Origin of the sequence: Pseudoalteromonas sp. BDTF-M6 (genome assembly GCF_018334135.1) — a bacterium.
Classification (GTDB): Bacteria; Pseudomonadota; Gammaproteobacteria; order Enterobacterales; family Alteromonadaceae; genus Pseudoalteromonas.
In genome coordinates this window covers 517948-617109 of record NZ_JAGXTQ010000003.1, presented here as the reverse complement: position 1 = coordinate 617109, position 99162 = coordinate 517948, and the positions used below count along the sequence as shown (strand labels likewise).

The 99162-nt window shown below is 49.5% G+C and carries 86 protein-coding genes and 1 riboswitch (1 of these 87 only partly in view); of the genes, 51 read left to right on the top strand and 35 right to left on the bottom strand.

Annotated elements, in window-relative coordinates; all coding sequences use genetic code 11:
* Nucleotides 1-109 (top strand): IS3 family transposase (locus KD147_RS09910; protein WP_212547736.1); only part of this gene is annotated, 109 nt, incomplete at its 5' end.
* Nucleotides 110-124: 15 nt separating this feature from the next.
* Here KD147_RS09910 and KD147_RS09905 read toward each other — a convergent pair.
* On the bottom strand, nucleotides 125-976 hold the full coding sequence (locus tag KD147_RS09905; RefSeq protein WP_212547705.1) for a hypothetical protein: 852 nt from the start codon (nucleotides 974-976) through the stop codon (nucleotides 125-127).
* A gap of 283 nt (nucleotides 977-1259) precedes the next feature.
* On the bottom strand, nucleotides 1260-1583 hold the full coding sequence (locus KD147_RS16855) for a hypothetical protein (RefSeq protein ID WP_249319183.1): 324 nt from the start codon (nucleotides 1581-1583) through the stop codon (nucleotides 1260-1262).
* Nucleotides 1584-2159: 576 nt separating this feature from the next.
* On the opposite strand from KD147_RS16855, the gene KD147_RS09895 reads away from it, so the two are divergent.
* Nucleotides 2160-2708, top strand: a complete 549-nt coding sequence (locus KD147_RS09895) for a hypothetical protein (RefSeq protein ID WP_212547703.1) — start codon at nucleotides 2160-2162, stop codon at nucleotides 2706-2708.
* A gap of 372 nt (nucleotides 2709-3080) precedes the next feature.
* Here KD147_RS09895 and KD147_RS09890 read toward each other — a convergent pair whose 3' ends face one another.
* On the bottom strand, nucleotides 3081-3488 hold the full coding sequence (locus tag KD147_RS09890; RefSeq protein WP_212547702.1) for a hypothetical protein: 408 nt from the start codon (nucleotides 3486-3488) through the stop codon (nucleotides 3081-3083).
* Nucleotides 3489-3845: 357 nt separating this feature from the next.
* On the opposite strand from KD147_RS09890, the gene KD147_RS09885 reads away from it, so the two are divergent.
* Nucleotides 3846-4973 carry a serine hydrolase domain-containing protein gene (locus tag KD147_RS09885; protein WP_212547701.1) on the top strand — a complete coding sequence of 376 codons (1128 nt, stop codon included), beginning with the start codon at nucleotides 3846-3848 and terminating at the stop codon, nucleotides 4971-4973.
* Between the two features lie 241 nt (nucleotides 4974-5214).
* Complete coding sequence (locus tag KD147_RS09880) at nucleotides 5215-6669, top strand: DEAD/DEAH box helicase (protein ID WP_212547735.1); 1455 nt, start codon at nucleotides 5215-5217, stop codon at nucleotides 6667-6669.
* Nucleotides 6670-6819: 150 nt separating this feature from the next.
* Here KD147_RS09880 and KD147_RS09875 read toward each other — a convergent pair whose 3' ends face one another.
* On the bottom strand, nucleotides 6820-7140 hold the full coding sequence (locus KD147_RS09875; protein ID WP_349304688.1) for a 2-thiouracil desulfurase family protein: 321 nt from the start codon (nucleotides 7138-7140) through the stop codon (nucleotides 6820-6822).
* A 117-nt stretch (nucleotides 7141-7257) separates the two neighbouring features.
* Complete coding sequence (locus KD147_RS09870) at nucleotides 7258-7737, bottom strand: MarR family winged helix-turn-helix transcriptional regulator (RefSeq protein ID WP_249319105.1); 480 nt, start codon at nucleotides 7735-7737, stop codon at nucleotides 7258-7260.
* 90 nt (nucleotides 7738-7827) lie between these two features.
* On the opposite strand from KD147_RS09870, the gene KD147_RS09865 reads away from it, so the two are divergent.
* The gene (locus KD147_RS09865; protein WP_212547700.1) at nucleotides 7828-8253 is read left to right on the top strand and encodes an organic hydroperoxide resistance protein; all 426 of its coding nucleotides are present in this window, start codon (nucleotides 7828-7830) and stop codon (nucleotides 8251-8253) included.
* 122 nt (nucleotides 8254-8375) lie between these two features.
* Here KD147_RS09865 and KD147_RS09860 read toward each other — a convergent pair whose 3' ends face one another.
* A complete protein-coding gene (locus KD147_RS09860) occupies nucleotides 8376-10397 on the bottom strand; it encodes a S9 family peptidase (protein ID WP_249319180.1) in 2022 nt (673 codons plus the stop codon).
* 384 nt (nucleotides 10398-10781) lie between these two features.
* On the opposite strand from KD147_RS09860, the gene nhaD reads away from it, so the two are divergent.
* A complete protein-coding gene (gene nhaD, locus KD147_RS09855) occupies nucleotides 10782-12209 on the top strand; it encodes a sodium:proton antiporter NhaD (protein ID WP_105188843.1) in 1428 nt (475 codons plus the stop codon).
* 62 nt (nucleotides 12210-12271) lie between these two features.
* Here the strand turns inward: nhaD and KD147_RS09850 are convergent, their stop codons facing one another.
* From KD147_RS09850 to narL, 3 genes are all read right to left on the bottom strand, one after another.
* Nucleotides 12272-14350, bottom strand: a complete 2079-nt coding sequence (locus tag KD147_RS09850) for a TonB-dependent receptor (protein ID WP_212547698.1) — start codon at nucleotides 14348-14350, stop codon at nucleotides 12272-12274.
* A gap of 99 nt (nucleotides 14351-14449) precedes the next feature.
* Entirely contained in the window at nucleotides 14450-15685 is a 1236-nt protein-coding gene (gene moeA, locus KD147_RS09845) for a molybdopterin molybdotransferase MoeA (protein WP_212547697.1), read from the bottom strand.
* An 8-nt stretch (nucleotides 15686-15693) separates the two neighbouring features.
* On the bottom strand, nucleotides 15694-16371 hold the full coding sequence (gene narL / locus KD147_RS09840) for a two-component system response regulator NarL (protein ID WP_249319104.1): 678 nt from the start codon (nucleotides 16369-16371) through the stop codon (nucleotides 15694-15696).
* Nucleotides 16372-16669: 298 nt separating this feature from the next.
* Between narL and KD147_RS09835 the strand changes: the two genes are divergently transcribed.
* The gene (locus KD147_RS09835) at nucleotides 16670-18274 is read left to right on the top strand and encodes an MFS transporter (RefSeq protein WP_233998365.1); all 1605 of its coding nucleotides are present in this window, start codon (nucleotides 16670-16672) and stop codon (nucleotides 18272-18274) included.
* Between the two features lie 96 nt (nucleotides 18275-18370).
* Here KD147_RS09835 and KD147_RS09830 read toward each other — a convergent pair whose 3' ends face one another.
* Nucleotides 18371-20251 carry a histidine kinase gene (locus KD147_RS09830; protein ID WP_212547696.1) on the bottom strand — a complete coding sequence of 627 codons (1881 nt, stop codon included), beginning with the start codon at nucleotides 20249-20251 and terminating at the stop codon, nucleotides 18371-18373.
* A 286-nt stretch (nucleotides 20252-20537) separates the two neighbouring features.
* Here KD147_RS09830 and KD147_RS09825 point away from each other — a divergent pair, with 286 nt between their 5' ends.
* The 11 genes from KD147_RS09825 to nrdD all read left to right on the top strand — a co-directional run bounded on the left by KD147_RS09825 (nucleotide 20538) and on the right by nrdD (nucleotide 33133).
* Nucleotides 20538-24347, top strand: coding sequence for a nitrate reductase subunit alpha (locus KD147_RS09825; RefSeq protein ID WP_212547695.1), 3810 nt, complete (start codon nucleotides 20538-20540; stop codon nucleotides 24345-24347).
* Between the two features lie 11 nt (nucleotides 24348-24358).
* Nucleotides 24359-25891 carry a nitrate reductase subunit beta gene (gene narH / locus KD147_RS09820; protein WP_105188837.1) on the top strand — a complete coding sequence of 511 codons (1533 nt, stop codon included), beginning with the start codon at nucleotides 24359-24361 and terminating at the stop codon, nucleotides 25889-25891.
* A 4-nt stretch (nucleotides 25892-25895) separates the two neighbouring features.
* On the top strand, nucleotides 25896-26639 hold the full coding sequence (gene narJ, locus KD147_RS09815) for a nitrate reductase molybdenum cofactor assembly chaperone (RefSeq protein ID WP_105188836.1): 744 nt from the start codon (nucleotides 25896-25898) through the stop codon (nucleotides 26637-26639).
* The gene (gene narI, locus KD147_RS09810) at nucleotides 26636-27319 is read left to right on the top strand and encodes a respiratory nitrate reductase subunit gamma (protein ID WP_105188835.1); all 684 of its coding nucleotides are present in this window, start codon (nucleotides 26636-26638) and stop codon (nucleotides 27317-27319) included. The genes narJ and narI overlap by 4 nt, the downstream gene beginning before the upstream one ends.
* Before the next feature lie 48 nt (nucleotides 27320-27367).
* Nucleotides 27368-28153, top strand: a complete 786-nt coding sequence (locus KD147_RS09805) for a peptidylprolyl isomerase (protein WP_212547694.1) — start codon at nucleotides 27368-27370, stop codon at nucleotides 28151-28153.
* 13 nt (nucleotides 28154-28166) lie between these two features.
* On the top strand, nucleotides 28167-28862 hold the full coding sequence (gene can / locus KD147_RS09800; protein ID WP_105254325.1) for a carbonate dehydratase: 696 nt from the start codon (nucleotides 28167-28169) through the stop codon (nucleotides 28860-28862).
* Entirely contained in the window at nucleotides 28855-29190 is a 336-nt protein-coding gene (locus KD147_RS09795; protein ID WP_105188832.1) for a PM0253 family protein, read from the top strand. Before can ends, KD147_RS09795 begins: the two co-directional genes overlap by 8 nt.
* A gap of 100 nt (nucleotides 29191-29290) precedes the next feature.
* On the top strand, nucleotides 29291-29677 hold the full coding sequence (locus KD147_RS09790; protein WP_105188831.1) for a ribonucleotide reductase subunit alpha: 387 nt from the start codon (nucleotides 29291-29293) through the stop codon (nucleotides 29675-29677).
* A gap of 513 nt (nucleotides 29678-30190) precedes the next feature.
* Nucleotides 30191-30667, top strand: a complete 477-nt coding sequence (locus tag KD147_RS09785; RefSeq protein WP_105188830.1) for a group I truncated hemoglobin — start codon at nucleotides 30191-30193, stop codon at nucleotides 30665-30667.
* A 235-nt stretch (nucleotides 30668-30902) separates the two neighbouring features.
* Complete coding sequence (gene nrdG, locus KD147_RS09780; protein WP_105188829.1) at nucleotides 30903-31355, top strand: anaerobic ribonucleoside-triphosphate reductase activating protein; 453 nt, start codon at nucleotides 30903-30905, stop codon at nucleotides 31353-31355.
* 2 nt (nucleotides 31356-31357) lie between these two features.
* Entirely contained in the window at nucleotides 31358-33133 is a 1776-nt protein-coding gene (gene nrdD, locus KD147_RS09775) for an anaerobic ribonucleoside-triphosphate reductase (RefSeq protein WP_105254326.1), read from the top strand.
* 32 nt (nucleotides 33134-33165) lie between these two features.
* Here the strand turns inward: nrdD and KD147_RS09770 are convergent, their stop codons facing one another.
* On the bottom strand, nucleotides 33166-33591 hold the full coding sequence (locus tag KD147_RS09770; RefSeq protein ID WP_105188827.1) for a hemerythrin domain-containing protein: 426 nt from the start codon (nucleotides 33589-33591) through the stop codon (nucleotides 33166-33168).
* A complete protein-coding gene (ubiT, locus tag KD147_RS09765) occupies nucleotides 33588-34085 on the bottom strand; it encodes a ubiquinone anaerobic biosynthesis accessory factor UbiT (RefSeq protein WP_212547693.1) in 498 nt (165 codons plus the stop codon). Before ubiT ends, KD147_RS09770 begins: the two co-directional genes overlap by 4 nt.
* A gap of 339 nt (nucleotides 34086-34424) precedes the next feature.
* Here ubiT and ubiU point away from each other — a divergent pair, with 339 nt between their 5' ends.
* On the top strand, nucleotides 34425-35420 hold the full coding sequence (gene ubiU, locus KD147_RS09760; RefSeq protein WP_212547692.1) for a ubiquinone anaerobic biosynthesis protein UbiU: 996 nt from the start codon (nucleotides 34425-34427) through the stop codon (nucleotides 35418-35420).
* Between the two features lie 11 nt (nucleotides 35421-35431).
* Nucleotides 35432-36310, top strand: a complete 879-nt coding sequence (locus KD147_RS09755; protein ID WP_105188824.1) for a U32 family peptidase — start codon at nucleotides 35432-35434, stop codon at nucleotides 36308-36310.
* On the opposite strand, the gene KD147_RS09750 is transcribed toward KD147_RS09755, so the two are convergent.
* Entirely contained in the window at nucleotides 36302-38017 is a 1716-nt protein-coding gene (locus KD147_RS09750) for a bifunctional protein-serine/threonine kinase/phosphatase (RefSeq protein WP_105188823.1), read from the bottom strand. The two genes, KD147_RS09755 and KD147_RS09750, sit on opposite strands and share 9 nt — an antisense overlap.
* A gap of 50 nt (nucleotides 38018-38067) precedes the next feature.
* Entirely contained in the window at nucleotides 38068-39537 is a 1470-nt protein-coding gene (locus tag KD147_RS09745) for a NarK family nitrate/nitrite MFS transporter (RefSeq protein ID WP_105188822.1), read from the bottom strand.
* A gap of 276 nt (nucleotides 39538-39813) precedes the next feature.
* Between KD147_RS09745 and KD147_RS09740 the strand changes: the two genes are divergently transcribed.
* A complete protein-coding gene (locus tag KD147_RS09740) occupies nucleotides 39814-41061 on the top strand; it encodes an MFS transporter (RefSeq protein ID WP_212547691.1) in 1248 nt (415 codons plus the stop codon).
* A 32-nt stretch (nucleotides 41062-41093) separates the two neighbouring features.
* On the opposite strand, the gene moeB is transcribed toward KD147_RS09740, so the two are convergent.
* The gene (gene moeB / locus KD147_RS09735) at nucleotides 41094-41870 is read right to left on the bottom strand and encodes a molybdopterin-synthase adenylyltransferase MoeB (RefSeq protein ID WP_249319101.1); all 777 of its coding nucleotides are present in this window, start codon (nucleotides 41868-41870) and stop codon (nucleotides 41094-41096) included.
* A 154-nt stretch (nucleotides 41871-42024) separates the two neighbouring features.
* Between moeB and KD147_RS09730 the strand changes: the two genes are divergently transcribed.
* The 10 genes from KD147_RS09730 to KD147_RS09685 all read left to right on the top strand — a co-directional run bounded on the left by KD147_RS09730 (nucleotide 42025) and on the right by KD147_RS09685 (nucleotide 48752).
* Entirely contained in the window at nucleotides 42025-43212 is a 1188-nt protein-coding gene (locus KD147_RS09730) for a hypothetical protein (protein ID WP_212547690.1), read from the top strand.
* A gap of 104 nt (nucleotides 43213-43316) precedes the next feature.
* Nucleotides 43317-43461: riboswitch (molybdenum cofactor riboswitch) on the top strand.
* On the top strand, nucleotides 43452-44423 hold the full coding sequence (gene moaA / locus KD147_RS09725) for a GTP 3',8-cyclase MoaA (RefSeq protein WP_105188819.1): 972 nt from the start codon (nucleotides 43452-43454) through the stop codon (nucleotides 44421-44423). (Overlaps the previous riboswitch by 10 nt.)
* Before the next feature lie 4 nt (nucleotides 44424-44427).
* Complete coding sequence (mobA, locus tag KD147_RS09720; RefSeq protein ID WP_212547689.1) at nucleotides 44428-44991, top strand: molybdenum cofactor guanylyltransferase; 564 nt, start codon at nucleotides 44428-44430, stop codon at nucleotides 44989-44991.
* The gene (moaB, locus tag KD147_RS09715) at nucleotides 44975-45520 is read left to right on the top strand and encodes a molybdenum cofactor biosynthesis protein B (protein WP_105188817.1); all 546 of its coding nucleotides are present in this window, start codon (nucleotides 44975-44977) and stop codon (nucleotides 45518-45520) included. Before mobA ends, moaB begins: the two co-directional genes overlap by 17 nt.
* Before the next feature lie 3 nt (nucleotides 45521-45523).
* Nucleotides 45524-46003, top strand: a complete 480-nt coding sequence (gene moaC, locus KD147_RS09710; RefSeq protein ID WP_105188816.1) for a cyclic pyranopterin monophosphate synthase MoaC — start codon at nucleotides 45524-45526, stop codon at nucleotides 46001-46003.
* Nucleotides 46000-46248, top strand: coding sequence for a MoaD/ThiS family protein (locus KD147_RS09705; protein WP_105188815.1), 249 nt, complete (start codon nucleotides 46000-46002; stop codon nucleotides 46246-46248). Before moaC ends, KD147_RS09705 begins: the two co-directional genes overlap by 4 nt.
* Nucleotide 46249: 1 nt before the next feature.
* Nucleotides 46250-46705 carry a molybdenum cofactor biosynthesis protein MoaE gene (locus KD147_RS09700; RefSeq protein WP_105188814.1) on the top strand — a complete coding sequence of 152 codons (456 nt, stop codon included), beginning with the start codon at nucleotides 46250-46252 and terminating at the stop codon, nucleotides 46703-46705.
* Nucleotides 46702-47433: a molybdate ABC transporter substrate-binding protein gene (gene modA, locus KD147_RS09695; protein ID WP_212547688.1), complete on the top strand. Its 732-nt coding sequence runs from the start codon at nucleotides 46702-46704 to the stop codon at nucleotides 47431-47433. Before KD147_RS09700 ends, modA begins: the two co-directional genes overlap by 4 nt.
* A complete protein-coding gene (modB, locus tag KD147_RS09690; protein WP_199883022.1) occupies nucleotides 47423-48106 on the top strand; it encodes a molybdate ABC transporter permease subunit in 684 nt (227 codons plus the stop codon). The genes modA and modB overlap by 11 nt, the downstream gene beginning before the upstream one ends.
* Complete coding sequence (locus KD147_RS09685; RefSeq protein ID WP_212547687.1) at nucleotides 48093-48752, top strand: ATP-binding cassette domain-containing protein; 660 nt, start codon at nucleotides 48093-48095, stop codon at nucleotides 48750-48752. Before modB ends, KD147_RS09685 begins: the two co-directional genes overlap by 14 nt.
* Nucleotides 48753-48848: 96 nt before the next feature.
* Here KD147_RS09685 and KD147_RS09680 read toward each other — a convergent pair whose 3' ends face one another.
* The 3 genes from KD147_RS09680 to KD147_RS09670 all read right to left on the bottom strand — a co-directional run bounded on the left by KD147_RS09680 (nucleotide 48849) and on the right by KD147_RS09670 (nucleotide 51749).
* Nucleotides 48849-49304 carry an NfeD family protein gene (locus KD147_RS09680; protein ID WP_105254333.1) on the bottom strand — a complete coding sequence of 152 codons (456 nt, stop codon included), beginning with the start codon at nucleotides 49302-49304 and terminating at the stop codon, nucleotides 48849-48851.
* Between the two features lie 16 nt (nucleotides 49305-49320).
* On the bottom strand, nucleotides 49321-50277 hold the full coding sequence (locus KD147_RS09675; protein ID WP_105254702.1) for an SPFH domain-containing protein: 957 nt from the start codon (nucleotides 50275-50277) through the stop codon (nucleotides 49321-49323).
* Nucleotides 50278-50495: 218 nt separating this feature from the next.
* On the bottom strand, nucleotides 50496-51749 hold the full coding sequence (locus tag KD147_RS09670; protein WP_249319099.1) for a glycerophosphodiester phosphodiesterase family protein: 1254 nt from the start codon (nucleotides 51747-51749) through the stop codon (nucleotides 50496-50498).
* A gap of 215 nt (nucleotides 51750-51964) precedes the next feature.
* On the opposite strand from KD147_RS09670, the gene KD147_RS09665 reads away from it, so the two are divergent.
* The 3 genes from KD147_RS09665 (at nucleotide 51965) to KD147_RS09655 (ending at nucleotide 58977) form a co-directional block, all read left to right on the top strand.
* Nucleotides 51965-52954: an LLM class flavin-dependent oxidoreductase gene (locus KD147_RS09665; RefSeq protein WP_249319097.1), complete on the top strand. Its 990-nt coding sequence runs from the start codon at nucleotides 51965-51967 to the stop codon at nucleotides 52952-52954.
* Nucleotides 52955-53304: 350 nt separating this feature from the next.
* Nucleotides 53305-55944 (top strand): glycoside hydrolase family 16 protein, encoded by a 2640-nt coding sequence (locus KD147_RS09660; protein WP_212547685.1) that lies wholly within the window; start codon nucleotides 53305-53307, stop codon nucleotides 55942-55944.
* Nucleotides 55945-56022: 78 nt separating this feature from the next.
* On the top strand, nucleotides 56023-58977 hold the full coding sequence (locus KD147_RS09655; RefSeq protein WP_212547684.1) for a TonB-dependent receptor: 2955 nt from the start codon (nucleotides 56023-56025) through the stop codon (nucleotides 58975-58977).
* Between the two features lie 68 nt (nucleotides 58978-59045).
* On the opposite strand, the gene KD147_RS09650 is transcribed toward KD147_RS09655, so the two are convergent.
* The 5 genes from KD147_RS09650 to KD147_RS09630 form a co-directional block, all read right to left on the bottom strand.
* Entirely contained in the window at nucleotides 59046-59243 is a 198-nt protein-coding gene (locus tag KD147_RS09650) for a helix-turn-helix transcriptional regulator (RefSeq protein WP_105254336.1), read from the bottom strand.
* The gene (locus KD147_RS09645) at nucleotides 59240-59653 is read right to left on the bottom strand and encodes a hypothetical protein (RefSeq protein ID WP_105254337.1); all 414 of its coding nucleotides are present in this window, start codon (nucleotides 59651-59653) and stop codon (nucleotides 59240-59242) included. Before KD147_RS09645 ends, KD147_RS09650 begins: the two co-directional genes overlap by 4 nt.
* Before the next feature lie 182 nt (nucleotides 59654-59835).
* Nucleotides 59836-60465 (bottom strand): glutathione S-transferase family protein, encoded by a 630-nt coding sequence (locus tag KD147_RS09640; protein ID WP_105254338.1) that lies wholly within the window; start codon nucleotides 60463-60465, stop codon nucleotides 59836-59838.
* Nucleotides 60466-60488: 23 nt separating this feature from the next.
* On the bottom strand, nucleotides 60489-61523 hold the full coding sequence (gene curA / locus KD147_RS09635; protein ID WP_105254339.1) for an NADPH-dependent curcumin/dihydrocurcumin reductase: 1035 nt from the start codon (nucleotides 61521-61523) through the stop codon (nucleotides 60489-60491).
* Nucleotides 61524-61620: 97 nt separating this feature from the next.
* Nucleotides 61621-62208 carry a TetR/AcrR family transcriptional regulator gene (locus KD147_RS09630; protein ID WP_105254704.1) on the bottom strand — a complete coding sequence of 196 codons (588 nt, stop codon included), beginning with the start codon at nucleotides 62206-62208 and terminating at the stop codon, nucleotides 61621-61623.
* Between the two features lie 177 nt (nucleotides 62209-62385).
* Here KD147_RS09630 and KD147_RS09625 point away from each other — a divergent pair, with 177 nt between their 5' ends.
* Both KD147_RS09625 and KD147_RS09620 read left to right on the top strand, forming a co-directional pair.
* Nucleotides 62386-64449, top strand: coding sequence for a bifunctional 2',3'-cyclic-nucleotide 2'-phosphodiesterase/3'-nucleotidase (locus tag KD147_RS09625; RefSeq protein ID WP_212547683.1), 2064 nt, complete (start codon nucleotides 62386-62388; stop codon nucleotides 64447-64449).
* 667 nt (nucleotides 64450-65116) lie between these two features.
* Nucleotides 65117-65383: a hypothetical protein gene (locus KD147_RS09620; protein ID WP_212547682.1), complete on the top strand. Its 267-nt coding sequence runs from the start codon at nucleotides 65117-65119 to the stop codon at nucleotides 65381-65383.
* A gap of 200 nt (nucleotides 65384-65583) precedes the next feature.
* On the opposite strand, the gene KD147_RS09615 is transcribed toward KD147_RS09620, so the two are convergent.
* The gene (locus KD147_RS09615) at nucleotides 65584-67596 is read right to left on the bottom strand and encodes a spermidine synthase (protein WP_212547681.1); all 2013 of its coding nucleotides are present in this window, start codon (nucleotides 67594-67596) and stop codon (nucleotides 65584-65586) included.
* Between the two features lie 231 nt (nucleotides 67597-67827).
* Between KD147_RS09615 and KD147_RS09610 the strand changes: the two genes are divergently transcribed.
* The gene (locus tag KD147_RS09610) at nucleotides 67828-69267 is read left to right on the top strand and encodes a coniferyl aldehyde dehydrogenase (protein WP_212547680.1); all 1440 of its coding nucleotides are present in this window, start codon (nucleotides 67828-67830) and stop codon (nucleotides 69265-69267) included.
* A 10-nt stretch (nucleotides 69268-69277) separates the two neighbouring features.
* Here the strand turns inward: KD147_RS09610 and KD147_RS09605 are convergent, their stop codons facing one another.
* The 4 genes from KD147_RS09605 to KD147_RS09590 form a co-directional block, all read right to left on the bottom strand.
* A complete protein-coding gene (locus tag KD147_RS09605; protein WP_212547679.1) occupies nucleotides 69278-70567 on the bottom strand; it encodes an aminotransferase class V-fold PLP-dependent enzyme in 1290 nt (429 codons plus the stop codon).
* 233 nt (nucleotides 70568-70800) lie between these two features.
* Nucleotides 70801-70992, bottom strand: a complete 192-nt coding sequence (locus KD147_RS09600) for a DUF3185 family protein (RefSeq protein ID WP_105188797.1) — start codon at nucleotides 70990-70992, stop codon at nucleotides 70801-70803.
* A 214-nt stretch (nucleotides 70993-71206) separates the two neighbouring features.
* On the bottom strand, nucleotides 71207-73768 hold the full coding sequence (locus KD147_RS09595; protein WP_212547678.1) for a glycoside hydrolase family 3 protein: 2562 nt from the start codon (nucleotides 73766-73768) through the stop codon (nucleotides 71207-71209).
* Between the two features lie 2 nt (nucleotides 73769-73770).
* Nucleotides 73771-75009 carry a sugar MFS transporter gene (locus KD147_RS09590; protein WP_105254345.1) on the bottom strand — a complete coding sequence of 413 codons (1239 nt, stop codon included), beginning with the start codon at nucleotides 75007-75009 and terminating at the stop codon, nucleotides 73771-73773.
* Between the two features lie 158 nt (nucleotides 75010-75167).
* On the opposite strand from KD147_RS09590, the gene KD147_RS09585 reads away from it, so the two are divergent.
* From KD147_RS09585 to KD147_RS09535, 11 genes are all read left to right on the top strand, one after another.
* Nucleotides 75168-76502, top strand: coding sequence for a GH1 family beta-glucosidase (locus KD147_RS09585; RefSeq protein ID WP_212547731.1), 1335 nt, complete (start codon nucleotides 75168-75170; stop codon nucleotides 76500-76502).
* Nucleotides 76503-76551: 49 nt separating this feature from the next.
* Nucleotides 76552-77556: a LacI family DNA-binding transcriptional regulator gene (locus KD147_RS09580; RefSeq protein ID WP_212547677.1), complete on the top strand. Its 1005-nt coding sequence runs from the start codon at nucleotides 76552-76554 to the stop codon at nucleotides 77554-77556.
* Complete coding sequence (locus KD147_RS09575) at nucleotides 77553-79133, top strand: sugar porter family MFS transporter (RefSeq protein ID WP_105254347.1); 1581 nt, start codon at nucleotides 77553-77555, stop codon at nucleotides 79131-79133. The genes KD147_RS09580 and KD147_RS09575 overlap by 4 nt, the downstream gene beginning before the upstream one ends.
* A gap of 580 nt (nucleotides 79134-79713) precedes the next feature.
* A complete protein-coding gene (locus KD147_RS09570) occupies nucleotides 79714-81525 on the top strand; it encodes a serine hydrolase domain-containing protein (RefSeq protein WP_212547676.1) in 1812 nt (603 codons plus the stop codon).
* Nucleotides 81526-81746: 221 nt separating this feature from the next.
* A complete protein-coding gene (locus KD147_RS09565; protein WP_212547675.1) occupies nucleotides 81747-83327 on the top strand; it encodes an ABC-F family ATPase in 1581 nt (526 codons plus the stop codon).
* 142 nt (nucleotides 83328-83469) lie between these two features.
* Entirely contained in the window at nucleotides 83470-83742 is a 273-nt protein-coding gene (locus KD147_RS09560; RefSeq protein ID WP_105254350.1) for a DUF4242 domain-containing protein, read from the top strand.
* 168 nt (nucleotides 83743-83910) lie between these two features.
* A complete protein-coding gene (katG, locus tag KD147_RS09555) occupies nucleotides 83911-86127 on the top strand; it encodes a catalase/peroxidase HPI (protein ID WP_212547674.1) in 2217 nt (738 codons plus the stop codon).
* Nucleotides 86128-86522: 395 nt separating this feature from the next.
* Complete coding sequence (locus tag KD147_RS09550; protein WP_105189303.1) at nucleotides 86523-86867, top strand: hypothetical protein; 345 nt, start codon at nucleotides 86523-86525, stop codon at nucleotides 86865-86867.
* A gap of 251 nt (nucleotides 86868-87118) precedes the next feature.
* Nucleotides 87119-89305 carry an OsmC domain/YcaO domain-containing protein gene (locus KD147_RS09545; RefSeq protein WP_212547673.1) on the top strand — a complete coding sequence of 729 codons (2187 nt, stop codon included), beginning with the start codon at nucleotides 87119-87121 and terminating at the stop codon, nucleotides 89303-89305.
* A gap of 191 nt (nucleotides 89306-89496) precedes the next feature.
* Entirely contained in the window at nucleotides 89497-89646 is a 150-nt protein-coding gene (locus tag KD147_RS09540) for a DUF2986 domain-containing protein (RefSeq protein WP_105189348.1), read from the top strand.
* Between the two features lie 254 nt (nucleotides 89647-89900).
* Entirely contained in the window at nucleotides 89901-90539 is a 639-nt protein-coding gene (locus KD147_RS09535; protein WP_212547672.1) for a hypothetical protein, read from the top strand.
* A gap of 42 nt (nucleotides 90540-90581) precedes the next feature.
* Here KD147_RS09535 and KD147_RS09530 read toward each other — a convergent pair whose 3' ends face one another.
* Nucleotides 90582-92510 (bottom strand): hypothetical protein, encoded by a 1929-nt coding sequence (locus KD147_RS09530; RefSeq protein WP_212547671.1) that lies wholly within the window; start codon nucleotides 92508-92510, stop codon nucleotides 90582-90584.
* 213 nt (nucleotides 92511-92723) lie between these two features.
* Here KD147_RS09530 and KD147_RS09525 point away from each other — a divergent pair, with 213 nt between their 5' ends.
* Nucleotides 92724-93035: a monooxygenase gene (locus KD147_RS09525; RefSeq protein ID WP_212547670.1), complete on the top strand. Its 312-nt coding sequence runs from the start codon at nucleotides 92724-92726 to the stop codon at nucleotides 93033-93035.
* Between the two features lie 58 nt (nucleotides 93036-93093).
* Here KD147_RS09525 and KD147_RS09520 read toward each other — a convergent pair whose 3' ends face one another.
* Entirely contained in the window at nucleotides 93094-94590 is a 1497-nt protein-coding gene (locus KD147_RS09520) for a dipeptidase (protein ID WP_502710226.1), read from the bottom strand.
* 251 nt (nucleotides 94591-94841) lie between these two features.
* On the opposite strand from KD147_RS09520, the gene KD147_RS09515 reads away from it, so the two are divergent.
* Nucleotides 94842-95210 carry a hypothetical protein gene (locus tag KD147_RS09515; RefSeq protein WP_199883024.1) on the top strand — a complete coding sequence of 123 codons (369 nt, stop codon included), beginning with the start codon at nucleotides 94842-94844 and terminating at the stop codon, nucleotides 95208-95210.
* Nucleotides 95204-95593 carry a hypothetical protein gene (locus KD147_RS09510; protein WP_105254357.1) on the top strand — a complete coding sequence of 130 codons (390 nt, stop codon included), beginning with the start codon at nucleotides 95204-95206 and terminating at the stop codon, nucleotides 95591-95593. The genes KD147_RS09515 and KD147_RS09510 overlap by 7 nt, the downstream gene beginning before the upstream one ends.
* Nucleotides 95594-95621: 28 nt before the next feature.
* Here KD147_RS09510 and KD147_RS09505 read toward each other — a convergent pair whose 3' ends face one another.
* The 5 genes in view from KD147_RS09505 to KD147_RS09485 are tightly spaced (at most 50 nt apart) and all read right to left on the bottom strand, a layout consistent with a single transcriptional unit that may run on beyond the window.
* Nucleotides 95622-96479, bottom strand: coding sequence for an aminotransferase class IV (locus KD147_RS09505; protein ID WP_105254358.1), 858 nt, complete (start codon nucleotides 96477-96479; stop codon nucleotides 95622-95624).
* A gap of 9 nt (nucleotides 96480-96488) precedes the next feature.
* The gene (locus KD147_RS09500; protein ID WP_105189295.1) at nucleotides 96489-97346 is read right to left on the bottom strand and encodes a glutamate cyclase domain-containing protein; all 858 of its coding nucleotides are present in this window, start codon (nucleotides 97344-97346) and stop codon (nucleotides 96489-96491) included.
* Nucleotides 97334-98062, bottom strand: coding sequence for a 5-oxoprolinase subunit PxpA (locus tag KD147_RS09495; RefSeq protein WP_212547668.1), 729 nt, complete (start codon nucleotides 98060-98062; stop codon nucleotides 97334-97336). Before KD147_RS09495 ends, KD147_RS09500 begins: the two co-directional genes overlap by 13 nt.
* 8 nt (nucleotides 98063-98070) lie before the next feature.
* Nucleotides 98071-98865 carry a putative hydro-lyase gene (locus KD147_RS09490; protein WP_212547667.1) on the bottom strand — a complete coding sequence of 265 codons (795 nt, stop codon included), beginning with the start codon at nucleotides 98863-98865 and terminating at the stop codon, nucleotides 98071-98073.
* Nucleotides 98866-98915: 50 nt separating this feature from the next.
* Nucleotides 98916-99162, bottom strand: partial view of a glycoside hydrolase family 3 protein gene (locus KD147_RS09485; RefSeq protein ID WP_212547666.1) — the final stretch only. It continues 1559 nt past the right edge of the window; only the last 247 of its 1806 coding nucleotides appear in the window; its start codon lies off the right edge, out of view; its stop codon occupies nucleotides 98916-98918.

The following is a 99162-nucleotide window of genomic DNA, read 5'->3' as shown; positions in this document are numbered from 1 at the left end:
TGATTACATAGAGATGTTTTATAATAGCAAACGAAAACATGGTTCCAATGATTTGCTATCACCAGTAGAGTATGAGAACCGTTACCAAGAACGGCTGAAACGTGTCTAGATTAGCGGTGGCGATTCATACCCACCCTTGATATTGATCCCACTTTAATACCAGTTGAGCTGTGATGTCGAATTCATCACCACTGTTACCAACACCATCAGGATCGATGCTTATACTATCACCTCTATAGAGTGATTCGGGTTCATAAGGTGGGGCTGGAAAGAAGTAGCTATATGGTGTAACAGACAGCGGGGAAGCGCTTAAATATGATATGTAGTCGTAATACTCGTCGAAGGTCACAAGCTCAAAGGCGTAGTTTCCTGCAACTGCAGGCTCAATTGAGAACCCGGCACCTTGACCAAAGTAGATAAATTCAGGGTCATCCATTGCAATGGGCGGATTTTCTTCTACTGGCACACCGTCTATTTGTAAGCGAATACCGTAGTAGAAACCTGAACCTTGCTCCCAGGTGACGCGCAAACCCATATTTATCATCGGGTCATATTGGACATACAAGCTTGTTGGCAATACGCCGGTGCCAGGCACGGGCTCGCTGACGCTTGCAGTTAGATTTTTTCGCAGTTCACCGCCTAGTTTAAAAATATGGTAATCAAGTGTTGAAGCTGAGCTTTGGAGCGGCAGTTCGTAAACCGGTAAGTCAGCTACCAAAGGGACGTTTTTGGGCACGTCTTTTCGGTCTATTTTTTTAAATTGACTGACATCAAACTTAAAGTGTTTCCTTTTTTGGAAGTTGCTTCGCCTGTTGGGGTCGAAATCTTTCGCATGGTGTTGTGGTGATTGAGCGCCTTGATTGCTTTGCTCTTGAGCATAAGCGGGTGGTTTTAGTTGAGTGGAACTGATTAAAACTAATGCGATGAATACTTGCGGTAGTTTGGAGTTGAATTTGTTTTTAGACAAGTTAAACATAGATCCCTTTCCTTGGTGGGCTAGATGAATTACCTAATTAACAAATATTCAACAACGGTGCCTATTTCTCAATCAATAAGTTGTACCAATGTGTATCAATCTCCCCAAGTTGAGAGGGCTTCTCGTCTCTTGTCACCAAGACTACGCTTAAGCCTTTAGTTTTCGGTTCGAAAGCTAAGTTAGGTAAGTTCCCTCGTTAGGAAACTGAGTCGCTATAGTGCTCGCTACTCTATTTTAAAGTAATAAAGTTGCATACCGATACCGCTCTGACTATGATGAAATTTCAATCGGTTAGGGCGATTTTTATGGCTTCGAAAAAGACGGGTTTTCCGAGGCGCAGTTTTCGAAATGGATTAAAGAGGGGCGCGGCAGCGGCGAGGAAGCCGACTACAAGTCTTGGCTGACAGTGCGTGATTTTCCCTCGCTCGGGCGCGTCCATCGCGTGTTCGGCCATAAGTCGAAACGTACTCACCATTTGTTCTCCGATCTTGAACTGGCCGCCTTTTTGCTGCTGGAGTGGCACAGCGAAGTCACTCAAATCCGTGAACAGTTTCCGTTGGAGCGAGATACTACCCGTCAGTTGGCTGTCGAGGCTGGTATTAGGCACTCTTATATTGCAGGCGTAGACCAGTATATGTCGTCGGATTTTCTGAGCGACTAGAGCAGCGAACAAGAACCCAGATTCGTATGGCAGGCCAAGTATGCGTCGGCGCTCGACGATGCCCGCACGGTCGAAAAGCTGGAAGTCTAACGCAGATACTGGGTGGAGAAAGAGTATCCCTTCTATCTAGTTACCGAACGGGAAATATAACGGATTATAAGTTTTATCCGAGCTACGAGTTCAAACGAGAGAAGTTGCGGTGAGTGGACGATTTACTGACAAAGCTAAAATCATAGTATGAAACTTTATTACTTAAAATAAGCTCCATTTCGGAGCTTGATCTCATTTTGGTATGATACTTTATTTTTTCAGCGGCGAAGTTGCCTGCCAAAAAACAATATCTGCAGAAGAGTCCAGTATGATACTTTATTACTGACCCACAGTTGGGATTTTTCAATTTGGTTGAAATAGAATGTACTTTTCAGTTTTCTTAGACTTCAATAATAAATAGTAGTTGTGGCGCTTACCTACTTTTTTCTTGGTAGCGCCATACCCCGAGCGCTGAAACAGGAAGATTGAATAATGAATGGAATGACACATCAAAATAATGGAAGTCACCCTACCTTTAAAGATTTAGTAAAAATCAAAGATAACCGCTTCATCGATTTAGGAGAGCTGCCTCATGATAAACTAGAAGCCGCTTTTTATTTTGCATGCTATCACCTTGGACAACACCAGCTCGCAGATGAAACAATAAAGAGAATCGATGATCCTGGGGATAAAGCTGACATAGTTATAAGAGCATGGGACATAGCATATTGCCGTCTAGGGAAAGGGGCCGCAAAAAAAGTTACCACAAAGAAAGCTAAGAAGATGTTTTCCAAGCATCCTGGCGTTGCCGGTGATTTTATCGAAACGTCAGTCCCAAGACTGTGGCTTTCCATTGAGGAAAATTCTCTCAAAAATATGCCTTCAAATATCGTCAGCGTAGTAATACCACCTTTGGACTCGCACGCTCTAGTCAATAGAACGGACCTACCATCTCATCGAGTTATTACACTCGATGAACTTAAAAAAATACAAGCTGAGTTGTTAAAAGCGCCTTCAAATCAATACACCGGGATTTTATAAAAGCTTTATTGAACCGGGATGCTTGGTGGAGTTCAAATAATATAGAGGGCGATTTTATTGAACGCTCTCAACTAGTTTTTACTCTCAAATAAAGTGAGCCAACTAATTATGTTTGTGAGCCCGTTTTCACCTAATGTGAGTCCTTTCGCAGCTAAAGTGCGTCAGAGAGCGGGCTTATTTGCGGTTAATCTGAGCCGGAAATGCCAGATATATTCGAGTCGGAGGGATTAGGTTCGTAAGCCGCTACAGATAAGTACATTACTAAGCCCAAGTCTGAGAGGGGCAGACCCCTAATTAAGCACATAGATGGCTTCTTGTGCCGACATAACCCGTCACCCCATCTTGAGAATTTCACATTCGGTCAGAGCTAGTCTAATTACTTACCTTTAAAATCGGGAACTTACTAAAGCCGAAGTTGAGCGTCAGGGTGACAATTTCTTTGCCGTTAAACTTGCGTTCGAACTTCATCGGGTTGATAAATTCGCAGTTACCAAGAATGGCCACAAAATGCGTGTGATTAAGAGAGCGGCCGCCGCTTGAGCTGTTTTCTACGGTAACGATAACCTGGCGCTCGCCCTCGTCCGAGCTCATTGAGTAATAATCTAAGAGTTCAAACTCGTTTTGAAACGGGTGCAATTCCTTGTCGTTATCGCAATAGATTTCGCTGTTTTTAAACGGCGTATTATCCAACCTTAGGGTCTTATCGGCGTCTTCGGTTTGCCCATAAGTCGATGCCATAAGCAGCGACAAAGCAAAAGCTTTTGTCGTTATGTTCTTCATAGATTCTTCCTTTTATTTAGCGTCTGTGAGCGACTGGGCTCGCGCTCGCTCGATGCCGTTGCTGTGAATCACACATTGAAGTGACCTGCTCTTATCTAGGGGCATTTTCAATCCTGTATTACCTGTATTGATAACAAAGCATACGCACTTTTGCCAGCTTCGATTTTTATCGCAACACAGCTTCCTATTTGCACGCCCGGTGCCGATCTTTTCGTTTGTGCATAGTTACTTTCGATTAAAAATTCCTTTACAATTCAACTGGCTAGATTCAGGATGCATGGTATGAACATAAGATTGAAACAAGATATCAGCCTGACGAGGTTACATCATTATCGCTAATTGGGTTAAGGACAACGTATGGGTCTTCATATCACCACCACAATTCTGAGCAGCGCTTTGTTTTTGCTTAGTCCTAGCGGTTATAGCTTGGCCGACACAACACACAGTAAAGCCCCTTTACAGCCCGCCCATGCGAGTGTGAAGTCACAAGACCTAAGTACCCTAAGTGCCGCCATCAAAGCGCTGATTGATGATGCATCACAGCCATTTAGCGGCAGCGTGATTTTGCTTGAAGATGGTAAGGCGCAATTAGCACTGCAAAAAGGCGAGGGGATTGACCAAAATTCCAGTTTCGTTGTGGCATCCCTTTCTAAACAAATCACTGCCACCTTGGTATTACGAGCTGTTGATGCCGGTAAGCTGGATTTAACGCGCTCACTCAATAGTTATCTTTTTGCAGATGAAACCGACGGCGGCGCTAAGCAAAATGCTGTTGAGCAGCACAGATACGACGAGCGAATTACCCTGCATCATCTGCTCAGCCACACATCAGGCGTTGATGCTTTGGGTAAAGCCAATCGCTTTGCGCCCGGGAGCCAGTTTCAATATTCCAACCATGGTTATGCCCTTTTAGGTCTGGTACTTGAAAAGGTAAACAAGCAAGCATTCGCTGAGCAGGTGGCGCAATTCGCCAAGGACAATCAGCTTAATGCGCTGTACGCCAAAACAGGGAGTATTGAGCATATTCGTCGCAACCTGCCGACACTCGCCGTTGGCTTCGATGAAGCCGAGACGCTAATTCCTGCGAACATAGATATCGACGGATCCTTACTGCCTGGTGGAGGCTTGATAGCCTCGGCACCGACTTTTGCCTCGTTTGCGCATCAATTACATTCCGGCGAATTGCTCAGCCATAAAAGCTATGAACTGATGACGCGCGCGCATACCAAGATGGAGTTTTTCTGGCCGAACATGAGCTATGGCTATGGTCTAAGGCTCAACAGTGACGACGACCTTACAGAATACAGCCACACCGGATATTTACCCGGGTATATGTCCATGTCGCTTCACTATCCGGAATTTAACCTGAATCTTGTGATGCTGGAAAACATCTCCCTCAATCTAGTCGATATTAACCGGGTCATGGAGTTACATACTCAGATACGCGAGGCCGTTCGCGCTTATTTACTGCATAAAAAAGGCTAATTTTGGTCATCAGCTTGGAAGGGCATGTGCATTGAATTTGGCATCAATAGTGCCCATTGGGTGAGAAATAAGTGAAAAAGTGTGGGTTATCTTTGTAATTGTGGCCAGAGTCCTTTAATCTTCGCATCCGAAACCTTTTCTGGTGAAATAACCGTCAGCCGTATTTTGCCACCCATACCGAGTTTATATGACCAACAAACAATCAGCGCCAGTGACCACTTCTATTCAATCCGACGATAATATTCAATTTAGCGACCTAGGCCTGCAGCCACAACTACTGCAAGCGGTGGAGCAGCAGGGCTATAAGCACCCATCGCCTATTCAGGCCAAAGGCATACCCGCGGTATTATCCGGTAAAGATGTGATGGCGGCAGCGCAAACCGGCACGGGTAAAACGGCTGGATTCACCTTACCCATGCTGGAAATACTCAGTAAAGGCCAGCGTGCGCAAAATAATAATGTTCGCGCCCTGGTGCTGACACCCACGAGAGAGCTCGCGGCGCAGGTCGGCGAGAGCGTTGCAACCTATGGTAAGCAGTTAGCACTGAGTTACTCCGTGGTATTCGGTGGGGTGAAGATTAACCCACAGATGATGCAGTTGCGCCGCGGCGCAGATATCTTGGTTGCCACCCCAGGACGACTACTCGATTTGTATCAGCAGAACGCCATCAAGTTTAATCAGCTCGAAATGCTGGTGCTGGATGAAGCCGATCGCATGCTGGACATGGGCTTTATTCACGATATTCGCAAGATAATTAAATTGCTACCGGCAAAGCGTCAGAACTTACTTTACTCGGCGACCTTTTCCGATGAAATTCGCGATTTAGCCAAGACCATAGTGACTGATCCGCTCGAGATTTCAGTCGTACCGCCCAATACAACGGCGAAAACCGTTGAGCAGTGGGTGTATCCGGTCGATAAATCCCGTAAAACGGCCTTGTTGAGCCATCTGATAAAAGAAAATGATTGGCAGCAGGTACTGATATTTAGCCGCACCAAGCACGGTGCCAACCGTATTGCCCGTAATCTAGAAAATCGTGGCATCCCGTCGACGGCAATTCACGGCAATAAGAGCCAGGGCACCCGAACCAAGGCCTTGGCCGGGTTTAAAGACGGCAGCATACAGGCGCTCGTTGCCACGGATATAGCCGCGCGAGGCATAGATATAGATCAATTGCCCTGTGTGATTAACTACGATCTTCCCAACATTGCAGAAGACTATGTGCACCGTATTGGTCGAACAGGCCGAGCTGGGGCTTCTGGTTTGGCTATTTCTTTTGTGATTGCCGATGATGCGAAAGATCTAAATGACATCGAAAACCTAATCCAGCAATTGTTACCAAGAAAAGTAATTGCCGGATTTGAGCCAACGAATGAGTTGCCTGAAAGTACCCTCAAACCGCTTAAGCCAAAGAAACCGAAGAAGCCGAAAAAACCTAAAGTGAGTGCTGACGGTCAAGCTCAGGCTTCAGAAAGTAACGCACAAAATGCGCCGGCTAAAAGCAAAGAACAAACCGATAGACGAGGTCACTCCCACCACGCTAACAAAGCGCGCCGTCGTCCTGCAAACTCAAATAACCAACGTAAGCAAAGTGGCGCAGGGAAGGGGCAAGGCCAAGGGAAGGGACAAAGTCAGGGTGAAGGTCAAGGTAGAAGAAGTAATCAGTCTCGAAATAGACGCCCTGCTGGCAGGTAATCATTAATTAGCCAGCGTTGTTTGGTTGCGGCTGGAATAGAGATGGGTGTTCACATCACCCATCTTATAAAGAAAGATTGGAATCATCGTTCCGGCTCTTGAGCGCGTTGGCGCTCAAGCTCTGCAGTTAGTTTGCCTAGGTTATGCTGGCTAAACACCTTGATGCTCTAGCAAGGCACCAGTTACACCTAAACCTTCTACTTTCGTGCCACTGAAACTGCCATCGTATATCCGTGTGCTGCCGCATGACGGGCTACCTTCAGCGAGTATCGTGTATCTAATTCCCAGTTGCTGGCAAACGCTCAGGGCATTGGCAGCCCCCTTTACAAACTCAGTGGTAACATCAACACCATCGTCGCCTACCACCAAGGCATTTCCTTGTAACATATCAATACCTTGCCCGTTTTTTATTTCTGCTGGGGCTCTAGGGGGTGGTAACCCAGCGGAGACTGCTGGGCAGAGCGTAACAATCTGGGTGTGCGTAGTCAGCCAGTTAAAGTCAGCTTAGGAAATTGCGAGGCAACTGAGCGCACCTTGTTACCTAACAAACATGCGCTAATGAGTACTTTTTCGCGCTGTTTAGGCATCTTACTTCACTTCACACAATGCCTGATTGAGGCCGTTGCTGACTTTATCCACCAAGCGCATGAGTTCGAGCGCTTCTTCGTTGTTGATGTTATCGAAGTTGCAGCGCATTTGTTTGGGGATTGCGAGCGCCTTGTCTTTGGCCGCTTTTCCTTGTTGGGTAAGGAGCACACGTTTTACGCGCTTGTCGTGCTCATCGCTGACAACATTGAGTAAATTCTTTGTTGTGAGCTTTTTGAGGATCAAGCTCATGGCGCCGCCATCAATCCGTGTTTTTTGTAGTAGCTGATGTATGGTTATGTTGTCTTTTTCCCACAGCGCCATCATCACGACATATTGCGGATAAGTGATACCTAACTCACTCAAAAGCGGCCTGTAGGCGCGTGCAAACGCGTTCGCTACCGTATAAAAGCGGTGACAGAGCTGGTTGTCTAATTTAAGAATATCGTCGGTCATAGCGTCTCCTGTTTTGTTATTTTGCATGCAAAATACTTGATCTTCAACCTAAGCGCCTCTATTATTTTCTTTGCATACAAAATAAATTTAAACTTTAGAGTGAAATTGGAGACAAAAATGGCTTTAGACAACGTACTTTACACAGCAAAAGCAACGGCAACAGGTGGTCGTGACGGTTCGGCAAAATCTGATGATGGTCGTCTTGAGGTCGGTTTATCTGTTCCTAAAGGTTTGGGTGGTGATGACGGGCAGGGCACCAATCCAGAGCAGTTATTCGCTGCGGGTTATGCTGCATGTTTTATTGGCGCATTGAAAAAAGTGGCTGGCGACCAAAAAATCAAGTTGCCGCGCGATGTGTCGATCACCGGTGAAGTGTCGATTGGTCCTAAAGGTTCGGGCTTTTCAATCGATGCAAAGCTAACGATTAATTTAGGCGACATGGACAAAGAGCAAGCGCGTGCGCTGGTTGATACAGCCCATCAAGTATGTCCTTACTCAAATGCAACGCGCGGCAACATTGATGTTGAACTTGTTATTGCATAAATCTTAGCGGCGGGTTGAAGAAGTATAGATCATATTTTTACTAACTTAACTTCGCCGTAAAAGCACAAAAAAAAGCGTGGCTCACCTCAGTGGCCACGCTTTTTTATTCAGTGGGTTTTAGGTTATTCGGCGGCTTTCTCACCGTGTTTTTCAAACCACCACAGAATGTACGCCACTTTTGCCATCAAGTTAGATGGGCGCGCGGTGATGCCATGAGAGGCATCGGGAATACGCACCATGGCGGTGTCTACCCCTTGCAGCTTAAGGGCCTGATAAAACTGCTCGGTTTCCGATATCGGCGTGCGGTAGTCGGCTTCGCCGGTGAGCAGCATGGTCGGGGTTTTTACGTTACCCACATAGCTGATGGGTGAACGTTCCATGTAGTGCTGCATATGATCCCAAGGTTTTCCGGGGAACCAATAATCGGTAAAGAAGGGGTAAAAGTCCGCGGTAAGCACAAAGCTAAACCAGTTGATCACCGGCTTGGCAACCACGGCCGCGGCGAAGCGATCGGTATGGCCTACGGTCCAGGCCGTTAACACTCCACCGCCGGAGCCGCCGGTGACGAAGAGTTTATCTGTGTCGATAAAGCCTTTGTCGATCAGGGCATCCACTCCGGTCATCAAATCGTCGTAATCGTTACTTGGGTAGTTGTGGTGTATGGTTTGCGCAAATTGCTTACCGTAGGAGTCGCTGCCCCGTGGGTTCATATACAGCACCACATTGCCTTTGGCGGCAAAGAGTTGGGCTTCGGCGCTAAAATGCGGGCCATAGTTGGCCACCGGGCCGCCGTGGATTTCCAAAATAAGCGGGTAGCGCTTTTCGGCATCAAATTCCGGCGGGTAGACCACCCAGCCCTGAATGCCCAGACCATCGTGCTTGGACTTTACCCAGAGCTCTTCGACCTTACCCAGGGTTTTATCGCCCAACGCATCCTCGTTTAATTGTGTCAGGCGACGGGTACTGCCGCGTTTATTAACGGCCACATCCGCAGGGCGCTGGGTGTCGGCCAGGGTAAAGGCCACATCACCGTTAGCGCTTACGTCAAAGTCGCCGCCGGAGTAGGGGCGGCCAAAAGAGACGCTGCCAATTTGCTCGGTGAGCACCTTACGCTTACCGCGCAGCGGCTGATAGGCGAGGGTGGTTTGGCCCTGATCGTCATAGCTAAAGTAAAGGCCGCGGCCATTGTCCGCCCATTGGATCTGCTCTACCGAGCGGTCCAGATCGGCGGTGAGGCTTTGGGTGTCGGCGTTGCTTAAATCGCGAATATACAGCTGGGCGTTTTCATAGTTGGTGCCCTTATCGTCGTAACCCACGTAGGCAAGGTAGCGGCCGTTGGGAGACACACTTGGGTTTCTATCCGGGCCAATACGGTCTGTTATTGCGTTGATTTCCTTGCTCTTTAGATCAAGGCTGTAGATTTCCGTGTTAATGGGTTTAAGGTCGTGCTCGCGGTGGCGGTTGGCGGCAAAATACAAGGTGTTGCCATCCTCGCTAAAGCTGAGGGCACCCCCGTGGTCAAAATCCCCCGAGCTTAACTGGGTGGCGTTGCCACCATCGGCGGGAATGCTAAACAGGTGGCTGTATCCTGCCTTGTTGTACCCGGCACCGTCGGCGCGGTAGTACACATCATCGATAAACACAGCCGGGTCCGCCCATTGGGCGCCCTCGGGTTTACCCGGTAAGTTAACCGGATGTTTGGCTTTGGCGGGGACAAACATGCTGAACACCAGTGATTTACCATCCGGCGTCCAGGTCGGTTGCGATGGACTTTGGGTGAGATTACTGATTTTGCTGAGCGCACCCGTACTTAACCATTTCACATAGAGCTGCGGGCTGCCGTCGCGGGTCGAGATGAAGGCCAGACGATCCCCGCTCGGTGAAAGCACCGGAGCAAAGTCCTGATGCACGCCGCTGGTCACCGGCTGGAGCTGCTTAGTGCCGCTATTCACTTGCCAAATATTGCTGAACTTGCGGTCGGTTTTTATATCCATGCGGTTGCGCACAAAGTACACCGTTTCACCATCGTCACTGATGTCGATTTGATTGGCATATTCGAGATTAAATACGTCTTCCAGTTGCAATGGGGATAGGTCGTTTGCCATCACACCCGGCGACAACGCGAGGCTTAAGGCACAAGCCATTTTGGTGATCTTCATACTCAATCCTTAGCGGTTATGTGAACCCTAGTTTTAGAATGGCTAATGATTGATTGCAACTTAATACGTTGAATTAATGCAGATAATCTGCATGCTTTAATCGTTTTATCTATTACCTATTACCTAAAGTAAGTGATTGAGCCTACGCTAGCACTGAAATATCGCTGGCTCTTTGTGTGATTCCATTGCTAAAAGTGGGTAGCTACTGAAAGAGTCGATATACACCTTTTGCTTACATAATTGTTCGTACTTCTTGTGGTAACTTAACTGAGCACACTGGTTCCAAACGCTATTTCGAGACTTCGAATACGCTGGGACTTTACCGTTATATTCTGGGAGGGAAGGGCGAATGCAGTGCCCGTTACAACTATGACGCAACTTTTACTGATACTGTTTACCGTGCTGTGTTCGTTTTCGACTCAGGCTGGCGAATCAAATTTTGCTGCGCTGAACCTTACTCAATCTGGGGTTGGCTATGCAGCCCTCGTTATTTTCACCATTGCCTATATCCTAGTCATGGCTGAAGAAAAGATTCATATGCGCAAGTCTAAGCCTGTGCTTGTTGCCGCGGGCCTTGTCTGGATTTTAATCGCGAGCGTCTATCCGAGTGAGCATGCCGGTATTGTTGAATCAGCGTTTCGTCATAACCTTCTCGAATTTGCCGAGCTGATGCTGTTTTTATTAGTGGCGATGACCTACATCAACGCCATGGAAGAGCGGCGACTGTTTGATGCCTTACGCGGTTGGTTGCTTAAAAAAGGCTTCACTTACAGACAACTATTCTGGATAACCGGTGGCTTAGCATTTTTTATATCGCCCATTGCAGACAACTTAACCACGGCGTTGCTGATGTGTGCGGTGGTGATGAAAGTCGCTGAAAACGATAAAAAGTTTGTCGCCCTATGTTGCGTGAGTATTGTAACTGCAGCGAACGCTGGCGGCGCATTTAGCCCCTTCGGCGACATCACTACGCTCATGGTGTGGCAAGCAGGGCAAGTAACCTTCACCGAGTTCCTACGACTCTTTGTGCCCTCGGTGGTTAACTATTTGGTGCCCGCGTTAGTGATGAGTATGTTCATTGAGAACCGCACACCGACCCGAGTTGATACAGACGTAGAATTAAAGCGTGGTGCGCTCCGTATCACCTTCTTATTCCTGCTGACCGTTGCCACGGCGGTGGCGTGCCACATTGTTTTACATTTGCCACCCGTACTGGGCATGATGATGGGGTTGGGTTATCTACAGTTCTTTGGCTACTTCTTGCGCATGACCTTGCCTGGCTCTTTGGCGCGCAAACGTGCAAAGGCCGAGCTGCAAGGTGACAACAAACGGTTGGAGCAACTTGGGAGCGTGGTGCCATTTGATGTATTCAGCAAAGTATCTCGAGCCGAATGGGACACCTTGTTGTTCTTCTACGGCATTGTGTTGTGCGTCGGTGGTCTTGGCTTTATGGGGTATTTGAGTCTGATATCTGAGTCACTTTATGGCAATATGAGTGCAACGGTCGCTAACACAGTGCTAGGTGTGGTCTCGGCTGTGATAGATAACATTCCTGTGATGTATGCCGTACTCTCGATGGAGCCAGAGATGTCCCATGGCCAATGGTTGCTTATCACGTTAACAGCAGGAACAGGCGGTAGCTTATTGTCGATAGGTTCTGCGGCGGGTGTGGCCTTAATGGGGCAAGCCCGCGGTTATTATTCATTCGCTTCGCACCTTAAATGGACACCGGTCATTGCCCTAGGTTATGGCGCAAGTATTGTGACTCATCTGTGGCTGAATAAAGCGGTGTTTTAAGTTCAATGAGCCAAGTACTAGGCTCATTGTTAAATTGAGTTTCTAGGCGAGATTAACCAAGGTTAATCCCATTGATAACGAAGCGTGAACAACACCGTTCTGGGTCTGCCTGGGAAGTAACGATCGCCACTGAAAGAGGTGTAGTCGGCGCGCTCCGCATAGGCTTCATCGGTCAAGTTCTCTATGCGGGCTATGGCTTGCCAGCCTTTAGCAAGCTGCCAGCTGGCCCGCAGGCTAAGCAGATCATGGCCGTCATAGCTGTGTTGATTTTCGGCATCGGTAAAGTAGTCGCTAAGATGGTGCCACTGCAGCGACACTAACAGGTCATCGCTTGGCCGCCAATTGAGGCGACTGTCGGCGATAAGGCGTGGCGCCGTATCAATAATATTACCGCGAATATCTACCTCGCCCAGCGGTTGGCTATGGGTATAGGTGTGCAGGGCGTTGGCTATCGCCAATTGCAGACTCCAGGCGTTGTTAAACTGGTAATCGAGTTCGAGCTCAATCCCTCTGTGCTTGGTTTGACCCTGACTCACGTTAAAAAAGTCGCTGTTACGATAAATCACATTGTCCTTGTGCATCAGATAACCGGACAGGGTAAATTGCCAGTGCTTGTAATCCCCCTTTACACCCAGCTCCAGGCTGTCCAAGGTTTCGCTATCGAGTTCGGCAAGGCTTTGCTGACGTTGTAACTGATACAACTCGGCAGTATGGGGCGCACGATAGCCCTTGGCAAGATTGGCAAAGGTCAACAGTGTGGCGTTAACGCGATAGCTCAGTGCCAGCTTGGGTGACAGATCATCAAAATAGCTCACATCGCTGCCGGGACGAGAATATCGGCACCCGCCCATGGCGCAGGGCGTGCCGTCGTCCTTGGTGCGCCCATCTAGCATGCGGTTACGGTAGTCGTAGCGCTGCCATTCGTAGCGGGCTCCCAGGTTGGCCTGCCAGCTATTGTGGCGATATTGTAAGGCCATAAAGGGAGCATAGCCGGTGGCATAGACGTCGTAATCGTAGTGTTTACCCTGGGGTATGGTGGCCTGTAAAAATGCCGAGCCCGAGGTTGGACTTTCCTGAAACTGCCACATGCTGCCCTGGGTGTATTCGGCATCGAGTCCAGCCTGTAGTCGCCAGCGTTCGTTCAACCGGTGTTGAAGCAGGGTCTGCACGCCGACACCATGCTGGGCATTGTGCTCAAGCGGCTTGCCGGGCAAGAAATGCTTGCGAAAGGTCATGCGTTGATCGCGGGCGTAGGGGGTGATGGCTAGGTCGGTGAGATCACTGTATTGCCACCGCAGCTTTGACCATAAGCGCATGGCGCGATTATCGCGAAAGGCCTCGGGGTTGAGGTTTTGCTGCGTCAGTTCCGGGTCTTTATAGCTTTCAAAACCCTCGATATAACCCGCGGTTTGTTGCTTTAGGTTGGTGTAGCTAAAGCCACTTTGCAGCGTCAGGCTATCGCCGTCATAACGGTGTCTTAGGTTAAACTTTTCCTGATCCACGCTCTCGTCATCGCGATAGCCGGAATCGCGAGTGACGCTGGCGTTAAAGCCTATTCCTTGGGCGCCATAATCCTGGCCGGCGCGCAGTTTTGCGCGTTTATAGCCGTAGGAGCCCATATCAAAGGCGCCGAAACCACCACCCAGGGTTGGGTCCTGGGTGATCACATTAATCACCCCATGCACGGCGTTGCTGCCATACAGCACCGAGCCCGGCCCCTTAAGTACCTCAATGCGCTGGGCCATTTCGCTATGGGCCTCGAACAGTTCGTTGACGTTACAAAAGCCCGGCGCGCGCAACGCAATGCCGTCCTCCAGGGTTAAAATGGCGGCACAGGCGCCGGCGCCGGTATAGACGGGTGAACGTAGTGCCGGTAAATACTCCTGACCATTGCCATGTTGGATATTGGCCCCTGCGATGGTTTGCAGTGCTTTTTCTATATGCGTAGCGCCTAGCTGCGATAACAGGGCATTATTGACCGTACTGATGGACAGGGCATTAATATCATCATCAAAGGCAAAGCGCGAGGCCGTGGTTGTGATACGCTCAACATCCTGCAGTGTATTGTGTTGAGTTGTAGCCTCGGCCTTAAAAGCAAGCTGGCTGGCGAAAATGATGGTGGTGACTGTGACTAAGCGCATGTTAAGACAGAAAAATTTTTTACCAATGTTACTGTCTTAATGGCGCAGGTGCAAAACTATACGTTTGTTGGAGGCAGAGGGGCTCAAAGCCCCTTGGGCTTATAGGTATTGATAAGGAATAATCTCAACCTGTTCGCCCGCCTTCACACCCGAGCTTTGTTCTGTGAGCAGTACATGGCAATTAGCGCGGCTCAAGGCCGACAATATCCCTGAGCCCTGCTTTCCTGCAGACTCAACATACCATTGTCCCTGCGCATCCTGCGTGGCAAAGCCGCGCTGAAACTCTGTGCGCCCAGGTTTTTTACCAAAATCGACTCGAGCGACCGCCGACAATTTTGTATTAACGCCCGGTGGTTGATGAGCCATGGCTTTGAGAAAAGGAATCGCCAGTTGGTCAAACGTAACCGCCGCAGACACCGGGTTGCCTGGTAGACCGATAAAGGCGGCATCGCCGAGTTTGCCAAAGGCAAACGGTTTTCCTGGTTTTATGGCTATTTTCCAAAAATCAATGCTGCCAAGCTCGCTGAGGATTTGTTTGACATAATCTGCATCGCCAACGGAAACGCCTCCTGATGTGATAATAACGTCGGCCGATTCGCTGGCGCACAGGAAGCACTCCCTAATGGTTTGCGGGTCGTCCGCGATAATTCCCATATCAATAACGTGCACGCCTAAATTTACGAGCATGGCATGCAACAGATGGCGGTTTGAGTCGTAAATCTGTCCTTGCCCTAAGCTAGCGCCAGGCTCAACCAACTCGTCTCCCGTGGATATAAGTGCCACGGTAAGAGTTTGAAAGACTAGGGCCGTACCTATGCCTACCGCACTCAAAAGCGCTATATCACGCGTACTTACAAGATGTCCTGCGGGTAATAATTGCTGACCACTGCTAATGTCTTCGCCTTGTTTTCGAATATTGGCGTCTATCGGCGGTGGCGTACAGCATTGAATATGGTCGCCGATACGCTCTACTTTTTCCTGCATGATAACGGCAGAGGTTCCGGCTGGGATTTGTGCCCCGGTCATGATGCGGACTGCTTGCCCCGGCAGTAAGGAAACCTTTGCCGGATGGCCTGCCAGTGAGGTTCCCACAACCTCATAGTTTGTGCCTGGCTGCTGCTCATCAAGGCAGACAGCGTATCCATCCATGGCTGAATTATCATAAGGGGGAATATCATGACTGGAATAGATGGGCTCGGCCAACACCTTGCCTGGCAAGTCTTTCAGTGGCACATGTTCCGTTTTTTGTATGGGCTGGGCGCTCGCCAGCAGCTCAGCAAGCGCTTGCTCGAAAGGCTTTAGTTTCGCAGGGAGCGAATCACAATCACAATGCATAACTACCTCTAACTATTTTGGTCGACCATCCATACGGCGGCTTCAACGCGTGAGCGAAAACTCAGTTTTTTCAGCACATGTTTTACGTGCACTTTGACGGTGCCGTCCGAGATATCTAACTCCCGGGCGATCAGCTTATTACTCATGCCCTTAGCGATCAGCTTAAGTATTTCCAGCTCGCGGCTGGTGAGGCCATCGAGCGGGTTTTCCGATTTCTTATTCGGACGACGCAGTGCTGTTGCAAGTGTTTCTGTGAGGCGTTCAGATATGGCCATGCGCCCGGTAACGGCTTGCTTGATATTAACCACAATATCTTCCGGTTCCATGTCTTTGAGTAGGTAACCGTCGGCGCCATTGGTAATGGCGGCAATGACATCTTCATCATTATCAGAGACAGTCAACATGATAATGCGGGCAGTGACCCCTTGCAGACGCATTTGTTTCACCGTTTCTAAGCCATCGATCCCCTGCATATTGAGGTCGAGGATAATCAAGTCAGGATCATCTTCTAATGCGCCAGAGATAGCGTCTGTGCCGTTGCTGTATTGGCTTATTACCGCTAAATCATCTTCCATTTCGATCAGCTGTTGAAGCCCTTTGCGAAATAATGGGTGGTCGTCCACAAGCATTATGGTTGCTGGGGTATTGCTCACTTGCTGCTCCTGCTTCTGTTGTTCTTGAGTCATGATGGCGAAAAGCCTTCACTAAAAATTTGATTTAAATCATGGTTACTCTACTTTAAATTTTCACTCCTTTGGATGTTATTTATTGAACTACCCACAAAGAGGTAGTTGGGTATCATGGTCGACTGGAGGTGAGCCCAGTAAATACGCTAGGGTCGTGCGGGCGGCATGTTTTGACCTGAAGATAAGTCTGGTCCTATCAGTCATTGTGGGTAGTAATACCTACCGCTTGATATTTATTGTCTGCCTCCTCTTGGCAACGGATAGTGAGCACACTGTTCAAAAACCAAGAGATCTGATTATGAGTGATCTGAAAACGTGGGACCCGGAAAACGAACGTTTTTGGGAGTCCGAAGGTAAAAAAGTCGCGAGTAGAAACCTATGGATTTCTATTCCGAGTCTATTATGTGGCTTCGCTGTTTGGTTATATTGGGGCATCATTACCGTACAAATGCTCAATTTGGGCTTTCCATTTGCGAAGTCGGACTTATTTAGCTTGATGGCGATTGCCGGGTTAACCGGTGCCACATTGCGTATTCCAAGTAGTTTCTTTATTCGCTTATGTGGTGGGCGTTACACCATCTTTTTTACCACCGCCTTGTTAATGATCCCGGCGATAGGCACAGGCTTTGCGCTGCAAGATAAAGATACGCCTCTGTGGGTGTTTCAGGTGCTAGCCTTGCTATCGGGTCTTGGTGGCGGAAACTTTGCTTCCAGTATGTCTAATATCAGTTTCTTTTTCCCGAAGAAGAAGCAGGGCTTAGCGTTGGGACTTAATGCCGGGTTGGGTAACTTTGGCGTGACGACCATGCAAATCCTGGTGCCCTTATTTATGACTTACAGTTTCTTTGGTGGCGACCCAATGACGCTGGTTAATACCTCGGGCACGCTCATCGGTAAAATACCTGCTGGCAGTGATACCTATATTCATAATGCGGGTTATGTGTGGCTGCTATTTTTAGTACCGCTGTTCTTCCTCGGCTGGCTGGGTATGAATAACATAACCACCGAAGAAGTGTCTCCCAACATTGATGGTCCTTTGACTAGTTTTGGCCTGATGACGGTGATGCTGTTAATCGGCTTTGCAACTGCAATATTTGGTTTATGGTTACTCTTGCCTGAAGCGGCAAATGGATCTGGGTTTGATGTTCCGAAAGAAATTGTCTTGGTGCTGGTTGTGGCTTCAACGGTATTTTTACTCAAGGCGCTGCCGGGTCAAATTAGGCAATCTCTGGATCGCCAATACAAAATTTTTAATAACAAACACACCTGGGTGATGAGCGTTATTTACACCATGACCTTTGGTTCATTTATCGGTTTTGCGGCTTCTTTCCCGTTGGCCATTAAAGTGATTTTTGGTTATCAACACGTCATGGTTGATGGCGTAATGACGCATGATACGGTGAACCCTAATGGACCGAGTGCGTTGATGTATGCGTGGATGGGACCTTTTATTGGCGCGCTTATACGTCCTGTTGGTGGCTGGATCTCGGATAAGTTTGGCGGCGCTTTGGTGACTCAAGTGTGTTCAGCTGTCATGGTGGCAAGTGCGTTAGGTGTTGCTTATTACATGAAGCAAGCTTACCAATCTGGAGCGCCTGAAGAGTTCTTTGTGCCTTTCTTTGTCCTGTTTCTTATCTTATTTGCTGCAACGGGTATTGGTAATGGTTCTACCTTCCGCACCATTGCGATGGTTTTCCCGAAAGAGCAGGCAGGTCCTGTACTGGGCTGGACTTCTGCTGTGGCAGCTTATGGCGCTTTCTATATTCCTAAAGTGTTGGGGGAGCAAATTAAAGCAACGACCCCTGAGGTTGCGCTGATTGGATTTGCCGTATTCTACGCGGTTTGCCTGTTGATTAACTGGTGGTTCTATCTGCGCAAAAACGGTGAGTTTTATAACCCTTAGACAGTTTCATCCGCAAGGTGGCAACAGCAGGCCACCGTCATCAAGAGTCCAAGTAGCCTAACAGCACTTGGACTCTTTTTTATGGGCAGTGGTGAGCTAGCCAGAAGTGGAGTCTTTCGACCATTGTTGAGGCTGCTGTGATTTACGCAGATACTCTGGGGTGAATACAAATTTAACCAGTACCCCGCCAGCGATGCCATTACTGATGGTGAGCTCACCATGCAGCGAGTGGCTTCGCTCCATCATTATCGCTGTACCATAATGGTTAAGCTGACTTTGCGCATTGCCCAAGCCGACCCCATTGTCGGTGATGGTCAGTGACACCTGTTTGTCGTCACCTTCCACAAGTTGCAATTCGACGTCGGTGCCTTTGGAGTGATTGAGGGCATTTTGCAGTGCCTCTTTGGCGATCTGCAGTATGTGTATTTCCTCATTGGCACTGAAGGGCACATTGACGCAGTCATAATGTAGTCGAATAGTCATCTCACTGCGCTCTGAGAGCTTCTCTATGGTGCTGACGAGTGCTGAACGCAGTCCGCCGTTGTCAATTTGTAGTCTGAACGTGGTGAGAAGCTCACGCAGTTGCCGATAGGCCGAGCTCAGGCCCTCTTTTAGCTCTGCTATTGGCGCTTCCACTTTTTTGTCTGTTGGCACTTGTGCAAGGCCTTTCTCCAAGCGCGTAACCTGGATTTTCAAGTAGGACAGTGATTGGGCTAACGAGTCGTGCAGTTCTCGGGCAATGATAGAGCGCTCATTCAGTAACGCTATCCGTCTTTGCTGGTCTGCTTGGGTGCTGATGCTTAATGCCAATGCCAATTGATCGGCAAACGTTTGCAGCAGATCGCGTTGCCAATCGGCAATGCTATCGTTTTTGGGCAAACTGACCACTAATACACCGAAGTTAATGTCATTACGCTCTATTGGGTAACGATGCTGCACGGCTTCAATATTATCGTCATAGTGAATACCGCCTTTGAAACAATCGTTACATTTTTTTACTTCACAGGAACTCGGAGTTGTCCTGCTGGGTTGGGTAATTATGTGTTGAAAAGGGGTATTGCCGTCGGCTGTCGCTAAACATAAATCGATATTTTTTAATTCACTCACGGTGCTGAGCTGCTTAGTGACTTCGGCATAGTTGAGCTCGCCACTATGGGACTCGTTAATTTGTTGTGCCACATCATACAGGAGCGCCAAGATATTGTTGTTACGCTTGAGCTGCAGTGTTTTTGATTCAATACGCTTTTCCAAATCGCGGTACATTGCGGCCACGCGATCATTTGCCGCATTGAGTGTTTGCGATAACAGACCGAGTTCATCCTCACGCTCGACCTTGGAGCGTTGGGTTAGGTCGCCACGGGATGAGCTACGAGCCACCAGTGTCAGTTCTTTAAGTGGTTGCGCAATATGTTGGTGAATAGAGTACAGAGAAAGGCAAATTAGCGCCAAGGTGGCGAATAGGGTGATGGTTTGAATGACTCGCAGTAAAGAGAGGCGCTGCTCTAACACACTTTGGTAGCCATTCACTAAGGTGTCTATGGCTTCTACGAAATGTTCTAATTTTGGTAAAAATGGTGCGAGAGTAAAGTTATCCCCGGCATTCAATAGCCTGGGTTTAATTTCCTGTTGCCACTGGCTACTAATGGCCAAATAGTCTTGTTCAAGCTGCTCCTGTTCAAAGCGCGCAAAATCTTTCTTTAATACCGGGTCATTCAATAGCTGTTCGAAGTTCTCTATAAGCACAGCCACTTTTTCACGGCTTTGAGCATCTCCGGTTTGTTGCGCAGTCGCCACCTGTGTGGTGATGCGATAACTCATCATTCGCAAAGAACCAGACAGGTTAATGGCCTTGCCGTCAAACTCACTGAGTTCTGAGGTATACATGGAGGAAAAAATACTCACAAAGGCCATTAAGATGACGCTCACCATCATGGATGTGATTCTAAAAACGACCGAGCGGCTGGCTTTTTTAAACATAAACTTACTCAAAATATGTAACTACCCCATAATATCCAAAAACGCGTATTTTTCGACATATTTTACGCGGACCTCATTGCAGGCGCCCAGTATAGGGGGGTGGGTAAAAAGTGACATACCACCTTGTAGGTAGCGCCCTTTGCCCCGCTTCTCTGGCGCCTAAATGAAATTGATCCATATCAAATTCACTTCCCTTACAGTGCTTAATATTCGCCATAACAAATGCCGTTTTGGGGCCTAGTCACTGCTTCCAAAATATAAGCGCACCATAATGTAGGAGTGAAAAATGAGTCACTTTTTAGATAAGTTGCAGTTTTTTAAAACGCAAAAAACTGCCTTTGCCGGTCAACATGGTGTTACCACCAATGAAGACCGAGAGTGGGAAGATGGATACCGCCGTCGCTGGCAGCACGATAAAATTGTGCGCTCGACACATGGGGTAAACTGTACCGGAAGTTGTAGCTGGAAAATCTATGTCAAAGATGGTTTGGTTACCTGGGAGACACAACAAACAGACTATCCCCGTACTCGTCCTGATTTGCCAAATCATGAACCGCGCGGCTGCCCGCGTGGTGCCAGTTATTCTTGGTATATCTACAGTGCTAACCGTCTTAAACACCCGAAAGTACGTAAGCGTCTGATAAAGTTATGGCGTGCAGCAAGACTGCAACACCAAGATCCGGTTGATGCCTGGGCCTCTATCGTCGAAGACCCAGTAAAAGCGAAAGAATACAAACAACAACGCGGGCTCGGTGGCTTTATCCGTGCCGACTGGCAAGAAGTAAATGATATTATTGCTGCGGCCAATATCTATACCACAAAGAAATACGGTCCCGACCGTGTGGTTGGTTTCTCGCCCATTCCGGCCATGTCGATGGTGTCTTATGCTGCGGGTGCGCGTTACTTATCTCTGCTTGGTGGTCACTGTCTCAGCTTCTATGATTGGTACTGCGATTTACCGCCGGCTTCACCGCAAATTTGGGGGGAGCAGACCGACGTTCCTGAATCTGCTGACTGGTATAACTCAAACTATATTCTGGCCTGGGGCTCGAACGTGCCGCAAACCCGTACTCCCGATGCCCACTTCCTCACCGAAGTGCGTTATAAGGGTACCAAGGTGGTATCTATCACCTCCGATTACTCGGAGCTGTCAAAGTTAACCGATCACTGGCTAGCACCAAAACAAGGCACTGACTCGGCACTAGCCATGGCCTTCGCCCATGTCATTTTGAAAGAGTTTCATGTCGATGGTCACAGCGACTACTTTGACGACTATGTGCGTCGCTATACCGACTTCCCCATGCTGGTCCTGCTTGACAAAACCGACGGGAACGATTTTGGACGCGACAGCGAAGCGAAAGCGGCCCGCGAAGCGGGTGAGTCCCAGGGAAGGGGCGAGCAGCAAGGCGCAACGCTTTATAACCAGGGCCGCTTCCTGCGAGCCTCGGATCTGGCCGATGACTTGGGTCAGGACAATAACCCGGAATGGAAAACCATAGCCGTGAATCAAAACAGCGGCGAACTGGTTTCACCAACCGGCTCCGTGGGATATCGCTGGGGCGAAAAGGGCAAGTGGAACATTAAGCAGCTTGATGGTGCCACGGGTGAAGAAGTGAAACTGCAAACCAGCCTTAAGCATGGTCACGATGAAGTTGTTGCGGTGAATTTCCCTTACTTCGGTGGCGGTGAACATGAGTTCGGTTACTTCCAACACACCGACCATGACGACATTATCGCCCGTAAGGTGCCGGCTAAACGTATTCAACTCAAAGACGGCAGCACGGTATTGGTGACCACGGTATTCGATTTAACCGTGGCTAACTACGGTGTTGATAACGGCTATGATGATGCCAACGTGGCGCATAGTTACGACGATGACATCCCTTACACGCCGGCCTGGCAGGAGCAAATTACCGGGGTACCGCGCGCCGATGTGATTCAGATCGCTCGCGAGTTTGCGCAAAATGCTGACAAGACCCGAGGTCGTTCGATGATCATCGTGGGGGCGGCGTTGAACCACTGGTATCACATGGATATGAACTACCGTGGCCTGATCAACATGCTGATGCTATGCGGTTGTGTCGGTCAATCAGGTGGTGGCTGGGCCCACTATGTCGGTCAGGAAAAGCTCCGTCCGCAAACTGGTTGGCAGCCGCTGGCGTTTGGCCTGGATTGGCAAAAGCCACCACGCCATATGAACGGGACCTCCTTCTTCTATAACCACTCGAACCAATGGCGCTACGAAAAACTGCGCATGGACGAAGTGATTTCGCCGGTCGCCAACAAGGAAAAATGGCAGGGTTCGATCATCGATTACAACGTCCGTGCCGAAAAGATGGGTTGGCTGCCCTCGGCTCCACAACTGAGCATGAACCCGCTTGAGCTGTGTAAAGCCGCCAAAGAAAAGGGGGTCAGCGCTAAGGACTACGCGATTGAGGGGCTTAAATCGGGTGAGCTGAAATTTGCCTGTGAAGATCCGGATAACCCGCAAAACTTCCCACGTAATATGTTTATCTGGCGCTCTAACCTGCTGGGTTCATCCGGTAAGGGCCACGAATACATGTTGCGTCACCTACTGGGCACCAAGCATGGCCTGATGAGCAAAGACTTAGGCGAAAGCGGTGAAGTGAAACCTGAAGACGTGGTGTGGAATGATGAGGCGGCCGAAGGCAAGCTAGACTTACTTGTGACCTTAGATTTCCGTATGTCTACCACCTGTTTGTATTCGGACATCGTGTTACCGACCGCAACCTGGTATGAAAAAGACGATATGAATACCTCAGACATGCACCCCTTTATCCACCCCTTGTCGAAAGCCATCGACCCGGTGTGGGAAGCGCGTTCAGACTGGGATATCTTCAAAGGGATCGCCAAGAATGTATCTAAATTAGCGGTAGGTCACCTGGGCAAAGAAGAAGATCTGGTTACTGTGCCAATTCTGCACGATACACCGGCTGAAATTGCCCAGCCGTTTGGAGTTAAACAATGGTGGAAGGGCGAGTGTGACCTAATACCAGGCAAAACGGCGCCGAATATGGTCACTGTGATACGTGATTACCCTAATTTATATGATCGCTTTACCAGCCTAGGTCCATTGCTCGAAGAGCAAGGCAACGGCGGTAAAGGCATTAGCTGGGATACCAAGGATGAGGTGAAATTTCTCGGCCAGTTGAACCGCTTATCGCGCTCGACCGGTGATGCCAGCGGTCGTCCGCGGATTGAATCCGCTATCGATGCCGCCGAGGTGATCCTGTCACTGGCGCCGGAAACCAATGGTCAGGTTGCAGTCAAGGCTTGGGAGGCGCTCGGTGAGTTTACCGGTATCGACCATACCCATCTGGCCAAGCCGAAGGAAGAAGAGAAAATCCGCTTCCGCGACATTCAGGCCCAGCCTCGTAAGATCATCTCCTCTCCAACCTGGTCGGGTCTTGAAGATGAGCACGTATCTTACAACGCCGGTTACACCAATGTGCACGAGCTGATCCCATGGCGCACCGTGACCGGTCGTCAGCAGTTCTACCAGGATCACGAGTGGATGCGCGATTTCGGTGAAACCATGTGCGTGTATAAGCCGCCCATTAACCTGAAAACCGTTAAGCCGATCATGAACAAGAAGCCGAACGGTAATAAGGAAATCGCCCTGAACTGGATCACGCCGCACCAGAAGTGGGGTATCCACAGCACCTATTCGGATAACTTGTTAATGCTGACCTTGTCGCGAGGCGGTCCAATTGTGTGGATGTCTGAGATAGACGCCGAGAAGGCGGGCATCGTCGATAATGACTGGATCGAGGTGTTCAACGTCAATGGCGCAATAGCTGCTCGCGCGGTGGTATCGCAACGTGTCCCAGAGGGCATGAGCATGATGTATCACGCCCAAGAGCGCATTGTTAACGTGCCGGGAGCGGAAACCACGCAAACCCGTGGCGGTATCCATAACTCGGTGACCAGAGCGGTGATGAAGCCAACCCATATGATCGGTGGCTACGCGCAACAATCTTACGGCTTTAACTACTACGGCACAGTTGGTTGCAACCGTGATGAATTTGTCGTGGTAAGAAAAATGAACAAAGTCGATTGGCTAGACACCGAATAAGGGGCGTAGAGATGAAAGTAAGAGCACAAATAGGCATGGTGTTAAACCTCGACAAATGTATCGGTTGTCACACCTGCTCAATCACTTGTAAAAACGTATGGACCTCACGTGAAGGGGTGGAATACGCATGGTTTAACAATGTTGAAAGTAAACCAGGCGTTGGTTACCCCAAAGAATGGGAGAACCAAGAAAAGTGGAATGGCGGTTGGCAGCGTCATAAAAATGGCAAAATCACGCCCAAACAAGGGTCAAAACACCGGGTGCTGGCGAACATTTTCGCCAACCCGGACTTGCCGGAAATAGACGACTACTACGAGCCGTTCGACTTCGACTATCAACACCTTCATAAGGCAGGAGAAAGCAAGCATCAACCGGTTGCCCGTCCACGCAGCCTGATCTCGGGCCAACGCATGGAGAAGATCAACTGGGGTCCAAACTGGGAAGAAATCCTGGGTACCGAGTTTAAGAATCGTCGTAAAGATAAAAACTTCGATCAAATTCAGGCGGACATTTATGGCCAGTTCGAAAAGACCTTCATGATGTATCTGCCGCGCCTGTGTGAGCACTGCTTAAATCCAGCTTGTGTGGCCTCGTGTCCAAGCGGCGCTATCTATAAGCGTGAAGAAGATGGCATTGTGCTAATCGACCAGGATAAGTGTCGCGGTTGGCGTATGTGCGTCAGTGGCTGTCCGTACAAGAAGATCTACTACAACTGGAAAACCGGCAAATCGGAAAAGTGTATCTTCTGTTACCCACGTATTGAGAGCGGCCAACCCACCGTATGTGCAGAGACCTGTGTTGGTCGTATCCGTTACCTCGGTGTGATGCTTTACGATGCTGAGCGCATTGAAGAGGCGGCCAGTGTCGAGAACGAGCAAGACTTGTATCAGGCTCAGTGCGATATCTTCCTTGACCCGAACGACCCTGAGGTTCAGGAAGCGGCCCGTAAGGAAGGCATTCCCCAGGCCTGGTTGGATGCGGCTATCGACTCACCGGTTTATAAAATGGCAATGGATTGGAAAGTGGCACTGCCACTGCACCCAGAATACCGTACCTTGCCTATGGTTTGGTATATCCCGCCATTGAGTCCAATTCAAAGTGCTGCACAACAGGGCAGTGTGGGCATGAACGGGGTGATTCCCGACCTCAAGTCGCTGCGTATACCGGTTAAATACCTGGCTAACCTATTAACGGCAGGTGACGAACAGCCGGTGATACATGCGCTTGAACGCATGCTTGCAATGCGCGCTTACAAGCGTTCGGAGCAGGTGGATGGAGAACTTGATCTCGAGGTGCTCAAACAAGTTGGCTTGTCCCAGGCTCAGGTAGAAGACATGTACCACATTATGGCGCTTGCAAACTATGAGGATCGCTTTGTGATCCCCACCAGTCATAAGGCTTATGCCGAAGATGCTTATGATATGAAGAGCAGTTGTGGTTTTAGTTTTGGTAACGGCTGTAGTGGCGGTAGTTCAGGTGTGAACTTATTTGGTGGCCAAAAGCAGGGTGAGCGCCAAATCATCCCAATCGAAGTACAGGATTAACATCATGATATTAAAAATTCTTTCTCGATTAATCGATTACCCAAATGGTGCGCTCAACGCGCACCAAGAGGAGCTGTTAGCTGAGGTTGCAGCGCAAGAGGGCTTTGATAATGAATTCAAAACCGCCTTGAGTGCCTTTATCGAACGGCGTCTAACCATGGACCTGCTTGATTGGCAGGCCGAGTATGATGGTTTATTCGAACGTGGCCGCTCTTTGTCACTGTTGTTGTTCGAGCATGTTCATGGTGAGTCCCGTGACCGAGGTCAAGCCATGGTTGAACTTATGGAGCAATATAAAGCCGCTGGCTTGAATATTTCTGTAAGAGAGCTGCCCGATTATATCCCCTTGTATTTGGAGTTTGTCGCGACTCAGCCGGTTCAGGAACAGGCCCATTGGTTGGCCGACGTGGCTCATATACTGGCGCTTCTGGCAGCCCGCTTGAAAAAACGTGATAACGATTATCACCTTGTTTTTTTAGCCTTGTTGAAGTTAGCCCAGGCCGATGTGTCTATCGATGATGTATTAGCTCAAATTGATAACGAAAAGCGTGATGACAGCCGCGAAGCCATCGACAAAGTATGGGAAGAAGAGGCTGTTAGCTTTGGGGGCGATGCCGTCAATGGGGGGTGTCCTACCAATCAGCACAAACCATCTTCGCTGCAAGACCGCAGCAGTGAATTACCTATTAACTTTGTCGATGCGGCGGCGTCTGGTGCGCAGTCCAAGTCGGTTGGGAGTCCATTATGAGTTACTTAAACACTTTACTCTTTGGTATTTATCCTTATCTTGCCTTAGCCATTTTCTTGCTCGGGTGTTTAGTTCGCTATGACCGTGAGCAATACACGTGGAAAACGAGCTCGAGTCAATTATTGGAAAGCAAGCAGCTGAAAAAAGGCTCTAAAGCGTTCCACATTGGCGTCATTATGATCTTGCTGGGTCACTTTGTGGGCTTATTAACACCGCATCAGGTGTGGGATTTTCTGGGCGTGACCGCCGCATTTAAGCAAAAAGTAGCCATGACCCTAGGGGGAGTATTCGGCATTATTTGTTTTTATGGGTTGACCATTCTACTTAAGCGTCGTTTAACGAATCCACGGATTCGTGCAACCAGCTCAAATATGGATATTTTGATTTTAGTCTCCTTATATATCCAGTTGATCCTGGGTTTGGTGAGCATCTTGTTTTCTTTTGCCCACCTCGATGGCTCGGAGATGCTGAAAATGATGGCCTGGGCGCAAAATATAGTGACCTTTGACCTGACCGCAGCCAGTGCAGCCATTGCCAGTGTTGGCTTTATCTATAAGGCACACATCTTCTTTGGTTTAACCTTACTGGTGTTATTCCCATTCAGTCGTTTGGTGCATATTTGGAGTCTTCCTGGGCGTTATTTGCGTCGAAACTACCAAGTTGTAAGACAAAAAGGTTAACAGCATTGAACCGGGGTTACCCCGGTTCCACACCCGGAGGAAGTAGAGATGAGTCTTACCAACACCCCTGACGTCTACGTCAACGATATTAAAATTCCCGCCAGTGACATTGACGGTGAGGTGCAGTACCACCCCGCAGCTTCACGTCGAGATGCGATGATTAAGGCGACCGAAGCATTAGTGTTCAGCGAACTGTTGCGCCAGCGCGCAATGACCTTAGAGCTGATCGATAAAGAGCAAAAAGTTTGTCCCGATGCCGTCATAGAGCAGTTGATTGATATCGAAGTCGTGACTCCAAAGGCCGGAGAACAAGAGTGTGAACGCTACTTTGAGGTCAACCGCGACAAGTTTTGCACTTCGCCTCTTGTGGAAGTGAAGCACATTCTCATTAGTTCAGATCCAGAAGACTTACAGCAACGGGAGCAGTCTAAAGAGCTGGCGCAGACTCTTATTGCGCAATTAGCAGAAAGTGACAACGGATTTGCAGATCTGGCACGGCAGCACTCAGATTGCCCATCCAAAGAGCAAGGCGGTAACTTAGGCCAGGTGAGTTCGGGGCAAACGGTCCCTGAGTTTGAAAAGGCCTTGTTTAAAGCCAGCGAAGGTTTGATCCATTACCCGGTGGAGTCGCGCTATGGTCATCACGTGGTGTTTGTCGCCCGTAAAGTGGAAGGCAAGGCATTGCCCTATACCATGGTGAAAGATGAAATTGCGGCTTACCTGGATGAAAAGGTGCAGCACAAAGCCATTGCTCAATACATTCAGCACCTGGCCGATGAAGCTCAAATCAAAGGGTTTAACTTTGTCGCCAACGACAGTCCGTTGATGCAGTAACAGGGGAGGGGGTATGTGTCATTTGGCTGACTTATATGATAACAATCGTCTTTGGGCTGCTGATAAAAAGGCTCAGGACCCCCTGTTTTTCGAACGCTTAGCGGCGCAACAAACTCCTAAATACCTGTGGATAGGTTGTGCTGATTCACGGGTGCCAGCCAATGAAATTGTCGGCTTAGCTCCGGGTGAACTCTTTGTGCATCGCAACATCGCTAATCTGGTGCATCCCATGGACTATAACTGTATGTCGGTGGTGCAATATGCGGTAGAGGTGCTGAAAGTTGAGCACATTATTGTTACGGGCCATTATGGTTGTGGTGGAGTGCAAGCGGCGATGGACACCAAAGAGCATGGTTTGGTCGACAGCTGGTTAAGATCAATCAAGGATATCTACTATACGCATTATCAAGAATTACAGGCGCTGCGCTTTCGTGATCAGAGGCTTAACCGGTTGTGCGAACTCAATGTTATGGCCCAAGTGGTCAACCTAGCAAAAAGCAAATCCATACTTCATGCCTGGCAGCGTGGTCAAAAAGTGAGTATACACGGCGCCATCTATAGTATTTGTGATGGCTTGCTCAAGGACTTAAATGTGACCATTGCCAATGCCACTACGCTGTCAGAATTGTATAACTTGCAGCCCACAGAGCGAGGGCAGCGACCGGATATTCGTCCATCCCTTTGCTGTTCTTTAGAAGCCAATGACTAACCCATTTTCGGCACGATGGACTGCGCAAGGGCATACTTTGTGTCTAGGGCATTGGCAAATCAGCTATCAAGGTTTGCCATTAACACTCGCCGACATACAAGGGGAACGGGATATGGGCACATGGGGAGTCTATGATCCCATTTTTGACGATGATCCCGAGTTTAGCGAGGGTTTACAGGAAGATGACTGGATTTTGGCCAATATAGACTGGCTCAGTGAGCTCTTTATTACCCATCATATCCCCATCGATGAGCAGCATATGCGTTGGTTCTACCAAGCCGTCGACGCCGAGGATTGGCGTTGCGGCAGCTGTGGTGGTTGTATGTAGTTACTACCCACTTTCCATCTTCGTTTCTACCCACTAAGAGGAATAGCTTAGAGCGAGTCAGCGGTTACACTGGCTTAAATAAAATCATTCGAGAACCAACATGATTAGTCAGTTTAGTGATCTACTTAGCTATGCCAAGGAACAGCCCGATCCGCAGCGGCTGTTATTCTTATTTGCCAAAGCGGAGCAAAGTAACAAAAGCAAAAAAAATGCCCGAGGAACCCTCACGCCAACCATGTGTGTCGATAAACTGCCGAGTGAAATCGAGGATTTTTCGTCATTATGCCAAGAGGCTGATGGTATTTCTGCGCAGTGGGACTTTATGCTCATCGCCAGCCTCAGCGGCGTATTAGGAAAAGCCCCGAGCAGTGAAGATGCCGAGCCTTATTTAAATAAAATGACCAATGATCTGGTCAGTGGACAAAATATTGCTAATTATGTGATTTTTGATCGCCAGCAAAATCCGATCGAAATGCATGCTAACTAGCCCGTAAATCATCTCTCCTAAGTCCCTAGTAGCAAAACCGTGTGATGCTGGTTTTGCTCACCGTTAAGCCAGCTCTTGCTGGCTTTTTATTTACTGGCGGTGTGTCTTCAGTAAAGCGCTTTTTTGCATCCCTCTGAGCTCGCGTCTTTCAGCGATATCAGCGTTTTCTCTGTAAGACGCTGTCCAAGTATAAAGCCTTCTCATAGTTCAGAGGACGCTTGCCGCTTTTTTAAGCCGCTAATGACAGAAGGAATAGTGCGCTCTTACAGCCTTTAGCTTGCCGGCAACCTTAATGCAGTTGCTGGGATTACACCCATCCGGTGATGTTTGTACTCGGTCTGCCCGGCGTAGGATTTCTTCATAGGGTGGGTTCATCGTCGTCCTAAAAGCCCAATTCTATCAAGAACATAAAATTGAAGTGTGAACCTAAGTTGTATCTAAATTGAACACTGACAAAATGCTTGCTTGCGCTAGGCTTTTTAATGGGCAGAAAATTTCAAAGAGAGATACAAAATGAACAAGATCATTCATACCTTAGCCGTCTGGGGAGTGTTCATCATTACACTCAGCCTGACAAGTACCGCGGCCAAGGCCGCAAATGAAGAGCAAGCGGCGACACTTTACCAACGCCTTGGGGGACTGGCGCCTATTTCTGTGGTAGTCAGTGATTTTATCGATGCCTTAATGCCTGATCAGGTGCTTAATGCCAACCCGGCCATAGATGAAGCGAGAAATCGCGTGCCGGCGCCTTATCTTAAGTATCACGTCACCGCCATGGTATGCGAGGTTACCGGTGGGCCTTGCAAATACCAGGGGCGTAGTATGAAAACAGCCCATGCCCATTTGAATATTACCGACAAGGAATGGGCACGCATGGTTGAGGTTTTTAAGGAGATTCTTGCCAAACATAAGGTGCCTGAGGCAGAGGGAAATGAACTGTTGGCGATCATTGGCACCACTAAGGCGGATATAGTCGCTGCAGTGCCCTAAGCGACAGAGGCTCGACTCCAATAGATGGGGTCGTTCATTAACCACAGGAATAAAAAGGGGGAAGTGAGGCTTCCCCCTTTTTAGTATGTTTTGTTCCTAACTACAGTGGAACCTCGTTCGTTTAGTTCTTCACTTCTCATAATTTCAGCACCAGCCTACCCCCTATTGAGTATTGTTTAATCGCCGCGCGAGACTATATATTGTGTTAAATAAAATAAAAAACACAATATATAGTATGTTTAACGTATTTTATCCCCAGGTGGTCTTTCAAGAGGTGCCAGATGAAGTGTCTTTGGCCTTCACCGTTAGTGGATGCCCAATAGGGTGCAAGGGTTGTCACAGTAAAGCGACGTGGAATGCAGACGATGGCACGCCACTGAGTGAAGATCGCTTTAACGAACTGCTATTAAAGTATCAGGGGCTGATTACCTGCGTACTGTTTTTTGGTGGCGAATGGCATCCGCAAACACTCTTTCGCATGTTAAAAATTGCGCGTGCTCAGGGCCTTAAAACCTGTCTCTATACCGGGGCTGATAATATTGGTGAGCAGCTTAAGTCGGTACTTACTTACCTTAAAACGGGTCCCTGGAAAGCGGCGCTAGGGGGACTAGATAGCCCAACAACCAACCAACGCTTTATTGATTTGCGTTCACATCAATCTCTCAACTATAGATTTATAAGGACCTGATAATGAAAAAGTTACCCGCAGAGTTAATTGACGAAAAACTGGCCTTTATCGCGCGTTATTGCAGCGCAGCCAACGCCGCCGATGGTTCGGCCCTCGATAGTAATGCCAATGTGACCAGTAAAAATATTGCTACCTTAGAGGCGGAAACCTGCAAAGATTACGTTATTCAGATAAATCGAGCCGCTATCACACACAAAATCGCGAACTTGTTTGATGCACAATTGGCTAAGGAATATGTCAGGCAGATAGAAGAGCATGAAATTTATGTCCATGACGAAACCAGTCTTAAACCCTACTGTGCATCCATTACCTTATACCCGTTTCTGCTCGATGGTTTAACCAAGCTCGGTGGTGAGTCTCGGGCACCTAAACATCTCGCTTCTTTTTGTGGTTCCTTTATAAACCTGGTATTTGCGGTCAGCGCTCAGTTTGCTGGTGCCATTGCGACGGTCGAGTTTTTAACTTATTTCGACTATTTCGCCCGTAAGGATCTGGGCGATGAATATCTACAAACCCACACCAAGGAGATAGCCAACCATTTACAGCATGTCGTTTATGCACTAAACCAGCCAGCTGCGGCACGGGGCTATCAAAGTGTATTTTGGAATATCTCCTTATATGATGAGGGTTATTTTAATGCCCTGTTTGCCCATTTTGTTTTTCCTGATGGCAGCGCCCCTGTTTGGCAGTCAGTTGAAAAGTTACAGCGTTATTTCATGAGTTGGTTCAATCAGGAGCGTGAGAAAGCCATTTTGACCTTTCCGGTGATCACCGCGGCGATGCTAACGCACGAAGGGCAAGTCAGAGATCAAGCGTTTAAAGCATTTTGTGCCGAGCAGCTGGCGGCTGGTAATGGCTTCTTTATTTATCAATCCGATAACCCAGATTCTCTTGCTTCATGTTGTCGTTTACGCAATGAAATCAACGACAATACGTTTTCCTACACCTTAGGCGCCGGTGGTATTTCTACGGGCTCTATCAATGTTATTACCCTTAATATGAACCGACTGATACAAGATGGGCGAGAATTGTCCGTTGAGGTAGAAAAAATTCATAAGTATCAGGTGGCTTATCGTAGCGTGATGCAAGACTACCTTGAGAGCCATATGCTAAGTGTCTATGACGCTGGTTTCATTAGTATGGATAAGCAATATTTGACCATAGGGATAAATGGCATGGTTGAAGCGGCAGAAGCCCAGGGCTTGCAAGTGGGTAACAATGAGCAATATAAGTCCTTTGTTCGCCAGCAATTGCAGGTGATTTACGAGGCTAATCGCGCGGCCAGTAAAGAGTATGGTTATTTATTCAATACCGAGTTTGTGCCAGCAGAAAACTTGGGAGTGAAAAATGCAAAATGGGACCGTAACGATGGTTATAGCGTTCCCCGTGATTGCTATAACTCGTATTTCTATGTGGTCGAAGATGATGAGCTTAATCATTTGGATAAGTTTATTTTGCATGGCCAAGAAATGGTGCAATATCTTGACGGTGGTTCGGCATTGCACCTAAATCTAGCGGAGCGTCTGAGTATTGAGCAGTACGCCAAGCTGCTCGATATCTCTGCACGCACAGGCTGTAACTACTTCTGTGTGAATGTGAAATGCACTATTTGCAACAGCTGCGAATATATAGATAAAGACACGCGTTATAGCTGTAAACAATGCGGCAGTCAGGACATTGATCATGGCACTCGGGTTATCGGTTATTTAAAGCGTGTTTCAGCCTTTTCTAAAGGAAGGCGTGAAGAGCACAGCCGCCGTCATTATCATCTTGGCTAGCTCCTCATTCGTAACAGGGGCCTAGCCCCTGTTCATAGCTGGGTGATCTGTAGAAACAAAGCGGCTTTTTCTTCCTCACTACTGCGTTGGTCCAGCATTGGATACAGTACCTGTTCTTCTTTGTCGTTATGTTCACTTAATAACGACTCGAGGCGGTGCAACAGTGGCGCTATGGGTTGCTGATGCTCCAGTTGCTCACTTATCTGGCTATTAAGCGCAACGATTTCTTGATGCTCTATGGTCATTACCCTTGTTGGTCCTTGATTCATCCCTGTTTTTTGTTCAAAAAATGGAAATAACACGCTTTCTTCCCAGCGAATATGCTGCTCTAAGCCTTGTCTAAAGGCATGAAAATATGCGCTAGCCTGCCTTGTGCCCTGTTGAGCTATAAACTGGTTGTACAGCGCATCAAGACGTTTGTGATCTGCTTCGAAATAAAAGCTAATTAACTGTGTCATAGGTCAAATCCATATTTTTCTAATAGATTGCAATGGCTCTGGCTCAGCCAATGCAGCGGTTTAGGTAAGTTTTGCGGGTCTAGGTTTTCCAGGCAGGACTTAATTTCTAAGCCAAGCTCGGTATCACCGGCGATAGCCAAACGACGATTAAAGAACAATTGGTCCGGGTCGGCTCTGCCTGCACTTAATCGGATAAAGTCATTAAGTTGGCCTTTAAATTCAACGTCGAAGTGTGGCCCTTCAATGATTTTTAACGACCCTTGAATCAAGCCTATGTACCAACAATGGTGTAAATCCGTGACTTCTAACCTCAAAATGCGCCCGGCAAGAAACTCAAGCTCGCCGGTGCCCAACTCCTCTCGGAAAACATAGTTAAGCACTTGTTGTAAAGGGGCTTTTTGCACCACATTTGGCATGGCTGCCAGTAGTTTACTGCCCATAATAGGTAGTATAGCTAAGCCATTTTTAATACTGCTTTCTAGGTAGTTTTTCATTCGTTAACCTCTTATAAATCAATGTCTTATTTTATTTTTTTTATTCTAAAAGGTGTTAATCCAAATCAACATAAGGGCAGTTTCTTGGTTGATAATTAGGTTTGCCGTTATGGGTTGGGATCCGGGGCGTAAAAAGTGGCATTAAAGGGGATGCAGGACCATCTAGGTGTGCTGCATGATAAGGGAGTGCGCCTATAGCTAATACACAATGGGTAAGCTAAACATGGGCATTGGCGATGAATAGGTAGAGACCGCGCAAGCTTAATCTAGATCAAGCTTTGACAGGGTCAGGCCTTTATTCTGGGCGTTACTTTATGTTGATAAGCACGGAGTTAAGACATGGAATTATTGTGCCCTGCCGGCAGCTATAAATCATTGCAAGCGGCGGTCGATAATGGCGCCGATGCGGTTTATATTGGTTTCAAAGATCAAACCAACGCACGCCATTTTGCGGGCCTTAATTTTTCGCCCAAGCAATTAGAGATGGGGGTTGAATATATTCGTCGTCATCAACGACGATTACACATTGCTATTAATACGTTCGCTCATCCTGATAAAACACGGTTATGGCAAGCCGCGATCGATCGCGCCGTAGAGCTCGGTGCCGATGTGCTCATCGTGGCCGACTTGGCCATGTTGGAATACTGCTCCACTCGTTACCCTGAAGTGGAACTGCATGCCTCTGTGCAGGTTTCGGCGACCAACCTGGGGGCGATAGCATTACTTAAAGATAGTTTTAATGTGTCGCGAGTGGTGTTGCCCCGGGTGCTATCCATTCACCAAATTAGACAGCTAGCGCGGCACTGTCCCGTCGAGCTGGAAGTTTTTGCCTACGGCAGCCTCTGTATTATGGCCGAAGGGCGCTGTTATCTATCATCCTACCTGACCGGCGAGTCCCCTAATACCGCGGGTGCCTGTTCTCCGGCACGCTTCGTTGAATACAGGGACAGTGAATCCGTTCTGGAAACCCGCTTGAACGACATTGTTATTGACCGTTTTTCGCCACAGGAGAAGGCGGGGTATCCAACCCTTTGTAAAGGTCGCTTTGCTGTTGCTGGTAATCAATATCATGTGCTCGAAGAACCCACGAGTTTGAACAGTATGGAATTGCTGCCCGAGCTTATGGCGTTAGGGATTAGTGCCATCAAAATAGAGGGTCGTCAACGCAGTCCAACCTATGTCGCAGATGTAACCAGAACCTGGCGTCAAGCTATTGATGCTTGCCGTAGCGATGCAAAACATTTTTCACCCAGCGAGCAAGCACAACGGTGTTTGCAAAAATACTCTGAAGGCAGCCAAACAACCTTGGGTGCATATCATAAAAAATGGAAATAGGAGCCACACAGATGAAATATGCACTTGGTCCTCTCCTTTACTACTGGCCTAAGGAAAAAGTAGAAGCTTTCTACGAGCAAGCAGCTGAAAGCAGCGCTGACATCATTTACCTTGGTGAAACCGTGTGTTCAAAACGCCGTGAAATGAAACTCCGGGATTGGTTACGCATTGCCAATAACCTCAAGGCTGCGGGAAAAGAAGTCTGTTTGTCGTCACTGGCTTTGCTGGAGACACCGTCAGATCTCTTTATGTTAAGGCGGTACTGCGATGAATCAGGCTTTACGGTTGAGGCCAATGATCTCGCAGCGGTCAATCAACTGGAGCAAAACCGGGTTCCCTTTGTGATTGGTCCGGCAATCAACTGCTATAACGCTGAGACCGTCAGACTGTTATTTAAAAAAGGCATGCGGCGTTGGGTGATGCCCGTGGAAATGTCACGTACCTGGTTGAAAGAAATACGCACCTCACCCCTGTTAAGTGATATCAATGGGCAACTGGAGGTGGAGGTTTTCGCCTATGGCCACTTGCCGTTGGCTTACAGCTCACGTTGTTTTACCGCGCGTTCTGAGAATCGCCATAAGGATCAATGTAATCTGTGTTGTATTGAATACCCTAACGGCCGGGTGGTTAATACTCAGGATAATAAAGAAATCTTTGTTCTTAACGGCCTACAGACTCAGTCCGGACTTAAATATAACCTGATAAACGAGCAGGTAACTATGGGGGGGCTGGTTGATATTGTGCGCTTAAGCCCCGAGTCCGAGCAGACTTTGGTGATGCTAGATAGGTTCCGAACTAATGAGGATGGTACTTATCCGATGGCGCTTAATACCGACAAAGAATGCAATGGCTATTGGTTTAAAATCGCCGGTATGGATATATCAAGCTAGGCTAAACAGGGCGACCAAAATAAGGCTTACCAGTAACCAAAAGCCAGAGACAAGCTGCCAAAAACGCAGCTTGCTTTGGCTTTCATTTATTTTCGGATGCTCGTCAAAAAAGGCTGGGTTAGGCTCAAGCAAATCCGCCATTAAATCATCAAGACGTTGATAGCGCTCTTCAAGGTTGATTTTTACGCCTTTCTCTAGCGCCTTGTCGAACCAAAATGGAATCACGGGATTATAGCGGTTGGCGGGAATATAATGGAGGCGATCAAACTCAAAGCGCGAGTTACATTGTTCTATGCGGCTGCCATAGGGGAGTTTACCGGTGAAGGCTTCATAGACTATGGTAGCTAGCGCATAGATATCTCCCTGGATGGTTGAATTTTTACCAAAAAGATACTGCGGATCCGAGTAACTGGCTGTGCCCAGTACCCCATGATGTTGCAGGGGGGTGGCTATTTCAGCAATACCGGCGATGAAAACAGAGCCAAAATCAACGATCTTGGCGCTGCCGTCATGGCTAACCATGATATTCCCGGGTTTTAAGTCCTGGTGAATGGTTTCTTTACCATGAAACGCCTTGAGTCCTTCGGCGATTTGGCTGATCACCGCCATAATTTGCTTTGGGGTGGGCTTGGTTTGCGCCAGCCATTGGTCAAGTGAGCAGCCATCGATGTATTCCATGAGATAATACAAGCAGGTGCGAGGGCGTGGCTGGCAGATCACTTTAACCACGTGTGGACTATCAATGCGCTTGCCAATCCACTCTTCTTGAATAAAACGCTCTATATAGTTGCTGTCGTCACAGTAATTTACCGAGGGGGTTTTCATTACATAGCGGCGCTGGCTTTGCTCGTCACTGACCAAATATATCTGGCTGCGACTTGACGCGAACAATTCTTTATCGATGCGATAGCCATCCAGCTTCATGCCCACTTCTAGCTCAGGTGGGAAGGGTAGTTGCGTGAGCTCTTGATTGTAATCATTGAGGCTTTTATCCGGCAGTAAATCGATACGGACCGCAACCGCACTGAGGTTATCATCACTGTTATGTTCTTTGGCTAAGGTAACCAGGCGTTGCGCAGCGTCATCAAAGGTTACTTTGCTGAGTTCGTGTATCAGCATGGGTTCTGGCACAAAATCATGGACCCCATCCGAGGTTAACAACAAGATGTCGCCTTGCTTCAGTGTGTGTGTCGTAAAGTCGATATGCAGGTTGTTATCCATACCCACGGCACGTGCTAAGGTTGCTTTATCGCCCGTTTGGGCGATGTGATCGCGGCTCAGTTGCTGCAAGTGTTTATCGCGCAGAAGATAAACACGCGAGTCTCCAACATGAAAGAGGTGCAGCGTGTGCGACTTAATGACGATACCACTGAAGGTCGTCAAGAAGCCTTTCAGCTCGGTGTGGTACGCGTGGCTTTTTTTAAAAAGCTGAAGGTTAATCGTGGTCAGTACTTTTTGCACACTGTGTGCCACTGACCAGGTCTCGGGGGTTTGGGAATATTCTTCAATAAAGTGCTTACAAGCATAATGGCTGGCTTCCTTGCCGGCCTCGGCACTACTGACGCCGTCAGCTACACAGGCAATGACGCCCTTGTGAGTCAGGGTATGGCCATCTGGAACATAGGCAGCAATGGCATCTTCGTTAAGAGCCTTAACGCCTTGCTCAGTATGTTGGCTTATGGTGACCTGTAGTTGTGTTAGTGACATTGTGCCTTTCTCATGCCTTCATTGTGTTAAATTGTCGACTTTATAGGAGCCTATTCAACATTGATCAGGTGAACAGTTCCATCAGGCATGGTTTCTGCCATTTGTCCCTTAGGTTCATCTAACATCATCGCGATAAAGAAGCCAAACACTGCCGATGCCGCAATGACCAAGAAGAAGGTGCTGTAGTCAACAAAAGACAAAATGGTCAGGTAGGTGACCCCACCAACATTACCATAAGCCCCTGCCATTCCAGCAATTTGTCCGGTCATCCGGCGTTTAATCAAGGGCACAATAGCAAATACCGCACCCTCACCGGCTTGAACGAAGAACGAACAGGCCATGGTTGCGAGCACCGCTAGTGGAATGGCCCAAGAACTATCAACGGTACTGAGAATGTAGTAACCCAGCGCTAACCCTGCGATCAGGAACATTAAGCTCTTACGGCGACCTAGCTTGTCTGAGAACCAACCTCCGGTCGGGCGTGATACTAAGTTCATAAATGCAAAACCAGAGGCAAGCAGGCCCGCTTTCACCGGATCAAGGCCCTCGAAGGTCTCGATAAAGAATAGCGGTAACATTGATACCACTGCCAACTCTGAACCAAAGGTAATAAAGTAAGAGACATCTAATATAGCGACCTGCTTGAAGCTGTACTTTTCTAGTTCTGGTACGCCGGCTTGAAGGTGTTCCTTGTTGACCTGCCAAATCGCTCTAAATTGAATGAAAAATAGCACGGCTAACACAGCCCACAACATGTACATTGTTTCGCTTGATAACAACTTCACACCCGCAGGTGATAGTTTCCAGCTTAGTACGGCAAGCGCAATGTACATGGGCACGTTCATCAAAATATAAAAGTAGAAATCTTTCCAGCTTGTGACTTCTAAGCCGCCCGCTTTTTTTGGTTTAAAATAAGTGGAGCCTTTAGGAGTGTTCTGAGCAACAAAGAAATAAAACACCCCATACAGACCCGCAATAGTGCCTATGCTTGCTAATGCATAACGCCAGCCGTTATCACCACCGTAAAGCAGTGCGAGTGTGGGCAGCGTCATTGCGGCAGCGGCGGAGCCAAAGTTACCCCAGCCGCCGTAGATGCCTTCGGCGACACCCACTTGCTTTGCAGGGAACCATTCACCGACCATACGAATGCCAATAACAAAGCCTGCGCCAACAAAGCCTAGCAGGAAGCGAAACAGAGCCAGTTGTTCGAAGTTATCCGCAAAGGCAAAGCCAAAGCTAATGAACGAGGAAATGAGCAATAAACTAGAGAAGGTTTTTCGTGGTCCATACTTATCGACTAATATCCCGATGACAATCCGTGCGGGAATAGTCAGGGCCACATTGAGAATTAATAAGGCTTTAATTTGCGCCGAACTTAAGTCCAATGCTTCTTTAATAGAAACCAGCAGCGGGGCATGGGAAAACCACAGCGCAAAGGTCAAAAAGAATGCAAACCAAGTTATATGTAATGTTTTTATTTTAGGGTCGCTAAAATTAAGTAAGTTTATTCCGGTACTCATAATTTACCTCTAAACGGTATTTAACTGACATCAAGTGTGACCGTTACGGGCTTTAGTTATTTGATGTAGGTCAAGATGGAGAGTTTATAAACTTCTTATAAAACATATAGATACCTACAATTAGGTAGTTCGTTTTTGTTTAGTGTTATGAAAAATAAGGTTATTTTTATTTCACGGTGTTTTGTTTGCCGCGGCAGCTATTTGGGGGTAAAGACAAAACCGAGCTGCCTTGCTCAAATAGGCAATATCAGCTGCAAACACTAACCAGGAGAAACTATGAGCTTGTATCAAGCGAATCGTGCTCTGAGCATAGCGACATTGGTCTTTGCTTGTAACTTTGCCGTGTGGGTGGTGTTTGCTGCATTGGGAAACGAACTGCGTCAAGCGTTAGGGTTGAGTGCAACCGAGTTTGGTCTGTTACTGGCGGCGCCATTGATAAGTGGCTCCGTATTGCGTTGGCCCGTAGGTTACTTGCTTGAACGGTTCAGTGCCCGGCGCCTGTGGTTAGTGCAAATGGCGCTACTGCTACCGTCGCTTATTGCACTCGATATGGTGAGCAGTTATGGCGGCTATCTCGCCGTGGGTTTATGGCTTGGCCTCGCAGGTTGCTCCTTTACCATCGGCCTCAGTTATGTGTCTCCGTGGTATGACAGTGCAAAACAAGGTACCGCGATGGGCGTGTTTGGTGCTGGCAACGCGGGGGCGGCCGTTCCCTTGTTACTTTTTCCCTGGCTTTATGATTGGAGTCATGGCCAGTATCTCGGTTGGCTGATGCTGGTTATCATGTTGGTTGTTATGGTGCTCTTTAAATTTGCAGCACCTAAGTTGCCAGAGGCAATGAAGCTGCCCGCTATGGCACCATTAAAACCTTGGCGGGAGCGACGTCTTTGGCTGCACGGCCTGTATTACTACTTTGTGTTTGGCAGTTATCTGGCGCTGATAAACTGGCTGCCTCAGTATTTGATGAATGCCTACGGGCACAGCGACAATACGGCGATGTTGATCACCGCCTTGTTTATTTTGAGCTCTTCAATGATGCGAGCATTGGGCGGCTGGTTTGCCGACTTGTACGGAGCCAAGGCGGTCAATTGGGGCGTGTTTTGGGTATGCTTAGTTTGTCTTTTCTTCCTTAGCTACCCACCAACTTCAATGACTATTCATGGTATCGATAAAGAAGTGAGTTTTCATATCGAGCTGCCATTTATCTTCTTTATTGCCTTGGTATTTATCATGGGTATAGCGCAAGGTTTTGGCCGCACCGCCATCTTTAAAGATATTCGCCAGCATTATCCCCGTCAGCTTCCCAGTGCCAGTGGTTTCGTTGCTGCTATTGGTGCCTTGGGGGGGTCAAGCTTACTCATCCTATTCGGCATTGTCGAAGATCTGGTTGGAATCTACAGTGCCAGCTTTATGTTGCTCTACGGCGTGCTCGCGGCTTGCATGGTCGCCATGTATTTAGCGCAAGCGGGAGAGCTCAAGGCGCAAGCCTATAAGCAAGCCGTACAGGACAACTTTTTAAGGTAGCCGGCATTTGATAACCCCTTGTTAGTAAGGGGTTATCCGTTGCACACTGGGCATTGTTGTTGAGCTGGGTATGAAAACTCGCGACAGTCGCCGCTTAGACCATCAAACATCAACAAGCGACCGACGTAAGGTCGACCTATGCCGATGAGAATTTTGATTGCTTCGAGTGCCTGGTAGGAGCCGATAATCCCTACTAGGGGGGCGATCACTCCCGATTCAACACAGCTCAGGTTTTGTTCGCTGAACCTGTCGCTAAAACATTGATAGCAAGGGGTGCCGGGGGCATAGGTAAAGCTCGTCACTTGACCTTCGAAGCGGATAGCCGCGCCCGATACAAGGGGGGTTCTGCTTTTATAGCATGCGTGATTAATGGCTTGGCGAGTGGCTAGGTTATCGGTGCAATCAAGTACCAAATCATGTTCGGCAATACAGTGTGTAAGTTGTTCTTCGGTTAACTTCTCTGCTATTACATCGACGTGACAGGCACTGTTTTGCTGGGCGACAAAGCGGGCCGCACAGTGCGCCTTGCTCTGACCTACTTCATTTTCGGCGTAAATCACTTGTCGCTGCAGATTGGTGACTTCGATGGTATCGAAATCGACTAACGTCAGAGTGCCAATACCGGCGCTCGCAAGATAGGGAACACAGGCGCTGCCAAGCCCTCCTAAACCAATGACTAACACCTTACTGGCGAGCAGTTTTTCTTGTCCCTCATAGTCGACCTGCGGCAACAAAATATGGCGACAGTAGCGTAATGCCTGTACATCGTTGAGTTCTTGCATCTTGGTTAACCCGGTACCTCTTAACATTCGCTTCTTTATATTATGTACGAGGTAGCGGGGCAATACCTCGCAGTGAGTAGCCGTAAAGCAGAGTCGGTATGTGCCTGAAAATATTGATATTGATCAAGTTAGCTTCGTTGTATGAGCGTAAGGTTCTGTCAGAACCAAAACAGGGGAACTAATGATGAAAGCAAGCTACTGGACGACTTTAAGTATACTAGGGTTACTGACAACACCGATGGCGATGGCTGATGAGGCCGGCGGTATGGTGCAAGCGCTCAAAGCAGGGCAGGGCAGCCTGGATTTGCGTTACCGTTATGAGTTCGTTGATCAAGACGGCAAAGATAAACAGGCCAATGCCTCGACACTCAGAACACGGTTAGGTTATCAATCTGGCGTTTGGCAAGGGTTTCAATTGCTGCTCGAAGTGGATGATGTGACAGCCTTAGGAAATGATAATTACAACAGTACGTTTAATCAGAAGTCGCAATACCCTGTTGTCGCTGATCCTCAAGGAACGGAAATCAACCGTGCACAACTTGCCTTTGCTCACGGAGGCTTTAAGAGCACATTAGGTCGTCAACGTATTATCCGTGGCAACAGCCGATTCATTGGCAATGTTGGCTGGCGTCAAAATGAACAGACCTATGACGCCTTGAGTATGAGCTATCAAGCCAGCGATAACCTGACTACCAGTTATGCCTATATATACAATGTTAATCGTATTTTTGGTCCCGATGGCGCTAAGGCCGACCTCGGTGGCGATTTACACCTTTTAGATGTTAACTATGCGATTAATAAACAGCACAGTGTTCAGGGCTTTTACTATGACTTAGGCTTTGATAAGTCACAGATGGCCAGCCGTACCCTAGGCATTGACTATAACGGCCAATTCGAGCAATTCGCACTTCACCTTGCGTATGCTTATCAAAGTGATGGCAGTGACAACCTTGATGACTTCAGTAATGACTATATTGCCGCTGATGCAAGTTATCAGCTGGATAACATTAAGTTCACTGTCGGTGGGGAGCGTTTAAGCAGTGACAATGGGCTCGCTTTCCAAACGCCTCTGGCAACCCTGCATAAATTTAATGGTTTTGCCGATGTGTTTTTAACGACGCCCGCCGATGGTTTGGAAGATCTCTATGTGACCCTTGCCGGTAAAGTCGCGAACATCAAGCTTAGTGCCAGTTATCATGATTATAGCGCCAGCGAAACAAGCCAAAGCTATGGCAGTGAATTGAATGTGACGGCGGTTAAAGCGCTCGATAAGACCTTTAAAGTGATAGGTAAATTGGCCACCTATGATGAAGATGGATACCAGAGCGATCGCACCAAAGTGTGGTTGATGATTCACGCTCAATTTTAATCCCCAGACCGCCCGTCCTACCCCTAAGGGAGTAGGACGGGCGTATATCCCTACTCATCCAGTTGTATGGTTTATGTCCACGCTCTGCAATACCATGAGAACATAAATTAGAACAACTCCGAAGCCTTAAAAGCCTTAGCCTTTAGGTATGGTTTTTTGGCCGTGACGCGAAGCTGATATTCGCGCACCGGGTTTAAAAAGAAATTTTTAAGCCTCCCGTATTTGGAAAGGTGTTGCACATGCTACAAGACCCACAAGGGCGCACGTTTAGTTACTTGCGCCTATCGATCACTGACCTTTGTAATTACCGTTGTAATTACTGTTTGCCCGATGGCTTTGAATGCGAGGGTAAAGCGCATAGTTTATCCCTTGATAATATTGCGATCTTAGCCGAATCCTTTGCTCGTAACGGTATTCGAAAAATCCGCCTGACCGGTGGAGAACCCGCTTTACGAAGAGATTTAAGTGACATTATTGCTGTTCTTAAGCAAACCCCGGGAATCGAAAAAGTAGCGTTAACAACCAATGGCTATCAGCTCAGTCGTCATCTCTCTGCCTGGCAGCAAGCAGGATTGGATGCCATTAACATTAGCTGCGACAGCCTTGATCCACGTATGCTTAAAGCCATCATCGGCCGCGATGCTTTGGATGACCTGCTTAGTGGTATCGACCAGGCAATAGAGTCGGGGATCGCCAGCGTTAAAGTAAACACCGTGTTGTTGCGCCAGTATAACTATGCGCAACTTGATGAACTTGTTGCCTGGGCCGCAGAGAAGCCGTTAACGTTACGTTTTATTGAGTTGATGCAAACGGCTGATAATGGTGATTACTTTCGTGCCAACCATGTCAGTGCCGAGCATGTTGCTCATCACCTTCACAGCAAAGGCTGGGTGGAAACCCTGCGCGAACGAAGCGCGGGCCCCGCGCGCGAATTTAGCCACCCTAATAAAGTCGGAAAGGTTGGGTTTATTGCCCCTTATAGCAAAGACTTTTGCAAAAGCTGCAATCGTTTGCGCATTTCATCACAAGCTAAACTACACCTGTGCTTATTTGGCGATGCGGGTTATGACCTAAGGCCTTATTTGCATGCCGACAAGCAAGCGTTACTTGATCAACAGGTCGCTGCACTGCTCACCCATAAGCCCGATGCGCATCGTCTGCATGGGGGCAATTCGGGGGCGACCAAACACCTTGCCATGATCGGAGGCTAGCCAGATGAAACACATTGGTATTGTACTGGCGGGGGGACAATCGTCGCGGATGGGCCGTGATAAAGCAGAATTGACGTGGCGCGGCGGCAGCTTATTAAACCACAGTCTAAAAACTCTCGCTCTCAGTCGTGCGCAAGAGTTGTGGGTGAGTCGTAATAAGGGCAAGGGTATTGTCGATGTCTATCCCAAACGAGGCCCTTTAGGCGGTATCCATGCCGTAAGTCGCGAAATACAGGGCAATGCTTGGCTGACAATTATTCCCGTCGATATGCCGTTACTCAACGATCGACTTATCAGTAAATTACAGGCGTACAGTGAAGAACATGGCCGAGCTGTGTGTTATGAACAATGCAATTTACCTTGTGTTATCCCGTTGACTCAAGACACCCGAGATTACCTCAATAAGCAATTGATGACCGGCCAAAACTGTTCCATCAAAGCCCTGCTTAATTATTTACAGGCGGCGCGTCTGCCGCTGCGAAACAAAGAATTTTTAATCAATACCAACACGCCGCAGCAATGGGCGCGGCTCAGCGAGAAGGAAGTAAGTTATGTCGCATTTGGCTGAAAAAGTATTTCAAGCTCTAAATATTGCCGTGCTCACCGTTTCAGATACACGTGATGAGGCAACAGACACCTCTGGGCAGGCATTAGTTGATGGTTTGCTGGAAAGTGGCCACCACCTTGCCGATAAGGCCATTGTGAAGGATGACATCTATCAGATCCGAGCCTGTGTTTCTCAGTGGATTGCCAGCGATGATGTACAGGCTATTTTGGTGACTGGCGGTACCGGATTTACTGCTCGTGATAATACCCCTGAGGCTTTAACGCCGCTATTTGATAAACAAGTGCCAGGCTTTGGTGAGGTCTTTCGCAGTATTTCTGAAAAGCATATTGGTACCTCAACGATTCAATCTCGTGCTGTGGCAGGCATGGCCAATGGCGTTGTTATGTTTGCCATGCCAGGCTCCACCAATGCATGTAAAACAGCCTGGTATGAAGTGATTAAAGAACAATTGGATGCTCGTCATGGCCCCTGTAATTTTGTGCCGCACTTGAAAAAGAGTGCTGTGTTGCAATGCGTAAGTCGGGGGTAGGTAATGCTTACTCATTTAGATGACAAGGGTAAGGCGCAAATGGTCGATGTCAGTGCTAAGCAAGCCACCATTCGCCAAGCTTTTGCGCAGGCGCGGATCAGTATGAGTCGAGAAGCCTTTGATCTTGTTTGCAGTCACGGCCATAAAAAGGGCGATGTTATTCAGGTCGCCCGCATTGCCGGTATACAAGCAACAAAAAAATGTGCCGATTTGATCCCTTTGTGTCACCCACTGGCTCTTACGCAAGTGACTTTAGACTTTGAATTTGAACCCGAGCACGCCAGCATTCGCATCATAGCTTCAGCGAAACTCTGTGGTCAGACCGGGGTGGAAATGGAGGCCTTGACCGGGGCAAGTGTTGCTGCGCTGACTATTTTTGATATGTGTAAGGCCGTTGATCCTGCCATGCGTATTGGTGATCTTTACGTTTTGGAAAAAAGCGGTGGTAAGTCTGGTCATTATCATGTTGAGGAGAAGCTATGATTAGTGTTTTGTTTTTTGGTCGTTTACGTGACCTTTTAAAATGTGAACGCCTTGAATTGCACCATCGGGATTTAACCTGTTTAGCCGATGTTCGCGCTGCGCTGGTACAGCGAGAGCAAAGCTGGGAGGAGTTTTTACAAAGTAAACAGACCTTAGGTGCAGTAAACCAAAGCATGGCCGATGAATACACGCCAGTAAACGATGGTGATGAAGTTGCTTTTTTCCCACCGGTGACCGGGGGATAAAATGATCCGAGTTTGCCAAGAGGACTTTGACGTTGGGGCATTGATAACGGAGTTGCAAAGCCGTGACAGCAGTTGTGGTGCCGTCGTCAGTTTTGTCGGATTAGTGCGTGATATCAATCAAGGTGAGGCCGTTAGCGGCCTCACCTTGGAGCACTATCCGGGAATGACGCAAAAAAGCCTTGAAGCGATTTGCACTCGTGCTAAAGCGCGCTTTGAAGTGCCGCACATTGATGTTGTGCATCGAGTGGGGAGTTTAGCTCTCAATGAACAAATTGTTTTTGTTGGTGTTGCTGCAAGACACCGGGAAAAAGCTTTTTTGGCGTGTGAATATGTGATGGATCATTTGAAAAGTGAAGCGCCTTTTTGGAAAAAGGAGCAGCGCCAAGAGGGAGAGCTTTGGTTGGCGCAAAATGACAAAGATACTTTGGCATTAGCGCGTTGGGGTGAGTCCGAATGAGACTCTGGGCATTGTCTCTGTTAGTCATGATGCCGCTGATGGTAAAGGCTGAAGCGGACCCCGTACGTTTGGCCGTAGCCAGTAACTTTAAGTTACCGCTACAGCAACTTGTTGCTGCATACCAAGCTGAGCATGGCGGTCAGTTTAGTATTTCGAGCGCGTCAACGGGGGTTCTGTACCAGCAAATAAGACGCGGCGCCCCTTTCGATATCTTCTTCGCTGCGGACACTCAGCGACCTGCGCTATTATTGCAACAGGGGTATGCGCGTGATACCCGCCACTATGCCCAGGGGCAATTGGCACTTTATAGTGCACAAAGGCCTATTGCAGAGGTGCTGAATGTCTTACCTGGTGACTGTCGTCTGGCTTATGCGAACCCAAAATTTGCGCCCTATGGCATCGCCGCGCAGAACATACTCGCTGACATGCCGCGTCTCCAAGCGTGTAAGGCCATTATAGCCGCTAATGTCAGCCAGGCTTTTCAGTTTACCGCTTTGAAAAACACCGATGTAGGCTTGGTTGCTTACAGTTTGGTGCTTGCCCAGAAAACACCAAAAACAGCGTATCAACTGCTGCCTCGTCAGCAAGCCTTAGTGCAGTCTCTAGCGTTGTTGGGAGAGCAGCCGAATCCAGCCGCAGAGCAGTTTATCCAGTTCTTAACGACCCCCATTGCTAAGCAGATTTTGCGCCAAACGGGCTATGAACAGGTGGATGACTATGCTCAGTAACCTCGTCTATGACGCGCTCTGGGTGACCGTAAAGTTGGCGACTTTGACGACCTTGATTCTAATGTTAGTCGGCTTGCCTCTTGCTTGGTGGCTCAATGCCAGTCGCAGCATAATGGCCAGGGTTGTCGAGTCTGTGATCACTCTTCCTCTTATTTTACCTCCCACCGTGTTAGGCTTTTATCTGTTGGTGGCCTTTTCTCCTGACTCCTTTATCGGCTCACAATTTAGTGCACTTACGTCGCGACCTTTAGCCTTTTCTTTTACTGGGATCTTATTGGGCTCGTTGTTGTATTCGCTGCCTTTTGTTATCGGTCCACTGCAAAGTGCATTTGCCCAGTTTGATCATCGCTTAAGCGAAATGGGCCGCTCCCTGGGTTATGGTCGCTTGCAAACCTTTATCAGGGTCACCTTACCCGTATGTAAACACGGCATTATGAGCGCGACGCTATTGTGCTTTGCTCACACCGTGGGTGAATTCGGTGTGATTTTGATGATAGGTGGTAACATCCCAGGGGAAACGCAAGTGCTCTCAATCGCGATTTTTGATGCTGTAGAAGCCATGGATTATGACGCGGCTCACCGTATGTCATTGGGTCTCTTTGTATTTGCCATTATTACCCTAACCTTTATTAATATCTTAAAAGGAGGCGGGCAAAAACATGCTGGTCATTAACTGTATGCTCGCTCGGGGGGAGCAACGCCAACGCTATGAGATCAATACGGGGAAGGTGCACAGTGTGGGGATCACCGGCGCGTCAGGTTGCGGAAAAACGTCATTGATACGAATCCTGGCGGGTTTTGAGCCCCGCGCGGTTGGACGTGTGGAAGTGGCAGGACGGTGTTTACAGGACTCACAACAGGGTGTCTTTGTGCCGCCTGAGAACCGCCGGGCTGGGGTGGTCTGTCAGGATTCCTGTTTATTCCCTCATCTTAATGTGCTGAAGAACATATCTTTTGGCAATAAGCAGGCAAACCCGGCTTTGTTGTCAGAGCTAATATCGGTGTTGGAGTTGGAAAATTTATTAACACGCAAGCCGCACCTTCTTTCTGGCGGTGAACAACGGCGTGTTGCCATCGCGCGGGCTATCTATAGTGAGCCCGATTTTTTATTGTTTGATGAGCCGCTGACGGGTATCGACATGCGTTTGAAGAAAAAGATATTGGATTATTTACGCAGGTTGCAACAGGGTGGGGTATCACTGGTTTATGTATCGCATATTAGCGACGAGTTAAACATCTTGTGTGAAACACAAGTGTGCGTTGAACAAACCAGTATTTCAGCGTCCACCTCGGCCTTGCTAGAGTGTGGTATTAGTTAGCATCGCCATAAAAAAAGTACGAACTCACCGCGATGTGTTCGTACTTATCTTTATTGCGTGCGCTTCTTCGCGCAGGTCAGGTGTGCAGCGGGGGAGTTATTCAGACGCTTCCACCCACATCACACCCACTTCTTTTTTCACCACCTTGACCAAGGTGCCAGCACTAAGAGGCTGCCTACTTTTAAGTTTCCAGGTGATACCAGAGTAGACGTAATGGGCTAAGCCCTCATCGTCTACATCTTCTGTTAGCGTAAAGGTTAACTCGGCAAAGTCAGAGTGCACTTCGGTGCTGTCGCGTTGCTCCTGCATGCGCTGAAGTGGTTTCCAGAGCAAGAGGGCTAAGGCTGCAGTGACCAGGGTGTTACTCCACAGTGCCGTGGTTAACGAGCTATCCAGTAATGAAAAGTTCATCATGAGCCCGGTGGCCAACAGCGACAGACCCAATAACAGCAAAATAATGGTCGACATACCCAGCACCGCGACCTCCACGATAAGGGCAAGTACGCCCAAAATCATTAAGGCTTCGGCAAGGTTGTTGGTGATGAACTCCATAATACTCTCCTATACGTTAACTAACTTTTTGTTTGTTATTAAGGGAGTTAATGATGGACATCCCTTGGGCTACCAAAGAGCTCGCATCGGTGCCGCTTTCAGGGAGTAACACCACTGACGATTCGCGGGCGATGGCTTCTTTGGCGGCGATGGCCTTGGTAGCCAGGTCAAGCTGGATGGCTTTTTGACCCTGTTCGGTATCGGCGGCAGCACCGACCTTAAGCAGGGCGTCGGCTTGGGCTTCGGCCACGGCGATAATGGCCTGGGCTTCACCCTCGGCTCTAAGAATTTGCTCGGCCTTTTCCGCTTCAGCGGCCAGTACCTGTGATTGTTTCTTACCTTCGGCGACGTTGATCGCAGCTTGACGATCACCTTCGGATTCTAGGATTTGCGCACGTTTTACACGCTCGGCCTTCATCTGGGCTTCCATCGCTTCCATCACAGAATTTGGCGGCACTATGTCTTTAATTTCATAACGCAGCACCTGAATACCCCAGGGCTCTGAGGCCTGGTTGATTGCCGCGACGATATTGGTATTGAGCAAGTCACGTTCTTCAAAGGTTTTATCCAGCTCCATTTTACCCAGCTCGGAACGCATCGTGGTTTGTGCCAATTGGGTCACGGCGAACACATAGTCATCAACACCATAGGTTGCTTTGTATGGATCAAGCACGCGGAAGTACAGCACGCCGTCTACGATAAGCGAGATATTGTCTTTGGTGATTGCAGACTGTGACGGAACGTCTTGTGCTTGCTCTTTTAGGCTGCGATCGGCGGCGATACGGTCGATAAAAGGAACGATAAAGTTAAGACCGGCTTCTTTGGTGGACTGATACTTACCAAAGCGCTCAATAAGCCAGGCGCGGTTTTGTGGAACGAACTTCACGCTGCTTTTAAGTAGCACAATCACGAAGATCAGTAGAAATGCCTCAACGGTGAATAGCATGTTGAGGATCTGCGAAACGGGGTCCATATTACTCTCCTTAGAAAAGACCGAAATTAGGGCGCTAGCTAGTTGTTGATTAATAAAGCGCCGCTTCAAGCCTACCATTGTGTCCCTAATAGCGCCATAAAAATATAAACTTTACCCTAATAATTAGAGGCTTAAGTCGGTTTTGCGTCATCAGTTAAAATGGCATTAAACGGCCTACTGAGATATTTATATTGGTGTGTACTTACTTTTAATCTTCTTTAATTTTCATCCGCTGCAAGCAGACAATTGGCGTAATAGGTGGTGGTGGCCGGCCAGTCGCTAAAGACGGCGCTCACGCCCACTTCTTGCGCCAGCACATCCAGTACCTGCATTAGCACACCGTCATTGTTTACCGCCTCGGTGATTGACTGATAGTACCATCCGCCGCCACCTTCTAATGGACCTGAGCGCTCCAGTGACCAGGCAATGATCTTTAATCCCGCATTCTTAGCGGCCTTGGCATAGGCCGAGGGCACTATGTTGTTGTCTTTGTCTAAATCAAGCAACATCCAGATTGGCGGCGCGATCATTTCTATACCCTGGTTAGCCAGCTCTTCCATGCTTGGCGACCAGCTTTGTGGCTTGCGATGATCAAAATGTACGCCATTTTCACGGCCATCCAAGTATACCGCCTGACTGGCAAACTCTGGGTGGTGGTTAAGCCAATAAAGCACATCATCGCGGTTAAAAGACTGCGGCCATACCTGGCTTGGCGGCACCTGAGCTTGGCGATATTCCCCGATCATTTTGGCGGCGTAATCCGCTTGCGACATGCCTTTAAACGGCATCTTGACCTTGGGTGCTTTAAGCTCAGGCGTCATTTGCACGCCCAGCTCTTTAAACAAGGCAATGCTTTCTCTATGGGTCATCAGTGTGCCCTGGATGGCATAGAGGTCGGTGCGCCAGTCGGCGGTGCCGCGCAGATAGTCTTCGACGTTCGTGGCGTGCTCGTTGGCGCCATCCATTTTCCCCTTTAAGGTTTTAAACTCCGCCAGGGTGATATCGCTGGTACAGCATTTGGCGCTGGCCGGTTTGAGCGTGGAAGCCGGTGTAAAAGGCTCTGAGCATTTGGCCGCCAACTCGGTTTGCAAAATATTGGTGGTGGTATGCAGGTCGCATTGAGAGTGGCGACAGACCAGCTCCTTGTCGGCGGTAAAGGTGACATCGCATTCGAGTGTACCGGCACCCATGCGTGCCGCAGCCAGGTAGCTTTCGCGGGTATGTTCGGGAAATTGCAGCGGCGCCCCGCGATGACCGATGGAAAACGCATGGGCCTTAAATTCTTTGTCACCACAGGCGAGTAGTTTGTCTTTCAGCGCACTGGGTGCCATGGCATCAACGAGCGCATAGGGGCGGGGGCCGAGCTGAATGTGAGTATCTGCTGCGATAAGTGCTGCTGAGGCGTTAGCCTTTGGTACGACGTACGCCGTTAGCAACAAGGCGAAAGGTGTAGTGATGAATACGACGCGCATGAACTTGTTCCCATCGTAAATAGTCCAGATCATAGTCCTTGACCTTGTTAATTTTATGACACTTCTATCTTAGCCTAAGCCTAGGGAGAGCGTTGTGGCATTCATGTTGAAGATTGATGCCGATTTAGCCACAAAGATGTGTTTGTAGCTGTCTCAATGTTAGCGAACAAAGCTGTTACTCTACCCTTCTTACAAATTTCAACGGCAGTGAATACATGATGGCAAAATTACCCCCATTAAGCGTGCTTGACCTGGCTCCCGTGGTTCAGGGAAGCTCGACCCGCGATGCGTTAATGCGCGCAAAAGAGCTGGCGCAGCATGTTGAACGCCTGGGTTATCAGCGTTTTTGGATGGCAGAGCATCATAATATGCCCGATATCGCCAGCGCAGCCACCTCAACCCTGTTGGCCTACATCGGAGCCCATACCGACAAGATACGCATAGGCTCCGGCGGCGTGATGTTGCCCAACCATGCGCCCATGGTGGTGGCGGAGCAGTTTGGTACGCTGGCGACCTTATTTCCGGATCGCGTTGACCTCGGCATAGGCCGCGCCCCGGGTAGCGATGGTGCCACCACCCATGCACTGCGTCGCGACCCGCGAGCGGCGGAAGATTTAGAGCCGCAAGTCGATGAACTGGCGTATTTCCTTGGGGATGCCAAGCCTGGGCAAAGGGTACGCGCCTATCCCGGAGTCGGCACCCAGGTACCGCTGTGGTTATTGGGCTCAAGCACCTACAGTGCCATGTTGGCGGCGAAAAAGGGGTTGCCCTTTGCATTTGCCTCGCATTTTGCTCCCGATTTTATGATGCGTGCCATTGAATTGTATCGCCAGCAGTTTCAACCGAGCCAACAACTGGCCGAGCCTTATGTCATGGTGGCGGTGAACGTGATAGCCGCCGATAGCAATGAGGAAGCCGAGTTTCTGGCCACCACCGGGCAGCAAAAGTTTGTTAGCATGCTGCGAGGGCAAGAGGGGTTAATACCGCCGCCGACCGAGAACATGGATATGATTTGGACTGCGGCGGAGCGCCAGCAGGTAACCCATATGTTGCGTGAGTCTATCGTTGGCCATCAGGACAAGGTACATGCCGGACTGCGGGGCCTTCAGGCGCGCACCGGCGCCGATGAAATCATGATTAACGCCATCATTCATGATCAACAAGCACGTTTACGCTCCTACGAGCTTATAGCCCAGGGTAACTGAACAATCCCAAGGCCAGGTGAGCATCGCTCACACGCGCTTGAATATCTCCCTGCCAATAATGGCCAATTAAAAACAACTCGTTGATTAATTGGTCATTTTCCCCATAACTCACAATGCAGTTCAGCTAGCTTTTCGGTCCACCCATAAGCCCTTTTAGACATTTTCTATGTTAAAAAAACATTTACTTTGTTGACGTTTTCACAACCTTGCAATACTCTATGAAAGCGCTTACATTCTTAGTGCTTTTTATTTGAGTGTTTTTGTAAGCGCTTACAAATTAGCTGGTTTCAATAAAAACTCCTATATATCAGCTAGATACTAACAAACACATGATGTTAGGGTTCAACGCAATGAACAAAGTAAAAACACACATAACGCAACTAGCCATGGCGCTCTCGGTAGCCGCATTGGCGGGGTGCGGTGGCTCAGCCACAGATACCAAGATAGATACCATTGACCCAAGTGAACCCGTTTCAGATTGGGTCATGGTATGGGAAGATGATTTTAACGGCGATGCGATCGACGAGGGTAAATGGAACTTCGAAGTAGATTGTGCTGGCGGCGGTAACAACGAGAAACAGTGTTACACCGACAGTACAGAAAATGCTTTCGTCGCCGATGGCATTCTGAATATCGTTGCGTTGCCCGCAGAAGAAGGTGCCGCAAAACCCTATACCTCGGCACGTCTTAACACGCGCTATAAAGCAGATTTCAAATATGGTCGTTTTGAAATGCGCGCGAAACTGCCAAGCGGTCAAGGTTCATGGCCTGCATTTTGGATGCTGCCAACCGATGAAGTATACGGTGGCTGGCCACGTTCAGGTGAAATCGATATCGTTGAATCGGTTAACCTGAAAGCACCTACCGATGATGGCGCAGAATCCAATGTCTACGGCACATTGCATTATGGTCGCGAGTGGCCAAACAATGATCAAAGCGGGAAGGCTTTTACCTTCCCTCAAGATTCTAATCCAGCGGATGGTTTCCACACCTATGCAATTGAATGGCAAGAGGGTGAAATTCGTTGGTATGTAGACAATCACCTGTATGCGACTCAGCGCCAGTCTGAGCTGCTTTACAACGCCGATGGAGAGGCGTTAGCGCTGAAACACAGGGGTTGGTATTCAGAGTACTTCGATCAAGTGACCGGTGAGTTGCAAACCCATTGGGATTCAAGCCCATACGATCAAACCTTTTACATGATCTTGAACTTCGCCGTGGGTGGAGATTGGCCGGAGAATGTAAACCAAACGGGTATCGACGCGACTGCGTTCGAAAATGGTCAAACATTCGCAGTAGATTACGTTCGCGTCTATGAATGTGCGCAAGACCCGGATACAGGCAAAGGCTGCGAAACGGTGCGTCCAGGTTACGATGACTTGAACGACGCACTGGTTGAAGGTAAAGCACCTGCACCAACCCCGCCAAGTGATGGCACAGTAACACCCTTAACTATCTTCGACGGTAGCTTCAACCCAGATTGGCCGGCATGGGATTGCTGCGGTGGTTCAACGCCGGGTCTTGTTGCAGATGCCAGCCGGGGTGACGTTGTTGAGTTTACTGTGGGCGCAAGCCCGACGGTGAATGGTTTTATCAGTCGTGATGCCTTTATCACCGATGAAAACGGTGAAGCGGCGCCATTTGATGCCAGTGGCATGCTAGAAGACGGTTATGTGCGTTTTGACATGCAGGTCACTTCGCTGCCAAGCACGCCGGATGCGCCTTGGCTGTTCAAAATTGAAAGCGATGGTGGCGCAACCGCAGTTGAAGTGAATCTAAACACCAGCACCGAAGGCCTTGATCCCGTCGCCGGTGAGTGGCAAACCTACACCTTCCCACTGCAAGCGCTATCGGATGCAGGTTTGAATGTATCGCTTATCGATGTGGTAATGATCTTTCCAGCCTGGGGTCAAGGTGAGGGTGCGGTTTATCGTGTTGATAATGTCGAGATCACCAATGGCGGTGGCTCTCTTCCTTCATTGACGCTTTTCACGGATGAAACCAACACCGATTGGCCGTTGTGGGACTGCTGTGGTGGTTCAACGCCGGTTGAAGTGGTCGATGATGAGGCCCATGGGGTCACGGCCGAATTCTCTATTGGCGCCAGTCCTACTGTTATGGGCTTTATCAACCGCACCGAATTTGGCGGCAGCGGAACACAATTCGATGCAACACCGCTTGTGGACGAGGGTATGTTGCAGTTCGAAATGAAAGTCACGTCGCTGTCAACGACGCCAGATGCTCCCTGGTTGCTTAAACTGGAATCAAATAACGGTGAAACAGCGGTTGAAGTGAACCTTAATACCAGTATTGAAGGTGCGGATCCTGTTGCGGGTGAATGGCAAACATACACCTTCCCGATTAATACCTTGTTGCAAGCCGGCTTAGATGTAAGCGCCATTGATGTGGTGATGATCTTCCCAGCCTGGGGTCAAGGTGAGGGAGCCATTTACCGTGTGGATAACGCCCGTATTTACGCACCCGAGCCGCAAACCGACCTGACCTTGTTTGCCGATAATGTGGCCGAGCAATGGAGTATTTGGGACTGTTGTGCCGGCAGTACGCCAACCGTGGAGACGGACGACGAAGCACATGGTGCTGTCGCCGAGTTCCAAATTGGTGCCACGCCAACTGTCATGGGTTTCCTCGCTGCCGATGGTGTGTCTTTTGATGCATCGCACATGTTGTCCGCAGGTGTGATACGTTTTGAGATGAAGATCGTATCAAACGCAAGTAACCCAGATGCGCAGTGGTTGTTCAAAATCGAATCCAATGATGCCGGTCAAGCGGTAGAGCTACCATTGAGCGCAAGCCAAGAAGGTGTCGAGCCGGTAGCGGGTGAGTGGCAAACCTATACCTTTACGCTCGCGGATTTACTGAGCGCAGGTCTTGATATCAGTGCAATCGACGTTGTCATGGTGTTCCCTTCATGGGGCATGGGTGAAGGTGCGGTGTACCGCATCGATAACGCAGTGATTGCGAACCCTTAAGCAAGGGTGACAACAGGCCATGGGTGCCGATGAGCGGCACCCTCATTACATGACATTAAATTGCAAAAGCAGGTAATCATGAGAAGCACACAATTTATAAAAACACCGCTTGCAGCGTCGGTAGCGATGATCCTGACTGCGGGAATGGGCAGCATCTCAAATGCACAGGCGTTTGAAGAACAGCAAAGTACCGAAGATAAAATCGAAGTCATCGAAGTCAAAGGAATTCTTGGCAGTATGATCCGTGCAATGGATATGAAGCGTCAGGCAACCGGCGTGGTGGATGCCATCTCTGCGGAAGAAATGGGTAAGTTCCCGGACACCAACCTAGCCGAGTCTTTGCAGCGTATCACCGGGGTATCGGTAAGTCGCTCAAATGGTGAAGGCAGTGAAATCACCGTTCGTGGTTTTGGTCCCGAGTTTAACCTGATCACCCTCAACGGCCGCCAAATGCCGGGCACGGGTTATACCCGTTCATTTGCATTGGAAAATATCGCAGCGGACGGTATCAGTGCCCTTGAGGTGGCCAAATCTGGGCAGGCCGATGTGCCAAGTGGTGGTTTGGGAGCAACGGTTAATATCATAACAACGCGTCCATTGCAGCGCCCAGGCGAGCAGTTCAGCTCGTCCCTTAAGGCCAATCACGATACTTCCAACGAAGAGGGCGACGATGTAACCCCTGAATTCTCGGCGATGTACAGCAACACCTATGCGGATAATTCGCTGGGTTTTGCCGTGTCGTTTTCACACCAGGAGCGTGATTTTCAACAGCAGGCAGCCAATATTCAAGGCTGGCAAGCGAATGTTGATTTACCAACACTCGCAGAAGGTGAGTTCATCGATCCACGCGCGGTAGACGGCGAAGGCAACCGCATCGGGAACCACTTCTTCCCAAAAGACATGAACTACAGCATTGCCAATGTTGAACGTGAACGAACTAACGGCCAGGTCACACTGCAATACTCACCGGTTGATAGCTTGGTTGCGACGCTCGATTACACGGCAAGCAGAGCAATCACCGGAACTAACACGGTTGGTTGGGGTATTTGGAACGAGTTCGGTGGCAATATCAACAGCTATGAACTGGATGAAAACGGTACCGCCTTGTATGCCGATATCAGCGGTAACGACGGTTCATTCACCGCCAGCCGTAACACCACAGAAGTGGAAGCGCGCTCAATTGGTCTCAACCTTGAGTGGCAAGTTAACGACCAGTGGCAGGTTGAATTTGACTACCACGACTCAAAAAATGAAACCGACAATGGTGCCGACGATGGTTTAGGAGCTGATGGCCAGATCATTCTGGGCTCTGATCAACTACGCAGTAAAGTGTACGACTACCGCAGCGGTGAAATTCCGCATGCTTACGTTAATTGGAACAATGGCACGACCGTGCTTAACCCCAGCGAGATAGACTCAAACTTCAGTCAGTTTATCTATTCACCAGGTGAGTCCAAGGTTGAGCAAGCTCAACTGCACGCCGATTGGTTAAACGACAGCTTTGAAATTCCGTTGGTGAAAGTGAAGTTTGGTGCCGCTCATACCAAACAAACCATGGGTGGTTTCACCGCCTGGAGTGGTCTGCGTGGCGGCCCTGGCTTTAACCCGTCCTTCACCGAAATCTTCCCGGACGGCATGTTCACCTACAACGAAACCGGTGATCTGCTGGATGAATTCGCGGGTGGCGGCAGTGCCTTGCAGCCAAACTATTACTACACCTTCAGCTTTGAAGAAGCCTTGGCGCGCCAGCTGGCGTTTTTAACCGAAGACCTTCTAGGTGATAACTACTACTCCATTGACCCCTTCTTCGATGGCATCGACAGTGAGAGTGAAGTGGAAGAGAAAACGCAAAGTTTTTACGTCAATACCCTGTGGGAATTTGATGTTGCCGATTACTTTGTGCAAATCAACGCGGGCTTACGCTATGAGGAAACAGACGTCACCAGCACCGTTCGTCAGCGCGTTGAACAGCAGGTTAACTGGGTCAGTGCGTCTGAGTGGATCATGCAATACGAAGCCGGTGGCAGCGACAACTTCTACACCGAAGAGGGTAATTATGACATCTGGTTGCCCAATATTGATGTCAAAGTTGAGCTAACAGATGAGGTGGTTGCCCGTGCGTCTTGGGGCAAAACCATGGCCCGTGCGCCCTTGGGTGACTTGGCGGGTGGACGCAGCCTGACGGGCAGTCCAAAACCAGGTTCACGTACTGGCGCTCAAGGTAACACCAACCTCTTGCCATTTGAGTCAACAAACCTCGATTTGTCGCTTGAGTATTACTACGGCGAAGGTAGTTACGCCTCTGTTGGTTACTTCAAAAAAGACGTGGATAACTTTATTCAAAGACAGATCACCGAAACCACCATTGATGGTCTGTATGACATCCTCAATGGCCCGCGCTATCAAGAGGCTGTTACAGCCCTGGAAGCGCGCGGTGAGCAAGCAACGAGCGATGCTATTTTCAATGAATTACTGGCGCTTGGTTACGGTAATGCAGATGGTGCCATTGAGCCCAACAGCTCGGATCCCTTAATGGTGTGGAATATCACCCAACCACAGAATAGCGACAGCAAGTCAGTTGATGGTTTTGAGCTTGCCCTACAGCATGTGTTTGGTGAGACGGGGTTCGGCCTGGGTGTGAACGCAACCTTTGTTGATGGTGACGTTGAGTTTGATGTTGACAGCCTGACGCAACAAGCGCCGCTTTATGGTTTAAGTGACTCTGCTAACCTGCAGGCTTTTTATGATAAGAATGGCTTGTCGGTCAAAGTGACATACGCATGGCGTGACTCGTACTTGATTGGTGTGGGTCAGTCACAAGGCTCAGCGGATGCACCTCCTCAGTTTGGTGATACCTACGGCCAGTGGGACTTGAGCGTGAATTATGACATCAACGAGCAAGTCACCGTGTTCTTCGAAGGCATTAACCTCAATAACGAAACAGAGCGAGGCTATGGTCGTTATGAAGAGCAGTTCTTATTTGCTCGTCAGTATGGCCCACGTTACAGCATTGGTGCGCGTTATAGCTTCTAAGCGCTATACTGCCCAACGATGAGAGAACCAAAGCCGCTCAATTGAGCGGCTTTTTTGGCTGGCGCAATTCACACGGATTCATCCTCAAAAATCTCTTCAATTTGCAGCTCAAACAGCCGCGCGCATTTAAAGGCCAGGGGTAGGCTTGGATCAAACTTGCCTTTTTCTATGGCGTTTACGGTTTGCCGGGAGACACCCAGGGCATTCGCTAGGTCGGCCTGAGTCCAATTGCGCTCGGCACGCAGTACCTTTAAGCGATTTTTCATCTGTATCTCCACATGCCGATAATAATGGCGGCTATGTAGGCCAGGGCCATAATAACGATTAACACGCTAATATCCGCCTCCTGCTGGATCACCCCAAAACTCGATAAGTAACTGTAACTGCTGCCCGCGACTATGCCGGTGCCTGCGGTGATCGCCGCTGCTTCAATTTGTACCTTCTGCTGCAGCTCGTCGAGGGCCTTCAGGTGTTTGATGTAGGCGCGGATCATCTGCACCCCAAGGAGCAGGTTGATCACTATGGCAATCAGCGACAGGGTGATGTTATCTGTCCATAACAATTGGTGACCCAGGGTCGCCAGTGCCGCCGAGCCAACCCAGGCTCCCGTCCATATTGCCAGTTTCTTGGTGGTGTTGATCACCGCTGGTCTAGAATCAAGTTGCTCACAGGTCATAAGTCTAACTCCTTTGTCTAAAAGTCATGTTTGCTTTACATTTAGGTTAGGCTTGGATTGTTTTTATGTCAAGGGTGTTTTACAAAAAGTCATCAATAGATGTCTTTGGAAGGGACCGTATTGGCGATAAAAAAGGGTAATTGTTGCCAATTACCCCTTGGGTGTCGTTGCACTAATCTGCGCTAACTTACCGAGGTATCCAGCTCGGCCTCAACCGCATCGGCCTTATGAAAGGCGGGGTGTGTGGCCAGTTGCTCGCTATAGCGTTGAAGGTTGGCGTATTGCTCAATTAAGCCAAACTTTTGCAGCATCTCAACGATAAAAGACATCATGATATCGGCGCCGGTCAAGCGCTCTTCCACCAGGTAGGTTTTGCCTGCCAGGCTGGCGTCAAAGTAACTCATCACCTTATGGGTTTCGATATCCGCATAGCCGTCGAGAAAATTCATCTTGGCACCGTCTTTATTGACAAACATCTTAAGCAACAGGGGTAAAATCGCTGAGCTTTCGGCAAAATGCAGCCACTGCTGGTATTGTGTATAAGCCTGAGAGCCACGCGCTGGTGCCAGCTTTTGGGCGCCATATTTGTCAATCAGGTAGTCGGTAATGGCACCGGACTCGGTGATCACCTGCCCCTCATCTTCAATCACCGGCGATTTGCCCAGCGGATGGATGCTTTTTAGCTCTGGTGGGGCCAAAAATGTCACGCTATCGCGCTGATAGGGCACAACCTCATACGCCAACCCAAGCTCTTCGAGCAACCAGATAATGCGTTTAGAGCGAGACTGGTTAAGGTGATGTAGTTTAATCATATTTTCTTCCTTATTGCGCAATATTAAAGAGGATCGTTAACTTTAATGACCAGCTTGCCGAAGTTTTTCCCTTCAAGTAAGCCCATAAAAGCCTCGGGTGCATTGTCCAGCCCGGTCACGATCTGCTCCTTATACTGGATGTGGCCTTGCGCCAGCCATTGGCTCATATCATTCGCAAATTCATCGTAGCGATGGCCGTAGTCATCAAAGATAATAAAGCCCTGCATCTTGATGCGTTTGATCAGCAGTTGCCCCATCAATAATGACAGGCGATCCTGGCCTTGTGGCAGCTCGGTGGCATTGTATTGAGAGACCAAACCGCACAGTGGCACGCGGGCGCCGGTGTTCAGCAGCGGCATTACCGCATCGAATACCTTGCCGCCAACGTTTTCGAAGTAGATGTCGATGCCCTGGTCGCAGGTTGCTGCCAGTTGCTCGGCAAAATCGTCGGCATAGTGATCGAGACATTTATCAAAACCCAATACCTCTTCGGCATAACGGCATTTTTCCGCGCCGCCGGCAACGCCGATAACGCGACAACCCTTAAGCTTGCCGATTTGCCCTACGGTGGCGCCCACCGGGCCGGTTGCTGCGGCCACGACTAAGGTGTCACCGGCTTTAGGTTGACCTATATCCAACAGCCCCATATAAGCGGTAAAGCCGGGCATGCCCATAACGCCTAAGGCGTAAGAAGGGTGAGCGGGGTTTTTACCCAGTTTGATCAGATCCTTGCCATCGGAGATGCCATAGTCCTGCCAGCCGGTGTAGGCCAGCACCCATTCACCCGGTTCAAAGTCGCTGTTGTGTGATTGCTCAACCTGACAGACGGTACCGCCGACCATAACGTCATTGACGGCCACCGGCTCGGCGTAAGATTCGGCGTCGCTCATGCGCCCACGCATATAAGGGTCGAGTGATAAATACACGCTGCGCAGCAGAATTTCGCCTGCTTGCGGCTCGGGTTTAGCACTTGTTTCTAAGCGAAAGTTAGCCGCCGTCGGGGCGCCATGGGGACGTGATGCCAATACGATGCGGCGGTTTTGGGTTGAAGCTGACATAGGTATTCTCCTAAAAGTAATTTTTGATTAGACCGGTCGTCTATTGTTCGTTGCAAAAAAACCGCCAAACACATGGCGGTGTAATTTCATTGCAGGGCTAGTTACCCTGCAATAGCTGTTTGGTGTTTTCCAGGCACTGTTTTAGCCCGGCTTGGTCCTGATATAGCTTGTTCAACAAGCTGGCACCAATCCATAGAAAATAGATTTGCTGTGCACTTTGCTTGGCATTGGTGGCCTTAATTGAGCCATCGGCCACGCCGCGTTCAATGCATTGGGCTATGGTATCAACGATTCTATCGGCACCGTTTTTCAAGGCTACACGCATGGGTTCGGACAGATCCGATACCTCCGCACCTAGTTTAACGATCAGGCATTTATTGGCATTGCAACTGCCCTTATCCTGAGCCAGCCACAGCTCAAAATACTGGATCAGTGCCTGATAGCCGCTGAGCGCCGGGTTGCCAAGCAGCGCGGTGATGGCTTCGAGGTATTGGCTAAAATAATCCTGGATCAGCGCCTCGCCAAAATGCTCCTTCGACTTAAAGTAGTGATAGAAAGAGCCCTTGGGCACATTGGCGGTTTTTAACAGCTCTGAAAGGCCAACGGACGTAAAGCCCTTGCTGACGATAAGCTCGTAGCCGACCTTTAAAATATGCTGGCGTGTGTCATTGGTTTTTGCGTTCATGGCGTGCATCATAAACTCGATTAGACCAGTCGTCTAGTGCTTTTGTTGAAGCGCGTATTTAAAAAGGTGTGGAGCGGCGTCTCGATAACATTTTGATACTACTTTTTCATCATAAATTCATAAAGCCTTTTTAGGGTGATGGGGCAATCTTCATTTTCAAAAAACTATGGAACAAGTATGAAAACGCCCATCAATAACAAGCACTTATTAAAATCCACCCTGGCATTAGCCGTTGCTCTAAGCCTCAGCGGTTGCAGCTCAAGTAACGACAATGACGATGACCAAGACATTGGCGTGAGCCCTTCAGCCACGGTGAGTTTGCGGGTCATGGAAACCACAGACATTCACATGTATTTGTCGAACTATGATTATTTTGCTCAGGCGCCATCGGAAACCCTGGGGCTGGTTAATACCGCCACCTTGATCAAGGAAGCCCGTGCCGAGGTGCCTAACAGTGTCTTGGTGGATAACGGCGACCTAATTCAAAACAGCCCGTTGGGCGACTATGAAGCCCTAGTGCGCAAGGACGATATTCTCAATGGCGCGACTCACGTGGCCTATAAGGCGATGAATCTATTGGACTATGACGTGGCTAACCTGGGCAATCACGAATTTAACTTCGGCCTGGAGTTTTTAGATGCCACCTTGGCGGGAGCCGACTTCCCTTATGTGAATGCTAACGTGTACGTGGATGATGGTGATAATGATGAGAGTAACGATCAAAACCGCTACACGCCTTATTATATTCAAGACAAAATCGTCTTCGACAGCGATGGCAACGAGCAAACCGTTAAAATCGGCTACCTGGGGCTAACGCCGCCGCAAATTATGCAGTGGGACAACGCCCATTTGCAGGATAAGGTGATCGCCAAGGATATCGTCGCCACCGCCGAGAAGTTTGTGCCGCAAATGAAAGAAGAGGGGGCCGATATTGTTATTGCCATTCCTCACTCTGGGTTAACCGCCAGCGCTTATGAAAGCATGGCCGAAAACACCGCCCTCTACCTTTCTCAGGTAGAGGGGATAGACGCCATCTTATTTGGTCATAACCACCGCGTTTTCCCCGGCGATGCTGCCTATGATGGCTTTGAAGAAGCGGGCATAGATAATGTCAATGGCACTCTCAATGGCGTGCCCGCGGTGATGCCGGGCTTTTTCGGTAATCACCTGGGTATTATCGACCTGGAGCTGGAGCCCACAGAAAACGGTGGCTGGCAGGTTGCAAGTTCGGCGGTGAGCAACCGTGCTATCAGCACCAAGGATGCAGAAGGCAACTTTGTCGACCTGGCCGAGGCCGATGGGGAAATTGCCGCGGCCATCGAGCTTGAACATAAGGCCACCATCGACTGGGTGAGTGAGCCGTTTGCGAAGATCTCTGCACCCATCTTTAGTTTCTTCGCCCTGGTACAGGACGACCCATCAATTCAAATCGTTGCCGATGCGCAAATCGCCTGGGGTAAGGCCTTTATTCAGGGTACCGAATTAGATGGTTTGCCGGTACTTTCGGCGGCAGCGCCGTTTCGTGCCGGGCGCAATGGCGTGGAGGATTACACCCATGTAAAGGCGGGCGACATTGCAATGCTCGATACCGTCAGCCTGTACGTTTTCCCCAACACCATTCGCATGGTGAAGGTATCAGGCAGTGACGTAAAGGAATGGCTAGAGCGCTCCGCTGGTCAGTTTAACCAAATCGACATGAGCACCAGTGCCGAGCAAAACCTGCTCGACACCAGCTACCCTACCTTTAACTTCGATATCATCGATGGCGTCACCTTTGAAATCGACGTGACTCAGCCTAAGCGTTATGACAACGAAGGCGTGCTTATTAACCCAGAGAGCTCGCGCATCGTTAACCTGCAGTATCAAGGCCAGGCTATCGATCCTGAGGCTCAGTTTTTGGTTGTGACCAATAACTATCGCGCTAGTGGTGGCGGCAACTTCCCGGCCATAGATGGCAGCATCCGTGAAACCTTTGAAGGCCCGGATGAAAACCGCGGTGTGCTGCGCAGCTATATCATCGGCGAAGCGGCGAAATCGCCAGAGACGGGTTTAGATCCTTCGGCGGACAACAACTGGCGCTTTGCCAAGGTCAGCACAGACACGCCACTGAATGTGGTGTTTAGAACCTCGCCTTTAGATGATGTGGCCGCCCTCGCCGAAACTCTGCCGGCCGTCACACCGACCTCACCGCTTAAACTCGATGAAAACGGCTTTGCCCTCTATCGCATCGACTTACAGTAATAAGATGTTATAACCTGCCAAGGCCAGTGCTTATGCTGGCCTTGAATATACATTTGCTTAATTCTTCCAATCTAACCACCGCTCATAAACTTTATTGCTTGTAGCTACTTGCTGCAGTCTCGCACCACAAGAATATGTTTAGATGGGTGTCCAGGTTGTTTCAGTTTGGGTGGGGGGATGATTACCTATGGGTATGCGTATCAGAATCCGATTAGTTATTTTGATTCGTTGGGTCTAATTTTTTTTCAGCTAATATGATTGATGGTATTTCAGGTGCTGCTGGAGCATTTACAGCTTCTATTATAGAAACGAGAGACTGGCGAGTGGCTCTTGCCTTTGCTGGGGTGAATGGAGTGATTGGGTATCATACAGGCCCGACTATGGCCTACGCATCTATCGGTGCGATAGCAGCTGGAGCGGAAAAGTCAAAACCGAATTGATGTGCTGCAGTTGTAGGCTTTGGCGCAGGCGCCCTAGCTGGTGCGCAAGATGACTTTTTGTCTAGTACCGCAGGAGGTTTAACAGGAGGAATTACAGCTCCATATGTAGACTTTGAATCAACGTAGTATAGTAGGAAATGGGCTCAATAATTTTATTAAGTCAGGCTTTGTGGGTTTAGTTGGGGGCTTAGTGTCTGATTTTACGAGATGGGGATTAAAGAAATATAATGAAGAGTCTGGTCGTTGTAAGTGCGAAGTGGATTAAGAAATTATTGATTTATTTTATGCTCATGGCTTTGGCATATTTTTTTATAAAGACATTCAAGTATATGGAGGTTGTTTCTTGTGATTACTTCCCAAGTCAATGTTATTTTTTTGAAAAAATTTCATTTGTACTTTTAGGTGTTTGCCTTGTTGTTTTTGTGCTGATACCTACGGGGAGGTTGTTTGGCTCAGAAAGGGAACGAAATGATAAACAAGAAAATGGTAAATAATAAAATCTTAATTTTTAAAAGTTAATGTGGAAAAAGGGGTCAGGTCTTGCATTGTGCATCTATTTAAAGGCTGGCTATATTTAGAAAACTGAATCGCCACTCATTTCCTTGACATCTTTTTTCTGAAAATAAAGTAAAAGCGATAAATAAAACAATGACGCAGTCTTTGTTAGCCCTGCGCCATTAAACATCAAACAAGCCTACTCACCCATAAACTTCATGGCTTGCAGCAGGTTACTGTAGTCATCACGCCACACAAAGGCGGCTGTGTTGCTGGGCCAGGGTGATTGAATCGCGTGGTACGCGTGTAAACGCTCATGATCGCGACTTAGCAGCACCCAGCGTACATCATGGCCGTGGCTGTGTTCGGCCTTGGCCTCACCATAGAGGATGGTTAAATCGAATTGCTGCGCCAAGCCGCGCATCAGCGGGGTGAGATCCAAATGGGTATTGGAGATATGCACCGCTAGGATGCCGTCTTCTTTAAGCTGGGTTAAATACAAGGCCATGGCTTCTTGAGTCAGCAAATGCATGGGAATGGCATCGCCGCTAAAGGCATCGAGCACCAGGGCATTAAACACCTGTTCCTGCCCTTGCGCCTGTTGTGCGCTTAACATGATGCGGCCATCTCCTAGCACATAATCCAACTTGGCTTGGGAGTTATCAAGGTAGCTAAATTGCGCCTTGGCCGTGGCCAGCACATTGGGGTTGAGCTCGTAAAAACAGTAATGATCGCCGGGCTTGCCATAGGCCGCCAAGGTGCCAGCACCCAGGCCAATAAAGCCAACATCTGAGCCATTAGGTAGGTCTTGCAGTAACTGCCCCACCAGGGTTTGCGTGCGATAATAGCTTTGTGGCTCGCCTTTGCCTTCACCTTTGAGTACTTCCAAGCCATGGGTGGTGGTGCCGTCGATCAAGCGGCGCTCGGTGCGCCCTTCAATGTTTACTTCGGTAACGGTTAGTAGGCCATAGAAGTTACGCAGGCGTTCAATGTCGTTACTTTTAAACTGGCCATCGAGCCAAAAGAACAAGAGTCCCGCCAGAGCCACCGTGCCCAGTGCGCTGCCACCTAGCAAGGGGGCTCTGCGGATGCCTTTATCACTGACAACTCCCCAGGCAAACAATACCAAGGCGGCACCAATAGCCAACGGATATTCGTAATACAGGGTGAATACCTGCGGTGCGACAAAAGTGATAAGCGCCGTGCCCAGCGCGCCACCTAGGGCCATCACCAGATAAAACTGGGTCAGGTACTCTGTGCTGGGTTTGGCATGCACCAGCTCGCCATGACAGATCATACAGGCGGCAAACAGCACCAAGGAATAGAGAATTACCTGGCTGACAATATCGAACTGGCTGCCGATAAAGAACAAGAAGCAGGAGATAAAGGCACAGACCGCCAGGGCCGCCAGCCAGAAAATACGATGATAGGCTTTGGGCGAGTGGAAGCACAGCACAAAGGTCAGCAGATACAGTGCCAGCGGTAACAACCATAAGAAGGGCACAGGCGCTACGTTTTGGGTCATGGCATTGGTGCTCGCTGTGAGCACCATCACGCCGCAGGCGCTAAGCAGCAACCACAACAGCCATTTACCGTGTACACCGCCACGAAAGGCGCTCTGCTCTGTGCTGCCAAGGCGCTTGGCCTGGTTATAAAAGCGTGCCATATAGGCATAGAAGGTGGCGGCAAAGGCCACAAATAAACCGCTCCACAACCAGGATTGATTGCCCAGACCGAGCCAGGGCTCCACCGCGAAAGGGTACGAGAGCAGGGCCAAAAAGGAGCCAATATTGGAATAACTATAGAGCTTGTAGGCATGCTCATAATCCACCTTGGCCTGCCAGCTTTGCATCAAGGGCGCCGTGGCCGCCAGGGCAAAATAAGGCAAACCCACGGCCATCGCCAACTGGGCTAACACGCCCAAGGCGGGGGCGTCGCTCGGGGCGCCGAGCGCCTGCGTGCCTATCGGCAGGGCAATGGCTCCGGCTAGTAAAACGCCACCATGGACGAAAAACTGCTTTTTCAGCGCCAAGCGGCTTGAGATAAGATGCGCATAACCATAGCTTGCGAGCAAAAAGGTTTGGAAAAACAACAAGCACGCTGTCCAAACCTGAGTGCCGCCGCCAAAGCTGGGCAACAGCATCTTGGCCATGATAGGCTGGACTTGGAAAAGTAAAAATGCGCTTAAAAATACAAGAATAATCGCAAGCATGGCGATAGCCGCCTCAATAGGGTGAAAAACGCGGCAAATGTAGCACAAATAAAGTCTCTGGCGCAGAGGTTTGCCATGCTGAAGTAAAATTAACCGCTAAAAACACAGGTCTCATCGTTATTTTCAATCACTTGATGTATAACAAGAGGTACGACACCCAAAGACCGATCATAGCCTTTACCTTAAAAGTTAGGTAAAACAAGCGACTGGTCAATCAATGCGCGAGTCTTTATGAATATTGAAAATAATCGTCTTCACCAGCACACTCAGGTTGCTCAGTTGCAACCCCTGTTCGAAGCGCAGTTGAGGGCCTTTAACAACAATAAATACCCGGCCGTCGACGAGCGAAAAGCTCAGTTACAGGCGCTCAAAAAAGTGATGCTGGCCAGGCAGGATGAGCTGGTTGCGGCCATTAGCAAAGACTTCGGTCATCGCAGTGAAGATGAAACCCGCCTGTGCGAGGTGCTGACCCTAGTTGAGGCTATCGACTCCACCATTAAACACCTTGCTCGCTGGTGTAAACCTTCGGCTCGTTCAACCGCACTGATTTTCCAGCCGGCAAGCAACAAGGTGGTGTATCAACCCCTTGGGGTGGTGGGCATTATGGTGCCGTGGAATTACCCCTTATATTTAAGTTTAAGCCCGTTAATTACCGCCATCGCCGCGGGAAATCGCGTGATGCTTAAGCTGTCAGAGCATACTCCTTACTTTAACCATAGCTTAGCGCAGCTGTTGGCCGAGGTCTTTAGCGAGGAGCAGGTGGCGGTGACTACCGGCGTTGCCGATGTGTCTACGGCGTTTTCGCAACTGCCCTTTAACCACTTGTTTTTTACCGGCTCAACCGCCGTGGGCAGGTTGGTGATGCGCGCTGCGGCGGCCAACCTCACCCCGGTGACGCTGGAGCTTGGCGGTAAATCCCCGGTGATTATCGGCGATACCACCGACCTGGATATGGCCGCCGAGCGCATTTGTTTTGGTAAATCCCTGAACGCCGGCCAGACCTGCGTGGCACCGGATTATATTCTTTGCCCCGAGCATAAAAAGCAGGCTTTTATCGCCGCTTATCAAAACGCCTTTGCTCGCATGTACCCCAGCATTAAAGACAATCCGGATTACACCGCCATTATCAATGACGGCCAATACCAAAGATTGCAGGCACTGCTGGAAGAGGCCAAAGCTGCGGGGGCGAGCTGCACCACCATTAACCCAGCCAAGGAGGACTTTAACGGCAGCAGGAAAATGCCGCCGGTGCTGATTGACAACGCCGGGCAGGATACCCGGGTGATGACCGAAGAGATTTTTGGTCCCTTGCTGCCCATTGTGAGCTATGAGTCCTTGCAACAGGCCGTGGACTATATCAACGCGCGTCCGCGACCCTTGGCGCTGTATTTATTCAGCCTGGATAAGAATGAACACGCCCGGGTTGTTCATGAGACCCACTCCGGCGGAGTCTGTATCAACAACACCATGACCCATTTGGCTCAGGTGGATTTGCCCTTTGGCGGCATCGGCGAGTCGGGCATGGGGCACTATCATGGTTTTGAGGGCTTTCAGACCTTTTCCAAGGCCAAGGCGGTACACACCCTGGGTAAGCTCAATGGCGGTAAGCTGCTTTACCCGCCTTATGGCCGCAGCATTCACCGACTGTTTTACAAACTCTTTGTTAAATAGGCCCTCAATTTTAGGCCAGTGCCCGGATCTCCGCCAACGCCCGCTCTATCTCCTGCTCATTGTTCAGCAGTGAGGGGGCAAAGCGGGCATGGCTCTGCCGATATGGGGTATTGCTCATAATAATGCCGCGCTGATGCAGGGTCTCGACCACCTTTTCCGGTGCCATTCCCGCCACATCAAAGCATACCAGGCCGGAGGAAAGTTCTGAGTTCACCGGGGTGTGGAGAGTGACATGCCTCATCGCCGCCAGCCCTTCCTTGATCTGGCGATTGAGCTGATGGATACGACTTTGAACCCGAGCCTTGCCGAGCTGCAAATGCAGCTTAAAGGCTTCGGGCAGCGCCCAACGATGCTCAAATGAATGGAACCCGCCCGGGGTCATATGCTCACCAAGGGGCACCTGATCTTGGGTCATATTCCCTAACCACACCTCGTAGGAGGCGCTGAAACTGGGGATCACTGGGGCTACCTGTTGCCAAGCTCTCTCCGTGCCCCAAACCACGCCGGTGCCGCGCGGGCCGAAGATCCACTTATGGGTGCCGGCAATAAAAAAGTCGCAGCCAAGTTGGCTCACATCCTGATCTTCAATGCCAAACCCATGCACGCCATCGACACAAAACAATATCTCCGGATTGACCTTACGAATCGCTGCCGCCATGGCTTTAATCGGCAGTTTTACCCCGGTAGAGGAGTGCACCCAGGTCACCGCCACGACCTTGGTTTTTTTGCTCAGCGCCTGACTGAGTCGGGCAACTATCTCATCGACATGGGCATTGGCGGGGTTGTCATACAGGCTGACTCGTTTCACCACGGCGCCGCAGCGCTGCGCCTTATGGGCCAATGACAAATCGGTGGAGTAGTGATCATGAGTGGTTTGTACTATTTCATCGCCGGCGGCCAGCTTTAAGCCGTTGTAGACCATGCCCAGCCCCATGGTAGTGCTGTCGGTCAGGGCGATATTGGCGGCCTGGCCGCCCATGTAGGCAGCTGCGGCCTCGGCAATTTCCTTGTCTATGGTCATAAAATGGGCGTGCCAGTAGTCGGCGGGGTTTTCATCAAAACGCTGCCTATGGTGGGCGATGGCATCGCTGACCGGTTTGGGGTGTGAGGCCAGTAAAAAGGTGGCAAGCTGAATATAGTCATGGGTGAGCGGGAACAGCTTGCGCAGGGCCACCCAGTCACCGGGCGCGATGGGAGCCGAGGCATTTGTTGTCGGTTGCTCGGCAAATGCCGTTTTTGGTGCCAACAGGCTAATGGTTAACAGGCTGGAAAGTGAGGATAAGAATTGCCGTCTTAACATGGGTGAGCTCCCAAGTGGCGGTCTGCGAGCGTAGCCCGGGTAGCAATAACCGCGTGTAGTAAGGCTGAAGTCTAGTTCAAAAGGGCATTGCTGGCTATTTAATGAATTGTTTAAGCGGCGGGACACGATGCAGAATAAGGGAGATAGGTTTTGCTTTCTCTGCAGGGGGTAACTATTTTATTTTTATGTGTTTAAATCGCGAGCCGCTGGCGAACCAATGACTCGCTTTGTGTTTACTTTAACTTAAACACACCCACGGCGACACAGATGGCACCGCCGACCATGCCCAGCCAGGCTTCGATGGGGGTTTCGCCGTTAAGAGAGCGGGTTAGCTGCGCTTCTACCGCGTCATACACGTTATAGCCCCAGGCAACCAGCGCCACGCCGATCACAATAAGAATAATGCCGATAATTTTTCCGTTCATAATGACCTCTGTTTGTTTTTATTCAGAATAAGGACTTTTCCACCTTACACCTAAAAATCGCCAATTGCATGTTTTCGTTCCTAAAGTAATACATTTATAGGCACTTATCCGACATTGTGCGAACTTTAATGGAATAAAGCGCAATAGGGGTCTGCAAGATTTAGATGCTAAAAAAGCGGCCGGAGGCCGCTTTGGGAGGTTACTAGAAAGTCAATTAGTTACAGTTTAACTGCCCCAATTGATCAGACTTCTTTTCTATGCTGATGTCAGCAAGGCTCACGGTCAACGTGCCTGGGGTGCTCAGCTCAAACGGCACCACGGTATTGTGTAACTTAAAACCTTGATTCGCGAAGCAAGCTAAATCCACCGTTAGCGGCTGCCAGGTATTCAATGGCACGGCCTTTAGCTGCTCGCTGATATCAACCTGTGCGCCACAGGAACCTGGGGCATCGCCCTCGCTTTCACAGTTCATCCCCAGGTATACGGCATCACTGGGTGCTTGCTCAACATTGAGGTGAAATTTAACCACGACATCGCTACCTAGCTTGGCGCGTAAATCCTCTCTAAAGAAGCTTTTGCTGGCCAGGCGAATACCGGCGTTTGCATTGCCGTTAAAGCGCAGCTTACGCGCATCTTCCTGCACCTCTTTGTCTATGGTGCGATAAAATAACCCGCCTACTTCGTGGGTGTTGGCACTGACCCTGATACTTTCATCGCCGGAATAGAGCCAGAGTTGCCAGGGCTTTTGTACCGTGCCGGTAAAAAGCGGCACGCTTGCTTGTTGCTGGTGTGTGCTTGCTACTTGCTCATCCAGTTCGTCACTGAGTACATTTTTATCGCCGTAGCTTAAGCCAAAACCATAAGGTAATAGGGGCTTGTAGTTTTGATCTCCCCGGTTTACCAGCTGAGTCGGGGTTTTCGGCCAGGAGTAGCTAAGGCGTCCGCTAAAGTCGTGTTGTACCTGGCCTTGGGCGTCAGTGAAGAGAACATCGGCCACCGCCAAACCTTCGGAGCCGGGCAGCCAGGCGGCCACAAAGGCGTCAGAGGCGTTCAGTTCCGGGTTGACCCACATGGGTCGGCCGCTGATGAATACCGCAACAATAGGAATACCGTGTTGTTTAAGGCGTTTGAGCAGCGCTAGATCTCGTTTATCACCGGCTTGGTATTCGAGGTTGGCGCGATCACCATGCCCTTCCGCATAAGGCTCTTCTCCGAATATGACGATGGCAACATCTGGTTTTTGCTCAAAGCTGCCATCTTTACTCAATTGCGCGTTGCCGCCAGCGGCCTCAACCTGTGCTGAAATACCATCCCAAATTGAGGTACCGCCGGGGAAGTCGCTATTTTCATTGTTGGTGCCTTGCCAGGTGATGGTCCAGCCCCCCGATTGCTTGCCAATGTTGTCAGCCGCATCCCCAGCAACCAACACCTTGGTGTTTGGTTTCAGTGGCAGGAGCTGTTCATTGTTTTTAAGCAAAACCAAAGACTCGCGCACCGCTTGGCGAGCCACTTCACGGTGCGCTTCGCTGCCTATAAGCTCGCTTTTTCCGGCATAGATGCGTTGTGCCGGGCTGGGTTTTTCGAACAAGCCGGCACGTACCTTGACACGCAAGATTCGGCGCACAGCGTCATCGATACGGCTTTGCGAAATTTCGCCGCTCTGCACTTGAGCCAGGGTATTGTCGTAAAGGGCTTTCCAATCCCCAGGGACCATAAAGATGTCTAAGCCGGCATTAATGGATTGTGGGCAACTGGCATTGGTACAACCGGCTACCTGGCCATGACCGTTCCAGTCACCGACCACAAAACCATCAAAACCCATGCGCTCTTTCAGGACATCGTTAAGCAGGTATTTATTGCCGTGGATTTTCTCCCCGTGCCAGCTGTTGAATGAGGCCATCACCGATTGTGCACCGGCATTGAGGCCTCCCACATAACCCTGGGCATGGATCTTATAGAGCTCTTCTTCAGAACTGATGTTGTCACCCTGGTCGTCACCGCCTAGGGTACCGCCATCGCCGACGAAATGCTTGACCGTGCTGATCACCTTGTCTTGGCCAAGGAAACCCTCACCGGGCTTGCCTTGAAGACCAGTTACAATCGCATGTGAATAGGCCTTGATGATGTCAGGGTCTTCCGAGTAACCCTCGTAGGTGCGGCCCCAGCGGTCGTCGCGCACCGCAGCAACCGTGGGCGCAAAAATCCAATCAATGCCCGTAGCGAGTACTTCGGTCGCGGTTACTTCGGCAATTTTTTCGATCAACTCGGGATTATTTGCCGCACCTAAACCTATGTTGTGCGGAAACAGTGTGGCACCGATTACATTGTTATGGCCATGTACCGCATCGGTACCCCACATGGTTGGGATGCTGCTGCCATCGAGCGAGTCATCGATGGAGGCTTGATACATTTTTTCTGCAAGGGCAACCCAATCCTCTACCTTGGCCTGCTTGTTATTGTCAGGAAACGCACCGCCACCATTGAGGTAGGAACCAAAACCGTATTTACGCATGTCTTCCACGGAAATATCGCGAATTTCGGGTTGGATCATTTGCGCGATTTTTTGCTCAAGGGTCATGGTCGTCATGATCTCGGTGATGCGACTTTCCACATCGTTCAGCTTTGCCACTTGGTTATCAATCTTTGGCCACAGCTGCTGAGGTGCCTGCTTTGGCGTTGCTTGCACTTGTTGATCGCCAGACTTTTGCTCCTTAGAGCAGCCCGCGCTCACTATCACTGCAAGACTCACTGCAATTGAGCTTAAAGTAGATTTCATTGTTATTTTCCTGATTCAATAGCGTGTGGAATAGCACCCTTGATGCCATAAAAAGCGATGTAAACATAACACAGGGCAGGGAGAAGGAATGACCACTGTAGACCGATGCTATCGGCGAGCATGCCTTGGAAAAGGGGTACTATGGCACCGCCAACAATGGCCAGGCAAAGTATGCCCGAGCCTTGCGCCGTGTGTTTACCTAGGCCGTTGAGCGCCAAGCTGAAGATGGTCGGGAACATCACAGAGTTACATAAACCCACTAACAAAATGGCCCACATGGCGAGCATGCCGTCAAAAAATACGGCAATAAGCACTAATGCAAATGCGCTCATGGCATTAAATGCGAGTACGGTACGACCGGAAATTTTCTGCATAACCGCGGCGCCGATAAAGCGACCGACCATAGCGCCGCCCCAGTAATAGGTAAGGTATTTAGCCGCTTCCCCTTCATGCATTGAGGCAATGCTATCCAGGGTGAAGAAGTTGACGATAGTGCTGCCGATAGCAACCTCGGCACCGACATACATAAAGATACCCAGTGCTCCAAGAGTTAAGTGACTGTATTGCCAAGCAGAACCTTTGGTGCTGGTATTGCTACCTGTTTGGCTGGTGATTTTAGGTAAGGTTAGTTTTGCAAAAATGCCCGCCAGTAATAACAAGGCCCCGGCGAGCATCAGGTAGGGCCCTTGTGTTGCGGATGCATCCCCTTTGATCACCTCAGCTCCTTCGGTGAAAATCAGAATTGAGCCGAAAAACGGCGCGACCGTTGTACCAAAAGAGTTAAACGCCTGGGTCATGGTTAAACGTGAAGGGGCGGTTTCCGCCGGACCTAATGCACTTACATAGGGGTTCGCAGCCACCTGTAAGATGGTAATGCCCGATGCCAATACAAAAAGTGCGATCAGGAATAGGGCGTAGATGCCGGCACTGGCCGCGGGGTAAAACAGCAAACAGCCCACACAGGCAACCACAAGCCCGACCACAATGCCGCGCTGATAGCCTAGCTGTCCAACGAGCTTACCTGCAGGCAAAGAGACCAGGAAGTAAGCAATGAAGAAGCAGAACTGTACCAACATGGCTTGTGTGTAGTTAAGCTCAAAAGCCCCTTTTAAATAGGGAATAAGTATATCGTTAAGGCAGGTAATAAATCCCCACATGAAAAAAAGCGAGGTCAGAGCCACAAGCGCAAACCGATAGGGTTGATTTGCGCTGGGCGAGTGTTCCTGCGCTGACTGCTGCATTGATAAAGCCACTGCGTTCTCCTGTTGATCTTTTGCCGGAAAGCGCTTACATTTAACCATGAAAGCGCTTTCATTTGCATTTGATAATTGCAGAAAGTGCCGATGAATTCAAATAAAAAAATCCCGGTGTAGGGATATAAAATGGATCTGTTACCTTGATATCTACAATCAGCTTGCCAGACGAATCCCCCATGCTGCGCCGAGAGTTTATTTATGGTGTGGCCACTTCTTCGTTTCAGATTGAAGGAGCAAAAGACGCTCGAACCCCTTGCATTTGGGACACTTTTTGTGAGCAACCCAATGCCATTGCCGACCACAGCAATGGCGCTATCGCCTGTGAGCATGTGAAGTATTGGCAACAAGATGTGGCTATGATTGCAGATTTAGGCGTAGACGCTTATCGCCTTTCTATCGCCTGGGGCCGGGTTATGAATGTGGATGGCTCCATCAACGCTCAGGGGCTTGGATTCTACCGGAATTTGGTTGAGGCCCTGGTGGCCAAGGGTATCAAGGTGTTTGTCACCTTGTATCACTGGGATTTGCCGCAACACCTTGAGGAGCAAGGGGGGTGGCTGAATCGCGATACCGCCTATGCCTTTGCCCTTTACACTGAGGTGGTGGCCAAGGCCTTAGGCGACCGGGTTTACTCATACGCGACGCTCAACGAGCCTTTTTGTTCGGCTTACTTGGGGTATGAGGAAGGCATTCATGCGCCGGGTAAAGTAGGGCAGGCAAACGGGCGTCAGGCAGCGCATCATTTATTATTAGCGCATGGCTTGGCCATGAAGGTGCTTAGGCGCTGTGTACCCGATAGCCTGTGCGGTATCGTACTTAATTTCTCTACCGCGTATAGCGCCAGTACCCGCGAGGCCGATGTGCAGGCGGCGCGCAAAGGGGATGAATACCACAACCATTGGTACATTCAGCCCTTATTGGAAGGTCGTTACCCGGATATTCTCAACGACCTGGATGCGCAATCGCGTCCGCAGGTCGAAGAGGGTGACATGGCAATTATCGCCCAGAACAACGACTTTATCGGCGTTAACTATTACACCCGAGCCGTTTATAAAGACGATGGTCATGGCTGGTTTGAGCAGGTGGTGCCTCAGGGCCATGCGCTGACGGCCATGGGCTGGGAGATAGTGCCCGATGCGTTCACCAAGCTTTTAGTGGAACTCGACCAGCGCTACCAGCTTCCGCCCTTGTACATAACCGAAAATGGCGCGGCCTTTGATGATCAGCTTGTAGCCGGTGAGGTGGTGGATCAGCCAAGGATTGATTATTTTAACAGCCACCTGCGCGCGGTGGATAATGCCATCCGACAAGGCGTGGACATTCGCGGTTATTTTGCCTGGAGCCTAATGGATAACTTCGAATGGTCGCTCGGGTATAGCAAACGTTTTGGCCTGGTTTATGTGGATTATGCAACGCAACAACGGACGTTAAAACACAGCGCTCTGGCGTACAAAGCATTGCTTAGCAATAGACTCTAGCGGCGTATTGTATTAGCGTTGCTCCATTAGGAAATTTATAAAAACAACCATGGCAACCATCTACGAAGTATCAAAAGCCGCCGGCGTATCATTGGCGACCGTGTCCCGGGTGATGAACGGTAATGTGAAGGTCAGCGACCGTACGCGCCAAAAAGTACTCAAGGCAATGGCAGAGTTAGGCTATAAACCTAACTCCATTGCCCAGTCTTTGGCCTCCAATCGCAGTAACAGCGTGGGCTTATTAGTGTCGGCATTGCACGGCTCTTTCTTTGGCAACATGATGAGTACCGTTGAGGACGTATTGCGAAAGGCCGGTAAACACGTCGTGATCACCGCGGGCCATAGTGATGAGCAACAAGAGAAAAATGCCATCGAATTTTTACTCGACCGACGCTGTGATGCCTTGATCCTTCATGCCGAGGCGGTCAGTGATGAGTACCTGTTAGAGCTCAGTCAGCGCGATGTTGAAGTGGTGTTGATTAACCGCCGTATCGAGCAAATGGCCGAGCGTTGCTTCTATACCGACAACGAGCTCGGCGGTTATCTGGCCACCAAGGCTGCCATAGATAAGGGGCACAGGGATATTGCCTACATCAGTGGTCCCTTGTTTAAGCAAGATGCGAAAGAGCGCTTAGAAGGTCACAAGCGTGCCTTGCGCGAGGCAAACATCACCTTTGACCCTGAACTTATGGTTGAGGGCGGCTTCCATGAAGAAGAAGGGGCACAAGGTTATTTGCAGTTAACTGCGGTAAACAAACCCTTTACGGCCTTGATTTGTGCCAACGATGAAATGGCCTCAGGGGCGATGACCGCGGCTCGCGAGCGCGGCGTGCGTATTCCCGAGCAGTTGTCGGTGGTAGGCTTCGATGATGTGCTTTTTGCCCGCTATTTATACCCCAAACTAACAACCATAGATAACCCGATTCAGAAAATGGGTAACGGCGCGGCTCTGTGGGTACTTGAGCACGTATACAAGGATAAAAAATCACGACATCACACAAACTTGTTCGCCCCCAAATTAATTGTGCGTGACTCCCTGGTAGCCCCTGAATGAACAAAATCATCCCTCCAGCTTTGTTTTACACTCTAGTGGTTTCGCTGGGGGGATTTATATTTGGTTTTGATGCGTCGGTGATCTCCGGTGCCATTGGCTTTATCTCCGAACAGTACCAACTTACAAGCTGGCAGCAAGGTTTTGTGGTCAGTTCACCCACCCTAGGCGGGTTATTCGCCACCTTGTTCGCGGGCGTGGTTAGTGACGCCATCGGCCGCCGCAAGACCTTGATAGTCATAGCCGTGTTATTTGTTATCTCTGCCGCGGCCTCGGCGTTGGCGCAGGGGTATTGGATGCTGGTCATCGCCCGCTTTATCGGCGGCATGGCCTTTTGCTCCTTGATGGTGGCGCCCATGTATATCGCGGAAATCAGCCTGCCTGAGCATCGCGGTAAATTGGTGTCCATCAATCAACTCAATATTGTCTTGGGTTTTTCTGTTTCCTATTTCAGTAATTACTGCCTACTGCAGTGGGCACAAAGCGACGCAGCCTGGGTAAATACGTTGGCGCTCGATGAGCATTTGTGGCGTTGGATGTTAGGCTTGGAGCTGATACCCGCACTGTGCTGGCTGGTGCTGCTGTTTGTGATCCCGCGCAGCCCGCGCTGGTTACTGATGCAGCGCATGGAAGAAGAAGCCGAATCCGTGGCGATAAAGTTATTTTCTGCCCAGCAGATCGATAAGCAGCTGGGCAGCATGCGGGCATCACTGCAACAGCAGGTGCCGCCTTTATCTGAGCGTATTAAAACTGTGTTCGGTGCTAAGTTGCGGTTTGCGCTAATGATAGGCCTCTTGGTGGCGGTAGCGCAGCAGATCACCGGCATTAATGTTATCTTTTTTTATGCGCCAACCATCTTTGAACAAAGCGGGGTCGGAACCAACACCGCATTCGCACAAGCGGTGTGGATAGGCGTTGTGAATGTGCTCTTTACCCTGGTTGCCATGTTGAGTATTGACCGTTATGGACGTAAGCCTTTGTTACTTTTCGGTCTTAGTGGTATTGCCATAAGCATGGCCCTGTGTAGCTGGGGCTTTAATCAGGCCACCTACCGGCTCGATCAAAAAGCGCTGACTCAGCTAAACACTCAGGTGCCCGCCGAGCTGGTGCAAAGCCTGGAGACCATGGCCGGCGCTACTTACGCAAATGATGTGGTGTTTAAGGAAGCTCTGGCACAGCGTCTCGGTGAGCAACAGCTGCAAAGCCATCAGGGTAAAATTATGGCCGAGGCGATCACCATGAATGCGACCCTGGTGCTAGTAGGGATCACCCTATTCGTGGCCGCCTTTGCCGTTTCATTGGGCCCGGTCATGTGGGTGATGTTTTCGGAGATTTTCCCTAATGCGGTGCGGGCGGTGGCGATTTCCGTGGTAACCGTGATCAATAATGGCGTGAGCTTTTTAGTGCAACTGGTTTTTCCCTGGGAGCTGGCGAAGTACGGCGCCGCGGTGACCTTTGCCCTCTACGGCGTTTTTGCGCTGCTGTCGTTATTGTTGGTCTGGCGGTATTTACCGGAAACCAAGGGCAAGTCCCTAGAGCAACTGGAGCTGGATTTAAGCTACAACCAAGAGCGGGTATAGAAGCCCAGCCACACTCGTTTTATTAAGCGCGGGACACCTGGATTATTTTTTGCTGGTGAGTAAAGCCATTGGGCAAGGAAGTGGCTCACCAAGCCAGAAATTTCATCTCTTGTTATCTACGTAATTCATTGGCGCCTAGACGCACTTCCCACAACTTTACCAAGTACAAAATTAAGCCCGTGGCTGAAAAATTAGCCCATGATAATGAATAATTTCGCCTTGCTCAGTCAGCGTACATAAAGGTAGTGCTAGTATCGCGCGTTCAAAAGTCAGGGAGGGGGACATACGGATGACACAGGGTTGGTAAGTCTATAACATATAAAAATCAGGATGTTATCAGACACTCCGCGTGCGTTTGAGGGGATAAGCCATGCGCTTTGGCCTCATTGCATAGCAAAAACACAGGCTACCGACCAGATCAGGTGAAACGCTACAATGGCAAAGAATAAAGTCGATTACTCAAAAGATAAGACACCAATGCCCTTGAAAGCTCAGCCTATGCGTGATGCAGGATCCACCGAGTATTAACCCACCTAAATTTAACGCCTTGTCGAGGCGAGAATCATAAATAGAGACATTGATGTTCAAAAAAATCTTATTATTGTTTTTAACCTTAGTTTCGTTACAGGTTGTCAGCGATGAAAGCAGTGCCGATTACACTCAGCAAGTGACAAAGATCATAACCAATGAAGGGCTCGTCGGCCTCTCCTGGTCCACCGTTACTGATGAAGGTAGCATCAGCGGCAGCGCCGGGTATGCGAACCTGGCTAAATCGGAATTGATGAAACCGGGACAAAAGATGCACGTGGGCTCGGTCAGCAAATCGGTGCTGGCCTTGGGCGTACTAAGGTTGATATCCGAGGGCCGACTGTCTCTCGACACCAATGTGGAAACTCTGTTACCACAGCTGAATTTTAAGAACCCTTGGGGGGGCCGCTCACCGATCACTGTAAGGAGTCTTCTCGAGCATACCGCAGGGTTAGAGAACGTGAGAATGTGGCAGTTTCTCAGTACTCAGCCTACACCTCATACCCCACTCGAAAATGCTTTCGCTTCTAACTTTTCGACCTTACTTAAAGTGAGAACTGAACCCGGCACTCAATATGCGTACAGCAACATGGGCTATGCGTTGTTGGGAATGGTGATTGAAGCGGTAACCCAGCAAGATTACGAAGCATATCTGGATAATAACTTGTTAGCCCCTCTGGGGATGCGCGATAGCAGCTTTGCGTTTATTAGCCAACAAGCAGATCCGCTTTTAGCCATGGGTTATCATGAACATAATGTCCCTCAGGCCGCTGTGCCAACGTATTTGCGCCCCGCCGGTCAATTCACCACTACGGCGCCAGATATGACGAAGTTTATGACCTTTGCTTTGGGTGATGGCCAACTCAATGGGGAAACATTTATTAGCTCGCCATTAATGACCATGCTTGCTCATCCACAAGGCACAGATGCTCATGCTGCTGGCCTAAATATAGGGCATGGCCTTGCGTTTGCTACCCGAGACCGCCATGGTGTCGTCGGCCATTGCCACCCCGGAGAAACATTTGGTTTTCACTCCTTTATGTGTTTGTTCCCCGAGGAAGGCAAGGGCTTCTTTTATGCCAGCAATACAGACAGTGAACTCGCCGATTATGAAAAACTGACGGCCCTGTTTATTCATGGCTTAGCCCTTCCCAGTGCACCTATAGTCGGAGCAGCTGAAAAGACTTTTGATACCACAGCTTTTGAGGGTATTTACCTCTTGTCACCGAACAGCATGGCCGAGTTTGAACTCATTGATAGACTCTTTGGTTTTATCTGGTTGAGGCCAGCGAATGATCACCTAGTGATGAAGTCGTTGCAAAGTGAGGACAAGCGGCTGGTTCAAGTCAGTGACAAACTGTTTCGCGATACCGAGCGAACTCAGCCATCACATGTTTTTTATACCAATAAAGAAGGTGAGTTACTGCTTAGCGACGGCCTTAAAACTTATAAAAAGGGAAGTTTAACGGATCTTGTATTTTATTGGTTGAGTATCGCACTTGGACTCATTGGCATCGTTTATATCCTGCTTTTAGCCCTATACCGACTCGGAGCCAGAAATTTCAGCGGTCTTAAGCGACTCATATGGCCATGTTTAAACTTAGTAGCCGTCGGCATTCCGGCTTACTTTTATGCTCATCAGTCCTTTTTAGAGTTTGGCGACCCGACTAGAGCGAGCCTTTCACTAACTTTAGTGACCGCTCTTTTGCCCATCACCCTGTTGTTATCTCTAAGGCTCTGCTTTAAAAGCCGAGATAAAACCAAGAGCCTGATACGGGATGCGGTCTTCATACTTATGGCCTTGCAACTTTGTGTTGTGCTCGGAGTGTGGGGGCTACTGCCTACGATATTTTGGCATTGGTAGGGACTTTTTCTATTGGGGAGCGACGCAGCCGCAATGAGCTGTTTTGCTCCCAATTTCTTAAACCTTGGGCAAGGAATGAGCCCCATCACACAGCATATCTTAACGAGTTTGACTTCAGAGCCTATTTTTATCGGCTAAAAGTACGTCTGTAGGTTTCTAAAAGCGGCATATTCCGTTACACTGCGCGTCCTTTTTTTGACCAACCATGGATATCATTTCCCTTGATCGCAACAGCAAATATCGCCATGCAGTTTGGCGCTAAGCCTCTTTTTGAAAACGTTTCCGTTAAGTTCAACAATGGCAACCGTTATGGCCTGATCGGCGCCAACGGCTGCGGTAAATCGACCTTTATGAAAATTCTGGGTGGCGATCTTGAGCCCTCGGCGGGGAACGTGATGCTCGGCGAAGGCGTGCGTCTGGGTAAGTTGCGTCAGGATCAATTTGCCTTCGAAGAATATTCGGTGATGGACACGGTATTAATGGGCAATACCGAGCTGTGGGCGGTGAAAGAGCGACGCGATTTCATTTACAGTCAGGCCGAGATGAGCGAAGAAGAAGGCATGGAAGTAGCCGACCTGGAAGTACGCTTTGCGGAGATGGACGGTTACACCGCGGAAAGCCGCGCCGGCGAGCTTTTGCTTGGCTTGGAAATTCCTATTGAACAACACTTTGGTCCCATGAGCGAAGTGGCACCGGGCTGGAAGCTGCGTGTATTGTTGGCGCAAGCCTTGTTCTCCGATCCGGATGTACTGCTACTCGACGAACCGACCAACAACCTGGATATCAACACCATTCGCTGGTTAGAGCAGGTACTGGTTGAACGTAAGTCGACCATGGTGATCATCTCGCACGACCGTCACTTCTTAAATACCGTGTGTACCCATATGGCCGATTTGGACTATGGTGAGGTGCGCCTATTCCCGGGTAACTACGACGAGTACATGACCGCGGCCACCCAGGCCCGTGAGAAAATGCTTAACGAAAATGCTAAGAAGAAGGCGCAAATTGCCGAGCTGCAAAGCTTTGTTAGCCGCTTCTCTGCTAACGCTTCTAAGGCTAAGCAGGCCACCTCCCGTGCCAAGCAAATCGATAAAATTCAGCTTGAAGAAGTGAAGCCATCAAGCCGCGTCAGCCCCTATATTCGCTTTGAACAAGAGAAGAAACTGCACCGTCAGGCTATTACCATCGAAGGCTTGTCAAAAGCGTTTGAAGCGCCCTTGTTCAGCAACTTTGACTTACAGGTTGAAGCCGGTCAGCGTGTTGCCATTATCGGCCAAAACGGCGCCGGTAAAACCACCTTACTGCGTTGTTTACTGGGTGAGGTCGAGGCCGATCAGGGTTCGGTAAAATGGGCCGAGCAAGCGAAAATTGGTTATATCGCTCAGGATCACGCCGCCGACTTTGTTGAAGACGATAACCTGTTCGACTGGATGAAACAGTGGACCACGGGCGACGACCAGGTGGTGCGCGGTGCTCTTGGGCGCATGTTGTTTTCCAATGATGATGTGAAGAAACGCGTTAAGGTACTTTCCGGTGGTGAAAAGGGTCGCATGCTGTTTGGTAAAATGAGCCTGATCAATCCTAACGTGCTGGTACTGGATGAGCCAACCAACCACCTGGATATGGAATCTATCGAGGCTCTGAACCTGGCCTTGGAAAACTACGAAGGTACCTTGTTTTTTGTCAGCCATGACCGTGAGTTTGTGTCATCCCTAGCGACGCAAATAATTGATATTCGCCCCGAGGGCATAGTGCACTTCCAGGGCTCATATGAAGAGTACCTAAAAAGTCAGGGAATTTAATACCCTAAGGTTCCCGGCTGGCGCCTTCGCCGGTCGGGGCTCATACAAGCCTCTGCCCTAATCCTGCCATTTCCATCTAGGCCTCTTCACTCCAGCGCTCCTTGACTATACTTACTGCTCGAACTCTCAATGGAGGTCAGCAATGCCAAAGTATGTGATTGAAAGAGAAATAGAGGGAGCGGGCGGGCTGTCCGCCGATGAACTGCAAGGGATTTCACAGCGCTCCTGTGATGTACTTGAGCAACTCGGCCCGCAGATTCAGTGGGTGGAGAGCTATGTGACCGGTAATAAGATTTTTTGTGTGTATATTGCCCCGGATGAAGCTCTGATCAAGCAGCACGCCAGTATGGGTGAGTTTCCAATCAGTGCCATTCATGAAGTTAAAACCATTATTGATCCCACCACCGCCGAATAAAGGCCTTCGGGCTTGGCACTCATTGTTGTGGTAGCCAAGCCTCATTAAATGAATAAGCTATCAAAATAATCGATTAACCCAATCTGTTTTTATCGCTGCAACAGATTAAAACCATGAACTATGTTTAATCTCGTTAATCACTTAACTCCAAAACGGGGAGAGAGTTTCATGGGTAAAAAAACACGTCCTTTCATCAGCGCTGCCGCTCTGGCTGTAATCTCGGTGCTCACGCTGGGTGCTCAGGCCGCATCCGTTGAGCCGAAATCAAATCAGTTCTGGTGGCCGGAGCAGCTTGACCTCAGTCCGCTGCGCGCACACGGGGTGGAATCACACCCTTATGGTGACAACTTTGATTATGCCAAGGGCTTTGAAAGTCTGGATCTTAAAGCCGTTAAAGAAGATATTCGCGCCGTTTTGACCGAGTCTCAGGACTGGTGGCCGGCGGACTATGGTCATTATGGCCCCTTCTTTATTCGCATGGCCTGGCATGCCGCCGGTACCTACCGGGTATTTGACGGTCGCGGCGGTGCAGGCGGTGGGCAACAGCGTTTTGACCCGCTCAACAGCTGGCCCGACAATGCCAACCTGGACAAAGCGCGCCGCTTACTGTGGCCGGTCAAACAAAAATATGGCCGCAATATTTCCTGGGCCGATTTAATGGCGTTAACCGGTAACGTGGCCTTAGAAGACATGGGCTTTAAAACCTTCGGCTATGCCGGTGGTCGTGAAGACGACTGGGAGCCGGATCTTGTTTACTGGGGCCCGGAAGGTAAAATGCTCACCGACGAGCGCCGTGATAAAAAAGGCAAGCTAAAAGGGCCTTTGGCGGCGGTGGAAATGGGCTTAATTTATGTCAACCCGCAAGGTCCTCACGGTAAACCCGATCCTCTACTAGCGGCCACCGACATCCGTATGTCTTTCGGACGTATGGCCATGAATGATGAAGAAATCGTGGCCCTTATTGCCGGTGGTCACACCTTTGGTAAGGCTCACGGTGCCAAAAAAGGCGATTGTGTCGGCAAAGAGCCTGCGGCCGCTGCCATCGAAGACCAAGGCTTTGGTTGGAAAAACAAGTGCGGCAAGGGGAACGCGGAAGACTCCATGACCAGTGGTTTTGAAGGCGCCTGGACGGTCACGCCAACGCAGTGGACCACTAACTATTTAGACAACCTATTTAACTTTACCTGGCAGCAAACCACCAGTCCGGCCGGTGCTATTCAGTGGATCCCCACCGATGAGTCGGCGAAGAATCTGGTTCCCGATGCCCATGTTAAAGGCAAGCGCCATGCACCCATTATGTTCACTACGGATATTGCGCTGAAAAAAGACCCTGAATTTCGCAAGATTGCCGAGTCTTTCCGTGCCGATCCCGACAAGTTCGAGCTCGCCTTTGCCAAGGCCTGGTTTAAGCTAAATCACCGCGACCTGGGCCCTCGTGCTCGTTACCTGGGTGATGAAGTACCGAGCGAAGTATTAATTTGGCAAGACTACATTCCCGAGGTGAACCACACCCTGGTAAATGATAAGCAAATTGCCGACTTAAAAGCGAAAATCCTCGATTCTAAGTTGACCGTGTCTGAGCTTGTGCGTGTTGCCTGGGCTTCGGCGTCGAGCTTCCGTGCCAGCGATATGCGCGGCGGTGCCAACGGTGCCCGTCTGGCCATAGCGCCGCAAAAAGACTGGCCGGTAAACAACCCCAAAGAGGTGGCCAAGGTGCTTAAGGTATTGAAGAAAATTCAAAAGGACTTCAATAAAAAAGGCGGTGACACTCAGGTATCGCTTGCCGATTTGATTGTCCTGGGCGGTGCCGCGGCGATTGAAAAGGGCGCCAAGGATGCGGGCTTTAGCATTCGCGTGCCGTTTAAGCCGGGTCGTATGGATGCCTCGTTAGAGTACACAGACGTGGAATCCTTTGCGGTGCTTGAACCGACCGCCGATGCGTTCCGCAACTATTACAGCAGTGCCTGGAAGTCGCCCACGGGTATGCTGGTTGAGCGCGCTAACCTGCTTGGCTTAAGCGTGCCGGAAATGACGGCGCTGCTAGGCGGTATGCGTACCTTGGATGCCAACTACAAGGGCATGGATCACGGGGTATTAACCAAAAATCCGGGAACCTTAAGCAATGATTTCTTTGTTAACCTGCTTGATATGTCGACTAAATGGAGCAAATCAAGCAAGGAAGAGGGTGTGTACGAAGGCTTCGATCGTCAAAGCGGCAAGAAAAAGTGGACCGCGACCTCGGTCGACCTGATCTTCGGTTCCAACTCGGAGTTGCGTGCGATTGCCGAGGTGTATGCATCCGATGATGCCAAACAAAAGTTCGTAGATGACTTTGTTGCGGCATGGACCAAGGTGATGACAGCAGATCGTTTCGATCTAAACTAAACAGACGTTGTGATGTTACAAGGGTCTGTTGACCTTTGTTGTTCGTTTCTGCAGCAGTTTGTAGTGTATTTATACAAGGCGGCACATGTGTGGTGTAGTTATTCTACATAAACATGTAACAACACAGTAGAAATGCGCTACAAGCGCTGCCCTGCGGGTTCATCTAAACGCATTCTGCTCTGTGTTACTCGCTATGAACATAGAATGACTATGCATCATAACGAGCGTCGTGATCAGAATGCGTTTAGATTGAACATAAAGTAAACCGCAAAGATAAACAGACCCTATGGCCGCAAAAGCGGCCCTTTTTTTACGTATTGGTATCGCATCCGAGATGATGTAAAATTAACCGCCCCTTTAGCGGGGACTATGTTTTACAAAATCGAGCGACAGATATGCAGTACTTCAAATATACCCTCATCGTTTTAACCTCATTATTTATGTTTGGCTGTGGTGGCCATGGGTATGAAGGGCACTATGTCAGCACCTCTGACAACAAGGTATTTAATGCCTTGTCGGAACTGGCAGGCGCGAAAAAAATCTACATCGGCGAGAACTTCATCGAAGCGGATGGTCAGCGCACCGAGTTTGACGAAATCTTTGTGCGTGAGCTTAAATCGGGTGACTACCTGGTGTTTAAATCGGGCAATGAAGAACAAACCTGGCTGATTGAAGACGGTGACGTGCTGGTGCGCGATTTAGGCTTAATGTCGTTACGCTTTGAGCCGGTAGAAAAGTAAATTCCACTGATTTGTGGTATCAAGAAGGCAGCACAGGGCTGCCTTTTATTGTTAGTGACTGCTCGCTAGCACCGAATCCAAGGTCTCTTTGTGGTTTTGATTTATATAATTCCAAAATAAACCAAGACGATTGCACGCAAAAAGACGATAATTGGAACATTAAATTCATTAGATTGACCGATATTGCCACCCAGTCTGCTTAGCAGCGCTGGAAAGCTCGGTCATTGCGATTTTTAGAGTACCGATAACACATGGAAATTAAAGTTAATTTTCTCGATAACCTCAGACTTGAAGCCAAGTTTGATGACTTCACCGTGATAGCCGATCAGCCGATACGTTATAAAGGCGATGGCTCTGCACCCAGCCCGTTTGATTACTTTCTGGCATCATCGGCTTTGTGCGCAGCTTACTTTGTGAAGGTGTATTGCAACAGTCGAGAAATTCCAACCGATGGTATTCGCATTTCGCAAAACAACATCATAGATCCGGAAGATCGCTACAATCAGATCTTTAAAATTCAGGTTGAGTTACCAGAGAGTATTTCTGACAAAGACCGCCAAGGTATTTTGCGCTCAATCGAGCGTTGTACGGTTAAGCGCGTGGTGCAAACCGGACCTGAGTTCCAAATCGAGCCGGTAGAGAATATCGACGAAGATGCCCAGGCCATGTTGATGGTGGAGGCCGACCTTGATCACAGCACTTACATTTTGGGTAAAGACCTACCGCTTGAGCAAACAATCCAGAACATGACCGCCATGCTGGCCGATTTGGGGATGAAAATTGAAGTGGCGTCGTGGCGCAATATCGTTCCGCATGTGTGGTCTTTGCACATCCGTGATGCGGCTTCACCCATGTGTTTCACTAACGGTAAAGGCGCAACCAAAGAAAGTGCCCTTTGCTCCGCACTGGGTGAGTTTATCGAGCGCCTAAGCTGCAACTTCTTCTACAACGATCAGTACCTGGGTGAAGAGATCGCACACAGCGACTTCGTCCATTACCCCAATGAAAAGTGGTTCCAAGCGGGTGCAGACGATGCTCTGCCAGAGGGGATCTTAGACGACTACTGTTTAGAGATTTACAACCCGGACGGTGAACTGCAGGCATCGCATTTAATCGACACCAACTCGGGCCGTGTTGACCGTGGTGTGTGTTCGATTCCGTACACCCGTCACTCAGACGGCGAAACGGTTTACTTTCCGCAAAACCTGATCGAGAACTTGTTCTTGAGTAACGGTATGAGTGCGGGGAATAATCTCAACGAGGCGAAAGTTCAGTGTTTGTCTGAAATCTTCGAGCGCGCGATTAAACGCCAGATCATTGAGCAGGAAATTGTGCTGCCGGACGTACCACAAGAGGTGCTGGCCAAGTACCCGGACATTGTTGAGGGTATCGAAAAGCTCGAAGAGCAGGGCTTCCCGATTGTTGTTAAGGACGCGTCACTGGGTGGTCAATTCCCAGTTATGTGTGTGACCCTGATGAACCCAAGAACCGGTGGGGTATTCGCCTCATTCGGTGCGCATCCAAGCCTGGAAGTTGCGTTAGAGCGCAGCCTCACAGAGTTGCTGCAAGGTCGTAGCTTCGAAGGCCTGAACGATGTGCCGAAGCCAACGTTTAACTCAATGGCGGTGTCTGAGCCGGAGAATTTCGTTGAGCACTTTATCGATTCAACCGGTGTGATCTCATGGCGTTTCTTCAGCGCGAAAGCGGATTACGACTTTGTCGAATGGGATTTCTCCGGCAGCAATGAAGAAGAAAGCGAAGCCCTATTCGGTATTTTGAAAGCGCTGGGTAAAGAGGCATATATTGCTGAATTTACAGAAATCGGTAGCGCATGTCGTATTCTCGTGCCGGATTTTTCAGAAGTATACCCGGTGGAAGACCTTATTTGGGATAACACCAACAAGGCACTGCAATACCGTGAAGATATCTTGAATCTACATTCGCTATCGGACGATGCATTGGCCGCCTTGGTAGAGCGTTTGGAAGAAAGCCAGCTTGATAACTACATTGACATCATCACCCTCATCGGTGTTGAGTTCGATGAAAACACCGTGTGGGGACAGTTGACCATTCTCGAGCTTAAGATTCTGATTTACCTGGCACTGGGCGAGTTGGAAGAAGCCATCGAGCTGGTGGGTGACTTCTTACAATACAACGACAACACGGTTGAGCGTGGCTTGTTCTATCAAGCCGTGAACGCGGTGCTTGAAGTAACCCTGGATGAAGAGATGGAGTTGGCCGACTTTATCCATAACTTCTCACGCATGTTTGGCAAAGAAACCATGGAAAACGCCGTGGGCTTGGTCACCGGTGAGGTGCGTTTCTATGGCCTAACCCCAACCAATATGAAGCTAGAGGGCTTGGACAAGCACCTGCGTTTGATCGACAGCTATAAAAAGCTACATAAAGCCCGTGGTGAGTTGTTTAACAAGGGCTAGTCTGAATTAGTTTACCGCCCAGAGTAAGGCGTTGAATTGAAAAATAAAAAAGCGAACCTCAGTGGTTCGCTTTTTTGTTGGCTATGTTAGCGAATGAGTTTGTTATTGAAACATGTCGGTCTAAACAGTAATTGCAGGGTATAATACAAGGCGACGTCATCAATCACATATTGAAACCAAGCATAGAAACTATGAACCGTAAAAAGAAAATTTTTACCAAGCTTAAAGCCAAAGACAAACGCGCGAATGCCAAATTGCACAAAAGCAATAAACCTGCGTATATCTCAAAAGCCGAGCGTGAAAAGTTAGAGCAACAAGAGAATTCGGCATCAGAAGAGTAATTTCACCCGTTTACTGACACGCGATATCCATAAAAATAAATTCGACGATTCACAGCCGGCCGCCAAATAGCCGTTGCTGCCACGCAATGCCTGCTTGATGCCGACCTCCACCTGATAAAACTCGGCGTTAAGCGGCTTGGTGATTATCCTAACTAATTGCTTTTTCTGCTTAATTTCTTAATTGGCTGGCATATTGCCCGGCGCTCATATAGGCTTTTAGCGGTTATTCATTAGCTTATTTACGCAGGGAAATTATGGAAAAGAAGGTTATACAGCTGTCTATTGCCGAACTCATGCTACACAAACGTGGCCCCATGGACGGTGCCGAAGACATTAACTTGTTTCGCTTTGTGCTGAGCTATCCGGCGGAAGGAATTTCGGCCATCGAATCGGTGAAAACCCTGCTGTCGACCGACGAACTGCCGACCGATTGGGACAGCGACTTCGATAAGGCGATTTTGTTTAAAACGCCATTGCGGGGCAAGGCCCAGCTTTCTATCGAGGCCTGCAGCGTCGATAAAGACTCCCAGGCTCAGGCGTCATTTAAAAAGTTGTTAAACAGCATCCTCGGCTCGACCCTGGGCATTTTTACCGGCGGTTTTGGCAGCGCCTATGTGGGTAAGATCACCAATACAGTGGGTAAATCGGTCATCGACGTAATTGGCGACGAGGAAGACGTGGATATTATCGGCAAAGCCACCTATTTGCTCGACTCCGAGCAGTTGCCCGAGACCATTGACCTGCCCTTAGTGGTCGACACGCCCGTAGTAGAGAAAAAATATGTGCTTGTGGGTCATGAAAACAGCGTTAATCGCCGCCGAAAAGTGGTGGAAAACGAGGTGATCCCGGCGGGCAACAACGGCCAAATTCGCATTAAAGTCACCGAGCTTTAGCGGGACTGATTGAATCAGCCTCGCTATTATTAACTCGTTTTACTATTGGCAGCTGACGGCGAAATAGCCGTCACTGTTATTCACCGCCAGCTCTGGCAGTAGGGTGATTAAATGCTGGTATATTTCGGGCTGCTCAAACCTGTTTTTCATCATTAGGCGACGGTGGTGAGGCTGTATCTCGGCGCCGTTATCCCTCAGGTGCTCTAAAAATCGGCGGTAATTGATAGGTCTCTCGGTTCCCGACTCGGGCGGCAGATAGTGATCTAAGCGATAGTTTTTAAGCACAAAATACAGCGGGTCTAAGCGCTCACCATTAGTTGCACCCAAGTAAGGCTCAAGCAGTTTATATTGCGCTATATGCCCCTTGGCGGCGACCGCGTTGGCCAGCTCTAAGGCCGTTTGCTCCGGGATATGAGAGAAGGTCTTTAGCCACAGGGTCAGCTCTTTACTGCCGGCAAACTGTGTCAGTACCTGATAGGCTTCAATACTGGGGGCCAACCCGGCGTTACTGAGTTTATTGACTATCTCCTGCTGCGCAAGCTTGTTATCAAGCACCGCCATCGATGAGATAAACATCCCCATGGCTGCTTTTTGCTGCTCGGACAGGGGCGGCAAATTAAGATTATCCAGCTCCAGGCGCATCAGCTCGGACAGGGGTTTGTTTTGCGCCAGGCTCATCAACAGGGCCGCCGAGTCATTGATAAACAGCTCCATCTCCTTGTCATTATGGCTTTGGCAGTAGTCAAATTCGGGCGATTGGGTAACCGCTTCAACAAACTCTGAGTCGGTGAACTCTTGCCATTGCTTTATGGGCTTTTCTCGTTCTTCAAACCATGTGTTTCGCGCTGAGCAGGCCTCTAATTGCACCTGTTGCTGCGCATCCAAGGCATCGGGGGCTGCAAACGTTAATGGCGTGCTGCCATTATCCCTTGGTAGCTCGGTTAAAGGGTGTATATCGATATGAATACCCAATTGCCTTAATATGCTCGGAGCGCGCTCTATGGCCAGTTGCCCCTGGCGGTGATAATAGTAGCGTTTGCTCCCCAGCTGTGTGCCTTGAATCAGTCGCGATAGGGCGTCTGCGTCGGTCAATGTGCTGCCAAAGGCTTCTATATGTTCAAGCACCACCTGCTGCATGTCACTGATAAACAAAGAATCATTGCGAAAAGCCAGAGGGTATTGCTCACTGAGCATGGCCGCCGCTTCGGTTTTTCCCAGCATCAACAAGGAAGTGAAAGGAATTTTAAGCGGGGTGAGTTGTGGGTCGTTCACCAAGGTGGTGTCCACGTCATAAATAAGGTCTTTGACTTTTTGCGCCAGCTCATAGGCCGGCACATTACCGATTATCAGCTCCTCCAGGCCTTGTTGAGCTAAGGTGTTTCTGTAGAGATAGTCCATGTGAAAGCTTGAAGGCAAGCGTTTATCTTGCTGCATTTGCATTGGCAGTTCGTCAAGACGCTCGATAAAAGACGCCATGGCCCTGGCCTGGGCCGTCTCAACTTCCGTTTGAGGGTTGGCAGGGATATTTTTTTGAATGTAACTTTTAATGGCCGTGCGCTGCTTGAGGCTTGCCTGCAAGGCTGCGGTGCTATTGTGCCAATAGACAAGCGCTCTGGCATCCATGCCAGCGGCCCACAGCGCTAGGCTAATATCGTCCAGGCTATGGCCTTGTTTTAAGGCGCGGGCGGCTAATAGCTCCAGCTGCTGACGATTTTGAAAATGATGCTGATTAAAGAGCTCTTTTAAGTTCTCACACAGCTCGCTATCCAGGGTTTGCTCGGGAAAGGGCTCAGGAACATAGCGCTTTGTGGGCTTCTTTTTTCCTTGGGAAGCATTTTGTTGTTGCGTATTTTTCTCTTCGGAAACCTCAGTTATCTGCATTGCTTGTTGCTTATCCGCCGACGGCAGAAAAAAATAGGCCAGAAGGCCTCCCAAAGCCAGCATCCCCAGGGTCAAAATCGTTTTTTTCATGGCTTTCCTTGCTTACTATTTGAGCATGACATCATAACGCCATTGTTAATCTAATTTGGTTATAAAACAACCTTATATCCTCTATGTACAGGGGATTGTCCAACAAAGCTTACAGCGGATGAGTGGGTCCAGTGGCTCGGGCTTTTGTTTCTATTTCTTATAGGTGAAAATGCGCCATTAGTTAATAAAGCATTCAGTTATGGAGACATTGGAATGGCAAAATTGCTGCAAGTCGACTTTCAATATAATGGCCCGTATGGACAGCAAATGACGGATCAGCTGGTTGAACTGGCTAAATCTATTAATAATGAGCCGGGCATGATCTGGAAAATTTGGACCGAAAGTGAGCTAGAGCAGTTAGGCGGCGGCATCTACTTGTTTAAGGACGAAACCAGTGCCAGGAATTATCTAAACATGCACAGTGCGCGTTTGCAGGCGATGGGTATTAGTGAGGTGCGTGGCAAACTATTTGATGTTAACCAAGCGCTCACCCTGATTAATAAGGGACCAATCGGCCCAGCCTAATAGTCAGTTATTGGCAACAATTTATATAAAAAGCCCACTTTCGTGGGCTTTTTTGTGGTTACATCTTGCCTAGGGTGAGCATCATGGCAGTGTACATTTTCAGGTTGAGTGCCAGTTGCTCCTCGGTAATAAATTCATGCTCCGAGTGGCCGGTGTAAGGCTTGCCCGGCATTGACGGGCCGAAGGAGACGGCATTGTCGAACAGCTTGGCATTGGTGCCGCCGCCGATGGAGACAAAGGAGGCATCCTGAGCGCCTGTGTAGTGTTTGAAAATATCCAACAGCGCCTGAGCATGGGGGGCATTATCAAGCAGCATGGGGGTGCCAATTTCCACTTCCACATTGCTCAAGGTCACCTGGTGTTGTTGTTGCCACATCTTTAGGGCAGTATCGATTTGCTCGGCCAGAAGCGCTTCATCTTTGCCCATGGGGCGGCGTAGGTTCACCGACAATGTGATGTCGTTACTTTGCTCGTCGCGGTTTAGCAGCGTAGGCGCCACCGTCATCGGACCCATAAAATCGTGCTCGTAGGCGATATCACCGAATTGCTTACCGTATAAGCCCAGGCCAATCAGTTCGTTAATAAACATCAATGCCTGACCATCGCTGTTCTTAGCCAGGGCTACACCGTCAAATATGGCGGCTAGATGAGCAATGGCGTTAACGCCCGCTTCCGGCTCCGATGAATGTGCCGACGTGCCTTTTACCCGAATATGCAGGCCGTCTTCTTGCTCGACCATGGACACCTTAACGCCTTGTAGGGCGCTGATATTGCGCTGGAGTCGGGTTTTAGTCTGGTCGTCGGCGTTATGCACAATGACACTGGCGTCTTCGGGAATTTGGCTGACAAAGGCACCGCCTTTAAGGTTTGATGCATACAAGCCGTCGTTTGGATTGGCGCCGCTAAAGGTGGGGGCAATCAGGCTCCAGCCTTTTTCCGCCACCACCACCGGGTAGCTGGCGTCTATGGTGACCGCATATTTGGGCTGCTCATAGGTTGTCATAAACTCACGGATCGGACCCCAGTCCGACTCCTCAGCCAGGTAAACCATCAGCTCGATACGGTTATCAAGCTCTATGTCCTTGTCTTTTATGGCTTTCATGGCATATAAAGCGGTGGCAATGGCGCCCTTGTCGTCTTCACTGCCACGAGCGATAAGCTTGCCTGGCTCGGTGGTTTTATCAAGCTCAAACGGGCTCTTTGCCCATTTGCTGGCATCGGCTGGCTGTACGTCGCCATGAGTCACTATGGTCACCTTGTCGCGTTGCTCACCCATGCCAATGAGCACCGTGTAGCCGAAATCCTGATAGTCGAATCCAAATTGTTCCGCCTTCAATTTTAAGTAGGATTTGAAACCGATAAAGACCGGGTTGTTTGGCGCTTTGATGTCGCCGGTATTGACGGTGGGAAAAGACACCAGGTTTTCCAGGGTATGAATTTGTGCTTCTTGGTACTGGGAGAGAGCGTACTGCGCCACGGCATCTTTGTCGCTGCTAACCGTTGCTGCCAGCGCCGATGTGCTTAGTAACGCCAGGGCTGAGGCCAAAATAGAGATTTTCAATGTTGTTCCTTGATGTTGATGTGCGTTAACGACCAAGATTGTAACGCTAGCACTGGAGACGATGCCAGTTTTTACCGTATCTTGGGTCTGATTATCTTTGCGTTTTACTTTAGGTTCATTCTAAACCCCTTCATTAGCGCGTCGCTGGAAGGACGCCAATGTGTTGCCTGACACACGCATCGGTGAGAATACGAATGGGAAAATAGATACCATCGAAGCCTAAAGTTATTTACCATATCAGGCCTATGGTTAAATTCTTCTTTGTTAAATACCTGGCCTTTTTAGTTGGTTGTACGCTGTGCTTTGTATTGCATGCGCAATTTGCCGTGCCCGTGGTGTTGGCGGCCAGTGTCACCGGCTTGTTGGGCAGCTTTATACCCCTTTCTCAGGCCTTTGGTCCACATCCTCGGGGGGCAGTTTATGCCGGTAGCTTTGCCGGCATGTGTTCGGCGGAGTTGATCGGTAGTTACTGGCATATAGCGTTACTGGCTTTGATCGGCACCTCTTTATATGCACTGACCATAAATATGTTTACCGGCTTTGGCGGTAAACTCGGTGGGGTGGCCTTTGTCAGCGTGGCGCTGTTTATGCTAACCCGGGGGGGCCTATGGTAACCCTGGCGTTTGTTCTGCTGGCGCTGCTTGGCGCCCTAAGCACTTATATGTTGGCGCAACGTCGGCGTTTTGATGCCATACGTGCGTCGGCCTTGTCGGCTATTTTTGCCTATGGCTTGTTATGGCTGTTTAGCGATAATCCCGACCTCTATGCGCTGGTATTTTTCGGTGGCACCTTTATCGGGATGAGTGCGCCGCATCGTTTCGGTTTTTATACCCTGACCAGCTCGGCCATTATTTTTGCGCCTTTATTTCAATACCTGGTGCCTAAGCTAAATGGTTATGGGGGCGCTTTGGGACTGAGCGCTTTTATGGCTATTTGTGTCTGCCATGTTGCCATCTTATTGGGAGGGCCAAGGAGCATAAAAAAACCGCCGGGTTGAAGTGGCGGTTTATCTTGGTCACTAAATTCTAATAATCGAATTTGTGCTGGCTAAAGAGGCCTTGCACTCGTTGCCACATGGGCCCGGGTCGGCCCTGGCCTATTTGTTTACCGTCGACTTTAAGCACCGGCCCCACTTCTTTGGTGGCCGAGGTGATCCATACCTCATCGGCGCTCAGCAGCTCGTCCTTGCTTATTACTCGTTCTTCAATACGCAGTTCGCTGTGACTGTGTACTATCTGTAATATTAACCAGCGGGTGATCCCCGGGAGAATCTGCGTGTCCAGTGGCGGCGTGGCAATCACCCCATCCTTAACGATAAAGACATTACTGGAGCTGGCCTCGGTGATCTCACCCAGGGCGTTATATAAAATGGTTTCCTTGTTACCGACCCGGGCGCCGCTTTGATAGTGCATCACATTACCGAGCAGGGCGGTGGACTTGATATTACAGCGCTGCCAACGTCGGTCTTGTTCCAGGGAGACCTCGTAGCTGGTTGCCGTATCGGCATCCTTGCTGGGCTCGCCGGGCAGGGTAAAGCAAAACGCAAATACCGTGGGCGCGACGTTGCTGGGGTAGGCGTGATTACGCTTGCTGTCGGTGCCTCGGCTCACGTGCAGATAGATGCCCTGGTTAGGCCCCGGATTTGTGCTTAACAGCGTCTCGCAAATCTCTCGCCATTGCGCGGGGCTGTAATCAAGGGCGATTTCGATGGCGGCCAAGCCCTGTTGCATGCGCTCGATATGAGCATTAAAACCAAGCATTTTGCCATGATAGGCGGGGATCACCTCATAGATGCCATCGCCAAAGAGAAAGCCGCGATCCATGGGCGAGATCTTCGCCTCCTCGGGGGCCATATAGTCGCCATTTAAATACACTTGGCTCATTGTGTTTCCTCATTCAGTGGGCAAAAAGCCCGTTAACCGTCGTAATTCTGTGATCACAGCTTGCCCGTGAGTGGCATCCAGGCTGTCTTCGGTGGCCTCGTTGCGTTTGGTGACGCCATCGACGCTGCCATGCTTGCTTAAATACGCCAACCAATGCTGCGGGTCAATGGCTGCGAGCATGTCTTCTCGTTGCCACAGGGAAAAAAAGGCGATTAAGCCATAGGCGCCCCAGTTAGAGACATCGGCAATAATCAACTCATCGCAGCTGGTCACGCTGGGGGTAATGGCCAACTGGCTTAGTGCCGACGCCACTTTACCCATGCCGATTTCATTACCGCCATCGCCGATAGCAATGCTGGGGCACGGTGCGGTTTCGACAAAGGGATCGAAACTGGCACAGCCTTGGCTAATATCCTCGCCGCGCATATTGCAATAGCCGCCGCCTTGATTGAGCCCCGGGCGTTCTATGGACAGCACACAGCCTACCTGCTCGGTGGCGAAATACTGCTGGGCCAGAGACTGTGCCTGCGTCAGATTGTGGATGGGCAACTCAAAACAATTAAAATCTTCGGCCAGCTTGCTGTAAAGGGGGTTGCCACAGACCAGCAGCGGATCTTTACCTAGCTTTTGCAGTGCTAAATACAGGGCAATGGCGCCAACCGGGCCATCGGTTTCAAAGGTGCCGGCAACCCAAAAGCCGGTGCCGATCAGAATTTTGCCTTCGGCCTGATACAGCGCCTGGGCGCTGCGATACACATAACCTGGCTGCAAGGCCGGTTGTATCTGCGCCATGCCGCGTAGATTTCGGGCTACCAGGAGATCTTCGATGCGGCGACTGAGCTGCAACTCGGGGTTTAGCGGACACATAAGGCGCGGATCTCGATAATGGCGTTCACCGCTTCCAGGTTGTCGCCGTGGACACACAGGGTGTCGGCTTTTAATGCCAAGGTGTTGCCGCCATCGGTTTGCACCGTCCCGTCACTGACCAGTTGTTGCACCTGCACTAACATTTCGGTTTTGGTTAACACGCTACCGGCCTGGTTGCGCGGCATCAGGGTGCCGGCATCGGTGTAACGACGATCGGCAAAGGCTTCAAACAATAGGCTCACGCCTTGTTTATCGGCCAATTCACGGTAGTTTTCGGAGTTGTTGCCCGCCAAAATCATCAATTTGAGGCTTGGGTCGTATTGAGCCACGGCTTGCAGCACACAGACAAAAATCTGCTCCTTGGCCATCATATCGTTATACAGGGCGCCATGGGGTTTAACATATTCCAGCTGCAGCCCTTGTACCTTGGCCATGCCGGCCAGGGCGGCGATTTGATAGTGCAGATCGGCAATAAGCTCGGTGGGGCTCAGCACCATGGAGCGACGGCCAAAGCCTTGCCGATCTGGGTAGCTGGGGTGAGCTCCAATATGTACCCCGTGTTGCTTGGCCAGCGCCAGGGTGCGTTGCATCACCAGGGGATCACCGCCATGAAAGCCACAGGCAATATTGGCCAAGTCGATATGGGCCATGGCCAATTCATCTTCGCCCATAGTCCAACTACCAAAACTCTCGCCTAAATCACAGTTCAGTAACATGGTGCCTCCTACAAGGTTGCCAATGAGGTATTTTTGATGTCGAGTATCAGCATATGCCCGGGGCTATGGGTAATGCAAAAGTCCGGGCGGGCATTGCTGATGGCCACCTGAGGAGTAACGCCACAGGCCCAAAATACAGGCACCTCACCGTCGTTGATGGTCACCGCCTCGCCGAAGTCGGGGCGATTGATATCCTTAATGCCAATCGCAGCGGGCTCGCCAAAATGCACCGGCGCGCCGTGTACACTGGGGTAGCGACTACATATCTGGATAGCACGAATGGCGTCTTTGGGTGTCATTGGGCGCATGCTTACCACCTGGTTGCCGACAAAAGGCCCGGCGCCGGTACAGGCTTGATTGGTGATATACATGGGCACATTTTTATGTTCGCTGATGTTGCGGATTTCAATGCCGTCGGCTAACAGCGCTTCCTCAAAGGAAAAGGAGCAGCCGATTAAAAAGCTCACCAGATCATCGCGCCATATATCATTAACCTGGGTTGGCTCGCTGACCAACTGTCCTTGCTCAAACACCCGATATTTTGGCAGGTCGGTGCGTATATCCAGATCCTCAGCCAGCGCCTTGAGGCTCACCGCACCCGTCTCGGTTTGTCCCAGCAAGGGACAGGATTTGGGGTTGGCCTGACAAAAGCGCAAAAAGTCATAGGCGTATTTTTGCGGCAAAATTACCAGGTTTGCTTGTACAAAGCCCGGTGCAAAGCCCGAGGTATGGCCGGTGTAATCACCGGCGCGGATCAACCTGCGGATATCCGCGGGGGTGTGTAGCGAGGCATTGGCATCCATTTTCATACGCCTTATCGGTTCGTGCACTCGGAAAAGCCCAAGCGCTTAAGTTATTGCTTAATAGTAACAGGTAATTGCCCGCGTGGGGTTTGCTCTCCGAGCAGCACCTTGGCCAGGGCACTAAAGGCCGGGCCTTGTACCTTCTCGCCCTCATCCACGTCTATGTTATAGGCGTAGGTAGCCAGTATAGCATCGGCATAGTGGCCAAAACGGGCGATGTCGTAGGGGGCGCGCAAACTGACAAATACCGTAGGCTTGTGCGTTTGTTTCGCCTGCTTTAATAAGCGCTCTAAGGCT

Bases quoted from the DNA above. Each gene is read 5' to 3' on its own strand.
- KD147_RS09905 (WP_212547705.1), bottom strand. From the start codon at position 976: ATGTTTAACTTGTCTAAAAACAAATTCAACTCCAAACTACCGCAAGTA.
- KD147_RS09895 (WP_212547703.1), top strand. From the start codon at position 2,160: ATGAATGGAATGACACATCAAAATAATGGAAGTCACCCTACCTTTAAA.
- KD147_RS09890 (WP_212547702.1), bottom strand. From the start codon at position 3,488: ATGAAGAACATAACGACAAAAGCTTTTGCTTTGTCGCTGCTTATGGCA.
- KD147_RS09885 (WP_212547701.1), top strand. From the start codon at position 3,846: ATGGGTCTTCATATCACCACCACAATTCTGAGCAGCGCTTTGTTTTTG.
- KD147_RS09870 (WP_249319105.1), bottom strand. From the start codon at position 7,737: ATGCAAAATAACAAAACAGGAGACGCTATGACCGACGATATTCTTAAA.
- KD147_RS09865 (WP_212547700.1), top strand. From the start codon at position 7,828: ATGGCTTTAGACAACGTACTTTACACAGCAAAAGCAACGGCAACAGGT.
- KD147_RS09860 (WP_249319180.1), bottom strand. From the start codon at position 10,397: ATGGCTTGTGCCTTAAGCCTCGCGTTGTCGCCGGGTGTGATGGCAAAC.
- nhaD (WP_105188843.1), top strand. From the start codon at position 10,782: ATGACGCAACTTTTACTGATACTGTTTACCGTGCTGTGTTCGTTTTCG.
- KD147_RS09850 (WP_212547698.1), bottom strand. From the start codon at position 14,350: ATGCGCTTAGTCACAGTCACCACCATCATTTTCGCCAGCCAGCTTGCT.
- moeA (WP_212547697.1), bottom strand. From the start codon at position 15,685: ATGCATTGTGATTGTGATTCGCTCCCTGCGAAACTAAAGCCTTTCGAG.
- narL (WP_249319104.1), bottom strand. From the start codon at position 16,371: ATGACTCAAGAACAACAGAAGCAGGAGCAGCAAGTGAGCAATACCCCA.
- KD147_RS09835 (WP_233998365.1), top strand. From the start codon at position 16,670: ATGAGTGATCTGAAAACGTGGGACCCGGAAAACGAACGTTTTTGGGAG.
- KD147_RS09830 (WP_212547696.1), bottom strand. From the start codon at position 20,251: ATGTTTAAAAAAGCCAGCCGCTCGGTCGTTTTTAGAATCACATCCATG.
- KD147_RS09825 (WP_212547695.1), top strand. From the start codon at position 20,538: ATGAGTCACTTTTTAGATAAGTTGCAGTTTTTTAAAACGCAAAAAACT.
- narH (WP_105188837.1), top strand. From the start codon at position 24,359: ATGAAAGTAAGAGCACAAATAGGCATGGTGTTAAACCTCGACAAATGT.
- narJ (WP_105188836.1), top strand. From the start codon at position 25,896: ATGATATTAAAAATTCTTTCTCGATTAATCGATTACCCAAATGGTGCG.
- narI (WP_105188835.1), top strand. From the start codon at position 26,636: ATGAGTTACTTAAACACTTTACTCTTTGGTATTTATCCTTATCTTGCC.
- KD147_RS09805 (WP_212547694.1), top strand. From the start codon at position 27,368: ATGAGTCTTACCAACACCCCTGACGTCTACGTCAACGATATTAAAATT.
- can (WP_105254325.1), top strand. From the start codon at position 28,167: ATGTGTCATTTGGCTGACTTATATGATAACAATCGTCTTTGGGCTGCT.
- KD147_RS09795 (WP_105188832.1), top strand. From the start codon at position 28,855: ATGACTAACCCATTTTCGGCACGATGGACTGCGCAAGGGCATACTTTG.
- KD147_RS09790 (WP_105188831.1), top strand. From the start codon at position 29,291: ATGATTAGTCAGTTTAGTGATCTACTTAGCTATGCCAAGGAACAGCCC.
- KD147_RS09785 (WP_105188830.1), top strand. From the start codon at position 30,191: ATGAACAAGATCATTCATACCTTAGCCGTCTGGGGAGTGTTCATCATT.
- nrdG (WP_105188829.1), top strand. From the start codon at position 30,903: ATGTTTAACGTATTTTATCCCCAGGTGGTCTTTCAAGAGGTGCCAGAT.
- nrdD (WP_105254326.1), top strand. From the start codon at position 31,358: ATGAAAAAGTTACCCGCAGAGTTAATTGACGAAAAACTGGCCTTTATC.
- KD147_RS09770 (WP_105188827.1), bottom strand. From the start codon at position 33,591: ATGACACAGTTAATTAGCTTTTATTTCGAAGCAGATCACAAACGTCTT.
- ubiT (WP_212547693.1), bottom strand. From the start codon at position 34,085: ATGAAAAACTACCTAGAAAGCAGTATTAAAAATGGCTTAGCTATACTA.
- ubiU (WP_212547692.1), top strand. From the start codon at position 34,425: ATGGAATTATTGTGCCCTGCCGGCAGCTATAAATCATTGCAAGCGGCG.
- KD147_RS09755 (WP_105188824.1), top strand. From the start codon at position 35,432: ATGAAATATGCACTTGGTCCTCTCCTTTACTACTGGCCTAAGGAAAAA.
- KD147_RS09750 (WP_105188823.1), bottom strand. From the start codon at position 38,017: ATGTCACTAACACAACTACAGGTCACCATAAGCCAACATACTGAGCAA.
- KD147_RS09745 (WP_105188822.1), bottom strand. From the start codon at position 39,537: ATGAGTACCGGAATAAACTTACTTAATTTTAGCGACCCTAAAATAAAA.
- KD147_RS09740 (WP_212547691.1), top strand. From the start codon at position 39,814: ATGAGCTTGTATCAAGCGAATCGTGCTCTGAGCATAGCGACATTGGTC.
- moeB (WP_249319101.1), bottom strand. From the start codon at position 41,870: ATGTTAAGAGGTACCGGGTTAACCAAGATGCAAGAACTCAACGATGTA.
- KD147_RS09730 (WP_212547690.1), top strand. From the start codon at position 42,025: ATGATGAAAGCAAGCTACTGGACGACTTTAAGTATACTAGGGTTACTG.
- moaA (WP_105188819.1), top strand. From the start codon at position 43,452: ATGCTACAAGACCCACAAGGGCGCACGTTTAGTTACTTGCGCCTATCG.
- mobA (WP_212547689.1), top strand. From the start codon at position 44,428: ATGAAACACATTGGTATTGTACTGGCGGGGGGACAATCGTCGCGGATG.
- moaB (WP_105188817.1), top strand. From the start codon at position 44,975: ATGTCGCATTTGGCTGAAAAAGTATTTCAAGCTCTAAATATTGCCGTG.
- moaC (WP_105188816.1), top strand. From the start codon at position 45,524: ATGCTTACTCATTTAGATGACAAGGGTAAGGCGCAAATGGTCGATGTC.
- KD147_RS09705 (WP_105188815.1), top strand. From the start codon at position 46,000: ATGATTAGTGTTTTGTTTTTTGGTCGTTTACGTGACCTTTTAAAATGT.
- KD147_RS09700 (WP_105188814.1), top strand. From the start codon at position 46,250: ATGATCCGAGTTTGCCAAGAGGACTTTGACGTTGGGGCATTGATAACG.
- modA (WP_212547688.1), top strand. From the start codon at position 46,702: ATGAGACTCTGGGCATTGTCTCTGTTAGTCATGATGCCGCTGATGGTA.
- modB (WP_199883022.1), top strand. From the start codon at position 47,423: ATGCTCAGTAACCTCGTCTATGACGCGCTCTGGGTGACCGTAAAGTTG.
- KD147_RS09685 (WP_212547687.1), top strand. From the start codon at position 48,093: ATGCTGGTCATTAACTGTATGCTCGCTCGGGGGGAGCAACGCCAACGC.
- KD147_RS09680 (WP_105254333.1), bottom strand. From the start codon at position 49,304: ATGGAGTTCATCACCAACAACCTTGCCGAAGCCTTAATGATTTTGGGC.
- KD147_RS09675 (WP_105254702.1), bottom strand. From the start codon at position 50,277: ATGGACCCCGTTTCGCAGATCCTCAACATGCTATTCACCGTTGAGGCA.
- KD147_RS09670 (WP_249319099.1), bottom strand. From the start codon at position 51,749: ATGCGCGTCGTATTCATCACTACACCTTTCGCCTTGTTGCTAACGGCG.
- KD147_RS09665 (WP_249319097.1), top strand. From the start codon at position 51,965: ATGATGGCAAAATTACCCCCATTAAGCGTGCTTGACCTGGCTCCCGTG.
- KD147_RS09660 (WP_212547685.1), top strand. From the start codon at position 53,305: ATGAACAAAGTAAAAACACACATAACGCAACTAGCCATGGCGCTCTCG.
- KD147_RS09655 (WP_212547684.1), top strand. From the start codon at position 56,023: ATGAGAAGCACACAATTTATAAAAACACCGCTTGCAGCGTCGGTAGCG.
- KD147_RS09650 (WP_105254336.1), bottom strand. From the start codon at position 59,243: ATGAAAAATCGCTTAAAGGTACTGCGTGCCGAGCGCAATTGGACTCAG.
- KD147_RS09645 (WP_105254337.1), bottom strand. From the start codon at position 59,653: ATGACCTGTGAGCAACTTGATTCTAGACCAGCGGTGATCAACACCACC.
- KD147_RS09640 (WP_105254338.1), bottom strand. From the start codon at position 60,465: ATGATTAAACTACATCACCTTAACCAGTCTCGCTCTAAACGCATTATC.
- curA (WP_105254339.1), bottom strand. From the start codon at position 61,523: ATGTCAGCTTCAACCCAAAACCGCCGCATCGTATTGGCATCACGTCCC.
- KD147_RS09630 (WP_105254704.1), bottom strand. From the start codon at position 62,208: ATGAACGCAAAAACCAATGACACACGCCAGCATATTTTAAAGGTCGGC.
- KD147_RS09625 (WP_212547683.1), top strand. From the start codon at position 62,386: ATGAAAACGCCCATCAATAACAAGCACTTATTAAAATCCACCCTGGCA.
- KD147_RS09620 (WP_212547682.1), top strand. From the start codon at position 65,117: ATGAAGAGTCTGGTCGTTGTAAGTGCGAAGTGGATTAAGAAATTATTG.
- KD147_RS09615 (WP_212547681.1), bottom strand. From the start codon at position 67,596: ATGCTTGCGATTATTCTTGTATTTTTAAGCGCATTTTTACTTTTCCAA.
- KD147_RS09610 (WP_212547680.1), top strand. From the start codon at position 67,828: ATGAATATTGAAAATAATCGTCTTCACCAGCACACTCAGGTTGCTCAG.
- KD147_RS09605 (WP_212547679.1), bottom strand. From the start codon at position 70,567: ATGTTAAGACGGCAATTCTTATCCTCACTTTCCAGCCTGTTAACCATT.
- KD147_RS09600 (WP_105188797.1), bottom strand. From the start codon at position 70,992: ATGAACGGAAAAATTATCGGCATTATTCTTATTGTGATCGGCGTGGCG.
- KD147_RS09595 (WP_212547678.1), bottom strand. From the start codon at position 73,768: ATGAAATCTACTTTAAGCTCAATTGCAGTGAGTCTTGCAGTGATAGTG.
- KD147_RS09590 (WP_105254345.1), bottom strand. From the start codon at position 75,009: ATGCAGCAGTCAGCGCAGGAACACTCGCCCAGCGCAAATCAACCCTAT.
- KD147_RS09580 (WP_212547677.1), top strand. From the start codon at position 76,552: ATGGCAACCATCTACGAAGTATCAAAAGCCGCCGGCGTATCATTGGCG.
- KD147_RS09575 (WP_105254347.1), top strand. From the start codon at position 77,553: ATGAACAAAATCATCCCTCCAGCTTTGTTTTACACTCTAGTGGTTTCG.
- KD147_RS09570 (WP_212547676.1), top strand. From the start codon at position 79,714: ATGTTCAAAAAAATCTTATTATTGTTTTTAACCTTAGTTTCGTTACAG.
- KD147_RS09560 (WP_105254350.1), top strand. From the start codon at position 83,470: ATGCCAAAGTATGTGATTGAAAGAGAAATAGAGGGAGCGGGCGGGCTG.
- katG (WP_212547674.1), top strand. From the start codon at position 83,911: ATGGGTAAAAAAACACGTCCTTTCATCAGCGCTGCCGCTCTGGCTGTA.
- KD147_RS09550 (WP_105189303.1), top strand. From the start codon at position 86,523: ATGCAGTACTTCAAATATACCCTCATCGTTTTAACCTCATTATTTATG.
- KD147_RS09545 (WP_212547673.1), top strand. From the start codon at position 87,119: ATGGAAATTAAAGTTAATTTTCTCGATAACCTCAGACTTGAAGCCAAG.
- KD147_RS09540 (WP_105189348.1), top strand. From the start codon at position 89,497: ATGAACCGTAAAAAGAAAATTTTTACCAAGCTTAAAGCCAAAGACAAA.
- KD147_RS09535 (WP_212547672.1), top strand. From the start codon at position 89,901: ATGGAAAAGAAGGTTATACAGCTGTCTATTGCCGAACTCATGCTACAC.
- KD147_RS09530 (WP_212547671.1), bottom strand. From the start codon at position 92,510: ATGAAAAAAACGATTTTGACCCTGGGGATGCTGGCTTTGGGAGGCCTT.
- KD147_RS09525 (WP_212547670.1), top strand. From the start codon at position 92,724: ATGGCAAAATTGCTGCAAGTCGACTTTCAATATAATGGCCCGTATGGA.
- KD147_RS09515 (WP_199883024.1), top strand. From the start codon at position 94,842: ATGGTTAAATTCTTCTTTGTTAAATACCTGGCCTTTTTAGTTGGTTGT.
- KD147_RS09510 (WP_105254357.1), top strand. From the start codon at position 95,204: ATGGTAACCCTGGCGTTTGTTCTGCTGGCGCTGCTTGGCGCCCTAAGC.
- KD147_RS09505 (WP_105254358.1), bottom strand. From the start codon at position 96,479: ATGAGCCAAGTGTATTTAAATGGCGACTATATGGCCCCCGAGGAGGCG.
- KD147_RS09500 (WP_105189295.1), bottom strand. From the start codon at position 97,346: ATGTGTCCGCTAAACCCCGAGTTGCAGCTCAGTCGCCGCATCGAAGAT.
- KD147_RS09495 (WP_212547668.1), bottom strand. From the start codon at position 98,062: ATGTTACTGAACTGTGATTTAGGCGAGAGTTTTGGTAGTTGGACTATG.
- KD147_RS09490 (WP_212547667.1), bottom strand. From the start codon at position 98,865: ATGGATGCCAATGCCTCGCTACACACCCCCGCGGATATCCGCAGGTTG.